The 112,833-nt window shown below is 63.5% G+C and carries 105 protein-coding genes, 2 tRNA genes and 9 pseudogenes (2 of these 116 cut by a window edge); 81 read left to right on the forward strand and 35 right to left on the reverse strand.

The annotated features are described in order from the left end of the window. Together G4G31_RS27570 and G4G31_RS13025 are read left to right on the forward strand one after the other, a co-directional pair. Positions 1-344: the 3' portion of a hypothetical protein gene (locus G4G31_RS27570; RefSeq protein WP_182988056.1), read on the forward strand. Its footprint begins 127 nt before the window's first position; 344 of the gene's 471 nt are visible here — the last part of the coding sequence; the start codon falls outside the window, past its left edge; the stop codon is at positions 342-344. Continuing rightward, positions 286-813 (forward strand): hypothetical protein, encoded by a 528-nt coding sequence (locus G4G31_RS13025; RefSeq protein ID WP_182988057.1) that lies wholly within the window; start codon positions 286-288, stop codon positions 811-813. The genes G4G31_RS27570 and G4G31_RS13025 overlap by 59 nt, the downstream gene beginning before the upstream one ends. A gap of 21 nt (positions 814-834) precedes the next feature. Here G4G31_RS13025 and G4G31_RS26045 read toward each other — a convergent pair whose 3' ends face one another. Further along, positions 835-1,143: a hypothetical protein gene (locus G4G31_RS26045; RefSeq protein WP_229424946.1), complete on the reverse strand. Its 309-nt coding sequence runs from the start codon at positions 1,141-1,143 to the stop codon at positions 835-837. A 55-nt stretch (positions 1,144-1,198) separates the two neighbouring features. Here G4G31_RS26045 and G4G31_RS13030 point away from each other — a divergent pair, with 55 nt between their 5' ends. Continuing rightward, on the forward strand, positions 1,199-1,573 hold the full coding sequence (locus G4G31_RS13030) for a hypothetical protein (protein ID WP_229424947.1): 375 nt from the start codon (positions 1,199-1,201) through the stop codon (positions 1,571-1,573). 92 nt (positions 1,574-1,665) lie between these two features. Here the strand turns inward: G4G31_RS13030 and G4G31_RS13035 are convergent, their stop codons facing one another. The 6 genes and pseudogenes from G4G31_RS13035 to G4G31_RS13060 form a co-directional block, all read right to left on the reverse strand. Continuing rightward, a complete protein-coding gene (locus G4G31_RS13035; protein ID WP_182988058.1) occupies positions 1,666-1,953 on the reverse strand; it encodes a hypothetical protein in 288 nt (95 codons plus the stop codon). Between the two features lie 306 nt (positions 1,954-2,259). Continuing rightward, positions 2,260-2,919 (reverse strand): annotated as a pseudogene (locus G4G31_RS27575) (ABC transporter ATP-binding protein). Positions 2,920-2,932: 13 nt separating this feature from the next. Further along, positions 2,933-3,722: pseudogene (gene phnE, locus G4G31_RS13045) on the reverse strand (phosphonate ABC transporter, permease protein PhnE). After that, positions 3,719-4,546 carry an ABC transporter permease gene (locus G4G31_RS13050; RefSeq protein WP_182988059.1) on the reverse strand — a complete coding sequence of 276 codons (828 nt, stop codon included), beginning with the start codon at positions 4,544-4,546 and terminating at the stop codon, positions 3,719-3,721. Before G4G31_RS13050 ends, phnE begins: the two are co-directional and overlap by 4 nt. Positions 4,547-4,548: 2 nt before the next feature. Then, positions 4,549-5,361: a phosphonate ABC transporter ATP-binding protein gene (locus G4G31_RS13055; protein WP_182988060.1), complete on the reverse strand. Its 813-nt coding sequence runs from the start codon at positions 5,359-5,361 to the stop codon at positions 4,549-4,551. 26 nt (positions 5,362-5,387) lie between these two features. Continuing rightward, positions 5,388-6,278 carry a putative selenate ABC transporter substrate-binding protein gene (locus tag G4G31_RS13060; RefSeq protein WP_182988061.1) on the reverse strand — a complete coding sequence of 297 codons (891 nt, stop codon included), beginning with the start codon at positions 6,276-6,278 and terminating at the stop codon, positions 5,388-5,390. Positions 6,279-6,431: 153 nt separating this feature from the next. Here G4G31_RS13060 and egtD point away from each other — a divergent pair, with 153 nt between their 5' ends. The 5 genes and pseudogenes from egtD (at position 6,432) to G4G31_RS13085 (ending at position 10,703) form a co-directional block, all read left to right on the forward strand. Continuing rightward, a complete protein-coding gene (gene egtD, locus G4G31_RS13065) occupies positions 6,432-7,403 on the forward strand; it encodes an L-histidine N(alpha)-methyltransferase (RefSeq protein ID WP_229424948.1) in 972 nt (323 codons plus the stop codon). Positions 7,404-7,416: 13 nt separating this feature from the next. Next, positions 7,417-8,645: pseudogene (gene egtB, locus G4G31_RS13070) on the forward strand (ergothioneine biosynthesis protein EgtB). Then, positions 8,642-9,586 carry a YihY/virulence factor BrkB family protein gene (locus G4G31_RS13075; RefSeq protein WP_229424949.1) on the forward strand — a complete coding sequence of 315 codons (945 nt, stop codon included), beginning with the start codon at positions 8,642-8,644 and terminating at the stop codon, positions 9,584-9,586. The pseudogene egtB and the gene G4G31_RS13075 overlap by 4 nt, the downstream one beginning before the upstream one ends. Before the next feature lie 175 nt (positions 9,587-9,761). After that, positions 9,762-10,511, forward strand: a complete 750-nt coding sequence (locus tag G4G31_RS13080; RefSeq protein WP_182988063.1) for a TlpA disulfide reductase family protein — start codon at positions 9,762-9,764, stop codon at positions 10,509-10,511. Positions 10,512-10,532: 21 nt separating this feature from the next. Continuing rightward, on the forward strand, positions 10,533-10,703 hold the full coding sequence (locus G4G31_RS13085; protein WP_182988064.1) for a hypothetical protein: 171 nt from the start codon (positions 10,533-10,535) through the stop codon (positions 10,701-10,703). 13 nt (positions 10,704-10,716) lie between these two features. Here G4G31_RS13085 and G4G31_RS13090 read toward each other — a convergent pair whose 3' ends face one another. The 3 genes from G4G31_RS13090 to G4G31_RS26060 all read right to left on the reverse strand — a co-directional run bounded on the left by G4G31_RS13090 (position 10,717) and on the right by G4G31_RS26060 (position 13,624). Then, positions 10,717-11,874 carry a GGDEF domain-containing protein gene (locus G4G31_RS13090; RefSeq protein WP_182988065.1) on the reverse strand — a complete coding sequence of 386 codons (1,158 nt, stop codon included), beginning with the start codon at positions 11,872-11,874 and terminating at the stop codon, positions 10,717-10,719. Positions 11,875-12,020: 146 nt separating this feature from the next. Then, a complete protein-coding gene (gene selD, locus G4G31_RS13095; protein WP_182988066.1) occupies positions 12,021-13,073 on the reverse strand; it encodes a selenide, water dikinase SelD in 1,053 nt (350 codons plus the stop codon). After that, positions 13,070-13,624, reverse strand: coding sequence for a glycosyltransferase (locus G4G31_RS26060; RefSeq protein WP_229424950.1), 555 nt, complete (start codon positions 13,622-13,624; stop codon positions 13,070-13,072). The genes selD and G4G31_RS26060 overlap by 4 nt, the downstream gene beginning before the upstream one ends. A 79-nt stretch (positions 13,625-13,703) precedes the next feature. Between G4G31_RS26060 and G4G31_RS26065 the strand changes: the two genes are divergently transcribed. Together G4G31_RS26065 and G4G31_RS13105 are read left to right on the forward strand one after the other, a co-directional pair. Next, positions 13,704-14,093, forward strand: a complete 390-nt coding sequence (locus G4G31_RS26065; RefSeq protein WP_229424951.1) for a hypothetical protein — start codon at positions 13,704-13,706, stop codon at positions 14,091-14,093. Positions 14,094-14,483: 390 nt separating this feature from the next. Then, positions 14,484-14,831 (forward strand): hypothetical protein, encoded by a 348-nt coding sequence (locus tag G4G31_RS13105; RefSeq protein ID WP_182988067.1) that lies wholly within the window; start codon positions 14,484-14,486, stop codon positions 14,829-14,831. Positions 14,832-14,908: 77 nt separating this feature from the next. Here the strand turns inward: G4G31_RS13105 and G4G31_RS13110 are convergent, their stop codons facing one another. Then, complete coding sequence (locus G4G31_RS13110; protein WP_182988068.1) at positions 14,909-16,375, reverse strand: DEAD/DEAH box helicase; 1,467 nt, start codon at positions 16,373-16,375, stop codon at positions 14,909-14,911. Positions 16,376-16,786: 411 nt separating this feature from the next. Beyond that, a complete protein-coding gene (locus G4G31_RS13115) occupies positions 16,787-18,109 on the reverse strand; it encodes a transglycosylase SLT domain-containing protein (RefSeq protein ID WP_182988069.1) in 1,323 nt (440 codons plus the stop codon). Between the two features lie 459 nt (positions 18,110-18,568). Between G4G31_RS13115 and G4G31_RS13120 the strand changes: the two genes are divergently transcribed. The 7 genes and pseudogenes from G4G31_RS13120 to G4G31_RS13140 all read left to right on the forward strand — a co-directional run bounded on the left by G4G31_RS13120 (position 18,569) and on the right by G4G31_RS13140 (position 25,697). Further along, positions 18,569-19,138 carry a DUF1415 domain-containing protein gene (locus tag G4G31_RS13120; RefSeq protein ID WP_182988070.1) on the forward strand — a complete coding sequence of 190 codons (570 nt, stop codon included), beginning with the start codon at positions 18,569-18,571 and terminating at the stop codon, positions 19,136-19,138. Positions 19,139-19,334: 196 nt separating this feature from the next. Next, a pseudogene (locus G4G31_RS26070) lies at positions 19,335-19,499 on the forward strand (DUF1289 domain-containing protein); the annotation flags it as partial. Positions 19,500-19,752: 253 nt separating this feature from the next. Then, on the forward strand, positions 19,753-20,592 hold the full coding sequence (locus tag G4G31_RS28335; RefSeq protein WP_308621440.1) for a hypothetical protein: 840 nt from the start codon (positions 19,753-19,755) through the stop codon (positions 20,590-20,592). Next, a pseudogene (locus G4G31_RS28340) lies at positions 20,508-21,761 on the forward strand (PAS domain S-box protein); the annotation flags it as partial. The gene G4G31_RS28335 and the pseudogene G4G31_RS28340, both read left to right, overlap by 85 nt. A 103-nt stretch (positions 21,762-21,864) precedes the next feature. Beyond that, entirely contained in the window at positions 21,865-22,914 is a 1,050-nt protein-coding gene (locus tag G4G31_RS28345; RefSeq protein WP_308621442.1) for a bifunctional diguanylate cyclase/phosphodiesterase, read from the forward strand. Next, a pseudogene (locus G4G31_RS13135) lies at positions 22,874-25,187 on the forward strand (molybdopterin cofactor-binding domain-containing protein). Before G4G31_RS28345 ends, G4G31_RS13135 begins: the two are co-directional and overlap by 41 nt. Positions 25,188-25,307: 120 nt before the next feature. Beyond that, on the forward strand, positions 25,308-25,697 hold the full coding sequence (locus tag G4G31_RS13140) for a hypothetical protein (protein WP_182988072.1): 390 nt from the start codon (positions 25,308-25,310) through the stop codon (positions 25,695-25,697). An 84-nt stretch (positions 25,698-25,781) separates the two neighbouring features. On the opposite strand, the gene G4G31_RS13145 is transcribed toward G4G31_RS13140, so the two are convergent. Further along, positions 25,782-27,461: an AMP-binding protein gene (locus G4G31_RS13145; RefSeq protein WP_182988073.1), complete on the reverse strand. Its 1,680-nt coding sequence runs from the start codon at positions 27,459-27,461 to the stop codon at positions 25,782-25,784. Between the two features lie 110 nt (positions 27,462-27,571). Further along, complete coding sequence (locus G4G31_RS13150) at positions 27,572-27,832, reverse strand: hypothetical protein (protein WP_182988074.1); 261 nt, start codon at positions 27,830-27,832, stop codon at positions 27,572-27,574. Positions 27,833-28,180: 348 nt separating this feature from the next. Here G4G31_RS13150 and G4G31_RS13155 point away from each other — a divergent pair, with 348 nt between their 5' ends. Continuing rightward, positions 28,181-28,438: a WGxxGxxG family protein gene (locus G4G31_RS13155; protein WP_182988075.1), complete on the forward strand. Its 258-nt coding sequence runs from the start codon at positions 28,181-28,183 to the stop codon at positions 28,436-28,438. Positions 28,439-28,683: 245 nt separating this feature from the next. Here G4G31_RS13155 and G4G31_RS13160 read toward each other — a convergent pair whose 3' ends face one another. Beyond that, on the reverse strand, positions 28,684-29,109 hold the full coding sequence (locus G4G31_RS13160) for a thioredoxin family protein (RefSeq protein ID WP_182988076.1): 426 nt from the start codon (positions 29,107-29,109) through the stop codon (positions 28,684-28,686). 102 nt (positions 29,110-29,211) lie between these two features. Here G4G31_RS13160 and tsaB point away from each other — a divergent pair, with 102 nt between their 5' ends. From tsaB to G4G31_RS28365, 7 genes and pseudogenes are all read left to right on the forward strand, one after another. After that, positions 29,212-29,955 carry a tRNA (adenosine(37)-N6)-threonylcarbamoyltransferase complex dimerization subunit type 1 TsaB gene (gene tsaB, locus G4G31_RS13165; protein WP_182988077.1) on the forward strand — a complete coding sequence of 248 codons (744 nt, stop codon included), beginning with the start codon at positions 29,212-29,214 and terminating at the stop codon, positions 29,953-29,955. 32 nt (positions 29,956-29,987) lie between these two features. After that, positions 29,988-30,461: a ribosomal protein S18-alanine N-acetyltransferase gene (gene rimI, locus G4G31_RS13170; protein ID WP_182991780.1), complete on the forward strand. Its 474-nt coding sequence runs from the start codon at positions 29,988-29,990 to the stop codon at positions 30,459-30,461. Then, positions 30,458-31,324 carry a uracil-DNA glycosylase gene (locus tag G4G31_RS13175; protein WP_182988078.1) on the forward strand — a complete coding sequence of 289 codons (867 nt, stop codon included), beginning with the start codon at positions 30,458-30,460 and terminating at the stop codon, positions 31,322-31,324. The genes rimI and G4G31_RS13175 overlap by 4 nt, the downstream gene beginning before the upstream one ends. After that, positions 31,305-31,475, forward strand: a complete 171-nt coding sequence (locus G4G31_RS28350) for a hypothetical protein (RefSeq protein ID WP_308621444.1) — start codon at positions 31,305-31,307, stop codon at positions 31,473-31,475. The genes G4G31_RS13175 and G4G31_RS28350 overlap by 20 nt, the downstream gene beginning before the upstream one ends. Continuing rightward, positions 31,423-31,575 (forward strand): annotated as a pseudogene (locus tag G4G31_RS28355) (DUF1853 domain-containing protein); the annotation flags it as partial. The gene G4G31_RS28350 and the pseudogene G4G31_RS28355, both read left to right, overlap by 53 nt. A 98-nt stretch (positions 31,576-31,673) precedes the next feature. Continuing rightward, a pseudogene (locus G4G31_RS29110) lies at positions 31,674-31,733 on the forward strand (hypothetical protein); the annotation flags it as partial. Then, positions 31,729-32,277 (forward strand): DUF1853 family protein, encoded by a 549-nt coding sequence (locus G4G31_RS28365; RefSeq protein WP_374011308.1) that lies wholly within the window; start codon positions 31,729-31,731, stop codon positions 32,275-32,277. The pseudogene G4G31_RS29110 and the gene G4G31_RS28365, both read left to right, overlap by 5 nt. A 254-nt stretch (positions 32,278-32,531) precedes the next feature. Here G4G31_RS28365 and lplT read toward each other — a convergent pair whose 3' ends face one another. After that, the gene (gene lplT, locus G4G31_RS13185; protein WP_182988079.1) at positions 32,532-33,794 is read right to left on the reverse strand and encodes a lysophospholipid transporter LplT; all 1,263 of its coding nucleotides are present in this window, start codon (positions 33,792-33,794) and stop codon (positions 32,532-32,534) included. Positions 33,795-34,082: 288 nt separating this feature from the next. Between lplT and alr the strand changes: the two genes are divergently transcribed. Together alr and radA are read left to right on the forward strand one after the other, a co-directional pair. Beyond that, positions 34,083-35,192 (forward strand): alanine racemase, encoded by a 1,110-nt coding sequence (gene alr, locus G4G31_RS13190; RefSeq protein ID WP_182988080.1) that lies wholly within the window; start codon positions 34,083-34,085, stop codon positions 35,190-35,192. Then, positions 35,185-36,566 (forward strand): annotated as a pseudogene (gene radA, locus G4G31_RS13195) (DNA repair protein RadA). The gene alr and the pseudogene radA overlap by 8 nt, the downstream one beginning before the upstream one ends. Before the next feature lie 30 nt (positions 36,567-36,596). On the opposite strand, the gene G4G31_RS13200 reads toward radA, so the two are convergent. Both G4G31_RS13200 and G4G31_RS13205 read right to left on the reverse strand, forming a co-directional pair. Continuing rightward, positions 36,597-36,779 (reverse strand): hypothetical protein, encoded by a 183-nt coding sequence (locus tag G4G31_RS13200; RefSeq protein WP_182988081.1) that lies wholly within the window; start codon positions 36,777-36,779, stop codon positions 36,597-36,599. After that, a complete protein-coding gene (locus G4G31_RS13205; RefSeq protein ID WP_182988082.1) occupies positions 36,743-37,552 on the reverse strand; it encodes a hypothetical protein in 810 nt (269 codons plus the stop codon). The genes G4G31_RS13200 and G4G31_RS13205 overlap by 37 nt, the downstream gene beginning before the upstream one ends. A 362-nt stretch (positions 37,553-37,914) precedes the next feature. Between G4G31_RS13205 and G4G31_RS13210 the strand changes: the two genes are divergently transcribed. After that, a complete protein-coding gene (locus G4G31_RS13210; protein ID WP_229424952.1) occupies positions 37,915-38,199 on the forward strand; it encodes a PilZ domain-containing protein in 285 nt (94 codons plus the stop codon). Between the two features lie 42 nt (positions 38,200-38,241). Here the strand turns inward: G4G31_RS13210 and G4G31_RS13215 are convergent, their stop codons facing one another. Further along, a complete protein-coding gene (locus tag G4G31_RS13215; RefSeq protein ID WP_182988084.1) occupies positions 38,242-39,063 on the reverse strand; it encodes a serine protease in 822 nt (273 codons plus the stop codon). Between the two features lie 837 nt (positions 39,064-39,900). On the opposite strand from G4G31_RS13215, the gene pstS reads away from it, so the two are divergent. The 13 genes from pstS (at position 39,901) to G4G31_RS13280 (ending at position 54,963) form a co-directional block, all read left to right on the forward strand. Beyond that, a complete protein-coding gene (pstS, locus tag G4G31_RS13220) occupies positions 39,901-40,941 on the forward strand; it encodes a phosphate ABC transporter substrate-binding protein PstS (RefSeq protein ID WP_182988085.1) in 1,041 nt (346 codons plus the stop codon). Between the two features lie 171 nt (positions 40,942-41,112). Beyond that, positions 41,113-42,045, forward strand: a complete 933-nt coding sequence (gene pstC / locus G4G31_RS13225) for a phosphate ABC transporter permease subunit PstC (protein ID WP_229425602.1) — start codon at positions 41,113-41,115, stop codon at positions 42,043-42,045. Beyond that, positions 42,042-42,899 carry a phosphate ABC transporter permease PstA gene (gene pstA / locus G4G31_RS13230; protein WP_182988087.1) on the forward strand — a complete coding sequence of 286 codons (858 nt, stop codon included), beginning with the start codon at positions 42,042-42,044 and terminating at the stop codon, positions 42,897-42,899. The genes pstC and pstA overlap by 4 nt, the downstream gene beginning before the upstream one ends. A 25-nt stretch (positions 42,900-42,924) precedes the next feature. Beyond that, positions 42,925-43,719 carry a phosphate ABC transporter ATP-binding protein PstB gene (gene pstB / locus G4G31_RS13235; RefSeq protein WP_182988088.1) on the forward strand — a complete coding sequence of 265 codons (795 nt, stop codon included), beginning with the start codon at positions 42,925-42,927 and terminating at the stop codon, positions 43,717-43,719. Positions 43,720-43,748: 29 nt separating this feature from the next. Next, positions 43,749-44,441 (forward strand): phosphate signaling complex protein PhoU, encoded by a 693-nt coding sequence (gene phoU, locus G4G31_RS13240; protein WP_182988089.1) that lies wholly within the window; start codon positions 43,749-43,751, stop codon positions 44,439-44,441. 2 nt (positions 44,442-44,443) lie between these two features. Further along, complete coding sequence (locus tag G4G31_RS13245; protein WP_182988090.1) at positions 44,444-45,127, forward strand: response regulator; 684 nt, start codon at positions 44,444-44,446, stop codon at positions 45,125-45,127. A gap of 27 nt (positions 45,128-45,154) precedes the next feature. Next, positions 45,155-46,447 (forward strand): phosphate regulon sensor histidine kinase PhoR, encoded by a 1,293-nt coding sequence (gene phoR, locus G4G31_RS13250; protein WP_182988091.1) that lies wholly within the window; start codon positions 45,155-45,157, stop codon positions 46,445-46,447. Positions 46,448-47,646: 1,199 nt separating this feature from the next. Further along, positions 47,647-48,561, forward strand: coding sequence for a patatin-like phospholipase family protein (locus G4G31_RS13255; RefSeq protein WP_182988092.1), 915 nt, complete (start codon positions 47,647-47,649; stop codon positions 48,559-48,561). 13 nt (positions 48,562-48,574) lie between these two features. Further along, a complete protein-coding gene (locus G4G31_RS13260) occupies positions 48,575-48,988 on the forward strand; it encodes a heme-binding protein (RefSeq protein WP_182988093.1) in 414 nt (137 codons plus the stop codon). Positions 48,989-49,474: 486 nt separating this feature from the next. Continuing rightward, positions 49,475-50,638 carry a glutamine-hydrolyzing carbamoyl-phosphate synthase small subunit gene (gene carA / locus G4G31_RS13265; protein ID WP_182988094.1) on the forward strand — a complete coding sequence of 388 codons (1,164 nt, stop codon included), beginning with the start codon at positions 49,475-49,477 and terminating at the stop codon, positions 50,636-50,638. Next, the gene (gene carB, locus G4G31_RS13270) at positions 50,639-53,869 is read left to right on the forward strand and encodes a carbamoyl-phosphate synthase large subunit (protein WP_182988095.1); all 3,231 of its coding nucleotides are present in this window, start codon (positions 50,639-50,641) and stop codon (positions 53,867-53,869) included. A 156-nt stretch (positions 53,870-54,025) separates the two neighbouring features. Continuing rightward, a complete protein-coding gene (gene greA / locus G4G31_RS13275; RefSeq protein ID WP_182988096.1) occupies positions 54,026-54,505 on the forward strand; it encodes a transcription elongation factor GreA in 480 nt (159 codons plus the stop codon). After that, the gene (locus tag G4G31_RS13280; protein WP_182988097.1) at positions 54,505-54,963 is read left to right on the forward strand and encodes a DUF4149 domain-containing protein; all 459 of its coding nucleotides are present in this window, start codon (positions 54,505-54,507) and stop codon (positions 54,961-54,963) included. Before greA ends, G4G31_RS13280 begins: the two co-directional genes overlap by 1 nt. 186 nt (positions 54,964-55,149) lie before the next feature. Here G4G31_RS13280 and yhbY read toward each other — a convergent pair whose 3' ends face one another. Continuing rightward, complete coding sequence (gene yhbY, locus G4G31_RS13285) at positions 55,150-55,620, reverse strand: ribosome assembly RNA-binding protein YhbY (protein WP_182988098.1); 471 nt, start codon at positions 55,618-55,620, stop codon at positions 55,150-55,152. A gap of 41 nt (positions 55,621-55,661) precedes the next feature. Between yhbY and G4G31_RS13290 the strand changes: the two genes are divergently transcribed. From G4G31_RS13290 to G4G31_RS13345, 12 genes are all read left to right on the forward strand, one after another. Further along, positions 55,662-56,348 (forward strand): RlmE family RNA methyltransferase, encoded by a 687-nt coding sequence (locus G4G31_RS13290; RefSeq protein WP_182988099.1) that lies wholly within the window; start codon positions 55,662-55,664, stop codon positions 56,346-56,348. Between the two features lie 316 nt (positions 56,349-56,664). Beyond that, positions 56,665-58,551 (forward strand): ATP-dependent zinc metalloprotease FtsH, encoded by a 1,887-nt coding sequence (gene ftsH / locus G4G31_RS13295; RefSeq protein ID WP_182988100.1) that lies wholly within the window; start codon positions 56,665-56,667, stop codon positions 58,549-58,551. Positions 58,552-58,625: 74 nt separating this feature from the next. Then, positions 58,626-59,459, forward strand: coding sequence for a dihydropteroate synthase (folP, locus tag G4G31_RS13300; protein ID WP_182988101.1), 834 nt, complete (start codon positions 58,626-58,628; stop codon positions 59,457-59,459). A gap of 22 nt (positions 59,460-59,481) precedes the next feature. Then, the gene (gene glmM, locus G4G31_RS13305) at positions 59,482-60,819 is read left to right on the forward strand and encodes a phosphoglucosamine mutase (protein WP_182988102.1); all 1,338 of its coding nucleotides are present in this window, start codon (positions 59,482-59,484) and stop codon (positions 60,817-60,819) included. 260 nt (positions 60,820-61,079) lie between these two features. Continuing rightward, positions 61,080-61,156, forward strand: a tRNA-Pro gene (locus G4G31_RS13310). A 67-nt stretch (positions 61,157-61,223) separates the two neighbouring features. Then, positions 61,224-61,300: transfer RNA gene (locus G4G31_RS13315), tRNA-Arg, on the forward strand. A gap of 434 nt (positions 61,301-61,734) precedes the next feature. After that, positions 61,735-62,646, forward strand: coding sequence for a hypothetical protein (locus G4G31_RS13320; RefSeq protein ID WP_182988103.1), 912 nt, complete (start codon positions 61,735-61,737; stop codon positions 62,644-62,646). Between the two features lie 135 nt (positions 62,647-62,781). Beyond that, complete coding sequence (locus tag G4G31_RS13325) at positions 62,782-62,994, forward strand: DNA-binding protein (RefSeq protein WP_182988104.1); 213 nt, start codon at positions 62,782-62,784, stop codon at positions 62,992-62,994. Next, a complete protein-coding gene (locus G4G31_RS13330) occupies positions 62,991-63,458 on the forward strand; it encodes a hypothetical protein (protein ID WP_182988105.1) in 468 nt (155 codons plus the stop codon). The genes G4G31_RS13325 and G4G31_RS13330 overlap by 4 nt, the downstream gene beginning before the upstream one ends. A 6-nt stretch (positions 63,459-63,464) precedes the next feature. After that, entirely contained in the window at positions 63,465-66,176 is a 2,712-nt protein-coding gene (locus G4G31_RS13335) for a hypothetical protein (RefSeq protein WP_182988106.1), read from the forward strand. 211 nt (positions 66,177-66,387) lie between these two features. Further along, a complete protein-coding gene (locus G4G31_RS13340; RefSeq protein WP_182988107.1) occupies positions 66,388-66,780 on the forward strand; it encodes a hypothetical protein in 393 nt (130 codons plus the stop codon). 71 nt (positions 66,781-66,851) lie between these two features. Next, positions 66,852-67,388, forward strand: coding sequence for a hypothetical protein (locus G4G31_RS13345; RefSeq protein ID WP_182988108.1), 537 nt, complete (start codon positions 66,852-66,854; stop codon positions 67,386-67,388). 86 nt (positions 67,389-67,474) lie between these two features. On the opposite strand, the gene G4G31_RS13350 is transcribed toward G4G31_RS13345, so the two are convergent. From G4G31_RS13350 to G4G31_RS13360, 3 genes are read right to left on the reverse strand one after another with little or no spacing between them, the layout of a single operon-like run. Next, the gene (locus G4G31_RS13350; protein ID WP_182991781.1) at positions 67,475-68,431 is read right to left on the reverse strand and encodes a GIY-YIG nuclease family protein; all 957 of its coding nucleotides are present in this window, start codon (positions 68,429-68,431) and stop codon (positions 67,475-67,477) included. Between the two features lie 13 nt (positions 68,432-68,444). Continuing rightward, positions 68,445-69,551: a protein kinase gene (locus tag G4G31_RS13355; protein ID WP_182988109.1), complete on the reverse strand. Its 1,107-nt coding sequence runs from the start codon at positions 69,549-69,551 to the stop codon at positions 68,445-68,447. Position 69,552: 1 nt separating this feature from the next. Beyond that, on the reverse strand, positions 69,553-69,969 hold the full coding sequence (locus G4G31_RS13360; RefSeq protein WP_182988110.1) for a DUF3010 family protein: 417 nt from the start codon (positions 69,967-69,969) through the stop codon (positions 69,553-69,555). A 200-nt stretch (positions 69,970-70,169) separates the two neighbouring features. Here G4G31_RS13360 and G4G31_RS13365 point away from each other — a divergent pair, with 200 nt between their 5' ends. Beyond that, on the forward strand, positions 70,170-70,766 hold the full coding sequence (locus G4G31_RS13365) for a recombinase family protein (protein ID WP_182988111.1): 597 nt from the start codon (positions 70,170-70,172) through the stop codon (positions 70,764-70,766). A 1,347-nt stretch (positions 70,767-72,113) separates the two neighbouring features. Here G4G31_RS13365 and G4G31_RS13370 read toward each other — a convergent pair. From G4G31_RS13370 to G4G31_RS13390, 5 genes are all read right to left on the reverse strand, one after another. Next, positions 72,114-72,815: an MBL fold metallo-hydrolase gene (locus G4G31_RS13370; protein WP_275944338.1), complete on the reverse strand. Its 702-nt coding sequence runs from the start codon at positions 72,813-72,815 to the stop codon at positions 72,114-72,116. Positions 72,816-72,847: 32 nt separating this feature from the next. Further along, complete coding sequence (locus G4G31_RS13375; RefSeq protein WP_182988112.1) at positions 72,848-73,639, reverse strand: sulfite exporter TauE/SafE family protein; 792 nt, start codon at positions 73,637-73,639, stop codon at positions 72,848-72,850. Positions 73,640-73,706: 67 nt separating this feature from the next. Next, entirely contained in the window at positions 73,707-74,144 is a 438-nt protein-coding gene (locus tag G4G31_RS13380) for a DUF6691 family protein (RefSeq protein WP_182988113.1), read from the reverse strand. 11 nt (positions 74,145-74,155) lie between these two features. Next, positions 74,156-74,587: a YeeE/YedE family protein gene (locus G4G31_RS13385; RefSeq protein WP_182988114.1), complete on the reverse strand. Its 432-nt coding sequence runs from the start codon at positions 74,585-74,587 to the stop codon at positions 74,156-74,158. Beyond that, the gene (locus G4G31_RS13390) at positions 74,584-74,916 is read right to left on the reverse strand and encodes a helix-turn-helix transcriptional regulator (RefSeq protein WP_182988115.1); all 333 of its coding nucleotides are present in this window, start codon (positions 74,914-74,916) and stop codon (positions 74,584-74,586) included. The genes G4G31_RS13385 and G4G31_RS13390 overlap by 4 nt, the downstream gene beginning before the upstream one ends. A gap of 101 nt (positions 74,917-75,017) precedes the next feature. On the opposite strand from G4G31_RS13390, the gene G4G31_RS13395 reads away from it, so the two are divergent. The 3 genes from G4G31_RS13395 (at position 75,018) to G4G31_RS13405 (ending at position 76,617) form a co-directional block, all read left to right on the forward strand. After that, positions 75,018-75,386, forward strand: a complete 369-nt coding sequence (locus G4G31_RS13395; RefSeq protein ID WP_182988116.1) for a TIGR01244 family sulfur transferase — start codon at positions 75,018-75,020, stop codon at positions 75,384-75,386. A gap of 354 nt (positions 75,387-75,740) precedes the next feature. Continuing rightward, entirely contained in the window at positions 75,741-76,157 is a 417-nt protein-coding gene (locus G4G31_RS13400; RefSeq protein WP_182988117.1) for a hypothetical protein, read from the forward strand. Between the two features lie 10 nt (positions 76,158-76,167). Then, entirely contained in the window at positions 76,168-76,617 is a 450-nt protein-coding gene (locus G4G31_RS13405; RefSeq protein ID WP_182988118.1) for a hypothetical protein, read from the forward strand. 168 nt (positions 76,618-76,785) lie between these two features. Here G4G31_RS13405 and G4G31_RS13410 read toward each other — a convergent pair whose 3' ends face one another. Further along, a complete protein-coding gene (locus tag G4G31_RS13410) occupies positions 76,786-77,712 on the reverse strand; it encodes an OBAP family protein (RefSeq protein ID WP_229424953.1) in 927 nt (308 codons plus the stop codon). 35 nt (positions 77,713-77,747) lie between these two features. Next, on the reverse strand, positions 77,748-78,215 hold the full coding sequence (locus G4G31_RS13415) for an isoprenylcysteine carboxylmethyltransferase family protein (protein WP_182988119.1): 468 nt from the start codon (positions 78,213-78,215) through the stop codon (positions 77,748-77,750). A gap of 919 nt (positions 78,216-79,134) precedes the next feature. Here G4G31_RS13415 and G4G31_RS13425 point away from each other — a divergent pair. From G4G31_RS13425 to G4G31_RS13435, 3 genes are all read left to right on the forward strand, one after another. Continuing rightward, the gene (locus G4G31_RS13425) at positions 79,135-79,581 is read left to right on the forward strand and encodes a cation-translocating P-type ATPase (protein WP_183108289.1); all 447 of its coding nucleotides are present in this window, start codon (positions 79,135-79,137) and stop codon (positions 79,579-79,581) included. A gap of 127 nt (positions 79,582-79,708) precedes the next feature. Beyond that, positions 79,709-80,269: an HAD-IC family P-type ATPase gene (locus G4G31_RS29115; protein ID WP_182988121.1), complete on the forward strand. Its 561-nt coding sequence runs from the start codon at positions 79,709-79,711 to the stop codon at positions 80,267-80,269. Next, positions 80,155-80,454: a hypothetical protein gene (locus G4G31_RS13435; RefSeq protein WP_182991916.1), complete on the forward strand. Its 300-nt coding sequence runs from the start codon at positions 80,155-80,157 to the stop codon at positions 80,452-80,454. Before G4G31_RS29115 ends, G4G31_RS13435 begins: the two co-directional genes overlap by 115 nt. A gap of 214 nt (positions 80,455-80,668) precedes the next feature. Here G4G31_RS13435 and G4G31_RS13440 read toward each other — a convergent pair whose 3' ends face one another. From G4G31_RS13440 to G4G31_RS13450, 3 genes are all read right to left on the reverse strand, one after another. Then, a complete protein-coding gene (locus tag G4G31_RS13440; protein WP_182988122.1) occupies positions 80,669-82,150 on the reverse strand; it encodes a SulP family inorganic anion transporter in 1,482 nt (493 codons plus the stop codon). Between the two features lie 416 nt (positions 82,151-82,566). After that, positions 82,567-83,883 carry an ATP-binding protein gene (locus G4G31_RS13445; protein WP_182988123.1) on the reverse strand — a complete coding sequence of 439 codons (1,317 nt, stop codon included), beginning with the start codon at positions 83,881-83,883 and terminating at the stop codon, positions 82,567-82,569. Then, positions 83,880-84,545, reverse strand: a complete 666-nt coding sequence (locus G4G31_RS13450) for a response regulator (RefSeq protein WP_182991785.1) — start codon at positions 84,543-84,545, stop codon at positions 83,880-83,882. The genes G4G31_RS13445 and G4G31_RS13450 overlap by 4 nt, the downstream gene beginning before the upstream one ends. Positions 84,546-84,812: 267 nt before the next feature. On the opposite strand from G4G31_RS13450, the gene G4G31_RS13455 reads away from it, so the two are divergent. The 4 genes from G4G31_RS13455 to G4G31_RS13470 all read left to right on the forward strand — a co-directional run bounded on the left by G4G31_RS13455 (position 84,813) and on the right by G4G31_RS13470 (position 89,140). After that, positions 84,813-85,637: a TlpA disulfide reductase family protein gene (locus G4G31_RS13455; RefSeq protein ID WP_182988124.1), complete on the forward strand. Its 825-nt coding sequence runs from the start codon at positions 84,813-84,815 to the stop codon at positions 85,635-85,637. Positions 85,638-85,639: 2 nt separating this feature from the next. Beyond that, complete coding sequence (gene dsbD / locus G4G31_RS13460) at positions 85,640-87,394, forward strand: protein-disulfide reductase DsbD (RefSeq protein WP_182991786.1); 1,755 nt, start codon at positions 85,640-85,642, stop codon at positions 87,392-87,394. 57 nt (positions 87,395-87,451) lie between these two features. After that, on the forward strand, positions 87,452-88,240 hold the full coding sequence (gene dsbG / locus G4G31_RS13465; protein ID WP_182988125.1) for a thiol:disulfide interchange protein DsbG: 789 nt from the start codon (positions 87,452-87,454) through the stop codon (positions 88,238-88,240). A gap of 150 nt (positions 88,241-88,390) precedes the next feature. Next, positions 88,391-89,140 (forward strand): MBL fold metallo-hydrolase, encoded by a 750-nt coding sequence (locus G4G31_RS13470; RefSeq protein WP_182988126.1) that lies wholly within the window; start codon positions 88,391-88,393, stop codon positions 89,138-89,140. Between the two features lie 68 nt (positions 89,141-89,208). On the opposite strand, the gene G4G31_RS13475 is transcribed toward G4G31_RS13470, so the two are convergent. After that, complete coding sequence (locus G4G31_RS13475; RefSeq protein WP_210283907.1) at positions 89,209-89,709, reverse strand: hypothetical protein; 501 nt, start codon at positions 89,707-89,709, stop codon at positions 89,209-89,211. Positions 89,710-89,804: 95 nt separating this feature from the next. Between G4G31_RS13475 and G4G31_RS13480 the strand changes: the two genes are divergently transcribed. Continuing rightward, positions 89,805-90,119: a helix-turn-helix domain-containing protein gene (locus tag G4G31_RS13480; RefSeq protein ID WP_182988128.1), complete on the forward strand. Its 315-nt coding sequence runs from the start codon at positions 89,805-89,807 to the stop codon at positions 90,117-90,119. On the opposite strand, the gene G4G31_RS13485 is transcribed toward G4G31_RS13480, so the two are convergent. Further along, the gene (locus G4G31_RS13485; RefSeq protein WP_182988129.1) at positions 90,088-91,419 is read right to left on the reverse strand and encodes an integrase family protein; all 1,332 of its coding nucleotides are present in this window, start codon (positions 91,417-91,419) and stop codon (positions 90,088-90,090) included. The two genes, G4G31_RS13480 and G4G31_RS13485, sit on opposite strands and share 32 nt — an antisense overlap. Before the next feature lie 1,278 nt (positions 91,420-92,697). On the opposite strand from G4G31_RS13485, the gene G4G31_RS13490 reads away from it, so the two are divergent. The 16 genes from G4G31_RS13490 to G4G31_RS13565 all read left to right on the forward strand — a co-directional run. Beyond that, a complete protein-coding gene (locus G4G31_RS13490; RefSeq protein ID WP_182988130.1) occupies positions 92,698-92,985 on the forward strand; it encodes a pilus assembly protein in 288 nt (95 codons plus the stop codon). Between the two features lie 99 nt (positions 92,986-93,084). Continuing rightward, the gene (locus tag G4G31_RS13495) at positions 93,085-94,452 is read left to right on the forward strand and encodes a Tad domain-containing protein (protein ID WP_182988131.1); all 1,368 of its coding nucleotides are present in this window, start codon (positions 93,085-93,087) and stop codon (positions 94,450-94,452) included. A gap of 92 nt (positions 94,453-94,544) precedes the next feature. Next, complete coding sequence (locus G4G31_RS13500; RefSeq protein WP_182988132.1) at positions 94,545-95,351, forward strand: hypothetical protein; 807 nt, start codon at positions 94,545-94,547, stop codon at positions 95,349-95,351. Further along, positions 95,348-96,178, forward strand: a complete 831-nt coding sequence (locus G4G31_RS13505; RefSeq protein WP_182988133.1) for a hypothetical protein — start codon at positions 95,348-95,350, stop codon at positions 96,176-96,178. Before G4G31_RS13500 ends, G4G31_RS13505 begins: the two co-directional genes overlap by 4 nt. Before the next feature lie 68 nt (positions 96,179-96,246). Further along, on the forward strand, positions 96,247-96,960 hold the full coding sequence (locus tag G4G31_RS13510; protein WP_182988134.1) for a hypothetical protein: 714 nt from the start codon (positions 96,247-96,249) through the stop codon (positions 96,958-96,960). Further along, complete coding sequence (locus G4G31_RS13515; RefSeq protein WP_182988135.1) at positions 96,957-97,157, forward strand: hypothetical protein; 201 nt, start codon at positions 96,957-96,959, stop codon at positions 97,155-97,157. The genes G4G31_RS13510 and G4G31_RS13515 overlap by 4 nt, the downstream gene beginning before the upstream one ends. 68 nt (positions 97,158-97,225) lie before the next feature. Further along, entirely contained in the window at positions 97,226-98,092 is an 867-nt protein-coding gene (cpaB, locus tag G4G31_RS13520; protein ID WP_229424954.1) for a Flp pilus assembly protein CpaB, read from the forward strand. 379 nt (positions 98,093-98,471) lie between these two features. Next, a complete protein-coding gene (locus G4G31_RS13525) occupies positions 98,472-100,511 on the forward strand; it encodes a type II and III secretion system protein family protein (protein WP_182988137.1) in 2,040 nt (679 codons plus the stop codon). Between the two features lie 10 nt (positions 100,512-100,521). After that, the gene (locus tag G4G31_RS13530) at positions 100,522-102,363 is read left to right on the forward strand and encodes an ATPase, T2SS/T4P/T4SS family (protein ID WP_182988138.1); all 1,842 of its coding nucleotides are present in this window, start codon (positions 100,522-100,524) and stop codon (positions 102,361-102,363) included. Next, positions 102,360-103,226 (forward strand): type II secretion system F family protein, encoded by an 867-nt coding sequence (locus G4G31_RS13535; RefSeq protein WP_182988139.1) that lies wholly within the window; start codon positions 102,360-102,362, stop codon positions 103,224-103,226. Before G4G31_RS13530 ends, G4G31_RS13535 begins: the two co-directional genes overlap by 4 nt. 7 nt (positions 103,227-103,233) lie before the next feature. Next, on the forward strand, positions 103,234-104,166 hold the full coding sequence (locus G4G31_RS13540; RefSeq protein ID WP_182988140.1) for a type II secretion system F family protein: 933 nt from the start codon (positions 103,234-103,236) through the stop codon (positions 104,164-104,166). Position 104,167: 1 nt separating this feature from the next. Then, positions 104,168-105,439 carry a DUF192 domain-containing protein gene (locus tag G4G31_RS13545; RefSeq protein WP_182988141.1) on the forward strand — a complete coding sequence of 424 codons (1,272 nt, stop codon included), beginning with the start codon at positions 104,168-104,170 and terminating at the stop codon, positions 105,437-105,439. Between the two features lie 100 nt (positions 105,440-105,539). Further along, the gene (locus G4G31_RS13550; protein ID WP_182988142.1) at positions 105,540-110,813 is read left to right on the forward strand and encodes a DUF6765 family protein; all 5,274 of its coding nucleotides are present in this window, start codon (positions 105,540-105,542) and stop codon (positions 110,811-110,813) included. After that, on the forward strand, positions 110,758-111,816 hold the full coding sequence (locus G4G31_RS13555; protein WP_182988143.1) for a right-handed parallel beta-helix repeat-containing protein: 1,059 nt from the start codon (positions 110,758-110,760) through the stop codon (positions 111,814-111,816). The genes G4G31_RS13550 and G4G31_RS13555 overlap by 56 nt, the downstream gene beginning before the upstream one ends. Positions 111,817-112,171: 355 nt before the next feature. After that, complete coding sequence (locus G4G31_RS13560) at positions 112,172-112,426, forward strand: hypothetical protein (protein WP_182988144.1); 255 nt, start codon at positions 112,172-112,174, stop codon at positions 112,424-112,426. Positions 112,427-112,512: 86 nt separating this feature from the next. Further along, positions 112,513-112,833: the 5' portion of a DUF4019 domain-containing protein gene (locus G4G31_RS13565; RefSeq protein ID WP_182988145.1), read on the forward strand. The gene runs 108 nt beyond the window's last position; the window shows 321 of its 429 coding nt (coding positions 1-321); its start codon is at positions 112,513-112,515; its stop codon lies off the right edge, out of view.

Here is a 112,833-nt window from a genome sequence, read left to right on the forward strand (position 1 = left end):
GCCTGGGCGCGCCCGGGCGGGACGGCGGCGTCGACGCCGCCACGATGCGGCGGGTGCTGGCCTGCCTGCGCCAGTACCGCCAGGCGCTGCAGCCCTGGTCGCCGCGCGCGGTACGGGTGGTTGCCACGGCCGCGCTGCGCGCCGTCTGCGAGACGCCGGCCTTCCTGCCCGCGGCCGGCGCGGCGATCGGCCATCCGGTGGAACGCATCGGCAGCGAAGAAGAGGGCCGCCTGGTCTACCCGGGCGTGGACCGGTGCCCTCGGTCGCGGCAGCGAGCGGCGCCCGGTGCTCGACATCGGCGCCGGCTCCACCGAAATCGTCCGGGGCCAGGGTGCCGAGGTTGAACTCGTGCAGTCTTTCGGCGTCGGTGCGCTGCGCCATGGCCCGGCATTTTTTGGCGCGGGTATCTCGCAGGCGGCATTCGACGCGGCGCTGGCGTCGGCGCGCAGCCGCTATGCCGATTGCGCCCAGCTGCCCGGCATGCGGGGCTGGGAGTGCGCGTATGCCGCCTCGGGAACCGTGCGCGCGCTGGCCGAGCTGGCAGGCGAGCCGCTGCTGGACGCGGCGCGCCTGCGGCTGCTCTGCCGTACCCCTGGTGGCGGGGGGAGGGCGATGGCGGCAGGCGGGGAGCAGGCCCTCGGCGCGGGCCAGGTGGCGGGCGGCCTGGCGCTGCTGCTGGCCATGGTCGAGGAACTCGGCATCGAGGCCGTCATTCCGGTGCGCGCCGGCCTGCGCGCGGGCGTCATCCGCGAGCTGCATGCACGCCATGAAGGTGCCGCACGGCAGGACGCGCCCTATCCGGAATGCGCCTGATCGACTATATTGTTTATCTTGTTAAGTTGTGGAATACCCAATGACCAGAAAATCGGTTGCCGTGGCCGCGGGCGCAGCCCCGTCGGCACGGACGAAAGCGGGCACGCCGCCCAAGGCCGCCTCGACGGCATCGCGCGCGAGCGCTTCCAGCACTGCCCCAGCCAGAAGCGCGCGCGCGGCGACAACGGGCATCGCTGCAAAGCCCGCTGTAAAGCCTGCCGCAAAGCCTGCTGTAAAGCCTGCCGCAAAGCCTGCTGCAAGATCCGTGAAGCCGCCGTCGACAGCCGCCGCCAAGCCTGCCGCGAAGCCCGCCGTGAAAGCGGCTGTCAAACCGGCTGCGAAGCAGCCCGCGAAGGCGCCGGCGCGCCCTGCGGCGAAGCCGGCCGTGAGGGCTGCCGCAAAGCGCGGCGCCAAGCCAGCTGCCGCCAGGTCCGCCACCGGGGTTGCAGGCAAGTCCGCCGCTGCGCTCAAGACCGCGGCGAAAGCCGTGGTCAAGGCGGGCGCCGGCCGTGCCGCGCCAGCGCCTTCGCCGGCGACGGCGCGTCCCGCGCTGGTACGCGACAGCTTCACCATGCCCGAAGGGGAATATGCGGTGCTGGCCGCCGTGAAGGGGGCCTGCCTGAAGGCGGGTTTCGAGGTCAAGAAAAGCGAACTGCTGCGTATCGGCGTGGCCCCGGTGGGCCGCCTCGACCTGGCAACGCTGCGCCAGGTGCTCGACAGCCTTCCCCAACTCAAGACGGGCCGTCCGCCCGCGCCGTAAGACGCGCTGGCGACTTACGGCGACTCGTGCCGGGACGCTTGCCGTCCCGGGGGCGCGAACGCCGGGCGCCAGCGGCGCGGCGTGCGCCTGCGCTAGTGCACCGAGGCCGAGGTCAGCTCCTTCAGTTCGCGGATAGGGATATTCGATTTCTCGTGCATGCGCAGCAGGATCGTGGCACCGACATTGAGCTTGCGGTGACGAATCTTGCTGATGATCGGCGGCTGCACCTCGAGTACGCGGCACAGCTCCGCGTCATTCTTGAGATGCATCTTCTCGATCAAGGTGTCGAGCAGCTTGTTGGGGACGAAGCTCGACGGCTCGAGGGCGCGGGCGCGGTGCATCGCGGCCAGCATTTCCTGCTTTTTTTGGCGTACGTTCATGTACTCCTCCAATACATTGGTTGGGGGGACAGGACCGTTTTGGAAGCGCCCGTTGTTGTGATAGCTTCGAGCACCTGACAACAGCTTCATGGCGGCCTTGCATCGCCTCGCCGTACACACGTACCGCCTTCGCGGTCCGCCGATGCGGGCAACGCGCCTGGCCTCGAGGCGCTCGGCCTCAAGGCCCATGAAGGCCGTATTGGATGCTCTTCTGCGTGCGGGTCGTTGTGATAGTACTACGGCTTTGCAGGGTACTCCGCACGATTCAACACAACAGCATGCAAGCTGATTGTTTCTTCGCGGAACTCACGCCAACTTGAGTCCATCTTTGGTCAGGAGCAGCACCTGGTCGGCCATGTCGGCCGCCGCGTGCGAGTGCGTCACCATGATGGCGCCGGCACCGTTGGCCCGGATTTTCCTCGCGCAGCAGGCGCAGCACGCCGCCGGCCGTTTCCGGATCGAGGTTGCCGGTCGGCTCGTCCGCCAGCAGCAGCGCCGGCCTGTGCACCGGGGCGCGCGCAATCGCGACGCGCTGCATCTCTCCGCCCGACAGCTGGCGCGGGAAATCGGCGCCGCGTCCCCCCCCAGGCCGACCGCCGCGAGCATGCCCTCGGCACGTGCCGCGCTCTCGCGTCCGTGTTCGCCGTTTAACAGCAGCGGCAGCGCCACATTCTGGTGCAGGGTCAGGTGCGGCAGCACGTGGAAGGCCTGGAAAATGAAACCCATGCGCGTTCGGCGCAGGCGCGTGGCGGCGCCGTCGTCGAGCGAGGACATCGGCGTGCCGTCGACGATCACCTGGCCGCTGTCAGGGACGTCCAGGCCCGCGATCAGGTTCAGCAGCGTGGACTTGCCGACGCCCGATTCGCCCATGATGGCGACGAACACGCCGGCCTCGAAGCGGTGCGACAGGGCCGACAGCACGGTGCGGCCGCCATAGGTCTTGGTGAGCTGCGACAGTTCGAGCATGGGTGCCTTTCGCTTAACGGGTGAGCGTGCGCCGCAGCGCGAAGCTGGCGGCATCGACCAGGGCGACCAGCACCAGCATGGCCAGCACCACGGTGGCCGCGCTCGGCATCTGGAACAGCGACAGGTGGTACTTCAGCATCTGGCCAAGCCCGCCCGCACCGACCACGCCCAGCACGGCGGCGGCGCGGATATTGTTCTCCCAGCGGTACAGGGTATAGGACAGCATTTGCGGCAGCGTCTGCGGCAGCGTCGCATAGAAAAAAAGGCGGCCAGGCTGGGGGCGCCGTTGGCGCGCAGCGCCGCTTCCGGCAGCGGCTCGGCGTTTTCCAGCGCGTCGGCAAAGAGGCGCCCGAGCACGCCCGCGGTGTGCGCGGCCAGGGCCAGCGTGCCGGCAAACGGACCCAGGCCGGCGGCCACCAGCAGCAGCGCGGCCCACACCAGTTCGGGAATCGAGCGCAGCACGTTCAGGACAAGACGCACCAGCGCGCGCGGCACGGCGCCCCAGCGCCCGCCTGCCGGCAGCGCCAGTACCAGCCCGGCGACGACCGCCAGCAGCGTGCCCAGCGCCGACATCGACAGGGTCTCGAGGGCGGCGAACGCGGTTTTCTTTTGAAAAGCCGGCGCCAGGTCGGGCGGCGCGAACCCGTCGGGAATTCGAGCATGGTGCTGGCCGCCTCAGGCGTGAAGAAGGCGCCAAGATCCATGCTGAGGGTGGCGAAGCTGGCCACCACCAGTACCAGCAGGGCGCCGACGAGGAGCAGGGTACTCCAGGCGCGCGCGGGCGCCGCCGGCATGGTCTTCATCCCAGCCTCCGGCGCAAGAGGGTCGAGACCAGGTCGGCCGCGGCCACCAGCAGCACGAACACGATCAGCATCGTCGCCACTTCGCCGCCGGCCATCATCCGGGTCGATTCTTCCATGCGCTGCCCGAGGCCGCCGGCACCGACGAAGCCCATGATGGCCGAACCGCGGATCGCGCACTCCCAGCGGTAGACGGTGTGGGACACCAGCTCGGCGGCCGACTCGGGCAGGGCGCCGTAGAGCAGGGCGGCCAGGCGCGAGCCGCCGTTGGCCAGCAGTGCGTCGCTGGCGTGGAAGTCGCCGGACTCGAGGATCTCGGCATAGACTTTCGCCAGCATGCCGCAATAGGTGAGGGCGATCGCCAGCACGCCGGCCGTGGGCCCGAGGCCGACCACGCGCACGAACAGCAGCGCCCACACCAGTTCCGGCACGCTGCGCAGCAGCACCAGCACCCAGCGCACGGCCTGGCGCAGCAGCGCGGCCAGCGGGCGGATGCGCCCCGTGCCCAGGCGCGAGATCGACAGCCGTTCGCTGACTAACAGGGTGGCGGGAATCGCGCCCAGCAGGGCCAGTGCGAGTCCGGCCGTGGCGATCGCGACCGTGACCCAGGTCTGCTCCAGCACCAGCAGCAGGAATTCGGCGCCGTGCGCCGGGTGCAGGAAGTCCTTGAGGAAAACGCCAGCCGCGGCCAGGCTTTGCAGGTCGAACAGCAGCCGGGGCTTGAATTCGCTGTAGACGAGCATGGGCCAGAGCAGCACCGGGGCGCAGCCGCAGGCGACGAGGCGCCCGCGCCAGGCGGGGTCGGGATGCAGGGGGAGCGCCGCCATCGTCAGAAGCAGGCGCCCACGGCGATGCGGTCGGGGCTTTCGTGCTCCGGATGCGGGTGCGGCGCCGCGCTCTCGTTCGCGTAGAGGGCGGCGACCATCGCGTCGGTGACCTCTTCGCGCGGCAGGTCGAACACGATGCGGCCGGCGCGCAGGCCGACGATGCGCGGAAAGTGGGCGCGCGCCATCTCGACCTGGTGCAGGCTGCAGACCAGGGTGGCACCACGTGCCCTTGCTTCGTCCAGCAAGGTGGAGAGGGTCAGGCGTGCCAGCGCCGGGTCGAGCGCGGAGATCGGCTCGTCGACGAGGAAAGCCTCGGCGCGCGAGAGCAGCAGTCGCGCCAGGCTGCAGCGCTGGCGCTCGCCGCCGGACAGGCGGTCGACGCGCGCATAGAGTTTGTCGCCCAGGCCGAAACGCGACAGTGCCTCGAAGGCGGCGTCCGGGTCGCTGGGCTTGAACAGCGAGGCCAGCGCCTGCCACAGGCTCCACTGCGGCAGGCGGGCGGCCAGCACCGCCGTGACCACGCGCTGGCGCGGCGGCAGCGGCGGCGTTTGCGGGGCGAGGAACAGGCGTGCGCGCAGGGCATGGCGCGCCCCTTGCGGCAATGCCCGGGGATCCTCATCGAAGACGGTAAAACCGCCCCCGGCCGGCCGGTGGGCGCAGGCCAGCGTCGAGAGCAGGGTGGTCTTGCCGGCGCCGGACGGCCCGATCAGCGCGACTTGTTCGCCCTGCGCCAGCGCGAGGTCGAGTTCGTGCAGCGCGACCGCGCGCGTGCCGGTCAGGTGGCGCACGGTCAGCTTGTCGAGCCTGAAGGTCATGGCGTGGCGGTCCGTTCTTGCAAGGCTTACTTCAGCAGGCCGGCATTCTTCGCCGCCGCTTCAATCGCCACGTAGTTCTCGGCCCTGGTCGGGACGAATTTCGTTGCGCGTTGCAGTTCCAGGATTTCCTTGCCCTGCGCAGTAGAAGCGTCCAGGGCCAGGAAGGCGTCGCGGATTTTCTTCTGCAGCGCCGGGTTCATGTCCGAGCGCACCGACCAGTTGTAGTCGAAGTAGCCGGGCGTGGTGTAGAACACGCGCACGGCTTTTGGGTCGACCTTGCCGGCTTCGACCAGCTTTTCCCAGACCGAGATGTTCAGGGCGCCGGCATCGACCTTGCCGCCGGCGACAGCCGCGACGGTGGCGTCATGCGCACCCGAGAAGGCCACGCGTTTCAGGTCGGTGTCCGGATCGATCCTGGCGGTGAGCAGGAAGGAACGCGGCATCAGGTGGCCCGAGGTCGACGATTCCGAGCCAAAGGAGAGCGTCTTGCCACGCAGGTCTTCCAGCTTGTTGATGTCGGCCTTGGTGGTGATGAAGACCGAGCGGAATTTTTCGTCTTCGGCGCGCTGCACCAGCGGCACGACCTGGCCCTTGGAACGGACCTTGGCCTGCACGAAGGTGAAGCCGCCGAACCAGACCATGTCGAGCTTCTTGTTGACCAGGCCTTCGACCGAGGCGGCGTAATCGGTGACCGGGGTGAATTCCACTTTCAGGCCGGTCGCCTTGGCCAGGTAGTCGCCCAGCGGCTTGAACTTGCGCTGCAGTTCCGTCGGCGCCTCGTCGGGAATGGCGGACACGCGCAGCACGCCCGGCGTATTCTGGGCGGCGGCATGGCCGGCGGCGAACAGCAGGGAGGCGGTGGCGGCCGCGGCAAACAGCGACTTGAAGGTCGACTTCGAAACGGACAATGGATTCATGCGAACTTTCTCTTTTTATGGGGAATCGAATGGTCTGCACGCTTGGGCAGCAGGCGAACGCGGGATCGAGGGGGTTCCGCTATCATAGCAAAAACGGCAACTCATCCCATGCCGGGCGCATCGGGCGCCTCGGCGGCACGAATGATAAACCTTATGCTGACGTCCTGCACAATCGAGAAGCCGGCCGCGCCCAGCGCCCATGTCCCGGCGGAGCTGTACGCCGGCCTGGCGGCCGAAGCGGCCTGCATTTCGCCGAAATTCCTCTACGACGCGCTTGGCTCGAAGCTGTTCGAGGCGATCTGCGAGCTGCCGGAATACTATCCGACCCGTACCGAGGGCGCGATCTTCGAGCGCCATGGCGCCGAGATCGCCCAGGCCTGCGGGGCCGGCACGACCCTGATCGATCTTGGCGCCGGCAATTGCGCCAAGGCGGCGGCGCTGTTTCCGCTGCTGCGCCCGAGCCAGTATGTCGCAGTCGACATTTCCACCGATTTCGTGAGCGAAGCCCCGGCGCGCCTGCGCCAGCGCTTTCCGCACATCGCCATGAGCGCGCTCGGACAGGACTTTTCCAGCGGCCTGCGCCTGCCCGACAGCGTGCGTGCCGAGCGCCGCCTGTTCTTCTATCCGGGTTCATCGCTGGGCAATTTCACGCCGGCCGAAGCACGTGCCTTCCTGCGCCGCCTGCGCGGGCAGTGCGGGCTCGACGGTGCGCTCCTGATCGGCATCGATCTCGCCAAGGAGAAGGCCCTGCTCGATGCCGCCTATGACGACGAGCTCGGCGTCACGGCCGCCTTCAACCTCAACGTCCTGCGCCATGTGAACCGCCTGCTCGGCGCCGATTTCGACGTCAGGCGCTGGCGCCACGCCGGCTTCTACAACGAGGCGCTGGGCCGGGTCGAGATGCACCTGGAAGCGCGCGAGGCGCAACGCGTGCGCTGGCCGGGCGGCGGACGCAGCTTTGCCGCGGGCGAGCGCATCCACACGGAAAACAGCTACAAATACCGCCAGGCCGACGCCATCGCGCTGCTCGAGCAGTCCGGCTTCGAAGCCACCCGCGTCTGGCTCGACCCGCGCCGCTGGTTCGCCGTGATCCATGCGCGGGCGATCGCGCCGCTGGGCGCCTGAGGCCGGGGAAAGCATGAGCGCGCGCGACGGGGGACTGGCCGGACGACTCGACTACGCGGCCGTGCGTGCGCGCTCGCTGGCGCTGGCCGCACCCCTGTCGCCGGAAGATTGCTGCGCCCAGTCGATGGCGGACGCCAGCCCGGTGAAATGGCACCTGGCGCACACCACCGGTTTTTCGAGACCTTCATCCCGGAAGCGCGCGAGGCCCGGTTTGCGCCGTTCGACCCGGCCTTCCGGGTGCTCTTCAATTCCTACTACAACGGCATCGGCGCAAAGCACCCGCGCGCGGCCCGGGGCCTGCTTACCCGGCCCTCGCTGGACGAGGTGCGCGCCTACCGGGCCGACGTCGATCGGCGCATGGCGCGCCTGCTGGCTGCCCATCCTGCGGATGCCGGTCTGGACGCGCTGGTGGAACTGGGCCTGCAGCACGAACAGCAGCACCAGGAATTGCTGCTGACCGACGTCAAGCACCTGCTGGCGCACAATCCGCTGGCGCCGTGCTATGACGACAGTCCCCTCGAGGTGGCTGCCGAGCCCCCGGCCATGGCCTTCCTGCCTTTCGACGGCGGCCTGTTCGAGCTCGGCCACAACGGCCGCGGGTTTTGTTTCGACAACGAACTGCCGCGCCATCGCGTCTATCTCGCGCCTTTCGAACTTGCCTCGCGGCTGGTAACCAATGGCGAATACCTTGCCTTCATCGAGGCGGGCGGCTACCGCGACCCGGCGCTGTGGCTGGCCGAGGGCTGGGACCGGGTCGCTGGCGGCGAACTGGCCGCGCCCCTGTACTGGCGCCGCGAAGGTGACGCCTGGCACGAATTCACCCTGCACGGCACTGTGCCGCTCGACCCCCACCGCCCGGTTACCCACCTGTCGCTGTACGAGGCCGACGCCTATGCGCGCTGGCGCGGCGCGCGTTTGCCCTCCGAGGCCGAATGGGAATTCGCCGCGCGCCAGGCGGCCATCGACAGTGGCGGCCTGCACCCCGGTGCGGCAAGCGGCGCAGGCCTGGCCCAGATGTTCGGCGCCTGCTGGCAATGGACGAGCAGCAGTTATGCACCGTATCCCGGCTATGCGCCGGCTGCCGGCGCGATCGGCGAGTACAACGGCAAGTTCATGGTCAACCAGTATGTGCTGCGCGGCGCGTCCTGTGCCACGCCGGCCGGGCACGCGCGCGCCAGCTACCGCAATTTCTTCCCGTCGGGTGCGCGCTGGCAGTTCACCGGACTCAGGCTCGCACGATGATGCCGGGCGGGCGCCTGCGCGTGCGTCGCCTGCGCGTACGTATCCTCAACCGGCGCGCCAACGCCTACATCCTGTCGCACCCGCTCGCCTTCACGCTCAGCGTGCTCAAGGGCTTTCGCGCCAACCAGGGCCTGCTGCTGGCCGGTGCCGTCGCCTATTACGCGCTGCTGTCGATCGTGCCCTTCCTGATGCTGGTGGTGGTGGTGCTGTCGCACTTCCTCGACCAGGCCGAACTGCTGGTCACGATGCGCCGCTACCTCGAACTGCTGGTCCCGGGCCAGTCGGTCTCGATCGTGGCCGAGGTCGCCAACTTCCTCGACAACCGCGACCTCATCACCTGGGTGCTTGCGGTGACGATGCTGTTCTTCAGTTCCTTCGCCTTCACGGTGCTGGAAAACGCCATGAGCGTGATCTTCATCCACCGGGTGGCGATCCGGCGCCGCCATTTCCTCGTCTCCGCCGTGCTGCCCTACTGTTACATCCTGGCGCTGGGCTTCGGGGTGATGCTCGTGACCCTGGTGGCCGGGACCCTGCAGGTGATGGGGCGGGAGAGCGTGCAGCTGCTGGGCATCACCTGGTCGCTCGGGGGACTGTCCGGGGCGCTGCTCTACCTGCTGGGGCTGGCCGGCGAGATCCTGGTGCTGACCTCGATCTACCTGGTGATGCCGGTAGGGCGCCTGTCGCTCTCGCATGCGCTCGTCGGTGGGGTAACGGCCGCGCTGCTGTGGGAAGTCGCGCGCCATGTGCTGGTCTGGTACTTTTCCACCCTGTCGCAGGTGAACGTGGTGTATGGCTCGATGACGACGGCAATCGTCGTCATGTTCAGCCTCGAGATCGGTGCCACGCTGCTGCTGTTCGGCGCCCAGGTGATCGCCGAGTACGAGCGGGTAGGGCGCGGCAAGCCGGAGCGCCATCCGCCGCTGTCGACCGAGCCGGTCTAGGAGCGCCTGCATCCTGTGTTCGCGCTGCGCTATGTTGCAGACCTGGAATATCTTGCCTGTCAGCATTTTTCAGCGTACGATGTTGAATAGGTGACAACTCGCACGTCGCTCCCTGCCATTGCCGCCGAGTTGATCGCGGCGACTTCCTTCCTTCGACCTGAATGACATGAACGCTTTGAAAAAGAACCCGCAGCACCTGCCCGGCGCCTTTCTTCGCCTCCTTATCACGGCCGTGGCCGCCTTTTTCCTGGCCGCCCCCCTGGCGGTCGGTGCGGCGGAAGCGACCCCAGCCCCGGCCCTGGCAGCGGGAGACGTGCCGCCCGACTATGTCGGCAAAACCCTCGACGGCGTGCCCATCAAACTGTCCGGGCAAGCGGGGAAAGTCATCGTCGTGTCGTACTGGGCAACCTGGTGCCCATACTGCCTGAAAGAACTGCCGATCCTGGACAATTTGCAGAAACTGGCCGGCAAGGAGCACATGTACGTGCTGGGCGTGAATACGGAAGAGCGTGCGGTGTTCCGCAAGGTGCTCGGTGCCGTGTCAAAGATGAACATGCACTTCGCCTACGACCCGGATGGTGCCGCCCAGAAGGCCTACGGCGTCAAGGGCATCCCGCATATGGTCATCATCGGACGAGACGGCAAGATCATTCGGGTGTACCGCGGCTATGGCGAAGACATGCTGGACCAGATCGTTGCCGAGATCAATACGGCGCTGGCAGCGCCGGTGGCCGGTGCCGGTCCGGCGCCAGTCCGGGCGCGGCGCAATAGCCGGCCCGGTGCCGGGCCGGCCACCCGCAAAGCGGGGGCGCTACCCGGAGCGCATCAGGCGGGCATCCATGTGCCCCCGCACAGCACGACGCTTGCGTCAGCTCAATTTCCCTTAAGAATCCCAATGGCACAGTCGGTTCTTGCGCCGGCATGACGCTGGGCAAGGAGAACTGTGATGGAACAAGACGTCATCACGGGTTTGCCGCTGCTGGTCATGGCAGCGTTCATCGCACTGGTGTTCGGACTGGCGCTGCTTGCGCGCCAGTTGCACCGCCTGCACAAGCCGGTCATCGTGCGCCGCGGGGCCGGCCAGCCCGCATCACGCCAGGCGCCGCCCGAGCGCTAGCGGCCCGCGCGCTTCAGAGCACGACGCTGCGGTTGCGCCCGGCCGACTTGGCCGCGTACAGCGCACGGTCGGCCCGTTCGATCGCCTGGTCGATCGGCTCGCCATCCTCGTAGCGCGCCAGTCCCGCCGAGAAACGCACGCGCAAGTCCGGCAGCGTCGCCACCGAGGCGCTGGCCGCCAGCGTGTCGCGCAGGCGCGCCACGCCCGTGGTCGGGTCGCCTGGCGGGGTTTCCGGCAACAGCAGCAGGAACTCCTCGCCGCCCCAGCGGCCGATCATGTCGGTCGTGCGCAGCACCGCCTGTGCCTGGTTCGCAAAAGCGCGCAGGACGGCGTCGCCGGCCGCGTGGCCGTAGGTATCGTTGATGCTCTTGAAGTGGTCGAGGTCGATGATGCAGACGAGGAAGCGCGGCCCGCCGCGCGCGTGGCGCGTCGCGTGTTCCTGCAGCAGGGTCATCATGCGGCGCCGGTTCGGCAGCCCCGTCAGTTCATCGCGCGCGGCCATTTCCTTGATGTGGGCCAGCGCTTCCTGGAGCGCAATCTTCTGCGTCTTCAGGCGCGTGCGCATGTCCATCAGCTGCCCCGAGAGCTGGGAGATGGCCAGCATCACGATGGCCGTCAGCGCAAAATTGAACAGTTCCACGTGCGGGGGGTAGGTCGCCGGCTGGTGGTGGGCGCACCACCAGGTCACCAGGCCCATGATGGCCACCGTGTACAGGCAGACGGCGCGCAGGGCGGCCGGCCGCAGGCTGAACATGCCGAACACCATGACCAGCGCCAGCATGATCACGGTCGCGCCATGGACCGAGCCCGTCATCGTGTAGCCCGCCGCGATCAGCGACTGGGCAATGACGGTTTGCGGCAGGGCCAGCGTGGGGTCGGCGAAGCGGCGGTTCAAGCCGCTGCGGATGAAGGTATAGAAACCGCCCATGAACAGCAGGAACATGGTGGCAAGTGCTTCGATCTGGCCGACGCCGGCCACGCCGATCGATGCCATGTAGCACAGCAGCCCGACGACCGTGGCAGTGATCAGCCCCGCCAGGCCAAGCAGGGAGAGCGTCAGGCGCTGCAGGCTGTCGCTGCCGAGCAGGATATCGCCCAGGCGAGCGAACCAGGAGGGCGGGCGATGAGAATCCGGCGCCGTGGTGGTGGCAGCGGCAGTGTGCATACGCATTGTCTCGGAAGAATTTATTGGATGTCAGGGCCGGTCTGCGCCGGCAGCCTGGATTATACAACCGACAATTCTCTAAAAAACAATTTGTTGCCTTACGGATGCAAATAAATCTGCTCCGTCGCTACACTTCGACGGCGTACCGCCCGTCAGGCCCCCACCACCACCCGCGGCGTCCCCGCCGCCATGCGTCCGATCACGGCCGCCTCGCCGAAGCCTTCGCGCGCGAACAGGGCCAGCACGTCGTCGGCGACGCCGCTGTCGCAGGACACCAGCAGTCCGCCCGAGGTCTGCGGGTCGGTCAGCAGCGCACGCTGCGCCGGCGTCAGCGTCCCGACCAGGGCCACGTCCGCGCCGTAGGCGTCCCAGTTGCGCCCCGATGCGCCGGTGAAGAAGCCGTCTGGGCCAGCTGCAGCACGCCGGGGAGCAGCGGGATCGCCCCCCATGTCGAGCTCGGCGGTGAGGTTCGCGCCTCGCGCCAGCTCGAGCAGGTGGCCCAGGAGGCCAAAGCCGGTGACGTCGGTCAGCGCGTGCACGCCTTTCATGTCGGCCAGGGCCTTGCCTGGTTTGTTCAGCTTGGTCGTGTTGGCGATCATGGCAGCATAGCCGTCCGCCCCCAGCGCATCTTTTTTCAGCGCCGCCGACAGCACGCCCACGCCCAGCGGTTTGCCGAGGATGAGGACGTCGCCGGCACGGGCGTCCGCGTTGCGCTTGACCTTGCCCGGGTGGACCAGGCCCATCACCACCAGGCCGTAGATCGGCTCGACCGAGTCGATCGTGTGGCCGCCGGCGATCGGGATGCCGGCCTCGGCGCACATCGATTCGCCGCCGCGGATGATCTCGCCGATGGTCTCGAGCGGCAGCTTGTTGATCGGCATGCCGACCAGCGCCAGTGCCATGATCGGGGTGCCGCCCATGGCATACACGTCCGAGATGGCATTGGTGGCGGCGATGCGGCCGAAGTCGAAGGGATCGTCGACGATGGGCATGAAGAAGTCGGTGGTGGCGATCAGGGCCTGCTCGTCGTTGAGCTTGTAGACGGCGGCGTCGTCGGCGGTCTCGATGCCGACCATCAGCTGTGGCGGCACGGGGAAGCCGCTCGACTTCTTCAGGATCTCGGCCAGCACGCCGGGGGCGATCTTGCAGCCGCAGCCGCCGCCGTGGGAGAAGGAAGTCAGTTTGATGGTCGGGGGGAGGCTCATGGTCGTTTCCAGTCGTTCGTTGTTCGGGGCGGGTGATCGCGCAGCAGATTATCCACCAAGTCGCGCAGCGCCGCTTGCTCGGCCGCCGGGGCGAACAGCGGCGCGCGCGCCGCGCACCCGGCGCGCAGGGTGGCGTCAAAAACGGCGTCGGCTGCACAGCGCTCGATCAGGCGCGCCAGTGCGACAGCATCGCCCACCGGGAAATAGCCGGCATAGTCGGGGCCCAGCATGCCGCGGTTGCCGTCGATATTCGATGCGATCACGGGCACGCCGCTCGTGACGGCTTCGATGATCACGTTGGCGCCGCCTTCCATGGTCGACGCGATCACGAGTGCCCGGCTGCGGCGCAGGTGTGCGCGCGTTTCCTCGTGCGCCAGCGCGCCGAGCCAGCGGTAGCGCGGGTGGCGCGCGGTGGTGGCGCGCGCCGCGGCGGCAAGGCCAGGGTCGAGCGGGCCGCCGATATGCAGCAGGCGCACGCCGGGCGCCGTCACCAGGCTTGCCGCGCGCATGAAAGTGGCCGGATCCTTCTCGGCGCGAAGGTGGCCGATCATGCAGAAGGTGTGCCCGGAGGGCGCCGGCGCCAGCGCGGGCAGGGTGGGGGGCGGACTGGTAGATCACGCGTGCCTTTGAATGCAGCCCTGCAGGCAGGCGCTCCAGGGCGGCTTCCTGCAGCACTACCAGCGCATCGACCTGCTCCAGCGCGGCCTGCGCCTCGGGCGAAGTATCGATGTCGCGGTAGAGGTCGGTACCGGTCAGGACCAGCACGCGCGGCCGCTCCGGGTAACGCGCGGAAAAGGCGGCCAGCGCGGCGGCCGAGCGGCGCGCATGCAGGGCGATGAGCAGATCCGGCGCCATCTCGTCCGCGCCTGGCCAGCCGCTTGCCAGGTCGACCTCGCAGGTATCGGCCAGGAAGGCGGCCCAACGGCTGGCGGTGTGCCAGTTCCCGTTGTTGTCGGCGGCAGCAGCGGGGCTGACGATCGTGATGCGGGGACGGTCCATCGGCAGGCAGGAAAGCGGTGAGATGGGGATTATACGGCTTGTGGCGGGAGGACAAACCGCGTACGGAGCGTGGGATTCCGATCCCCGCCTTGGGCATGCGCCGACACGTCGGTAGGAGTGATCCGATTCCAGGCATTCGCCGGCTGAGGTGTAATACTCCCACGGGAAACGAAAAAGCAGCACGGGGTGGCAAGATGGGCTTCAAGGACAAGGCATGGGTGGCAGTGGGCGCATCGGCGGGAGCGGGACTCGCGCTCTATTTGCTGTCGCAGCGCCTGCGTGCCCGGGAAGCGCGGCGCCCGCTGTTGCCCGGCATGCCCGTCCTGGCTGCCGGCCAATCGCCCTCGACGCAGGCCCGGTACACGCCGGAGCCTGCCAGGCACATCACCGCGCGCGCCGTACGGCCGCACGATGCGCCGGGCTGCCGATCGTGTTGCCGCGGCAGGCGCGGACCTGGGCCGCCGCGCCATGGCCTTGCCGGCCGCGATTGCACGCATGCTGGCGCTGGTCGTCAGCCTGCTCCACGGCCTGCTCCGGACGGACTGGCTGAAGTATGTCGGCACGCCGGCAATGCAGAGCGGCCTGTTCCTGCTGATTCCGGCAGCCTGGCTCCTGATCTGGGAAAATTTTCTCGCCAGGAGGCGGGGACATGCGCAGCCAGTCGAGCGCAGGGTGGGCCCGCGGCGTGAACGGCGGGCGCCTGCTGGCCGCGGCGAGGGGCAGGGGCTGGAACAGCGTCCCGAGGAACATGCCGCATGAGCGCGCCGCGCGCGCGCGCGGCCGCGTGGACGAAAAAAACGGCTGCCGAGGCAGCCGTTTTTCATTGCGGGCAGAACTTAGTTGTCGCCGAAGCTGCGACGGGCACCGTCGGCCGAACGCGGATGGGCACCGCGGTAGCCGCCGCTACCTTCACGGCGTGGTGCGCCGGCGCTCGGGCCGGTGCGGAAACCTTCGCGCGGTGCCGCGTCGCGGCTGTAGCCGCCTTCACGCGGAGCCGAAGGCTTGCTGAAGCTGCGCTGGCCCGGCTTGGCGGCGCTGCGGCCGTCGCCCGGCTTCCAGCCGCCTGGACGGGCGCCGGTGCGTGCCGGTGCCGAACGCTTCGGCTCGAAACCTTCCACCACGTCGACCGGGATGATCTGCTTGGTGAAACGCTCGATGCGCTTGACGTTCATGCCTTCGGCGTGGTTCACCAGCGACACGGCGACGCCATTGCGGCCGGCACGGCCAGTACGGCCGATACGGTGCACGTAGTCCTCGGGGAACTTCGGCAGGTCGTAGTTCACCACGTGGGTGATGGTCGGCACGTCGATACCGCGGGCGGCAACGTCGGTCGCCACCAGCACGCGCACTTGGCCGCGGCGCATGCTGTCCAGGGTGCGGTTGCGCGCGCCCTGGTGCATGTCGCCGTGCAGCGCGGCGGCTGCGAAGCCGGCGATGTTCAGGCGGTCGGCGATGGTGTCGGCGTCACGCTTGGTGGCGGTAAACACCACGGCCTGGTCCATCGACTCGTCGCGCAGCAGGTGGTCAAGCAGGCGGTTCTTGTGCGACAGGTCGTCGACGAAGTGCACCTTCTGCACGATGTTCTCGTGGCGCTTGGTGCCGCTGGCGATCTGGATCGTCAGCGGGTCCCTGGTGATGCGGCGCGCCATGTTGCCGACGACGCCGTCGAGCGTGGCCGAGAACAGCATGGTCTGGCGGCTGGCCGGGGTGGCGGCCACGATCTTCTCGATGTCGTCGATGAAGCCCATGTCCAGCATGCGGTCGGCTTCGTCCAGGACCAGGATTTCCAGTTCCGAGAAATCGATCTTGCCCGACTCCATGTGGTCGATCAGGCGGCCCGGCGTCGCCACCAGGATTTCAGGGTTTTTCGACAGCAGTTGCATCTGCTTCGGGTAAGGCATGCCGCCCAGGATCGACACGGCGCGGATGCGGCGCATGTAGCTGCCGTATTTTTCGGTCGCGGTGGTCACTTGCAGGGCCAGTTCGCGAGTCGGGGTCAGCACCAGCATTTTCGGCTTGGCTGCGGTGAAACGGACGCGCTCGCCGCGCGAACGGGCCGACTGCGCTTCCTGCGCAGGGGTACGAGCGGGGGCCGGTGCAGGCTCGGCGCTGACCAGCTTGTGCAGGGCCGGCAGCATGAATGCCGCGGTCTTGCCCGAACCGGTTTGCGAGGAGACCAGCAGGTCGCGGCCTTCGATGGCGGCCGGCACGGCTTGTGCCTGCACCGGGGTCGGGACCGAGTAACCGGCTTCGAGGACTGCTTTGACGATCGTGGCGTGGAGGCCTAGTGCTTCAAAACTCATTGTTTTCTTTACTTTCCGTAGTGATCCGCGCTCGGTCGTGGTGACGAGCGCGAAATAGCAACGCGAACCAACAGAACGAAATGACTCAGAGATGAAAGAAATTTCGGCACAAAAGCTTTGCGCCGGGACGGTGTCAAGGATCGACACGCAGGGCGGGAGGGCTTTATGGAAGGCTACCGGACACGGTATGCCTGGCTGCGATGCTGCTTGTTAAACTGCTGTGTTTGGCTTTGCGCGCTGCTTGTCGGGCGACTGGGTGTCGCGACCTGTATTGCAACGCACAAACGACACTATACAGCACTTTGGGAAAGCGTGCAGAGTGTCGTCGATTTGATGCAGCGCAAGAATCGTGTGGGCGAATTTTGCGCTGCGTGGTTGATTGTAGCGCACCCGGCGGACCGGGTGCTTTTTTCAACGGTGCTTGCGGCGGCTGTCAGTGCCGCGGCTCACGCGCGTACCGGCTACGGCCTTGGTCTTGAAACGCTGGGTGCGGGCGCCGCTGCGCTTGTCGCCGCGGTCCGCTTCCAGTGCCATGACGGCGCCGTCGACGATGTTCTCGGCGATGTCCGAGTGCATGGTGGCCGAGGTTTTCGGCACCAGGATGGTCGAACCGGCCTTCAGGCGGGTCTGTGCCGGGATGTTGTTGGCCTGGCGAATGACTTCCGGGGTGGTGCCGAACTTCGACGCGAGCGAAGCGATGCTTTCCTTGGCGCCCGTGATCTTGTGCGTGGTCCAGGTCGACAGTGCCTGACCCCATTGCGCCAGGTTCAGGTGGAATTTCTCGGCGTTCTTTTGCGGCAGCAGGATCTTGGTGCGGTCGTCGCCGGTGATGACGGGGCGCTTGAATTGCGGGTTCAGCGCCTTGAACTCGGCCACCGACATTTCCGCCAGCTGGGCGGCAATGACCAGGTCGATGTCGCTGGTCTTGTCAATGGCCGTGAAATACGGCTGGTTTTCGATCGCCGGCAGGGAGACATTGTACTGGCCGGGGTTGGCGACGATGTTCTTGACGGCCTGGAGCTTCGGCACGTAGTTGCGCGTTTCCGCCGGCATCAGCTCGGCCAGGCTTTCGAAATCGGTTGGCTTGCCCAGCGACTGGTTCTTCTTGATCGCGCGCTGCACGTTGCCTTCGCCCCAGTTATAGGCGGCCAGGGCCAGCTGCCAGTCGCCGAACATCGTGTACAGGCGCTGCAGGTAGGTCAGGGCGGCGTCGGTCGAGGCGAGCACACCGCGGCGCTCGTCCTTGAACGTGTTCTGCTTGAGGTTGAAGTCGCGGCCCGTGCCAGGCACGAACTGCCAGATGCCGGCTGCGTCGGCGGTCGACAGCGCCTGCGGGTTGAAGGCCGATTCGATCACCGGCAGCAGGGCCAGTTCGGTCGGCATGTTGCGCTTTTCCAGTTCCTGGACGACGTGGAACAGGTACAGGGAGGCGCGGCCGGAGATGCGCGCCATGTAGTCGGGCTTGCTGCTATAGGAGCGCACGTGGCGCTCGACCAGGTTGTTGCTGATGTCGGGAATCGCATAACCGCTGCGGATGCGGCCCCAGACGTCGGTTTCCTTGTATTCGTCGACTTTCAGCTGCACGTTGCTGAAAGCGGCCGGGCCGGTGCCGAGGGCAGGGCGCGCGACGGCAGCATTCTGCATGGCGCTGACCGGAGCGGTGTCGATGGCGTGGGCCAGCGGTGCCGAGAGGAGCAGCGCCAGTGCCGTAGCGATAGAGTGTTTGCGGGTCATGTCGTACATAGCCTTCCAGTGTTGCGTCCAGGAACTGCGGACTGACGATAAGGGGGCAGTGTAAGTAGCAGCTGTCGAGCCAGTCAAGCAATTCGGGACCACGGTTACAAAATTTTTTGTCTATATTTTTTGCTAACACGCGATTCCTTTGATAACGAACGCATGGGGTATGCGGATCTGGCAAAGAATTTTACATAGGGTGCGGAGGGTAAGAAAAACGGATACCCCACCGAGTATGCCCAATATTTGGATAGAACAACATTCTACAAGGAAACAACTCAACCATTCCGCATGCTTGTTTGCTTACCAATACGGGCCGGGGATGGCAGCCGCGTTCGCCATGAAACGAACTTACGCGCCATGGATGAGTGGCCTATGAGCGCACGCAAACTGTGCGTACAATCCGGGTAACACCGCCTTGCACCTTCGCCTGCGCGGTTCACTATCTGAGAGCATCACATGAGTACCGCTAATACCAATGCCGACGACGACGCCATCGTCGCCGCCACCCGCGGCTGGCTGGAGCGGGCCGTCATCGGCCTGAACCTGTGCCCGTTTGCCAAGTCCGTCTATGTCAAGGAGCAGGTGCGCTACGTCGTCTCGCCGGCGCGCACGCCCGAGGCCCTCCTCGAGCAGCTGATGGACGAGCTGCAATTGCTCTCGGACACGCCGGCGGAGCAGGTCGACACCACCCTGCTGATCCACCCCTTCGTGCTGAACGACTTCCTCGACTACAACGAATTCCTCGATGTCGCCGATGCCGCCGTCGAGGACATGCACCTCGATGGCGAACTGCAGGTGGCCAGCTTCCACCCCGACTACCAGTTCGCCGATACCGACAAGAACGACATCGAGAACTACACCAACCGCGCGCCTTACCCGATCCTGCAACTGCTGCGCGAAGACAGCATCGAGCGCGCCGTCGAGGCCTTCCCGGATGCCGCCGACATCTTCGAGAAGAATATCGAGACCATGGAAAAGCTCGGCCACGACGGCTGGGACAAGCTCGATGTCGGCCCCGCCCGCTGACATGGGCGCGACGCCCGCCGACCCGGAGCGCACGGAGTCGCAACGTCCTGTCGGGACGACCCCGCGTCCTGTCGGGACGACCCCGCGTCCTGTCGGGACGACCCCGCGTCCTGTCGGGACGACCCCGCGTCCTGTCGGGACGACCCCGCGTCCTGTCGGGACGACCCCGCGTCCTGTCGGGACGACCCCGCGTCCCGACACCCCCTGCGTCGCGGTCTGCTCCACCACCTTCGACGAAATCTGTCGCGGCTGCGGCCGCACGGTGGCCGAAGTCTCCCAGTGGGTGGTCATGAGCGCCGAGCAGAAGGAAGCCGTCTGGGAGCGCATCCTGGCCCAGGGCTATCCCAGGCGCAACACCTGACCGTGGGCTGCCCCGGCCGGGGCGCATCGTCATTACACCTGAGCACCGTTAAGAAGCGCACCTTCGGCGGCGCGCGGCTGTGCGATGATAGCGGCGTAACCAGTGGGATCGCTCAGTCTGCGACTATCGGTTTCGCGTGCGCCGTCACCAGCGGAATTGGTGACTTTCGGCAACAAGCAGGTGCATAATCGCGGCGTCGACCTTTCCACGATTCATGCCGGCAGCCCCGGCACCACCCATTGCGGCCACTACCATGCCCCGGATTGATGTGCGCGCTTTACCGTCCAGACTGAGCAGGCTCTACGCCAGGTCGATCTATGGCGCGCTGCTCGTGGTCGTCGCCTGCGGCCTGGTGATCCCGGCGCTGCTGGCGAGCTACTTCCTGCTCGGCGTGCAGGAACGCCGCGCCACCGTCGCCGAACTCAACGACACCCTGCAGCGCAATGCCGACATCCTCTCGCTCGGCATGCAGGAGTCGCTCTGGAACATGAACACCGAAGCGGCGCGTTCGCTGGTCGACTCGGTCATGCGCGACCCTTCCGTCGTGCGCGTCCAGGTGCGCGGCACCTCCGACACCGGATTCATCGATGCGCGCGCGCCCGCGCGTCCCCTTGGCCGGGTGGTGCGGGCCAGCCGCGACGTTGTCGTCCGGGGCGAACACATCGGCCAGCTGACGATCGAAATGGACGACCTGCGCAGCGAGCAGGAACTGCACCGCAAGCAGCGCGACTACGCGCTGGTGCTGGCGGTGCAGGTGCTGGTGTCCCTGAGCCTGATCCTTACCTTCCTGCGCCGCCGCCTGCGCATGCCGCTGCGCACCCTGACCGCTTTTTCCGACCGCCTCTCGCGCGGCGACTTCGACACCCCCCCGGTACTGGAAGCGACCGGCGAACTCGGGCGGCTTGGCTACCAGATGGAGCGCATGCGGGTGGCCATCCGCGAGCTGTTCGTCGACGTCGCGCGCCGCGAGGAACAATTCCGCACCATCGTCACCCGGTGCCGGGCGCCGTGTTCCGCGCCCATCCGGGCGGCCCGATCGAGTTCGTCAGCGACGCCATCGAAGACATCTCCGGCTACCCGGCGGCAACCCTGATGCGCGGCAGCACCGAAGACTGGTCGAACCTGGTGGTGCCGGAAGACCGGCGCATCCAGCGCCAGGTCACGCGCGACGCCATCCTGTCCGGACGCAGCTACGAGATCGAATACCGCATTACCGATGCCCTCGGGCGCGAACGCTGGGTGCTCGAAAGCGGCCAGCCGCAGGGCCGGCCCGGCCAGCCCGGCTTCTGGGTCGACGGCATCATTTCCGACATCAGCGAGCGCAAGAACAATGAAATGCGCATCGAAGCGCTGCTGGCCCAGCAGGGCGCGATCCTCGACAACGTCATGTTCGGCGTCGTCTTCACGCGCGAGCGCCGCATCGTCTCGGTCAACCGCCGCTCCGAAGAACTGTTCGGCTATCCCGACGGCAGCCTGATCGGCAAGCCGGCCTCGGTGCTGTTCGTCAGCGACGACGAGCACGCCCGGGCCGAGGACAAATACTTCCCGGTGCTCGCGCGCGGCGGCGACCCCAGCCACGAACGCCAGTTCCGTCGCCAGGACGGCAGCCTGCTGTGGTGCCTGGTGAGCGGCAGTTCGATCGATCCCGGCCGCCCCGAGGCGGGCAACATCTGGGTCTTTGCCGACATCTCCGAGCGCAAGGCAGCCGAGGAAAAACTGCGCCTGTCCTCCACCGTGATCGAGCACATCGCCGACGGCGTGATGGTGGTCGACGCACATGGCACCATCGTCACCGTCAACCCTGCCTTCAGCCACATCACCGGCTACAGCAGCGCGGAAGTGGTCGGCCAGTCCTGGCTGGTCACGCGCGCCGGCCGCCACGACGGCGAGGCCCATGCCGGCATGCTGCGACAGGTGGCCGAGACCGGCTTCTGGCGCGGCGAACTGTGGAGCACGCGCAAGGACGGCGAGACCTATCTCGAGTGGCTGACCGTCTCCACGGTGCGCAACGATGCCGGCGAGGTGACGCATTATGTCGGCGTCTTCTCCGACATCACGCGCCTGAAGGAGTCGCAGGAAAAACTCGACTACCTGGCCCACCACGACCCGCTCACCAGCCTGCCGAACCGGCTGCTGTTCCAGGACCGCCTGCTGCATGCGATCGGCCGCGCCACCCGCGAACAGCAGCAGCTGGCCGTGATGTTCATCGACCTGGACCGCTTCAAGAACGTCAACGACACCCTTGGCCACCACGTCGGCGACGAGCTCCTCAAGCAGGTGGCCGCCGCCCCGGGCGAGCGCCTGCGCGACGGCGACACCCCTGGCGCGCCTGGGCGGCGACGAATTCATCGTCCTGCTCGAACACGTGGCGGGCGGCTTCGGCGCCGGCCAGGTGGCGGCCAAGATGATGGCGCTGTTCGAACAGCCCTTCACCGTGTCCGGCCACGAGCTGTTCGTCACCGGCAGCATCGGCATCAGCGTGTTCCCGGACGACGGCCAGGACCCGAACCTCCTGATCCGCAACGCCGATGTCGCCATGTACCAGGCCAAGTCGCGCGGGCGCAATGGCTACCAGTTCTATGCGCCCGAGATGGATGGCGAGGGCATCGAACGCCTGCGCATGGACGCGCTGCTGCGGCGCGCGATCGAACGCAACGAATTCTTCCTCGAATACCAGCCGCAGGTGGAAATTGCCAGTTCCCGCCTGATCGGCGTCGAGGCGCTGGTGCGCTGGCAGAATCCCGAGCTGGGTCTGGTCAGCCCGGTGCGCTTCATTCCGATGGCCGAAGATTCGGGCTTCATCAACCAGCTCGGCGAATGGGTCCTGTTCGAGGCCTGCCGCCAGATGGTACGCTGGGACGCGGCCGGGCTGGCGGTGCCGAAGATGGCGGTGAACCTGTCGGTGCGCCAGGTCGAGCGCGGGGCGATGGCGCCGCTGGTAAGCGCCGCGCTGGCGGCCACGGGCCTCGCGCCGGCGCGCCTGCAGCTGGAAGTGACGGAGTCGGTCATCATGGACAATGCCGACGCCACGGCCTTCGTGCACCAGCTGCATGCGCTGGGCGTGGGCCTGGCCATCGACGACTTCGGCACCGGCTACTCTTCGCTGGCCTACCTGAAACAGCTGCCGGTGGACGTATTGAAGATCGACCGCAGCTTCATCAAGGACATCGCGCTCGACTCCAACGACGAGGCGATCGCGATCGCCATCATCCAGCTGGGCAAGAGCATGAACCTCTCGGTGATCGCCGAGGGGGTGGAAAACGACGAGCAGGCCGCCTTCCTGCTGCGCCACGGCTGCACGCGCGCGCAGGGTTACCTGTACGGCCGGCCGCTGGCGCCAGAGGTGCTGCTGCAAGAATGGGGAACCAGGAACAATGAGAGACACGAACCCGCCCGGCACGACGCCGGCACCTAGCGCCGGCCAGCCGTCGCGCACGCGCCGGCGCTTCCTGCTCGGCGGCCTGGTGGCCGGCGGCGCCTTGCTGGTCGGCTGGGGCACGCGCCCGCCGCGCCAGCGCCTGCACACGAGCATGCCGCTGCCGGTAGCGGATGGCGCGGTGGCGCTCAATGGCTGGATCGCGATTGCGCCGGACGGCATCGTCTCGGTCGTGGTCCCGCGCAGCGAGATGGGGCAGGGCGTACACACGGCGCTGCCCATGCTGCTGGCCGAGGAGCTCGATGCCGATCTCGCCAGCGTGCGCATCGCCCCGGCGCCGATCGACAAGATCTTCGGCAACCTGGCCGTGATGCGCGAAAACCTGCCCTTCCACCCGGACGAGCGCGGCAACGTCAAGGACGGCACCCAGTGGGTGCTCGGGAAAATCGGGCGCGAGCTGGGCATCATGTTCACCGGGGCTCCACCAGCGTGAAGGACGCCTGGCAGCCGATGCGCGAAGCGGGCGCGGTGGCGCGCGCGATGCTGGTCAAGGCCGCCGCCGAAGCGTGGAAGGCACCTGTCGCCCACTGCCGCACCGAGAACGGGTTCGTCATCCACCGCGACGGGCGCCGCGCCTCGTACGCCAGCCTGGTGGGGCGCGCGGCCAAGGTCGGTGCCGGCATCGACGCGGGCGACGTCAAGCTGAAGGAGCCGCGCGAATTCCGCCTGATCGGCAAACCCCTGCCGCGCCGCGACACGCCCGGCAAGGTCGATGGCAGCGCGCGCTTCGGCATCGACGCGCGCCCGCCCGGCATGCTGTACGCGGCGCTGCGCATGGCCCCGGTCATTGGCGCACGCGTGGCCTGGTACGACGCCTCGAGCGTGCTGGCGATGCCGGGCGTCGTGCGCGTGGTGGACGTCTCTTCCTCGGTTGGCCCGTATGCCGGCGCCGGTGCCGGCGTGGCCGTGATCGCGCGCAGCTGGTGGCAGGCGAAAACCGCCGCCGCCGCGCTGACCGTGCGCTGGGACGAGGAGGGCGTGGCGAAGCTGTCCTCGCAATCGATCTTCCGGGGCTTTGCCGACGCGCTCGACAACGCATCCGGCTACGCCTATTTCGAGAGCGGCAGCCAGGACGCCGATGGCGTGGCGAAGACCGTCACGGCCGAGTACCGCGCTCCCTTCCTCGCCCACGCCGCCATGGAGCCGATCAACTGCACGGCCCAGGTCGCGAACGGCAAGGTGACATTGTGGGTGTCGACCCAGGTGCCGAGCATTGCCGTCGACGTCGCCGCCAAGGTAGCCGGCGTGGCGCGCGAGGATGTCGCCATCGAGGTGATGCTGCTCGGCGGCGGCTTCGGCCGGCGCCTCGAGGGCGACATGGTGGCGCAGGCCGTCGCCATCGCGCTGCGCACCGAAGGCCAGCCCGTGCAGCTGATCTGGACGCGCGAGGACGACACCGCCCACGACGTGTATCGTCCGGCCGCGCTGGCGCGCTTTTTACCGCGCGGCTTGGCAGCGACGGCCGCCTGCTGGCCTGGGACAACAAGTCCGCCAGCGGCGCCATCGGCCACCAGTACTTCCCGCGCAACCTGGGTCTCCCGGGCATGGGGCCGGACAAGACCACGGCCGAGGGCGAGTACGACATGCAGTACGAGATCCGCAACCAGCGCATCCGCCATGTCATCGTCGACAGCGCCGTGCCGCTCGGTTACTGGCGCTCGGTCGGCCACTCGCACAATGCCTTCTTCAAGGAGTCCTTCATGGACGAGGTGGCGCATGCGGCCGGGCAGGATCCTGTCGCCTATCGCCGGTCACTGCTGAAGGACCACCCGCGCCACCTGGCCGTGCTCGATGCGGCGGTCGCGAAAGCGGGCACTCCGGCGGCTGGGCGCGCCCATGGCGTCGCGCTGCACCAGTCCTTCGGCAGCATCGTCGCGCAGGTGGCCGAGGTCTCGGTGGAAGACAAGGAAGTCCGCGTGCACCGGGTCGTCTGCGCAATCGACTGCGGCATCGTCGTCAACCCGAACATCGTGGCCCAGCAGATGGAAGGGGCGGTGGTGTTCGGCCTGTCCGCCGCGCTGGGCGGCGAAATCACGATCAAGGATGGGCGCGTCGAGCAAAGCAATTTCGGCGACTATCCGGTGCTGCGCATCGACCGCGCACCGCTGGTCGAGACCGTGATCGTACCGAGCGCCGAGGCGCCGGAAGGCGTGGGCGAGCCGGGCGTGCCGCCGATTGCCCCGGCGGTGGCGGCGGCCGTGTTCAAGCTGACCGGGCAGCGCCTGCGCAGCCTGCCGCTGCGGCTGGCCTGAAGGGCGGGTAATGGCGGCGCCGAAGGCGCCACGCAAGCTGGCGGCGTCCGCGCGGGCGTCGTGATAGCGTGTCCCTTCGCCGTTTTCATTGACCTCATCCGTGACGACCGGGAGACCCGCATGTTCAGCATCGACGACTTCGCCAAACTGCAATTCCTGACCGGGCGCTGGCAGGGCCTGAACAAGGAAGGCAAGGAGCTCTACGAGGAATACGAGCGGCTCGACCCCGCCACCTTTCGCTCGCACAGCTATTCCAGCGCGGCTTTCATCGACCCGGCGGACGGCAGCACCATCGTTTTCAAGGATGGCGAGATCATTTCGACCTGGGGAGAGCTCAGCTGGCGCGCCACCGAGGTCAAGGACGACAGCGCCGTCTTCGAGCCGGTCAGCGCCCCGAGCCGCTTTTCCTGGCACCGCGTCGGCGAGACCGGCCTGGAAGCGCGCCAGCGCTGGACGGCCGAGGGCCGCGAGCAGGAATATACGATCCGGTTCAGCCGCGTGCTCGGGTAGGACCGCTCGCCTTTAACGTAAGCCCGCGCGTAGGGCGGACGGGAGACCCGCCTCGCCGGCCGCGTCCACCCTACGAAACCCGGATCACCCGGCCAGCCCCAGGTCCGTCGTCACCTGCTGGCGCAGCAGGTATTTCTGGATCTTGCCCGTCACCGTCATCGGGAAACTGTCGACGAAACGGATGTAGCGCGGCACCTTGTAGTGCGCGATCTGCCCCTTGCAGAAATCGCGGATCTCGTCTTCCAGCGCGCTCTCGCCGGGGCGCAGCACGATGCAGGCGCACAGTTCCTCGCCATACTTCGCGTCCGGCACGCCCACGCACTGCACGTCGAGCACCTTCGGGTGGCGGTACAGGAATTCCTCGATCTCGCGCGGATAGATGTTCTCGCCGCCGCGGATCACCATGTCCTTGGCCCGCCCGACGATCGTCGCAAAGCCCTGTTCGTCAATCACCGCCAGGTCTCCCGTATGCATCCAGCGCGCCGCGTCGATGGTCTCGCGGGTCTTCTCCTCGTCGCCCCAGTAGCCCAGCATGACGGAATAGCCGCGCGTGAGCAGCTCGCCCTTCACGCCGCGCGGCACGATGCGCCCGTCGGCGTCGACGATCTTCACTTCCAGGTGAGGGTGGACGCGGCCGATGGTCGACACCCGCAGCGGTACCGGGTCGGTGGTCGCACTCTGGAAGCTGACTGGCGAGGTCTCGGTCATGCCGTAGGCGATCGTGATCTCCGTCAGGTGCATCCGTTCGATGACCCTGCCCATCACCTCGGCCGGGCAGGGCGAGCCGGCCATGATGCCGGTGCGCAGGGTCGACAGATCGTACTGGCCGAAATCGGGATGGTCGAGAAGCGCAATGAACATCGTCGGCACCCCATGCAGGCCCGTGCAGCGCTCGGCCTGCACCGTGGCCAGTACCGACTTCGGCTCGAAGCTCTCGCCCGGGAACACCATCGTCGCGCCGTGCGTCACGCAGGCCAGGTTCCCCAGCACCATGCCGAAGCAGTGATACAGCGGCACCGGGATGCAGAGGCGGTCGCGCTGCGACAGCTTCATCGCTTCGCCGACGAAAAAGCCATTGTTCAGGATGTTGTGGTGGGTGAGCGTGGCGCCCTTGGGCGAACCGGTGGTGCCCGAGGTGAACTGGATGTTCACCGCATCGTCGAACTGCAGCGCCGCTTCAATGGTGGCCAGTTGCTGGCGCTGGGCCTGGCTCGGCTCGGCCAGCAATGCGTCGAAATTGAGCATGCCGGGCGTCCTGTCGCTGCCGAGGCGGATCAGGTGGCGCAGCTCGGGCAGGCGGGTTGAGGCCAGCTGGCCCGGTTCGCTCGCGGCCAACTCGGGAATCACGTCATTGACGATGCCGATGTAGTCGCTCGACTTGAAGCTGGGCGCCAGGATCAGCGCGCGGCAACCGACTTTCTCCAGCACGTACTCGAGTTCGGAGCGGCGGTAGGCCGGGTTGATGTTGACGAGGATGAGGCCGGCGCGCGCGGTGGCGAACTGCACCAGCACCCATTCGGCGCAGTTCTGCGACCAGATGCCGATGCGCTCGCCCGGCTGCAGGCCAAGCGCCAGCAGGCCGGCCGCCAGGCGCGTGACGCGCTCGTCGAATTCGCGGTAAGTCCAGCGCACGCCCTGGTGCGGCACCACCAGCGCCTCGTTGTCCCCATGGCGGGCGGCGATGTCGGCCAGGAAGGGGCCGATCGTCTGGCCGATGAGGGGGACGTCGTGGCCACCGTGGACATAGCTCAGGCTCTGTTGCATCGTGTCTCCTCCAGTCTTGTTGTCGTTCCTTCAAGGATAGCCTGATTGTACGGCGATTTCGCCCCGCTGATCCGAAGCCTGGCGCAGGCGCTGGAGGCAGGCGAACCATTTCAGCGCAGGTAAGCCTTCAGCACATCCGCGCCCTGGTCCATGCCGTACTGCAGGCGGTTGGCCGCGTGCGCGACGCAGGCGTCCAGGGTGCCGGTGCCTTCCACCGCGGCCTGGGCGGCAATGGCTTTCGCCGCGATGCCGAAGGCGATGATGGATTCGTCCCAGCTCAGGCCCGATGCCAGCGCATGTTCGACGATGTGCGCGGCGAGGGCGCCCAAGCGGTCGACGCGCGAGTTGTCCATGTTTCCTAGTTTTAGCATGCGGTACTCCCTTCGAATGGTCGAATGAACCGGCGCCGTAGCCGGATGCGGTGTCGGTTCGATGGTAAGCGATTCGCCCGTTCCCACTTCACACGGCTGGCTGCGCGATCGTGCACCGGCCTGCGTCTGGAAATACATTGGCATACAGCTAAGCGCCGATCGGCAGAAACTTTCAGGCGCTTCGTAAAATAGGGGTGGGCGTGTCTTATTTCCTGAAGGCTAGCGAACGCGCTATGCATATTGAATTGTCTATACTGGCTTCACGGTTGAATCCGCTTCTTGCAGAGGCTTGCAAGATAGTGGTTAGCCATTAATTAAAATCGACGTTCAATAACCCAGGAGTGAATTATGAAAAAAGTACAAGCTATTGCAGGTCGAACCATTCTCGCCGTTTCGCTGACCGCTGCCTGCGCACTGCCGCTGCATGCTCAAAATACGGCCGCCGACACTGCCACCACGGGCTCCACCACCACGACCCAGACGGTCCCGGTGCAGGAAGAAGACCATGACTACGGCTGGCTCGGCCTGCTGGGCCTGGCGGGTCTCCTCGGCCTGCGCCGCAAGCACGACGATCATCACCGCACCACCAATACCACCGCGCGTTAATTCGCGGAAAACAAATTCGGCGAATTGGTTTCAGTTTTGCGCTCGCACGCGGAAATGCAATAACTAGTTCGTCAAATTGAAAATGCCGGCACGGCCAATATGAATTTGGCGGTGCCGGCATTTGCCTTTAATGTTGCACGTGGCAGATAAACGGAAGTTGTTTTGCCGGAGCACGCCGCCAATGCATTTCCCAGGCCTCAGGTTTGCAAGCAGATGCGTTGTCGCAATAGAGCGCCGCCCGCCTCTTATTCAGCCTGTTGCAACAACTCCCTTAAATTACAATCCCGCTGCCAGCCACGCCTTTCCTCGCTCGCCTGGCTCAGGCGCGTCAGCTCTTGCGCCGACAGCTCCGCCTGCGCCTGCACCAGCCGGTCAGCCACCTGCGCGTCCGGCAGCATGGTGCCAAAGAAAGCGACTGTCTCGCCGCGCTGGACTAACAAGGTAGGGAAGTTCTCGACATCCAGGTCGCCGACGACATCGGATTCGTCCTCGACATCGATCCAAACGAAGGTCTTGTCCGGATGGCGGGCGGCCAGGCCTTCGAAGGCGGCGCGGTAGGAGCCGCAGGTGCCGCACCAGGCGGCGCAGAGGCAGGCGACGACCCAGCGGCCGGCGGCAAGGGCGTCGGCGAGCTGGTCGCGGTTGCTGGAGTCGAGGGTCAGGCTTTGCATGGGCGAATTCTACCTTGGAGAAAGGGTTTCGGCAGCAACGGGAGGTGTGGCGGCAAGCCCGCGGGCCATGGCCGGCCCTGCCGCGGCGGGTTAAAATAGCGCATGCCTATCATCCTTGCCATCGAAACTTCGTCGGAACTCGCCTCCTGCGCGCTGCATCATGGCGCCACCACCTTCTCGCGCGAATCCGACGGCGTACGCACCCATTCGCAATCCGTGCTGCCGATGGTGCAGGAACTGCTGCGCGAAGCGGGCCTGGCGCTCGCGGACGTCGACGCTGTCGCCTTTGGCGCCGGCCCCGGGTCCTTTACCGGCGTGCGTACGGCCTGCGGCGTTGCCCGGGGCCTGGCCTTTGGTGCCGACCTGCCGGTGCTGCCGCTCATCACCCCGGAGGCGATGGCCGAGGCCTGCCGTGCGCGCACCGGCGCGGGCGAGGTGCTGGCGGTGCTGGATGCGCGCATGAACGAGGTCTACTGGGCGCAATACCGCTACCCGGACGACGAAAGCGGCTGGCAGGTCGCGGCCGGTCCGACCCTGTCCAGCCCGGAAGCCGTCGCGCCGCTGCCGGCGGATGGGCCGCTCGCTGCCTGCGGCAACGGTTTCGCCGTTTATCCGCAAGCGTTTGAAGGCAAGGCCTTTGCCGCGCAGGCCGACGCCACGATCGTTCCGCATGCGCGCGAGCTGGCGCTGCTGGGCGTACGCGCCTTGGCCCGGGGCGAGGGCCTGCCCGCGGCCCAGGCCCAGCCGCTCTACCTGCGCAACAAGGTGGCTTATACCAGCGCCGAGCGCCGGGTGATCAATGCCGCGAAGGCGGCCGAGGCCGCGGCCGGCAAGGCCGCAGCATGAATGGTAGCAAGGTCACCGAGCCGGCCATCGCGATGGCGTCTGCAGCCGGTCCGGCCGCCGGCCTCGCCCTCGTGCCGATGGGGCCCGGCGACGTCGACGAAGTCCATGCGCTCGAGTGCAGCGTGTTCCCCCATCCCTGGAGCCGCGCCAACTTCGCCGATTCGCTCGACGCCGGCTACGATGCCTGGCTGCTGCGCGACGCGGAAGGCAAATTGGCCGGGTACTTCCTGCTGATGTATGCGCTCGACGAAGCCCACCTGCTCGACGTGGCGGTGGCGGGCGAGCGCCATGGCACCGGCCTGGGCCGGTATCTGCTCGAGACGCTGTGCGCGCGTGCAAGGGAAATGGGCGCTGAATCCGTGCTGCTCGAAGTGCGTCCCACCAATGAGCGCGCGCTGCATGTGTACCGGCGCTTCGGCTTCGACGAAATCGGCCGCCGCAAGGGGTATTATCCAGCCCATGAGGGCAAGCGCGAGGACGCGATCGTGATGAGGTGCAGTGTATGAAGGTAAGCGAACGCGACGAGCTGTTCCTGGCCGAGATGGGTATCGGACCCCTGTGGCGCCTGCGCCGGCAGCCGGAGCCCGATGCGGTGGACGAGCCGCCCGCGCAGGAGGCGGCGCCCGCCACGGCGCCCGCGCCGGCCTGGGAGCCCGGTGTCATCCCGCCGCCGCCACGCGATCCGGCCTGGGGAGAGGTTCCCATGACCTCCGCACCCGCACCGGCACCGTGGGTACCGCCCGCGCCGCCCGTCGTGGAGGAAGAACCGGGCGACAGCGATGAGGCCATCGCCGCCATGGACTGGGTTGAGCTCCACGCGGCGATCAAGCGCTGCAAGCGCTGCGGCTCCTGCGAAGGCCGCGAGCCCGTGTATGGCGCCGGTGCGCAAACGGCGCGCTGGTTCGTCGCCGCCGGCGCCTCCACCGCCGCCGACGAAAAGGCGGGCCAGCCGCTGGCGGGCGACGCCGGCAAACTCCTCGACAATATGCTGGGCGCCGTTGGCCTCACGCGCGAGCGCGACGTGTATGTCACCAACCTGGTCAAATGCCGTCCGGCCAGTGCCAACGGCGGCGACCGCGCGCCCACGGCGGACGAAGCGCGCGCCTGCCGGCCTTTCCTTGAGCGCGAACTTGCCTTGACGGGCGCGGGCACGGTGCTGACCCCGGGCCAGATCGCCGCGAATGGCCTGCTCGGCAAGCCCCTGCAGGAACCGCTGGCGGGCAGCCGCGGCAGCAATCACGCCTTCGGCGGGGCCGACCTCGTGGCCACACTGCACCCGGGCGAACTGCTGCGCCGCGGCGCCGACAAGGCCCTGGCCTGGGCGGACCTGTGCCGGGCGCGAGCTGCCCATGCGCGACGCGGCCGCTAGCTACCAGGAAGGTTTTCACCGCCGCTGGTCCCACCTGCGGCGCGCGCGGGTGCGCGCCCTGGCCTGGCTGCTCGATTCTCCCGACCTGCTCGATGCCGATGCGCCGCACTGGCAGGGGCCGCATCGCGACCACCGGCCCGGTGACGCCTGAGGTCGATGCCCGGCTGCGCGCGCTCGATCACGACCCGGCCGAACTCGATGCCGCGCTCGGGCCCCGCGTCTACACGCGCCTCGACCTGTACGCCGAAAAGCTGATGGCCTTCTACTTCCAGCAGCAGGGCAGGCTGCTGGCGCACGGCCTGCAGATCCGCGCGCCAGCCGCAACGACACCGTCGGCGAGTTCGACTTCCTGCTCGATGCCGGACCGGATGGCGCCGAGCACATCGAGTTCGCCACCAAGTTCTATCTGCTGCAGGGCGAGGCCGGCGACCGTTTCGATGCGCTGGTCGGCCCGAACCTGGCCGACAGCCTGGGCGCGAAGATGCGCAAGATTTTTTGAGCGCCAGCTGGAGCTGGGCGCGCATCCGGCGGCGCAGGCGCTGTTGCCGCGGCCGGTGGTACGTGCTCGCGCACTCGTGAAAGGCTGGCTGTTTTATCCGGCCGGCAGCTGGCCGGCGATGAGCGGCGTCACCGCCGGCCACTGCCGCGGCTTCTGGTGCGCGCTCGAGGAGCTCGACACACTCGGCGCCGATGCCTTTCTCGTCCTGCCGAAGCTGCAATGGCTGGCGCCGTTTCGTGCGGCGCAGGCGGATGCGATACTGAACCGCGCCCAGCTGCATGCGGAGCTGGAGGCGCGGTTCGAGAGCTCGCCGTCGCCCGTGCTGGTAGCAAGCGTGCGCGCAGAGCCGGGATGCGTGGAAGAGGTCGAGCGCGGTTTCATCGTGCCGAACGACTGGCGCGCGCGTGCCGAGGCGCGGCGCGCGCAGGATACGACGCGAAATATTGTTTGGTAAAATTGCAATAATTGCAAATATCGTTTGCCACCGTAGGGTGGCCCCCGTGCCCACGCGTTACGACCCTAACCAAAGCCGCATGCCGCAACGACCCGCTCCGCGGCATATCCACCCCTTGGCTCGTGGATCAAGTGACCGGGTTTTGGGCCGGCGAGCGACACCTCACCGCACCTAGCCGTTTGCATACGTCCGTACCGCGTGCGCACGGGGTGCCTCGGCGGCCCCGCGCACCCTACGGGTGGCATACCCGCGGCTCAGTGCTTGTGTTCCCCAATCAGCGCCAGCGAATCGTGCTGCTTCTGGTTGCGCAGGTGCAGGCGCAGGATGAGGGTGGTGACGCCGGCGATCGACAGGCCGAACAGGACGATGATCACGTCCAGGTTCAGGTTCAGCGTGATCATGATCGCGTACAGGGCGAGCATGGTCAGGATCGACAGGTTTTCGTTGAAGTTCTGTACCGCGATCGAATGCCCGGCGCTCATCAGGACGTGGCCGCGGTGCTGCAGCAGCGCGTTCATCGGCACCACGAAGAACCCAGACAGGAAGCCGATCAGGGCCAGCAGCGGGTAGGCGATGATCACGTCATGGACGAACACCATGATCGTCACGACCAGGCCCATGAAGATGCCCATCGGGATGACCGTCAGCGACTTTTTCAGGGGCACGACGTGGGCGGCCAGCGCCGCACCGATCGCCACGCCGATCGCGACCACGCCGATCAGGCTGGTCGCCTTGTCGAGCGGCATGTGCAGGGAGCGCTCGGCCCATTTCAGCACGATCAGCTGCAGGGTCGCGCCAGCGCCCCAGAACAGGGTCGTCACGGCCAGCGAAATCTGGCCCAGCTTGTCCTTCCACAGCGTCGCCGAGCAGTTGGCGAAGTCGCCAATCAGCTTCATCGGATTGCGTTCCTGGTGCTCGTAGCGGGCGCCGGTGTCGGGAATGCGCAGGTTGAACAGGGTGGCCAGCAGGTAGATCCCGGCGACAACCGCCATCGCCGCTTCGCTGATGCTGTCCACGCCGGTGTCGATGAGGGGGAAGTCGAAGCCGAGCAGCAGGCTTGACCCCTGTTCGCTCACCAGCGCGCCGCCCATCACGGTGCCGAAGATGATCGACATCACGGTCAGGCCTTCGATCCAGCCGTTGGCGGCGACGAGTTTTTCCGGCGGCAGCAGTTCGGTCAGGATGCCGTACTTCGCCGGCGAATACACGGCGGCGCCGAAGCCGACGACGGCATAGGCCACCAGCGGGTGCACGGTCAGGAACATCAGGGCGCAACCGAAGATCTTGATCAGGTTGGCGATGAACATGACGCGGCCTTTCGGCAGCGAATCGGCAAAGGCGCCGACGAATGCGGCCAGCAGCACGTAGAACAGCACGAATGACAGCTTCAGGAGCGGCGTCAGCGAAGCCGGGGCGCTCATCCTCACCAGCACGTCAATGGCTACGAACAGCAGCGCATTGTCTGCCAGCGACGAGAAAAACTGCGCCGCCATGATGGTGTAGAAACCACGATTCATTCGATAGGTCGGAAAACAAGTGTGGGTTGCTTTATACCATGAAAGGGTCGCCCGCCCAAAGAAGCGGAACCTCGCCGCCCCCGGACGGACGCCCGGCGGACCACGCCAATCGTGGCCAGTAGCGGGGGCATGCGAACGCGCGCACCGGGGAATGCTGGCCATATCGGCCATCGGGGGGCGGCGCGCGGCGCCAGCGCAAGGAAAGGCCCCGCTTGGTAAAATAGAGCCTTTCGCCTAATCGCGTTTTTCCTCCCTTTCGTCTTCGTCCTTCGTCTTCATCTATCGCCCATGCCACGCCCGCTCAGCGCCACCATCCATCTCGATTCGATGCAGCATAACCTCGCCCGCGCCCGCGCCTGCGCGCCCGACGCCAAGGCCTGGGCCGTCGTCAAGGCCAACGCCTACGGCCACGGCCTGGAACGGGGCATGAAGGGCTTCGTGCTGGCCGACGGCCTGGCCCTGATCGAGACCGAAAACGCGCTGCGCCTGCGCGAACTCGGCTGGATCAAGCCGATCCTGCTGCTCGAGGGGATCTTCGACGCCAGCGACGTCTCGCTGCTGGCCGAGCACAATATCAACAGCACCGTGCATTGCATCGAGCAGATCAAGATGCTGGAATATACCCAGCTCTACCGCCCGATCGACGTCCACCTGAAGATGAACACCGGCATGAACCGGCTCGGCTTCAGGCCCGAGGACTATGCCGCCGCCTACAAGCGCCTGCGCGCCATCCCGGGCATCCGCCACATCACCCTGATGACCCATTTTGCCAATGCCGACGAACTGGAACACCCGCGCCTGGCCATTGCCGAACAGGTGCGCCGCTTCCAGCAGGGCGCGCAGGGGCTGGACGGCGAGCGCAGCCTGTCGAATTCCGGCGGCGTGCTGCACCAGGCCGAGCTGCAGGCGGAACTGCACAACGACTGGGTGCGCCCCGGCGTCATGCTGTATGGCGGCACCCCGGGCGGCGGACGCACCGCGCATGATTACGGCCTGCGCCCGACCATGACGCTGTCCTCGGAAATCATCGCGATCCAGAACCTGGTTGCCGGCGACACCGTCGGCTATGGCAGCCGCTTCGAGGCAAGCAAGCCGATGCAGGTGGGCGTGGTGGCCTGCGGCTATGCCGACGGCTACCCGCGCCATGCGCCGCACGGCACGCCCGTCATCGTCGACGGCGTGCGCACCTCGGTGGTCGGGCGCGTGTCGATGGACATGATGACGGTGGACCTGACGCCCGTGCGCAACGCGCGCGTGGGCAGCAAGGTGACCCTCTGGGGCGATGGCCTGCCGATCGACGAGGTGGCAAGTGCCGCCGGCACCATCGGCTATGAATTGATGTGCGCGCTCGCGCCGCGGGTGCGCGTCCTGGAAGGAAGGTTGGGAACGAATGGCTAAGGCAAAGACCCAGTTCGTCTGCAGCGAGTGCGGCAGCGTGTCCAGCCGCTGGACCGGCCAGTGCGCCGACTGCAAGGCCTGGAACACGATGGTCGAGCAAACGGTCGAAACGGCCGGCGTGAACCGCATGTCGCAGACCGTGAACCACAAGGCGCTGGCACAGACGGCGCCGGTGCTGTCGCTCGCCGACATCGAGGCCGTCGACGTGCCGCGCTTCGGCACCGGCATCGAGGAATTCGACCGCGTACTGGGCGGCGGCCTGGTGGCCGGCGGCGTCGTGCTGATCGGCGGCGACCCCGGCATCGGCAAGTCGACCCTGCTGCTGCAGGCCCTGGCCAACCTGGCCGCCACACGCAGCACTTTATATGTGAGCGGCGAGGAATCCGGTGCCCAGATCGCGCTGCGTGCGCGCCGTCTGCAGGTGGAAGCGAAAGACCTGAAGCTGCAAGCCGAAATCCAGCTCGAGAAAATCCTGGGGACCCTGGCGGACCTGAAGCCCGAAGTGGCCGTCATCGACTCGATCCAGACCCTGTATTCGGACGCGCTGACGGCCGCCCCGGGTTCGGTGTCGCAGGTGCGCGAATGCGCGGCGCAACTGACGCGCGTGGCCAAGCAGACGGGCGTGACGATCATCCTGGTCGGCCACGTGACGAAGGAGGGCGCACTGGCCGGCCCGCGCGTGCTCGAGCACATCGTCGACACGGTGCTGTACTTCGAGGGCGATACCCAGTCGAGCTTCCGCCTGGTGCGGGCGATCAAGAACCGCTTCGGCGCGGTGAATGAACTGGGCGTGTTCGCCATGACGGAGAAGGGCTTGAAGGGCGTGTCGAACCCGTCCGCCCTGTTCCTGTCGCAGCACGACAACCAGGTGCCCGGCTCCTGCGTGATGGTCACGCAGGAGGGTACGCGCCCGCTGCTGGTGGAGATCCAGGCGCTGGTCGACGCCAGCCACCTGCCCAATGCCCGCCGCCTGTCGGTGGGCCTGGAGCAGAACCGCCTCGCCATGCTGCTGGCCGTGCTGCACCGCCACGCGGGCATCGCCGCTTTCGACCAGGACGTCTTCATCAACGCGGTGGGCGGCGTGAAAATCGCCGAACCGGCGGCCGACCTGGCGGTGCTATTGGCGATCAACTCCTCGATGCGCAACAAGCCGCTCCCCGCGCGGGCTGGTCGTGTTCGGCGAAGTCGGCCTGGCCGGCGAGATCCGTCCCGCCCCGCGCGGCCAGGGAGCGCCTGAAGGAAGCGGCGAAACTGGGTTTCTCGATCGCGCTCGTCCCGAAAGGGAATGCGCCGAAGGGCAAGATCGAAGGCATGACCATCATCGCGGTCGAACGGATCGACCAGGCCTTCACCAAGCTGCGCGAACTCGATTGAAGCCGGCCGGCGCCAGCAGGCGCTGGCGGGCTACAGCTTGGTGAACGGCCCCGGCATGCGCGGCACGGCCTCGCCCTGCGCCTGGGTCAGCACACCATGCTGGAACAGGGCATCGGCATCGGGATACCACATGTTTTCGGGCGCCGTCTGGTTGATCCGGTAGATGAAGGCCTCGGTCATGCCCAGCTTGCCGTAGGCCTTGCGCACCGCCACCGCGGCGGCCTTGCGGTCGCCTGGGCCGAAACTGTGAAAGCCCGGTGGGCGCCCTCGCGCGCGCTGCGCACTTTGCCGGCCAGGTACGCCAGCGTGCAGGCCGAGCTGCATTCGGTCTCCACGTGCGTGTTCAGGCCGCGCGCCGCGATCAGCCTGCCCAGCTTTTGCCCCTCGTAGGTCCAGCCGCCATTGGAAGCGAGCATCAGCGTCGTCACCACGGGCGCACGCGCCAGCGCTGCTTCGAGCTGGGCGGCAATGCCGTCGTTGATCCCGCCGTGCAGGCTCAGGGTCCTGCCATCAGTCGACAGGAAGAAGGAGGGCGCCGGCCCGGGCTGCTGGCCGCCCGTCTGGCTCCAGTGGTCGCGCAGGTTGCGCAGCGATTCGGGAACGCTGAACAGCTGGAACACGAGGCCGAGGACGACCGCGACCCTGGCCGCCGCCGCCCAGCCGCTCGAGCCGCCGCGCGCCGCATGCTTGCCGGCCGAGACCCAGGCGCCGCGCGCCATGAAGGCCCAGAACGGATACCAGAGCAGGATGACGAGGACGGCCGCCGCCGAGCTGTAGCGCGCCGGGGCGTCTTCCATCACCGTGTCGAGCAGGACGGAGCTACCCGTCTCGAAGATCTTGTTGCCGAAGTAGAGGTGCAGCCAGTAGGTGCGCGGCAGGGAATAGTCGCCCGCCAGGTGCTTGCGCAGGAAGCCGAGCGGACCCGGGTGCTGGCTGGCACCGGCGAGATCGCGGCGGCCGAAGTCGGGAACGGACCAGGCGGTCATGGAGACTCGCTCGAGGAGGCTTGGGCGGCGCGGTGGCCAGGATGGGGGACCAGGGAGTTCATCGTGGGTCATTTCATTCGACGGCGGGCAGGCGGCAGGGGCGGTATCAGGGCGCATCAAGCTGCCCCGCGCTGCGGTGAGCCACACCGGCCAGGCATCTGAAATTGCACTGTGGAAACATGGATTCTAGGTTGATTCCATGCAAGGTGCAATCATCAGGAAGGGCTTGTAGGTTTTATGCCACCGTTCAGATAACAGACCATGTCCTGCCGGCATCATCGTTCTTGCATATAATTGCGCCTCCTCTTACACATGGGTTGGGAAACGTGCAAACAGATCAGCGGCAGTCAGCGCGCAAGGTAATGAAGACCCGTGCCATGGTGGCGGCCGAGGGAGCGGCGCCCGTCATGGGGCGCACCAGCGACCTCAATGAGGGTGGGGTGAGCATCAGCCTGCCGGGGCCGATGGCGGCCGGCCAGACGGCGCAGGTACGCTTCGACCTGCTGGTCGAGGGTCAGCTCGTGCCGATCAATACCCGCGCGCGGGTGCAGTACTGCATCCTCAGCGGCGGCGATTTCAAGATCGGCTTCCAGTTCGTCAACCTGGACATGGGCGCGACGACGGCGCTGTCGCGCTTCCTGCGTTAGGGCCGAGCGAATTCCCGTTGCAGCGCGCCGTGGGCTGCGGGTCTACCTGCAGTTATCCGGCGTCCTGGCGCAGGAAGCATTGAAGAGGTCGACCCAGCGGCCATCGGGTTCCGGCGAGCTTTGCGCCTGGACCTTGAACGGGCCCGGCGCATAGAAGCGCGATACCACGCCCACCACCCGGTTCGAGCCGTTGTTGGCGCCGGCGCCACCGCCCGCCTGCAGGACCTGGAAGTTCTGGATCCAGGGCGCGCCATCGAAGCCGTCTTTCCCATCCGAGCCGGACACCACATTGTTCTCGACGGTCGCGCCGACGTCGGCACTCGTGATCTGCTGCATTTTCTGGCCGCCGTCGAGATTGCCCGCGTAGCCGAGCTTGGTCGTATGGTTCAGGTTCAGGCTGAGGGTCTGCCAGCCGAGCCAGCCGGTCACGTCGCCGAGCGCGCGGACCGCGCCGCCAAGGGCCTGGTCGCCGAATTCGATCATCGCGTAGTCCGCCGGGTTCGGCAGGTAGCCGTTGCTGGTGGCCCAGGTGGCCGTCACGATCGCGGCGCGCCAGCGCCAGGTGAGCAGGGGCGCATTCCCGTCGCGGAAGGCGGGCACGAACAGCCAGTCCCGATAGAAGCCGGCGGCGGTGCCGCTGTGCACGCAGTGCCCGGCGGTGACGACGATGCGGCGCTGGATCACCGAGGCCGAGCAGAAGCGCGGCGTGCCATTGACGGTGAAGAAGAGCTTGCCCGCGGTGATGTAGGGCCAGGCGCGGTCGGCGGGTAGGGCGCGCTGATGCCCGCGAAGATCGGGAACACCCGGCTGCTGGTGTAGGGCGCGGTACCGTCGTTGCCCGGAGGCCTGGGGCGAGACGAGCATGCGCTCTTGCGCCGGCTCGGGTGTGAACAGCCGGCGCAGCGGCAGCCGCAGCTTGAGCGCGGGCGGCCTGGCGTCGCTCCCTTGCGGCTGGGCTGCGACGCGAGGGACAACAGGGCAAACACGGGTGCTGCAAGCAAATGCTTCTTCATGGCGAGCTCCACGGAAGTGAGCGCTCAGCTTGGTACGCGCCCGGCGCACAGTTCGTGCGAAACCGCCTTGCGTTGAGCATGCTCAACACGGTTTCCTGAAGTTAAGAATAGGCGCGGTGCCATCCACCCGCGGGCCGGACCGCGACACCGGAGCGCCGGAAAACGAAAGCGGCGAGCGCCCTGTGGGCCTCGCCGCTTTGTTGATGGCTGCCCGAAGATCGGGCATGTCACTATTCGTGATAGCGGTCGTGCAGGGTACCAGCGCTGCCGCCGACTTCCTGGATGATTTCGTAGGCGATCAGGCCAACCATGCCCGTTAATATTGCGAAGACAAACATATTAAACATAGAAACAAAACGCTCTTCAGCATTCCCTCCTTGGCAGTGAACACGCTTTGAGCATAGCAGCCTGCAGAGACTTTACAAGCAGGCCGGGCACCGAAATTTGCGCGTGAATGCGTAGGGCAATCCTGTATGGACGGCATCGATCATGTGACAGCCGTACGCGGGCTGCGCCTGTGCTGTCATGGAGACGTCATCGTGCCGAAACACGTGTGTGACACGCTCCGCCCAGGCTGTCATCGATATCGTGAAAGCGGCTTTTGGCATGTCATCAACTTGTCATATTCGGCCAGTAGACTGCGCAGCGTGACGGGGAGACCCCCGGCACCACCTGAAAGGATACTGACATGCGAATGAAGCAAGTGCTCGTCTCGATTGCCGTGGCTGCCGCCACCCTGGCCGCCACCGCCGCCCAGGCCGTGAACATCACCGGCGCGGGCGCCACCTTCCCCTATCCGATCTATGCCAAGTGGGCGGAAATGTACAAGGCCGCCAGCGGCAACGGCTTGAACTACCAGTCGGTCGGTTCCGGCGCCGGCATCAAGCAGATCAAGGCGAAAACCGTCGACTTCGGCGCCTCCGACATGCCGCTGCCGGCCGCCGAACTGGCCGAAGCCGGCCTGTTCCAGTTTCCGGCCGTGATGGGCGGCGTGGTGCCGGTGGTGAACCTGCCGGGCGTGACGCCGGGCCAGGTGCGCCTGACCGGTGCCGTGCTGGCCGATATCTTCATGGGCAGGATCACCAGGTGGAACGCCCAGCCGATCGCCGCGCTGAACCCGGGCGTCAAACTTCCCGCAGATGACATCACGGTCGTGCACCGCGCCGACAGCTCGGGCACCACCTTCCTGTTCACCAATTACCTGTCGCAGGCCAGCGCGGACTGGAAGCTGAAGGTTGGCGCCGGCACCGCGGTGAAGTGGGCCACCGGCGTGGGCGGCAAGGGCAACGAAGGCGTGGCCGCCAACGTGCAGCGCATCAAGGGCGGCATCGGCTATGTCGAGTGGGCCTATGCCAAGAAAAACCGCATGGCCCACACCCAGCTGCAGAACCGGGACGGCGCCTTCCTCCAGCCCGACGACGAGGCCTTCAAGGCGGCCGCCGCCAGCGCCGACTGGGCCAGGGTGCCGGGCTTCGCGGTAGTGCTGACCAACCAGCCGGGCAAGGCCAGCTGGCCGATCACGGGCGCTTCCTACATCCTGGTGCACAAGGCCCAGCTCAACGCGGCCACGGGCAAGGAAGTGCTGAAGTTCTTCGACTGGGCGTATAAAAACGGCGACGCGGCAGCCGCCGAACTGGACTATGTGCCAATGCCCGACGCCGTCACCAAGCTGGTCCAGGATGCATGGCGCGCCCATGTCACCGATGCCGGCGGCAAGGCCATCTGGTAAGCCGGGCTTGATGCCAGGACGAACGAGGGACTGCCGCCGCAGCGGCAGTCGCGACGGCCTCTCAGTACGAACCACACAAAAACACACATGAGCGCATACCCTCCCGTCGCCATCGGCCAGCCGGCTCCGAACCCGGCCGTCGACCTGCAGTACGCCGCCCTGCGCAAGACCATGCGCAAGCAGCGCATCCAGGATTTCTTCTTCCACAAGATCACCTTGCTGTTCGCCGCCAGCGTCCTGCTGGCCCTGGTCGGCATCATCGCCTCGCTGGTCATCGGCGCCATGCCCGCCTTCAGGGAATTCGGCCCGGCCTTCATCTACACCGTCGAGTGGGACCCCATCAACGACAAGTTCGGCGCCCTGATCGCGATCTGGGGCACTGTCGTGACCTCGCTGATCGCCCTGGTCGTCGCCTTCCCGATCAGCTTTGGCATCGCGCTCTTCCTCACCGAAATCTGCCCGGCCGTGCTGCGCCGACCGCTGGGCACGGCCGTCGAACTGCTGGCCGGCATCCCCTCGATCATCTACGGCATCTGGGGCCTGTTCGTGTTCGCGCCCCTGTTCGCCGACCACGTCCAGCCGCTGCTGAAGGAGACCGTCGGCCAGCTGCCGGTGATCGGCCAGCTGTTCCAGGGCCCGACCATGGGCATCGGCATCCTCACCGCCGGCCTGGTGCTGGCCATCATGATCATTCCCTTCATCGCCTCGGTGATGCGCGACGTCTTCGAGATCGTCCCGGCCGTGCTGAAGGAATCGGCCTATGGCCTGGGCTGCACCCGCTGGGAAGTGGTGCGCAAGGTAGTGCTGCCCTACACCCGCAACGGCGTCGTCGGCGGCGTGATGCTGGGCCTGGGGCGGGCACTGGGCGAAACCATGGCCGTGACTTTCGTGATCGGCAATGCACACGAACTGAGCCCCTCGCTGTTCTCGGCCGGGAATTCGATCTCCTCGACCCTGGCCAACGAATTCGCCGAGGCGGCCTCGAACCTGCACGTGTCCTCGCTGTTCGCCATCGCCCTGATCCTGTTCGCGATCACCTTTGTCGTGCTGTCGGCGGCCAAACTGATGTTGGCGGGGATGTCCCGCAAGGAAGGTACGAAATGAAGGCGGCCATGAACCCCGTCTACCGCAGGCGCCTGCTGGCGCACCGGGTCGGCATGGCCCTTTCCGTGGCGGCCATGCTCGTGGGCCTGGCCTTCCTGGCCTGGATCCTCTGGACCCTGGTTGCCAACGGCTTCGGCTCGCTCTCGACCGCGCTCTTCACCGCCGACACCCCGGCGCCGGGCGGCGAGGGCGGTGGCCTGCGCAATGCCATCGTCGGCAGCCTGATGATGGTGGGCCTGTCGACCCTGGTCAGCACGCCGATCGGCATCCTGGCCGGCATCTACCTGGCCGAGTACGGCGCCACCAACCGCTTCGGCCAGGTCACGCGCTTCGTCACCGACGTGATGCTCTCGGCCCCGTCGATCGTGATCGGCATGTTCGTCTGGGCCGTCTACGTGGCCAACGCCAAGCACTTCTCGGGCTACGCGGGTTCGCTGGCGCTGGCGCTGATCGCCATTCCGGTCGTCGTGCGTACCACCGACAACATGCTGCGCCTGGTACCGACCAATTTGCTGGAAGCGGCATTCGCCCTGGGCGCGCCGCGCTGGAAGGTGGCGATGACGGTGCGCCTGCGCGCCGTGAAAGCTGGCGTCATCACCGGCGTCCTGCTGGCCCTGGCGCGCATCTCTGGCGAAACCGCGCCGCTCTTGTTCACGGCCCTGAACAACCAGTTCTACAGCACCGACATGAACGCGCCACTGGCCAACCTGCCGATCGTGATCGCGCAGTTCGCCATGAGCCCCTACGACGACTGGCGCGCGCTGGCCTGGGGCGCGGCACTCCTGGTGACCTTCGCCGTGCTGCTGCTGAACATCCTGTCGCGGACCGTCTTCACCCAGAAGACGCCGCGTTGATTCCCGACGAAATGTGAAAACCACCATGATCCACTCCATGCAGGCTGCCCCGGCAGCGCAAGCGAAGACCAAGACCATAGCGATCGCCAACCTCGACTTCTACTACGGGAAGACGCAGAGCCTCAAGAAAGTCTCGCTCGACATCCACGAAAAGCAGGTCACCGCCTTCATCGGCCCCTCGGGCTGCGGCAAGTCGACCCTGCTGCGCACCCTGAACCGCATGTACGACCTGTACCCGGGCCAGCGCGCGGAAGGATCGATCGTCTACCGCGAGCGCAACATCCTCGAGCCGGGCGTCGACGTGAACATGCTGCGCGCGAAAATCGGCATGGTATTCCAGAAGCCGACCCCGTTCCCGATGTCGATCTACGACAATATCGCCTTCGGCGTGCGCCTGTACGAGAACCTGTCGAAAGGCGAGATGGACGAGCGCGTGGAATGGGCCTTGAAAAAGGCGGCGTTGTGGGAAGAGGCCAAGGACAAGCTGAACAAGAGCGGCCTGTCGCTGTCCGGCGGCCAGCAGCAGCGCCTGTGCATCGCGCGCGGCGTGGCGGTCAAGCCCGACGTGCTGCTGCTGGACGAGCCGACCTCGGCGCTGGACCCGATCTCGACGGCCAAGATCGAGGAGTTGATCAGCGAATTGAAACAGGACTACACGATCGCCATCGTCACCCACAACATGCAGCAGGCGGCCCGGTGTTCCGATTACACTGCCTATATGTACCTGGGAGAGCTGGTGGAATTCGGCGAGACGGATCAGTTGTTCATGAACCCGGCTAAAAAAGAGACCCAGGATTACATCACCGGCCGCTTCGGTTAATACGGAAAAGAAGAACAGGGAGAGCAGTAATGATCGGTGAACACTCAAGCAAACAATACGACCAGGAACTCGAAGCGATCCGCTCCAAGGTGCTGCTCATGGGCGGCATGGTGGAAACCCAGTTCGAGGAGGCGCTGCACTGCTTCCGCGTGGGAGATATCGCGCAGGCGGACCACGTGATGGCCGAGGACGCGGCCGTGAACGGGCTGGAAGTGCAGCTCGACGACGCCTGCAGCCACCTGATCGTCAAGCGCCAGCCGGCGGCGAACGACCTGCGCACCATCATGGCGACCATCAAGGTGATCACCGACCTCGAACGCATCGGCGACGAGGCAAGCAAGATTGCGCGCACCGCGAAAAGCCTGCATGCGCGCGGCGTGACCGGTTTTGCCCACTACGACACCATCCGCAGCATCGGCAAGGACACCTCTGAACTGCTGCACGACGCGCTCGACGCCTTTGCGCGCCTGGACGGCAAGCAGGCCATGCGCATCATCGCCGGCGACGAAATCATCGACCACGAGTTCCGCACCATCCTGCGCAACCTGATCACCTTCATGATGGAAGACCCGCGCACGATTTCCTCGGCGCTCGACACGCTGTGGGTGGCCAAGGCCATCGAACGCATCGGCGACCATGCGAAGAACATCGCCGAGTACGTGATCTACGTGGTCGAGGGACGGGACATCCGCCACAGCAAACCCGTCGTCCAGGAAGGCTGAACATGGGAAGCACGCGCGTACTGGTGGTCGAAGACGAACCGGCCATCGTCGAACTGGTGAGCTATTCGCTGCGCGAAGCCGGCTGGAGCATCTCCTCGGTCGGCACGACGGGCGCGGCCTGGGACAGCATCAGCCGCGGCAAGCCGGACCTGCTGCTGCTCGACTGGATGCTGCCAGACCAGAGCGGCCTGCGCCTCCTGGCACGGCTGCGCGCCGACCGCGACTTCCAGGACATCCCCGTCATCATGCTGACGGCAAAGAGCATGGAAGAAGACAAGCTGGCTGGCCTGAACACGGGCGCGGACGACTATGTGACGAAACCGTTCTCGCCACGCGAACTGCTGGCCCGTTCGCGCGCCCTGCTGCGCCGCAAGAGCCCGCACCTGGCCGAGGCGCCGCTGCGCGCGGGGGCTGTCCTGCTCGACCCGGCCAGCTGCACGGTCAGCATCGAGGGCCAGCAGGTCGACATCGGCAATGCCGAATACAAGCTGCTCAAATTCCTGCTGGCCCACCGCGAGCGCGTGTTCTCGCGCGCCCAGCTGCTCGACAAGGTCTGGGGCGACCACGCCGTCATCGAGGAGCGCACGGTGGACGTACACGTGCTGCGCCTGCGGAAGGCCTTGAAGGGCGCCGAAGGGCTGATCCGCACGGTGCGCAGCGTCGGGTATATGCTGTCGGAAAAATAATCGACGATTCACTTCCTTGAAGGCCGCATGAATCCCAAACTGCTGTTCTGGGTGCCGGCGCTGTTGCGCCTGGCCTCCATCTTCGTTGCCGCCGGCGTGGTGTGGTGGATGGCCGGACCGGTCGCGGCGCTGGCGCTGGCGCTGGCCGGTGCGGTTGCCGCGCTGTTCGTGCAGCTGACCTACCTGTACCGGCTGGGCGAGTGGCTGAACGACCCGCACAGCGGACGCCTGCCGGACGGCTGGGGTGCCTGGACGGACGTGTTCGCGCGCCTCTACCGCCTGCGCCGCGAGGACGAGCGCCACCAGGCGGAGCTGGCCGAATGGCTGGCGCGCTTCCGCCAGGCCATGAGCCTGTTGCCGGAGGGCGTGGCCATCATGGACGATGTGCTTTTCCTGGAGTGGTGCAACCCGGCGGCCGAGCGCCACCTGAACCTCACGCTCGAGCGCGACAAGGGCCTGCGCGTGACCAACCTGGTGCGCCATCCGGACTTCATCGACTACATCATCCTGGGACGCTACGAGCAGCCGCTCACGCTGTCGCTGCGCGGCCGCAAGATCGAATGCCGCATCATCCCTTTTGAAAACCGGCGCCAGATCCTCGTCACCCACGATGCCACCGATACCGAGCGTATCGAGGCGATGCGGCGCGACTTCATTGCCAACGCCTCGCATGAATTGCGCACGCCGCTGACGGTCATCGTCGGCTTCCTCGAGATCGCCATGTCCGACCCGTGCATGGATGCCGCCACCCGTGAAGCGCACCTGAAACTGATGACCGAGCAGGGCGAGCGCATGCAGCGCCTGATCGAAGACATGCTGACCCTGTCGCGCCTGGAGTCCGACGAATTCCCGCTGCGGCGCGAGCGCGTGGACGTGGCGGCGCTGGTGGAATCGGTGGCTGCCGAGGCACGGGCGCTGTCGAACGGCCGCCACCGGATCGAGGTAACGGTCGACGGCCCGGACGTGATGGGCAGCATGGAAGAGCTGCGCAGCGCCTTTGCCAACCTGGCCTCGAACGCGGTGCGCTATTCGCCGGGTGGCGGCACCATCGCGCTGTCGTGGCGGCGCGGTGCGGGCGACCTGCAGTTTTCCGTATGCGACAGCGGCATCGGCATCGACCCCCAGCACATTGCGCGCCTGACCGAGCGCTTCTACCGCGTCGACAAGAGCCGTTCGCGCGAGACGCAGGGCACGGGCCTGGGCCTGGCCATCGTCAAGCACGTGCTGCTGCGGCACGGCGGGCGCCTGAACATCAGCTCCGTGCCGGGGGAGGGCAGTACCTTCACCGTGTCCTTGCCCAACACCTCCCTGCCTGGCTAGGACCGGACGCCCTGCGATGCAAACGGCACGGCGGCCGTAGCCAATACCGCCGCGCACCGTAGGGTGGGCTCCGCCCACGCGGTAGGGCGCTTGACCAGTGGAGAGTCGACCCGGCACGCGGCGTTCGCACCACGAGGGGCGGTGCGCTATGCATGGGTACGACTGCCCACCTACGCAAGCTGCCCCGGGGGCCACATGCCTCCGCCCGCCGCGCACCGTAGGGTGGGCTCCGCCCACGCGGTACGGCGTTTGACCAGTGGAGAGTCGAGCTCGGCACGCGGCGTTCGCACCACAAGGGGCGGTGCGGCATGCATGAGTACGACCGCGTGGGCGGAGCCCACCCTACGTTTCGCCGGCTTTGCGGACGAATCGACCGGACCCACTGTATTCAGGTATCGCACAGCATCCGCACACCGCGCCCGCCGCGCACCGTAGGGTGGGCTCCGCCCACGCGGTACGGCGTTTGACCAGTGGAGAGTCGACCCGGCACGCTGCGTTCGCACCATGAGGGGCGGTGCGGCATGCATGGGTACGACCGCGTGGGCAGAGCCCACCCTACGTTTCGCCGGCTTTGCGGACGAATCGACCGGAGCCACTGTATTCAGGTACCGCACAGCATCCGCACACCGCGGCCGCCGCGCACCGTAGGGTGGGCTCCGCCCACGCGGTACGGCGTTTGACCAGTGGAGAGTCGAGCTCGGCACGCGGCGTTCGCATCACAAGGGGCGGTGCGGCATGCATGGGTACGACCGCGTGGGCAGAGCCCACCCTACGTTTCTAACCCACCAGCTCAGCCTCGCGAGGGTACTGCCCACCTACGCAAGCCGCCCCGGGGGGCACATGCCTTCGCCCGCCGCGCACCGTAGGGTGGGCTCCGCCCACGCGGTACGGCGTTTGACCCGTGGAGAGTCGACCCGGCACGCGGCGCTCGCACCACAAGGGGCGGTGCGGCATGCACGGGTACGACCGCACGAAAGGAGTCCACCCTACATTACGCCGGCTTTGCCGGCCAGTCCACCAGCGCTGCCTCGCTCAGGTACGCCCGATGCAAGATGCGCACCATCCGTACAATGCAGCCACCGTCCAGCCAGCGAACCTCAAGGTACCGCCAGCCGCACCCTAAGCCCCGCCTCATCCAGTCTGCATCGATGCGCGGTACAATCGGGAATTGTCTTTCTCGACCCCGCTACCTGCCCTCCATGCTCTCTCGACGCACCTCCCTCATTGCTCTCGGCGCGCTGCTGCTGACCGCCTGCGGCAGCACCCCGCCGCCCCCTCCCGTCCCGGTCGCCGTCCAGGCGCCGCCGCCGCCACCGAAGAAGATCCGCATCGGCCTGGCCCTGGGTGGCGGCGCCGCGCGCGGCTTTGCCCATATCGGCGTGATCAAGGCGCTGGAAGCGCAGGGCATCGTGCCCGAGATCGTTGTCGGCACCAGTGCCGGTTCCGTGGTCGGCGCCCTGTACGCGGCAGGCTATAGCGGCTTCGAGCTGCAGAAGACGGCCATGGGCATGGACGAGGCGACGATCTCGGACTGGGCCATGCCGCTGTTTTCGAAGTCGCCGGGCCTGCTCAAGGGCGAGGCGCTGCAGAACTATGTCAACAAGGCGGTGAACAACCGGCCGATGGAAAAGCTGCCGAAGCGTTTTGGGGCGGTGGTCACCGACCTGAAGACCGGCGAAGCCGTCATGTTCGACAAGGGTAATACCGGCATGGCCGTACGTGCATCGTCCGCCGTGCCCTCGGTCTTCCAGCCCGTCAGGATCGGCAACAAGACCTATGTCGACGGCGGCCTGGTGGCCCCGGTGCCCGTGAAGTTCACGCGCGAGAAGATGGGCGCCGACTTCGTGATCGCCGTGAACATCTCGACCCAGGCCGACACCCAGGCCACGGTCAGCTCGCTTGACGTGCTGATGCAGACCTTCAGCATCATGGGCCAGCGCCTGAACCACTTCGAACTCAAGGATGCCGACATCGTCATCACCCCGGCGCTGGGCAAGATGGGCAGCGCCGACTTCAATGGCCGCAACCTGGCGATCCTCGCCGGGGAACAGGCGGCCGCTGCGGTGATGCCGCAAATCAAGGCCAAGCTGAAGGCCAAACAACAACAACCATAAGGAAGAGAGACCGATGAAAACCAAGCCGATGCTGACCCTGGACGACGTGAAGATCATCGCCGCGGCAAGCGAAGCCGAAGCCCTGACGAATGGCTGGGCCATCACCTTTGCCATCGTCGACGACGGCGGCCACCTGCTGTGGCTGCAGCGCCTGGACGGCGCCCCGCCGGTATCAAGCCACATCGCGCCCGCCAAGGCGAAGACGGCCGCGCTCGGCCGCCGCGAGTCCAAAGTGTACGAAGACGTGATCAACAACGGCCGCGTGTCTTTCCTGTCGGCGCCGGAGATCGAGGGCATGCTCGAGGGCGGCGTGCCCGTGGTCGTTGACGGTCATGTGATCGGCGCGGTCGGCGTGTCCGGCGTGAAGTCGAACGAGGATGCGCAGGTGGCGAAGGCGGGCATCGCCGCGCTGCTGGGCAACGCCTGAGCGGGCGCTTGCTTCGCGTAGGGTAGGCGGCTCGGCCGTGCTGCGTGCGTGGATGTGGCGTATGCGCCGCCTACGCGTTCAAGCGGCTGACGATGTGCCGGGCGGTCTGCCGCTGCGCGCTTGCGGCGTCGTGACACGTGGCGGTAGCGCAGGCCTGGGTTGCACGCGTAGGCGGCGCACACGCCGCGTCCGCATCGCCAGACCGGTCGAGCCGCCTACCCTACGCTGTGTTGAATCGCAGAAAAACGCAGCTCATCTGTAAGTAAAAATCGCGATTTCGCCCGGAATCGCGTCGGCGACGGATTGCCGGATTGGCCAAGCGGCGCTATAATTGAGGGGTTTAACCATTCACTTACTTGCCGTAGCGCCTACCCTCCATTCCTCATTCAAAAGCGACTTCCACCCTCGGGCACGCTCCATTCGCCTGCAGGATTTGGATGCCGGTCTGACGTGGCGCAGCTACGGTAACTTTATTGGGAGTTACCCTTGCCGCCATTTTTTTCTGGCCCAACCGTCCCGGCCATCCTGGCTCTCGCAGACGGAACGATTTTTCGAGGAATTTCGATTGGCGCCGCCGGTCACACGACCGGTGAAGTGGTCTTCAATACCGCCATTACCGGCTACCAGGAAATCCTGACCGACCCCAGCTACTCGCGTCAGATCGTCACGCTGACGTACCCGCACATCGGCAACTACGGCGTCAACGCCGCCGACGTCGAAGCGTCGAAAGTTCACGCCGCCGGCCTGATCATTCGCGACCTGCCGCTGCTGGCATCGAATTTCCGTTCCACGCAGTCGCTGTCGGACTACCTGAAGGCCGAAAATGTCGTGGCAATCGCCGGCATCGATACCCGCAAACTGACCCGCCTGCTGCGCGAGAAGGGCGCCCAGAGCGGCGCCATCCTGACCGGCACGCAAGGCAACCAGCCGTCGGAAATCCAGGCGCTCGAACTGGCGCGCTCCTTCCCCGGCCTGTCGGGCATGGACCTGGCCAAGGTCGTGTCGGTGAAAGAGCCGTACGTCTTCACCGAAACCGAGTGGAAGCTCGGCGAGGGCTTCGGCAAGCAGGACAATCCCCAATACCACGTCGTCGCCTTTGACTACGGCGTCAAGCGCAACATCCTGCGCATGCTGGCCGAGCGCGGCTGCAAGGTCACCGTGCTGCCGGCCGAGTCGACCGCGCAGGACGCGCTGGCCCTGAATCCCGACGGTATTTTCCTGGCCAACGGCCCGGGCGACCCGGAACCCTGCGACTATGCCATCCGCGCCACCGCCGAACTGATCGAGAAGGGCATCCCGACCTTCGGCATCTGCCTCGGCCACCAGATCATGGCACTCGCTTCCGGCGCGAAGACGATGAAGATGAAGTTCGGCCACCACGGTGCCAACCACCCGGTCCAGGACCTCGACTCGAGGAAGGTGCTGATCACGTCGCAGAACCACGGTTTCGCGGTCGACCCGGAAACGCTCCCAGGCAACTGCCGCGTCACCCACGTGTCGCTGTTCGACGGTTCGCTGCAGGGCTTTGCCCGCACCGACAAACCCGCCTTCTGCTTCCAGGGCCACCCGGAAGCGTCCCCTGGCCCGACCGACGTCGCCTATCTGTTTGACCGCTTCATCGGTTTGATGCAAGCGCAGGAGAAGAACTAAATGCCAAAGCGTAGTGATATCAAAAGCATCCTGATCATCGGCGCCGGCCCGATCATCATCGGCCAGGCCGCGGAATTCGATTACTCGGGCGCGCAGGCCTGCAAGGCCCTGCGCGACGAGGGTTATAAAGTCATCCTGGTCAACAGCAACCCCGCCACCATCATGACCGACCCGGAGATGGCCGATGTTACCTACATCGAGCCGATCACCTGGAAGGTCGTCGAACGTATCATCGACAAGGAGCGTCCGGACGCGATCCTGCCGACCATGGGCGGCCAGACCGCGCTGAACTGCGCGCTCGACCTGCACCGCCACGGCATCCTCGACAAGTACAAGGTCGAGCTGATCGGCGCCTCGCCGGAAGCGATCGACAAGGCCGAGGACCGTTCCAAGTTCAAGGACGCGATGACGAAGATCGGCCTGGGTTCGGCGCGCTCGGGCGTGGCGCACTCGATGGACGAAGCACGCACCGTGCAGCGCGAACTCGGCTTCCCGACCATCATCCGGCCATCCTTCACGATGGGCGGCACCGGCGGCGGCATCGCCTACAACGAGGAAGAATTCGAGGCCATCTGCAAGCGCGGCCTGGAAGCTTCGCCCACCAACGAACTGCTGATCGAAGAGTCGCTGCTGGGCTGGAAAGAGTACGAGATGGAAGTCGTGCGCGACAGGGCCGACAACTGCATCATCATCTGCTCGATCGAAAACCTCGACCCGATGGGCGTGCACACCGGCGACTCGATCACGGTCGCGCCGGCGCAGACGCTGACCGACAAGGAATACCAGATCATGCGCAACGCCTCGATCGCGGTGCTGCGCGAGATCGGCGTCGATACCGGCGGCTCGAACGTGCAGTTCGCGATCAACCCGCAGGACGGGCGCATGATCGTCATCGAGATGAACCCGCGCGTGTCGCGTTCCTCGGCGCTGGCCTCGAAGGCAACCGGCTTCCCGATCGCGAAAGTCGCCGCCAAGCTGGCGGTCGGCTTCACGCTGGACGAACTGCGCAACGAGATCACCGGCGGCGCGACCCCGGCATCGTTCGAGCCCTCGATCGACTATGTCGTGACCAAGATCCCGCGCTTCGCCTTCGAGAAATTCCCGGCCGCGGACAAGCACCTGACGACCCAGATGAAATCGGTCGGCGAAGTCATGGCCATGGGCCGCACCTTCCAGGAATCGTTCCAGAAAGCGCTGCGCGGCCTGGAAGTGGGCGTCGATGGCCTGAACGAAATGACGCGCGACCGCGAAGTCATCGAAGAGGAACTGGGCGAGCCGGGACCGGAACGCATCTGGTACGTGGGCGACGCTTTTGCCCAGGGCTTCACGCTGGAAGAAGTCCATGCGCTGACAAAAATCGATCCGTGGTTCCTCATCCAGATCAAGGAAATCGTCGACATCGAGCTCTGGCTGGATCACCAGACGCTGGAGTCGCTCGACAAGCCGACCCTGTACAAGTTGAAGCAGAAGGGTTTCTCGGACGCGCGCATGGCTTTTCTCATGCACACCACGCAGGCCGCGGTGCGCGAGCGCCGTCACGCGCTGGGCATCCGCCCGGTCTACAAGCGCGTCGACACCTGCGCCGCCGAATTTGCCACCGACACCGCCTACATGTACTCGACCTATGACGAGGAATGCGAAGCGGCGCCGACCGACAAGAAGAAAATCATGGTGCTGGGCGGCGGTCCGAACCGCATCGGCCAGGGCATCGAGTTCGATTACTGCTGCGTGCACGCGGCCCTGGCCATGCGCGAAGACGGCTACGAGACCATCATGGTCAACTGTAATCCGGAGACCGTGTCGACCGACTACGATACGTCGGACCGCCTGTACTTCGAATCGCTGACGCTGGAAGACGTGCTGGAAATCGTCGAGCTGGAAAAGCCGGTCGGCGTGATCGTCCAGTACGGCGGCCAGACGCCTTTGAAGCTCGCGCTCGACCTGGAAGCGAATGGCGTGCCGATCGTCGGCACCAGCCCGGACATGATCGATGCCGCCGAAGACCGCGAGCGCTTCCAGAAGCTGCTGCAAGACCTCGGCCTGCGCCAGCCGCCAAACCGCACCGCGCGTACCGAAACCGAGGCGCTGGCACTGGCGCAGGAAATCGGCTACCCGCTGGTCGTGCGTCCTTCGTATGTGCTGGGCGGCCGCGCGATGGAAATCGTCCACGAGCAGCGCGACCTCGAGCGCTACATGCGCGAAGCGGTGAAAGTGTCGAACGATTCGCCTGTGCTGCTCGACCGCTTCCTGAACGACGCCATTGAAGTCGACGTCGACTGCATCTCGGATGGCGAGACCACCTTCATCGGCGGCGTGATGGAACACATCGAACAGGCAGGCGTGCACTCGGGCGACTCGGCCTGCTCGCTGCCGCCTTACTCGCTGTCGCAAGAGACGATCGATGAACTCAAGCGCCAGACCGCGCTGATGGCCAAGGGCCTGAACGTGGTCGGCCTGATGAACGTGCAGTTCGCGATCCAGCAGAAGGAAGAGGGCGGCAAGACGGTCGATACGGTGTTCGTGCTGGAAGTGAACCCGCGCGCCTCGCGTACCGTCCCCTTCGTCTCGAAAGCCACCGGCATCCAGCTGGCCAAGGTCGCGGCGCGCTGCATGGTCGGCCAGACCCTGGCGTCGCAAGGCATCACGAAAGAAGTCACGCCGCCGTTCTACAGCGTCAAGGAAGCCGTGTTCCCGTTCGTGAAATTCCCTGGCGTGGATACCATCCTCGGACCGGAAATGAAGTCGACCGGCGAAGTGATGGGCGTAGGCGAAACCTTCGGCGAAGCCTTCGTCAAGTCGCAGATCGGTGCGGGCATCAAGCTGCCCGAATCGGGCCGCGTCTTCCTGTCGGTGAAGGCCTCCGACAAGCCGCGCGCGGTGCAGGTGGCGCGCGACCTGGTCTCGCTCGGCTTCACGCTGGCCGCCACCAAGGGTACCGCTGCCGTGATCGCCGCCGCCGGCCTGCCGGTGCTGGCCGTGAACAAGGTGATCGAGGGCCGTCCGCACGTGGTCGACATGATCAAGAACCACGAGATCGAGATGGTCATCAACACCGTCGAGGAAAAACGCAGTGCGATCGTCGACTCGCGTACCATCCGTACCTCGGCGCTGGCCTCGCGCGTGGTGACCTACACGACGATTGCCGGTGCCGAAGCGGCGATCCAGGGCATGCGCCACCTGAACGAGATTCGGGTCTACGATTTACAAGGTCTGCATAACACCTTAAACTAGGCATCAAGTAGTACCCGTCAAACCACAGAGTTCGCGCGGCTCCCGTCGTGTGGCTCTGTGGTTTTCGCTTGGTACGTCCACGAGAACTGTCAACAAGCCTCGAGCAGCCGGCATCGTGCCGCCTGCTCGACGTTTTTTAGTCATAAGCGAAAGACCATGAACACTACCGTCCCACTGACCAAATACGGCGCCGAACTGCTGAAGGAAGAGCTGCACCAGCTCAAGACGAAAGAGCGCCGCAGCGTCATCGATGCGATCGCCGAAGCACGTTCGCATGGTGACCTGTCGGAGAACGCGGAATACGACGCGGCCAAGGAGCGCCAGGCCTTCGTCGAAGGCCGCATCGCCGAACTCGAAGGCAAGTTGAGTGCCGCCCAGATCATCGACCCGGCCACGCTCGACGCCGAAGGCCGCGTGGTCTTCGCCTCCACCGTCGACCTCGAGGACCTGGAATCGGGCCAGAAGGTCAGCTACCAGATCGTCGGCCTGGACGAAGCCGACCTCAAACTGAACAAGGTGTCGGTCACCTCGCCAATCGCGCGTGCCCTGATCGGCAAGTACGCCGGCGACGTGGTGGAAGTGCAGGCGCCGTCCGGCCCGCGCGAATACGAAATCCTCGAAGTGCGCTACGTCTGATGGCGCAAACGGCCGGCCGCATCGCCGCCGCGCGCCTGCTGGTGGCCGCACTCTGGGCGGGCGCCCTCTGGGTGCTCGGCTATGTGGCCGCGCCGGCCGTGTTCTCGCTTGCCGGCGGCGCGCTGACCGGTGACCTCGTCGGCGCTTTCCTGCGCCGCCTGGCCTGGATCTCGATGGCTTGTGCGGTGCTGATGCTGATCCTGGTACGGTTTTCGCCTGACCTGGATGGTGCGCGCAGGCGTTCCCTGAAGCTGCTGGTGCTGGCCATGCTGGCCTGTGCGCTGGTGATGTTCGTCGGCCTGCAGCCCGCGATGGCGTTCATGCGCGATGCGGCCGGGCCTGCGGGCATCCGCGCGTCGCCCATGTGGACACGTTTCGCGGTCATGCATGGCGTCTCGCAGCTGTTCCACCTGATCGAAAGCGTACTGGCGGCGATGCTGCTGCTGAAAAGCCGATAACGGTGGCGGTGGCAGGGTGGAGTCCTGACCCCACGCGGTGCGGCGGCTGAGCAGTATCGTAGGGTGGGCACTCGTGCCCACGCGGTGTCACCGCTGGAAACGCGATACAGCGTCCGAAGACACTGACCGCCGACAGGCCGGACGAAAAAAACCGGAGACACGCTCCGGCTTCTTGTGGAAGGGCGCTTATTTATTCAGCGCATTCTTCTTGGTGCTGGCCTGGCGCGGCTTGGCGCGCTTGATGTTGCCGCCGGCGGTCACGCGCTCGTTCCCCTTGATCATGACCTTGGTGACGCTCGGCTTCTTGGTGCCGCTGGCGCTGGCCTTGACGATGGTGACTTCGCGCATGCCCTTGCCGGCCTTGCTGCTGCGTTCCTTGACCACTTCCTTCTTCGGACGGTAGAGCACGAGCAGCTTGCCGATGTGCTGGACCGGCGCGGCGTCGAGTTCCGTGGAAATCTGTTCATACATGGCAACACGTGCCTCGCGGTCGTCGCCGAACACGCGCACCTTGATCAGGCCATGGGCGTCGAGGCTGGCCGCGATTTCCTTCATGACGGACTCGGTCAGGCCGGCTTCGCCGATCATGACGACAGGATTGAGCCCATGGGCTTCGGCGCGCAGCGCGCTGCGCTCGGCCGGAGTAAGTTTAAGCATAATAATTTTTGGATTACCTTTAAAAGCAGTATTCTACGCGAATGGCCAAGAACAAATTAAACAAAAACTGGTTGCACGACCATATTAACGACCCCTACGTCAAGCTGGCGCAGAAAGAAGGCTTCCGTGCACGGGCCGCCTTCAAGCTCAAAGAGATCGACGAAAGCGAAAAACTCATCAAGCCAGGCCAGGTCATCGTCGACCTCGGCTGCACCCCGGGCTCCTGGGCGCAATACACCCGGCGCAAGCTGTCGGGCAAGGAAGGCGGCGGCATCAGCGGCACGATCATCGGCCTCGACCTACTGCCGATGGAACCGATTGCCGACGTTCACTACATCCAGGGCGACTTCCGCGAAGACGCCGTGCTCGACCAGCTCGCTGTTGTTTTAGAGGGACGAAAAGCCGATCTCGTGCTGTCGGACATGGCCCCGAATCTGTCCGGTATTCCCACCGCGGACGCGGCGCGGATGGAACATTTGATCGATCTCGCCATTGAGTTTTCTCAAATGCATCTCAAGCTGCCCGGCGCATTGTTGGTCAAGTGCTTCAAGGATATGGGTTTTACGCAGATCGTTGAGAAGTTCCGCACTGAGTTCAAGACCGTCAAGCAAATCAAGCCCAAGGCAAGCCGGGACAAATCCTCGGAAATTTTCCTTCTCGGGCGTGGTCTGAAGAATCCAGTGGAATACAAATCCGGATCCGACCGGGATGCCGCCCTTGATATTTGAGATCGCAGCCACACATGCATCGGCGTAAGCCTCCCGCGGCGCGCGTCCACTGTCTTGTGGCGCGCCGAAATCTGTGGAAATAGTGGCAATATGGCATTATGACGGGCTGTGCGCTGCACAGCCGGCATGTTGCGAGTAAAATCGCGGTTAGAATCGCGAGAAAGAGCGCCTGGCAAAACCGTCAGCTCAGCGCATGCCCCGAAAACAGCACGAGGGCAGGGCTGGACGGCGTAACGCGGCAATGAAGGTTTTGCCAGGCGCTCCACATCGGCAATCTCAAATTGGTATTGGTGCGGATCGCATCGGAGGAGTTTTCGTGAATAATATGTTTTCCAAATCCGCCATCTGGGTGGTGGTCGCACTGCTGTTGTTCATGCTGTTCAAGCAGTTCGACCATAGCAGCCCAGCCGGCGGCAGCAAGACCATCGCTTATTCCGAGCTGCTCGACGATGTGAAGGCCCGCCGCATCAAGGACGTCGTGATCGAAGGCCTGAACATCACCGCGACCCGCACCGACGACACCAAGGTGCGCGCCACCTCGACCGTGCTCGACCGCGGCCTGGTGGGCGACCTGCGCGACGCCGGCATACGCTTCGACGTGAAGCCGCCGGAAGAGCCTGGTTTCCTGCAGCAAGTCTTCATTTCCTGGTTCCCGATGCTGCTCCTGATCGGCGTCTGGGTGTTCTTCATGCGCCAGATGCAGGGTGGCGGCAAGGGCGGCGCGTTCTCCTTCGGCAAGTCGAAGGCGCGCATGCTCGACGAAACCAACAACAGCGTCACCTTTGCCGACGTCGCCGGTTGCGACGAGGCGAAGGAAGAAGTCGGCGAGATCGTCGACTTCCTGAAAGACCCGACCAAGTTCCAGAAGCTCGGCGGCCGCATCCCGCGCGGCGTGCTGATGGTGGGTCCTCCGGGTACCGGTAAAACCCTGCTGGCGCGTGCCATTGCCGGCGAAGCGAAAGTGCCGTTCTTCTCGATCTCCGGTTCCGACTTCGTCGAGATGTTCGTCGGTGTCGGCGCATCCCGCGTGCGCGACATGTTCGAGAACGCGAAAAAGCACTCGCCCTGCATCATCTTCATCGACGAGATCGACGCGGTCGGCCGTCACCGTGGCGCCGGCATGGGCGGCGGCAACGACGAACGCGAACAGACGCTGAACCAGTTGCTGGTCGAGATGGATGGCTTCGAGGCCACCTCGGGCGTGATCGTCATCGCCGCCACCAACCGCGCCGACGTGCTCGACAAAGCGCTGCTGCGTCCGGGCCGTTTCGACCGCCAGGTGATGGTGGGCCTGCCGGACATCCGCGGCCGCGAGCAGATCCTGAACGTGCACATGCGCAAGGTGCCGATCGGCGCCGACGTCAAGGCCGACATCATCGCCCGCGGCACGCCTGGCTTCTCGGGCGCCGACCTGGCCAACCTGGTCAACGAGGCAGCCCTGTTCGCCGCGCGCCGCAACAAGCGCCTGGTCGAAATGAACGATTTCGAGGACGCCAAGGACAAGATCTACATGGGTCCGGAGCGCAAGTCCATGGTCATGCGCGAAGAAGAGCGCCGCAACACGGCTTATCATGAGTCGGGCCACGCCGTCATCGCCAAGCTGCTGCCGAAGGCCGATCCCGTGCACAAGGTCACGATCATGCCGCGCGGCTATGCCCTCGGCCTTACCTGGCAGCTGCCCGAGCACGATGCACTGTCCGGCTACAAGGACAAGATGCTGGAAGAAATTTCGATCCTGTTCGGTGGCCGCATCGCCGAAGAGATTTTCGTCGGCCAGATGTCGACCGGCGCATCGAACGACTTCGCCCGCGCCACCAAGCTGGCCCGCTCGATGGTGACCCGCTTCGGCATGTCCGAGAGCATGGGCGTGATGGTCTACGAGGACAGCGAGAACGAAGGTTTCTTCGGCGGCGCCACCAAGACCATCTCGGAAGCGACGCAGCAGAAGGTCGATGCGGAGATCCGCGCCATCCTCGACACGCAGTACGCGCTGGCGCGCCGCCTGCTGGAAGAGAACCGCGACAAGGTTGAAATGATGACCAAGGCGCTGCTCGACTGGGAAACCATCGATTCCGAGCAGATCAACGACATCATGGCCGGCCGCGAGCCGCGTCCGCCGAAGACGGGCCTGCTGACCAAGCGCACGCCTCCTGGCGACAATGGTTCCGGCGGCGTTGCCACCAACGCGACGGCACCGGCTTGATCGACTGAGCAGCATCCCCGCAAAAGGCATCCCCAAGATGCCTTTTGCGCGTTAACGACCCACATTTCTCCCCTATGCGTCAATTCTTCCAATGCGGCCGCTTCCGCTACGAGCTGGGGCAGCGCTCCCTCGTCATGGGCATCCTCAACGTCACACCTGATTCGTTTTCCGACGGCGGCCGCTACCACTCGCTCGAGTTCGCCATCTCGCGCGCCGAGGACATGGTGGCCGATGGCGTCGACCTGATCGACATCGGCGGCGAGTCCACCCGTCCGGGCTCGCCAAGCGTGCCGGTCGAGGAGGAGCTGGCGCGCGTCATGCCGGCCCTGTATGCGCTGCAGGAAGCAGGCAAGGCGCTGTCGGTCGATACCTGCAAGCCGCGGGTGATGCGCGAGGCCATCATTGCCGGTGCCGACATGATCAACGACATCAACGGTTTCCGCGCGCCCGGGGCGATCGAGGCCGTCGTCGACAGCGATTGCGGGCTGTGCGTGATGCACATGCAGGGCACGCCCCAGGACATGCAGGCCCAGCCGCATTACGAGGACGTGGTGCGCGAAGTCATCGGCTTCCTGCGCGAACGCGTCGATGCCTTGCTGGCTGCCGGCGTCGACCGCGAACGCATCTGCGTCGATCCCGGCCTGGGCTTCGGCAAGACGGTCGAACACAACTATGCCTTGCTGCGGAGCACAGGTCGCATCGCGGAGGAGCTCGGCTTGCCGGTGTTGATTGGCCTGTCGCGCAAATCGATGATCGGGGCCGTCACCGGACGCCCCGTCGAGCAGCGCTTGCCAGGAAGCATTGCAGGCGCGTTGGCTGCTTTCGCACATGGCGCTAAAATTGTACGAGTGCATGACGTTGCAGAGACGGTCGACGCGCTGAAGGTCTGGCGCGCGGCCACTGATTAATCCCCACAATAAGAGAAGAAGCATGGCACGCAAATATTTTGGTACGGATGGTGTTCGCGGCGAAGTCGGCGTTGCGCCGATCACGCCCGACTTCGTGATGCGCCTCGGCTACGCAGCCGGCAAGGTGCTGGCGAAGGACAACCCGACCGGTAGCCATCCGGTCGTCCTGATCGGCAAGGACACCCGTATTTCCGGCTACATGCTGGAAGCGGCCCTGGAAGCGGGCTTCTCCGCTGCCGGTGTCGACGTGATGCTGGCCGGCCCGATGCCGACCCCGGCGATCGCCTACCTGACCCGCGCACTGCGCCTGCAGGCCGGCGTGGTCATTTCGGCTTCGCACAATCCTTTCCAGGACAATGGCATCAAGTTCTTTTCCGAGCATGGCACCAAGCTGCCCGACAGCGTCGAGCTCTCCATCGAGGAAGCGATCGACCAGCCGATGGAATGCGTGTCGTCGGAAAAGCTCGGCCGTGCAACGCGCCTGCGCGACGCCCAGGGCCGCTACATCGAATTCTGCAAGGGCACCTTCCCGAACGAACTGGACCTGCGCGGCCTGAAGATGGTCGTCGACAGCGCCCACGGCGCCGCCTACAACATCGCGCCGCACGTGTTCCATGAACTCGGTGCCGAGGTCGTCTCGATCGGCGCCAGCCCGGACGGCTTCAATATCAACGCCGGCTTTGGCGCAACCGCGCCGAAAGCGCTGTCCGCTGCCGTGCTGGAAAACAAGGCCGACCTCGGCATCGCCCTCGACGGCGACGCCGACCGCCTGATCATGGTCGACGCCAAGGGCCGCGTCTACAACGGCGACGAGCTGCTCTACATCATGGTGCGCGACCGCATGACCACCGGTCCGGTTGCCGGCGCCGTCGGCACCCTGATGACCAACATGGCGCTCGAGGTGGCGTTCAAGGAGCTGGGCGTCGGCTTTGCCCGTGCCAAGGTCGGCGACCGCTACGTGCTCGAAGTCATGAAGGAGCGCGGCTGGATCTTCGGCGGCGAGGGCTCCGGCCACCTGTTGGCACTGGACAAGCACACCACCGGCGACGGCATCGTCTCGGCCCTGCAGGTGCTGTCGGCACTCAAGCGCAGCGGCAAGTCGCTGGAAGCCTGCTGCAGCGAACTGACGCTGTATCCGCAGACGCTGATCAACAAGCGCGTCGCCCCTGGCTTCGACTGGACGAAAGATGCCGCGATGGTGGCGGAGAAGGAAGCGGTCGAGCGCGAACTGGGCGACAACGGTCGCGTGCTGATCCGTGCCTCGGGCACCGAGCCCCTGATCCGCGTGATGGTGGAAGCCAAGCAGGCCGAAGTGGCCGAAAGCATGGCGCGCCGCATCGCGGACAAGCTGGGCGCCTGAACCGCGCCAGGCTGGGGGGGGGCTGCGGCTGCGCTTGTGGCCCGGCTGCGCAGTTTCCGTGCCCGAGCGCGCTCAGGGGGCGCTTGACGGCCCCAGCCCGCGGCTGTGACTGGGCTGCGGCCGTTCCCGCCCTCCGGATGCCTGATGCGACTCTGGAGCGACGATTGCGCCAGGGCCGGATGCCGACATGAGGGGGCACGGCGAATCCATTCCTATCCGGTTTGACGCGCCGCCCGCGAACGGGTATGATCAACACCATTCGGAGTGTAGCGCAGCCCGGTAGCGCACCTGGTTTGGGACCAGGGGGTCCAAGGTTCGAATCCTTGTACTCCGACCATCGCATTCAAACGGGCCGTCGACGACGGTCCGTTTTCATTTCGTCCATCGCTTTTGCCGGACTCTTCCTGCCCATAGCTCAGTTGGATAGAGCATCAGCCTTCTAAGCTGAGGGTCGCTGGTTCGAACCCAGCTGGGCAGGCCAATAAAATCAAGCACTTAGAAATGTCTGCTAGTGTTAATGGGCGTCCATTTGCTTGATTTTAAGTGCCGTGTACCCCATGTGTACTCCAGCGCTGCCATAGCTTAGTCTGACGTTATGAGGCATGGATGTGATGCAGTCGCCTGACTGTTCGACCATCGCTGAAAGGCGCGCAGCTTCACGATTTGATCTAGTGCGCTTCCCGCCGGCAGTCCGGCCTGTTACTCGGAATATAGCCTCTCTGTGCAGTCCTACCGTCGGCTGCTGCCAACGCTGGGCGGGCGTCGCTCTCGGCGCAAAACCGCCATGACCTGTCGAAAAGCCACGTACTGCGTATCCTTGGCAGTAATTGGCGAACAGGGGCGGTCCCCACTTGATGAAGTTGACGATGCCAGTCTTCACTGCTAGGGTGCTGGGCCAAAACGAGCGAGGTCGAGATGCATATTGGTGAAGTTTGTTCAATCGTTGAAGCAGTTCTAGTCCTGAGCACCCTGACCAAGCGCGCCTGGACCGAGGTCGAATTTACCCGTGCGGTAATTCGCCTTCGCCTTCCGATCTACGCGGTCGCACCATACAACGCGTCGATCGTGTCCAAGCGATATGTTGACGGTCATTTGGTCATTACTGCCGAACCTTCGATGACTGCCCGATACGTGACCCTGCTACAAGCTGAGATTGAGGAACTGGCCTATAGCCCTGGACCTCAGGTTGTCACGGATCGACCGGCTTGGCTCTGGGAAGACCAGCCGTACCAATCTTGGGATGACATCGTCGCGTTCCGCCAAGGCGATCATCGTGTGCTCGGTCATTGGGAAACCGATCAGGGGGAATGGATGGGGCAGTCGGAGGAATATTTCTTCTCCAAGCCGGTACAGGTCACCGCGAAGTCCACGTTGGTCGTGCCACGCCATACGATTGCGGAGTTGGTGCGGAACGAAGCGGTCGCTGACTTGCAAACGGCTACCGTGGACAGCGCCGACCCGCTTACTTCGCTTGTACTGGCGGAAAGCGGACAGGGAGCGATGCAAGGGATTCTAGCCAAGAATCCTGCGTCGTCGGTCATTCCCTTGGCGATCGTGGCTGAAGCCACGTCGCCCCTTGCCTCGCCAACAAATGGCGAAGCCACCTCGCCACCGCAGGCAAAGAAAACGAACACCTGGGATCAACATGATCTTCGCCGCTTGCTTGAAGAGAGCCTGATTGAAGGGAATACACATGCGGTCCTAGCAGAAAAATATGGCGTTTCGCGCCAGTTCATCGGCAAGCAGATCGCCACGGCAAAGGGCCTCTTTGGCGCGCGCAAACCATCCCCATTTGACGCCCTTGGGTCGAGGAGCCGCAAGAAATAGGTTGCATTGCCCAGTTGCACAAAACGGCCTGTAACCCGCATGGTTGCTAGGTTTGTTGGTTGCCGCAACCAGCCTGACTGGTTGCCATGCGTAGCTTTCGTTGTCGCAGTATCCGATCAACATTTAGGAACGACAATGAACGCCGATGCAAAAATCATCGCACTCGCCGAAGAGATGCGTAGCGCAATTAACACCAACGAAGCAGCCTTCCATCTGGGCCGCAGCCCACAAACCCTCCGCAAATGGGCGTGCTACGAAGACGGTCCGCTCCGTCCGATCCGCATCCACGGCCGCCTCGCATGGCCCGTCGCGCAGATCAAGGAATTGCTCAAAGGTGGCCGCGTATGATCGCGCTCAACTATACGGGCAGCAATGGCGCGGAAACGCCGGTCGTCCTGTGCGAAAAAAATCCGCGAACCGCTGCTAAGCACGCCGCTGCCTGCGGGAATGCGCACAAGGCATATCTGCGGACCGTTTACGGCTTTCAGCCGGAAGACGACGAGTACGGGGTGGTCCTCTCTGCAAGTGCACACGGCAGTATTATTGCTATCGAAATCCGGTTCTTCACGGGTTCGACGAAGACCTACAAGGGTATGTTCGAGCTGCCGCTCCATGTATTCAAAATCGACGGGATGCCAGTTACCTCGACCGCTGCGATCGAAAATTTCGTTGACCATGTGGTGTTCGTGACCGTCACCGGCCGCTACCAGTTCAACGGTATCAAACTGTCGAACGTGTTCGAAATTAACCTCGACCACAACATCGCCCCCGCGGAACCGAAGCGCTTGTCGCCAGCCAAAGCCGCGAAGTGAGACGACATGTTGACTAACAATGAAACCTCTGCGGTGATGGGGCGCATGTCGAGCGCACAGGATCAAGTACAGGCCGCCGTCGCCTGCAGCGCAGCGGTCACTGTGCTAACCAATGCCAACGGCAACCTGACGAAGACGTTTTTCCTCGATGAAAGCGGAACGATTCGCAAACAGGCCGCTGCCAAGCTCGTCTACGGCAGCTACCAGGTTCACGACGTAACCAACCTAGCAGAGCTGGATGCCATCCTCGACATGTTGGCGCCCACCCAAGCTGCGACGTACGGTCGCCCGGTGCTTGACCAAGGCGACGTCGTTGCCCAAAGCGTAACGAATCCGGCAGCGGGCGCAATCACGCGCACTCGCCAAAACTTCCAGTTCGGAGACAACGCTGGCATTCTCATGCTTGACTACGACCCGCCGAAAGGTGCGCCGGCGCTCTCGCAGGGGGAACTGCTGCAAATCGTCCGCAGTTGCTGTACACCCCTCTCGGGTGTGGCAATGCTGTGGCGCGCAAGCGCCTCGTCTGGCATCAATGGCGCGGGCGTCACCGGGCAGCGTATCTACCTGATCGTTAGCAAGGCCAGCGAAATCCCACGTATTGGTAAGCTGATCTTTGAACGCCTCTGGCTCGCCGGTTCCGGCTACTTCGCAGTCAGCAAATCGGGCCAGCTGTTGGAGCGCGGTCCCGTTGACGCATCGGTGTGGAAGCCAGAAGGTCTCGACTTCGCAGCACAGCCGGTGCTCGACAATGGCATCGTGCGTACTTGCTATGAGGGGACGATCACGGGTGCTGGCATCCTGGATGTGGCTGAGGTACACGAGTTGACTGAGGCCGAAGTCAACGACCTGAAGGAAATCAAGTCGACGGCTCGCGCCGCGATGGCGCCCCAGGTACAGGCCGCGAAGGCGCAATACATCACGGAAGTCGCGCCAGTGATTGGGGAGCGGCTGAGGAACCTGAGCTTGGATACTGACCAGGCTGCCATCAGCCTCATGCTCGAACGTGCGACGATGCAGCGCACCCTGATGGGTGACTTCCCGTTGATCACGGCCGAGGGCAAGCCAGTCACCGTGGGCGCCGTGATGGACAACCCGGAAAAGTGGCACGGTGCGCGGTTTGCGGACCCGCTGGAACCCGAGGTCGACGGCCGTGTTGCGTGGCTCAACCTGCGCAGCGGTGGCAATCCTTACCTGTACTCGCACCTCCATCATGGAACCTACTACCGCCTGGACCGCGCACCGGCCTTGATCGAAGTGTCTGCAGGCGAGTTGCCGCGCATGGTGGATTCGATGGCGCTGCTGCTGAAAAAGTCGGGTCAAATGTACGAACGCGCAGGCGTCATGGTGTATGTCAGCGACGAAGGCAAAATCGTGCAAGCTGTGGCGACCTGGATGAAAGTCTTCGTACATCGCCTGTGCCGCTTCGAGCAATACAACGTCAAAAAGCAGGAGATGGTCGTTGCTGAATGCCCGCAAGGCGTAGTCCAAGGCTTGCTGGCGAATGCAGCGCATACCCGTATGCCACGCCTAACTGCTGTGCGCGATGTCCCGACCATGGACGCGAATGGTCGTCTGATCGCAATGCCCGGTTACGACGAGCCATCTGGTCTGCTGCTCAGAAACGAGAAATTCGTTACCTGGCCGGCCGTCCGCTTGGCACCCTCGCAGAGCGATCTAAAAAATGCACTGCAAACCTTGTGGAAGCCGTTCGAGCAGTTTCCGTACGTCTCGGCTGCCGATAGATCCGTCGCCTTGGCAGCAGCGCTGACTGCTGCAGTTCGCTGCTGCTTGCGCACTGCTCCGGGATTCGGATTCAGCGCAACTGCGCCCGGCACCGGGAAGACGTTGCTGGCCCAGTGTATCGGCGTCCTGTATGACGGCACGGCGCCGGCGGTAAGCGCACCGATCACGCATGAAGAAGAGTGGGCTAAGAGTCTGTTCAGCTCGGCGTTGGCTGGCGCCGGTACCCTGCTGTTCGACAATGCGGAGCACGCGATCGAATCGGCAAGCCTGTGCGCTGTCACCACTGCTCCAGCAATCAAGGGCCGCGTCCTCGGCGAGTCGCGCGAAGCCGAAGCTGAGCACCGCTTATTGGTGCTGGCGACCGGGAATGGCCTGCAGCTGGTCGGCGACCTGAATCGTCGCTTCTTGACGTGCCGCCTGGATGCACAGGTCGAGGCGTCCAAGGTCGCTGGACGTCAGTTCGACCTGGAACCACTCGGCTACTGCCTCAAAAACCGTTTGCTGATGATCACGGCTGCGCTGACGCTGATCCAGGGCTATGTCGCCGCTGGCTTCCCGAAGGTGTGCGACGGACTCGCCTCGATGGACGACTGGAACAAGTTGGTTCGCTCGACCATTGTCTGGCTGAGCGAGCAGGGCCTCGCTGCAGGTTTCGTCGATCCCAAGGCTGCCTTATTGCGCGACAGCGCAAATGACCCTGAGGCTGCGGCGTTGGCCGTCGTGCTCGAGATGGCGAAAATGACGTTCGGACCAAACGCAAAGTTCACTGTCGCCGAGCTGGTCAAGCGCACAAGCACGACTGAGGGGTGGGGCGACCTGCTGAAAGACATTGCCGGTGATTACGGTGGTGTCGATGCGCGACGCCTCGGGAAGTGGTTGCTGAAGCGCGAGGGACGCATCATCAACTGCATGAGCCTCAAGCGTGCCGGCTTGAACCGTACGAAGACGGCGCTGTGGAGCATCAGCGAAGCCTAAGCAGTCACAGGTGCAGGGAGTGCAGGGAGCAGCAGGGTTGTTTTGACCTGAAGTGAAATCAGGTTGACTTAATTATCTGCGACCACAGGGCGGTGATCAGACTCAGCGCTCCCTGCAACACCTGCACCCCTGCGGAAAAAACGACGACTCGAATAAATCGCTTGGCGCCACAATAACTTTACATCAACTCAAATTTTCAGTTCCCATCAACATGAACACTATTAAATCTCCAGTCCACAATATGGCGCTCTTGCAGGAGCCGCGTCACCGCTGGCCGCTCAAGGCGGACTACCTGGACGTGCCGCGTGAAAAAGCGGTGGCTATTGTCGAGAGTTTCGTCACCCACTTCGGTTTCGGCTACTTGCGCGAGCGCGGCGCGTTCCGCTTCATGGCGCCAATCCTGCCCGCCCGGCTCGACGTGTTCGACCTGTACGAAGCGCTCAAAGCCGTGTTTGACACGGTCAACGGCTACAACTGGGGCGATACCGAATCACGTGCATTTAAAGAGAGACTGGAGGATGAGTTCGGCCCGTTGACCGGGCACATCGCCATCCGCCTCCAAGGCCGTTGCTTCGTAATCGCGGCCGAGAAGCCAAAGCATTAATCTGGTCGGTTTGCTGTACACGCGAATCCGGCATGCATGTGCCCGGTTCGCTTTTCTTTTAGGTGCCTCGAATGAAAACAACCAAAGCGCCCAGAGTGCCAGTCCTCGAAAATGCCTTCGAGGTCAACCTGCCGAAGTTGATGCGGGCGGCGAAGGCCACAGGGTCGTCTAGGCTCGTTCTTGACGATGGGGACGTGCGGACCGTCGCAGTGCTTACTGAGACGCGCCTGGCGGTCTTCCTAGGCGGTCGGCAGTGGGTGGTGAACATCGTGCCAGTTCAGTGCCTTCGAGACCGTGTGCGCCGTCTCATGACCTGCCCTCGCGCACACGAGGGGAATTTCCAGTCGCTTTACTTCCTAGGCAGCGAACTGGCCTGCCGGCACTGCCACGCACTGCGATACCGAACGAACATCGCCGCCAATGGGACCGACCGGGCACGGATCGCGCGATCAAAATTGCTGCTCAAGATGGGAGCAGAGCCGGGCGAGCTAGTTGCAGCACGTAAGCCTTTTAAGTGGCGCAAAAAACATCTCTTTTTGGTCTCGTGTGTTGAGCGCCTGACGTTTGTCCATTATCGAAACGTACGGGAATGGCTGAGGCGTACCTGACAGCCTGCACGGTTTTCTGCAGGCACAACGTGGGTAGCTTTTCTAAACTGTGCACGCCTTTTTCTTATTAATGTCGTGTCACGGCGTTATTTGGCTGCGAGGTCTTCAAGTTGCAGCTTTGATTGCTGTGTCTCGAATTGGGCGTAGGTCGTCCCATCCTCAAGTTTCCAGTATTCCCGCCCGTTGATCGAGTAGCCTGCCAGCACACCCGCAGCTTGTGACGGGCTTTTGAAAAGATGGTCTTGCGTCAGTCGCAATTTTGATTCTGACGGTGCCAGCGTGCCAGACTCGATCAAACTTTGACGCAGGACCGCCATACTGCCAGTCAGGCTTTTATAGGTCGTCGCGGTTGCGTCAGAACCCTCTAGAACAACCATGCCTTCGTCGGTGCGTACGCTGCGCGCGTGAATGCCAGCGACGCGCAAATGGAAGACAGCCGGGCTGTGAGGCTGCTGCTCTTGGACTACCGGTCCAATCTTCGCATCGCCTAGAGACTCGATAGTCGCGGGTGCATCGGGCAAATTTAATTGTTTTGGCTGCGAGACGAGATGTTCTAGAACCTTATGACCCAAGGCCCCGAGCAACATTTTCGCAGCCCCGAGAAACTCCTCCATAGCGTCGCGGTCGGACCTTGGAAGCGACGGTAGCTGAGGAGAGGCGAAATTTGTAATCTGATACCGACCGGCCTGCTTGGCCATTCCAACCAAGCGGGATTCCAAGTATCGGACATGCGCTTTTGTCAGGTTCTCATCTTTACTGGTGAACGCAACGACTTCAGTCCAGAAGTCTTTACCGAGCATGTGAGAGGACAGCCGATCAATGACAACCTCGGCCTCACCGATGTACACGGCATCGCTACCATCTTCGTCATCCACACCGAAGAGAAAGTAGACCCCAGGGCGATGAACCTCCGGCCAATCGCGTAGGTCCTGAAACCGCGAGCGGGGGCAAGCTAGAGCTTGGCCGCTCCAGTTGGCGATCTCCGCATGCCGGATACCTGCGACGCTTTCGTTCTGGAGGTAAATCTTAATTGTTTTGCCCATGTTGACCGGATTTCTATTTCCCTGTGACAAATGACGAGACTGCAGTAACAAGCTGATCCAATGTGTCTTCACCGAATGAATTATCAGATCTCCAGTCACCTTGCTTTCGCTTCTGGATACCATATTGACCGCCCTTGTCAACAATTCGATAACTTGTCGGCCCAGTCAATACAGGGTCGCCGTCTTCGACGCGCCAGTCGAGGACGCTTGGCCTAAGCTCGCGAAGTTTTGCAAGGAATGCCGCAGTTGTTTGAAACCGTTTGTTAGGATTCAAATGACAAGCTTTTTTTATTAATTTTTTTAATTCCCCTGAAACCCATGGAGGCATTTTATTATAGTCGAGGATTCTTCCTGCGCAGATGAGTTCGCCTATGCATTTATCCACAAAAAAACATTGGTCGGCCGGATCTTTTACCGCTTTTAAATCAGCTCGCTGTTTCACGGTCAAATATGCTAGGTCTTCATATGGCAAATATCCACCAAGGAGCTGAAACATAATCATCCCAGCTTGATATATATCACCCGTAATCCCATACGCTTTATCTACACCGAACGCTTCCGGAGGGCGGTAAAGAAGCGAGTGACCGCATGCAGGAACAGACGTCGCGCCGTCTGGAATTTTTTGTACAGAACCAAAATCTCCAATGACTGCATTGTGGTCATCACCAACATAAATGTTCGCAGGCTTTAGATCACGGTGGACATAATTTTGCGCATGTAGATGGCTCAACCCAGTCAGTATCTGAGCGGTAAAATCCATAGCCGCCACATTTCCTATGGATATTCGCTCAAGAACATCGTCTAGATCGCCATGCGGGCACGTAGGGGTTTGAAAGTAGGCCCACTCGTCATCTAATAGGCCAGCATCAAGAATCTCTAAAACGTTTGGCGCACGGATAGTCGATAGCTGCATTGGTTCAGCATGATAGTCTTTTACCCCTCCCCAATAATAGAATTTTACAGCGATCTCTCGGCCTAAAACTTTGTTAACGCCAAAGAAGACCATACCGTTACCGGCCTTAACATCTTCACGCGTAAATTCGATATTTTTAGACATCAAAATAAGTTGGTCTCGGATTTCTGCCGGCGCATTCACACCTTGAAGGTATAAGCCAGCCATCTCAACCTTTCAATAATGCCACGCGTGCAGTGCGATATGCATCAAGTTGGTACTTGTTTAATCCGACTGGAGTATCTTGGCCATTCTTTTTCTCAAATGCGGAGATTGTGGTGGGAGCTATGAGTACGACGTCCGCCTCATCGACCATCTGAAACAATCCTTCTATTTTGAAGCTGACTGGACCACTTGCAAAACCGCCGGCTTTCATACGCTTCTTTATTGCTATTCTATCAATCTTATTTTCGCGTACGAGTGCAAGAATCACCTGGTAGAAAGATCGCACCTGCTCATTTATTTCGTCGTCCTTCAATGAAATCCGCTTGGTTTCAAGTTCGCAGACGATCACACCGTCGGCACCACCTTCGACTACAACTAGCCGCGCTTCACTCCCGCTGATATCAACACCACATACCTTCATTAGTTGCCCTTTCCGCAAAACAATGCTCGAATTCTACCTTACCCTTGTGTGCGTTAGGAAACGACCGTATGTGAACACCCATCAAACCTGACCGGCTCATGTGTTCAAAAATTACATTTTTGACTTTTGCTCATGTTCAAATGTAATATCATCCTTATTGAACACCCCTGAGCATTCTTTAAAATCAAAAAGGACGAGTAATGGCAATTTTCGGATACGGTCGGGTCAGCACAAAGGAACAGACAACAGAGAACCAGCGACGCGAGATTGAAGCGGCTGGTTATGCGATCGACTACTGGCATGCTGATGAGGGGGTCTCAGGGAAGGTCGCCGCATCGCAGCGCCCACAGTTCGCTAAGATGCTTGGCCAGATCCGTGATGGCGAAACTCTGGTGGTGACGAAACTGGATCGCCTCGGCCGTGACGCCCAGGACGTCGGCTCCACCATCAAAGCACTGGCAGCCCGCCGCATTGAAGTTATCGTCCTGCAGCTCGGCAAACTCGACCTGGCAAGTGCCGCCGGCAAGCTGATGCTGACTATGCTGGCAGCTGTCGCCGAGATGGAGCGCGACCTGCTTGTCGAGCGCACCCAGTCCGGCCTAGCGCGAGCGAGGGCGGAGGGGAAAACCTTGGGACGCCCGACCAGTACAACCGAGGAACAGCGGGCGGCTATGGTGAGCCGGTTCCGTGGAGGGAAGGGGGAATCGATCAGCGCCCTAGCGCGAAACTTCGGTATCTCCAGGGCCAGCATCATGCGAATTGTGAAGCCCGCTGATGCTGCCGACCTTTCTACCTGAGGCTTTTATGGGGGCGTGCCCGCGCTCTCTTAACTGAGCGTTCCCATCGGATCGGAGAAGTCGTCGACATCAACGTTTTTGTGCTCGATCCGCTGGATTAGCTCCGCAGTTCAAGTGGCGTCCGCTGGCAGGCTCATGCTGACCACGTTGGGTGCTGTGGCTGAGATGGAGCCTGACCTGATTGTAGAGCGCACCCAGACGGTAAGACGCTGGGCCGATCCTCTTAAACGACGCCAGCGCAACGGCAGGCGATCGTCAGAGGGGTATTCGCACAAACAGGGCGTTAGCGCCTTGGCGAGGCTATACGGCGTTTCCAGAGCCGCAGTTTTGGCGATCGTGAAAGCACCTGCTTGACGATCTTCTGAGCGCCGGCCAGTAGAGTGGTCTCCAATGCCTTAGTTATCAGTCGACATCTCCTTTCGCGGCCTGCGAAGGGGCGTTGCCGGTTGCGGCGGAATGACTCTCATGGCTGAATCTCCCGCCTCGGCCCATTGCCACTGCAAGCGCGCTTTCACCTGCTGATCAGGTGGTGCCAAGGGAATCAAGTCAAGCGCTTCTTGGAAGCGACCTAGCTGACGACACAGTTCCACTCGCTCCAGGATTCTTGCAGTCGACGGCAGTAGGCCAAGCAAACGTTCCATGTTGGCTCGTGCAGCGTGTTCCTCCAAGGCTGGACCACCGCTTTCCCTACGAAGGTGGTCATTTGAGGCCCACCATAGCTTCCTGCGTAAGTATTCTTCTCGGTCAGGCAGCAAAGGAGCGAGCTGCGCCAGAGAATCGACGTAATCCTGGGCGGTACTGAGGCTGTCAAGACGTTCGGCCTCTCGCATCTCGCGCGGCAACGATGCCCATTCCCGCTCAATCCGAAGCCTGCCGCTCCGATCCCCCGTCAGCAGGTGCCATAGCCTTGACAACCAGCTTATGACGTGCGGCTCCTGATGCTCATCCATCAACGCAATATCGTCGTCCACCCAAACGACGGTACGACACGTCGGGCAGCGCCCAGCAGGGGCACCGAGTCCAGCCCACCACTGTTCATTCTTCCCATCAGACCATTGAGGCACTTCGCCATAGTAGTGCAGCGACGTGAGAGCCGAGCGGGTGAAATATCCAGCACACGCCGGACAGGCATATAACGTAGGTGAGGAAAGTCGAGTCATGAACATATGGTAGCGTTTCTACCCTCAATTGACGCCTCCAATTTGCTCTCGCCCCCTCCCCCCGGGGGGGAGGCAAAGTCGGCCCCCCCTGTCCACATATCTGACCGACCAATCCCGCAAAAATTTTTTAGCGGATAGCGGAAACGGTTTTCTTCGCACGCCTTCGAAGATGTGGATCATTCTTCTTCTAGCTACCGTGCGGCAGTCCCAGATTCTGGTTTGCGGGCACCGCCACGTCGATCATCTTCGGTTTGGGCAAATCAAGTTCGCTCATCAGCTTGCGGAAATCCTCGCGGCTGCGATCGGCCAGCCGGGCATTATGTCGTTTTTCCCAACCGATCGTCGATACGACCTGCCCCTTGTAATCGTGACCTGGCCACATGCGTGTCTCGTCCGATAACGTGAACAGCTTCTTGGTCACGCTGTCATACAGCGCGTCGCTGCTGCCACTCTGGAAGTCTGTGCGTCCGCAACCGTCGATCAGCAGGGTATCGCCGGTGAACACGTTGTTGCGCCAGACGTAGCTCATGCTGCCAGCCGTATGGCCTGGAGTATGCAGGATCTTGATTTCTTCAGCGTCGCCAAAGCGGATGATGTCGCCGTCGTCCAGTTGGACCTCTGCCGGCGAAATGCCGCAGCCGCCTGGAACCGCCGCCTGCGCACCCGTCAATTCGCGTAGCTTGCCAGCCGAAGTGATGTGGTCGGCATGCGCATGCGTTTCCAGCACATAGACAAGTTTTAAGCCAAGACGCTCAAGGTGTCGCAGGTCGCGTTCCCAATGGTGGTCGACAGGGTCGATGATGACAGCGTCATTCGAGCCGGGCGCCGTCAGAATGTATGTGAAGGTCGACGATTCGGTATCGAACAACTGGATGGGATTCAGGTTCATATTGATCTCCTCGATAAATAAACACGGATTAGTTACGACAGCGACTTCGCGATCATCGCGACGGCGACGAGTGCGGAAACGATTGCAAAACCTTTCTGTAGCTGAGGTCCGGCAAGCCGGGCAGCCAGCGAGCGCCCGCCCAGCATTCCCGCCAGCGCACCGGCCGAAAAGGGGAGGGCAATTGACCAATTCATGTGGCCGCTCATGGCAGTTGTACCGACGCCCATCAGTGAGATCAGCGCGATTACAGCGAGGGAAGTTGCAACCGCCGATTTCATGGGCAGGTCGGTATAGCGCTGCAGCGCCGGCACCATGACGAATCCGCCACCCACTCCCAGTAGCCCCGATAGCAGACCGGCAAGGCTTCCCGACAAAGCGAGTGCCTGGGCGCATGGCCTTGTCCAGATGAAGCGGCCGGTGCCGTCGCTGCGCAAGCAGACCGTGTTTCCGGTAGCGGCCGTTGCGACCTTTGTGGATGCCTGCTTGAACGTCTTGATGGCAACGTAAAACAGCACCAGCGCAAACAGAACGGCGAGCCAGTCTGCATCGACCTGCCGCGCTGCCCACAGGCCGGCAGGCGATAGCAGCATGCCGGTTACAGCGATCAGAACGGCGGCGCGATAGCGAACGGTGCCAGCGCGCAGACCCAGCACAGCTCCTAGCGCTGCAGCCATGCCGACTGCCATCAGGCCGATTGGACCTGCTTCGGCAACCGTCACCCCGACGCCAAACATCAGCAGCGGGACGGCCAGGATGCCGCCACCCGCGCCGGTCAAGGCGAGGATCAGCCCGACCACCAGACCGAGAACGAACGACGTCAGCATCTCGACCTCGGGCTTACAGTGAAACGGGCATCATCTTGCCGGCCAAGCGACAAAAAGGGATGCATGTTCAGGCTCCAGCCCGGACACGCGAGCTAGCTACCCGGTCGAGTACCTCGAACAAGGCCATACCGGCCAGCATCGCAAGCGTAAAGATCAACGGTTTCATGCCGCCCGAAGCGAGAGACGCCAATGCCGGGCCGGGGCAATACCCGGCCAATCCCCATCCTGCGCCGAAGGCGAGCGAACCCAGCACCAAGCGACGATCGACCTGCGTGGCCGTCGGCAGGCGCATAGTCGCCCCCAGAAGCGAGCGTTCGCGCTTCCCAGCGAAGGCGAAAGCGATCGTGCCAACCAGAATCGCCCCACCCATGACGAAGGCCAGCGATGGATCCCAGTTGCCAGCGAGGTCGAGGAACCCGACCACCTTGGACGGGTCGGTCATGCCCGAGACAATCAGTCCAAGTCCGAAGACAAGGCCAACCAACAATGCGGCTACGATTTGCATGTCGTTTCCTTTCAAGTAAGTAGATGACGCACGACGTAGACGGTAACGAAGCCAGCAAGCATGAATGCTGCCGTCGCCGCGAGCGAACGAGGTGACCTGCGCGAGATGCCGCAGACACCGTGGCCGCTGGTACAGCCCGAGCCGTAGCGGGTGCCCACGCCGACCAGCAGGCCCGCCGCTATCAAGGTTCCAGTGCTCGCATCGACCGTCACCTCAGGCAACGCAGCGAACAATCCATACAAGACGGGGGCGGCAACCAAGCCTGCCAGGAAGGCACCGCGCCACGCGAGGTCGCCGCGAACTGGTCGTAAGAGGCCGCCGAGGATTCCGCTAATGCCAGCGATCCTGCCGTTCAAAAGGACAAAGGCCGCCGCGGCGAGTCCAATGAGGAGCCCGCCCGCCAGTGCTGTCCAAGGCGTGAAATTCATCCAGTCGATTGTCATTGCGGTACTCCTTTTTCAGGTTGGCAGAACAACTCATATAGAACTCGCATGATCTCCATGGCTTCGCGGCTTTCGATCTTGTAATAGATCTGCTTGCCTTCACGCCGGGTGCTAACGAGCCCTTCCTCGCGCAGCACCCCCAGTTGTTGGGACAAGGTGGGTTGCTGGATCTGCAGCAGCGCCTCGAGTTCGCTGACGCAGAATTCACCCTGCGTTAGCTGGCAGAGCAGGAGGAGGCGGTCGGGATTGCCAAGCACTTTCAGCATGCCGCAGGCACGTGTCGCGGACGCTTGCATCGCTTGCAGATCAAGTTTTTGGTTGTCGCTCATCGTCGATTCCTTATTGCGTTTCGGTATGTCTGGGGATATTATATGACTTTACGATCTATATTTCAATAGATTGTTGTTGGATGACTTTAACAGGAGAGCATATGAACATCCGTTACCTCGACAAAGAGTTCGCGATTGCGCCCCAAGTTGCGCCAGGAGCATTGCCCAACCTGCGTGATGCGGGCATCGCCACCATTATTTGCAACCGTCCCGACGGAGAAGGCAACGATCAGCCCTCGTTTGCCGAGGTGGCAGAGGAGGCCCGGCGGCATGGCGTGGTTGCACACTATCTACCTGTGGTGCCAGGCAAGATTACGCCGCGCGACGTGGAGGCTTTCGCGGCGATCATCGCCGATGCGCCGAAGCCGGTACTCGCTTATTGCCGGACCGGGTTGCGAGCTGAAACTTTGTGGCAGCTGTCCGATGGTCTGCGACAGCGCGGGCAGAGCATGGCGAAGGGCAAGGCCTGACCGATGCCGTTGCTGACCATGCGGGTCATCGATGCCTTGCAGCGCTACCTCATGGATCGGTCGGCGAAATCAGAGATTTTGTCGATTTCCTGCAATCGAAAGAGGGCAGGCGGATCTTTGCGAAGTGGGGTTGGAAAACCTGACCTCCTGCGGCGAAGCATAGTCGCCGGGTCGATTGCGCCCAGTGCCCACAAGGGTCGGCGCTAACTTGCAACAAAGAACGGTGCATTCCGTTCTCATGGATGCGTCTAAGATAACGTTTGGAAGCGATGCCGTTCTCGTGTCCATTGAAGGCCTTTGCGTATGCAAAGGGGGATGTCCCCATTCAGCATTCACTTTCGACAGGAGGTTTCAATGTTTCCGGCAACAACAGAAAAAGCCGAGCGCAATACGTCGGCAGCCGCAATGCAACGATTCGACCAGCAGCTGCGAGAAAACATCGCAAACATCAGAAGTGCGGACAGGGAGGCGATAGAGCGGCGCTTGAACGAACTCGACCGTGAGTGGAATGTCGAGAGGGCAATCGAGCTCGAAGCGCCGAGCATGATTCTCCTTGGCCTGGCCTTGGGTAGCCTGAGCAACCGTAAATGGTTCGCGGTCTCGGCGATGGCAGCGAGCATGGTCATCCTGCACAACCTGCAGGGCTGGTATCCGCTCTTGCCCGTTTTCCGAGCCGCAGGACTGCGTACCGCCGAGGAGATCGAGCAGGAACGCATGGCATTGAAGGCATTGCTGGGTGAAAGATCCAGCCTGACACATTCAATTCATTAAGGAGACGACGATGTTCGCAGCCACCGCCACACAAGTGTCGGGCCATACCTCGGCGCATCTGAACGATCAAATTCGACATGAAACGCAGGAACGGATCGCCGAATATGAACGCAACGACAGGAATGCCTTAATTACCCGCCGCCTCAAGGACTTAGAGCACGAGTGGGATGTCGAGCGTACCCTGCAGACCAATTTCGCTACGCTTTCGCTCGTCGGACTGGCACTTGCTCTCAAGAGCAACAAGCGTTGGCTGGTGCTGGCTGCCGGTGTGCCGGCCTTCATGGTGCAGCACGCGCTGCAAGGCTGGTGTCCACCGCTTCCCGTGTTGCGCAGGCTTGGCGTGCGTACCGCAAGAGAAATCGCCGACGAGCGCTTTGCATTGAAATCGCTGCGCGGCGACTTCGACGAGGTGACGTCCTCGAAGGATCCAGACGCGATCGTCCGTGCGGTCCGCGCATAGGTCCTGACCGGGCCGGGCGGTACTGTTCCACCCGGTATCGATACCATGGAGCGCGGTCTCGACGCGATCGCGCAACTGGTATCAAGCTTCCCGGATGGCCGCTATGCATAGTCCCGAAGAGGGCGTTCCACTGCCGCCGCGGCAGACGCCCTGACATCCCTTGATAGATTAATTGCTCGCCCTTGGCCCAGAGGCTTTCTGGTCAACGACACCTGGAATGTCTTTAGTCGGTCTTGGAAATTTGCCTTTCAGATCGTCCACGCCGGACTGGGGCTTGGCAAGCGCACGCAGATCCGAGCGCCTTTCACGTTTTTCGACCGTGCTGACCTTCAACTGCTTGTCACGGGCCTCACCCAAGCCTGGCATGATTTCACCCTCCCTGTTGAATGACCAGGCAAGCATGGCTTCGCCGAGCGGCATTTTGTCGCCTGGCTCGCCTTGGTGCCCCGTATGCCAAACGTGCCAGGTTTTGCCATAGCTGTTCATTTTCTTCTTCATCAGTGCATGTTCGGCAGCGGCTGGCAGTCCTGGCGCAACCAGCTGGCCGGACAGGATTTCGCCATTATGCGGATGCCAGTATTTCCGTTCCTCCTGGGGCAGGCTATTGAATAGCTTCTCGGAAATAATATATTCAACCCCATTCATGTTGGCGCTTTTTGTATTGCTATCGAAGAGCACGCATTGCGCGAAGTCCTCGTTCATCTGATGGCAGTAATGGTGTGCCTCCATCTGGATTTCCGGTTTAGCTTTCATTGGATGAAATCCATTCAGATACACATCGAATCCTTTGAGGGGAGAATTGCTCTGCAAGATCTTCGCGCCTGCCTCGAGCATCCTGGTGTCGCCATATTTTGCCTCGCCTGCCGGATTGGTCTTGGGCGGCGATCCGGACTGCGCCGCCGCTACGCCTCCGCTCCCGAGTCCGACTGCATACACTGCATACACTGCCGCAGCCACATACGCATTTAATTTCATGTCGAGCTCCTCTGGTTTACATTCATCTTCCGTACATTTCCAAGGAATAGCAGCGCAGGCGGCAACCGCGGTGTCGCTGAAACATTGATGATTTTCGCTGTGCGGCGCTGGGGCCAGCATGGGCGCTGCCTGGGAAATATTAAGTTAACATAAACTTAATAAAAGTAAGGGACCAGTTTCCTGACCTTTGCCTGATATGCGGGATAGCCGGGATAACGCTCGAGCAGCCACCTTTCCTCGCGAGTTGCTTTGCGATCGAAAAATACGCCCAGCAGCAAGGTCAATACGAGACGCAACGGACTCAGGGTAGATAAAGCAATCCCGAGCGCAACCAGCAGCAGGCCAAAGTAGATAGGATGCCGGACAAGGCGGTAAGCGCCGCTCGTGACCAGTTCCGCCCCGGGCAAGGGCCGGGGGAAGGGCGTGAGCGATTTCCCGAGAGAGACCGCGCTACTCCCAAGGACGGCAATTCCGGCCAGCGCAACAATCGTTCCAAGGAAGCGGAACACCGTCGGCGCCGGCCAGGCTGGTCCGACCCTGGGCGCCAGCAGGAACACTGCAAACAGCAATGCCTGGATCAGTACCCAGGCCTCGCCACGGCTGCCGAAGCGGTTCCCATTCATGTGATCTCCAGTTTTCACCGAGCGGCGCGCCGTCCCGCCTTCAGGCTTGTGATGTCGAGGCCGCGCCACCATCGACAATGACTAATGCTGACAAGTGCATCCCGTTCTATTTTTTTCAAGGCGCGGTGCAAGTGTGTCCAGATCGTACCCGGCCTGAGAGGCCGCCTCGAGCAGTCTGGCGGGGGACTCATTGCCTGCGCGGGAAAGCGCCCACATCAACGTCGACCGCCGGCCGGTGCGGCAAGAGCCGAGTAGCGGCTTGGGTAACTCGGCCATCAGCAGCTTGAACGCGGCCGCATGGGTATCAGTGACATTGTCGGGCGTCGACGGGAGGTACCGTGTTTCGATCCCAAATCCGAGACCGCGAGATCGGGGCTGCGTTGCTTGAATTTCATGTGCTCTCCTGGGTGGTCAATTTGCAGGCAGATCAACTGTTCCAGCGGGCTTAAGCCCCAGGGGGAAAACGCCGCAGCTCCGGTCATACGAAACGCGGCACCCTTCAGTTATTGCGCTTGGCTGCCCGTGCGCAGCGAGTCAGGGTTCGTTCAACAGCATACGCCTGGCACCGGGTCTTTCGCGTGCATGGCACGCCGGCCACCAGCGCCAGTAACAAGGCGCATCGGCGCCAGTGGACAGCTGGTCGACATCCGCGCACCCGAAGTGCAACCGGGCGACTGGTAGTGGTCCATGTCGGCGGGTGCGTCATCGTCGACGGCATGGTGGAGGAGGGCGAAAGCGAGCTCGATACAGCCATCGTGAACGGCGAGTCTGCGCCCTTGTTCGTCGGTCCGGATATCGCGCGTCCTTGCTGGCGCAATCAACCTGTCATGCCGCATTGTCATCCGCGTCGAGCAGCCGTATGGACGGCGCTTCGTCGACCGTATCGGGGTCCGCATGCTTGAACTGTTCGGCGCGAGGAATGCCGCCGCCTCGCAGGCAGAACGCTTTTGCACGCTGGCTGATTCCAGCCGCGCTCGCGTTGGTTGTCGCCAGCTTTGCTGCAGGCTTCCTGGCGCACGGCGACGCCACCTCAGCAGCCCTGCGTGCATTGTCGGTGCTGGTGGCCGCATGCCCGTGCGCCGTCGGCCTGGTTCTGCCGCTAGCCTGTTCGACGTCGGCAGGCAGCGCTGCTCGCAACGGCATCCTGTTCCGCGATCCGGCCTCGCTCGAAGCACTGGCAAATGCACGCGAAATCCTGTTCTACAAGACCCGCACGCTGACCGAAGGTCGCCTTGCGCTGTCCGAGACGATCACCTCGCCGGGCCTGTCTGAATCAGAGGTACTGTACCGGGCGGCGCAGGCCGAGCGTGGGATTGCCCATCCGGTTGCCGTGCGATCCTGGATGCAGCCGCCAACCTGCCGGTAAACAAAACCACTACCGGCACCGCCCAGCGCTACAGGCAGGGCAGCCGCTGGCAGAGCGTCGATGGCGAGTGGGTGGGCCGGCCGGAAACGCAGACTTTGTCGCCAGTTATGGAGTAGCGCTGCCGCACATGCAAGGGACAACAGGCGATACCCGGATTGAGGTTGCTCGCAATGCCATCTGGATCGGGGCCTTGCTACTGCAGGATACTGTTCGCCCAGATGCCAGCGACGCGCTCGCTGCCTTTGCCGAGAAAAAGCTCACCCTACGTATGGTTACCGGTGACTCGTTTGACGCAGCCTGCCGCGTTTCCTCAGCCGTCGGCCTGCCGCGGGCACAAGTTTTGGCTGCCTGCTCGCCGGAGCACAAAGTCGATATTCTGGAAGCGGCTGGTCGGCCGGCTGTTTTCGTTGGGGATGGCATCAACGACTCCCTTGCACTGGCCGGGGCCGACTGCGGTATCTCGCTGCAGGGAGCGACCCCGGCGGCGGTGGCAGCTGCCGGGGTCGTGATTGCCAGCGGCGGCTGTATCAGGTGCTTGCCGCCTGGCGCCATGCGCACCGCACGGTCCGCATCGTGCGCCAGAACCTGGTGTTTCCGATGGCCTACAACGTGCTCGTGCTGGGGTTGTCGACCACAGGCACGGTGCCGCCTGTGGCAGCGGCATTCGCCATGCTTGGCAGCAGCCTGAGCGTCATCCTGAGTACGACGCGTCTGGCGCGTTTCGCCGGAAAACAAGCGGCTGCCGGCGACGCCGCAGACACGCCGGTCCGCACGCCTACGCCGGTTGAAGCAGCGATCACCGTCGCCGGGCTCTTGGCGCGCCGGATAGCACCTATGGATCTGCCTCTATCAGATGAGAGCGCAGGCAACTGAAGGAAGGCTGGTAGAAGTCGACTCGTTGCTCCTGCTTCATTGCACTTGCACGTTTGGTACTTGGGCTTTTGAAGGCGGTACACGCATGGACCGCCGTCGAAACATTGCTGGTGGCGCTCCGCTGCGACGAGGCAGCCATGTGATACTGATGCGGTAGGGGGGGGGCTCACCCAGCAGGAACTTTGAAGGTGGACTTTCGGAGACGGGTGCCGAACTAATGTCCTATAAGCACATCGTGGCCGTCGTGTTTGTCGTGGACCCCAAATTTGTCGACCAAGGTGGCACTGGCTTCGTTAAGACCTTGTACCTCAACTTGCGCACCGAGCCTGCGGAACTTAAACACGACCTTATCCAACGCACTGATGGCGGTGATGTCCCAAAAATGTGCATGGGTGAGATCGATGTGTACTGTGTCCAAGGCCTCCGTGTAATCGAACGAATGGACAAGCTGGTCCGAGGAAGCAAAGAAGACCTGTCCCGTCACGCGGTAGCGCCGAGAGCGACCGGCGTCGTCAATCTGCGAACTGACGTCCAAAAGCCGGCTCACCTTCTGGGCAAAGAAAATACCGGATAGTAAAACTCCGGTCAGCACGCCTTTTGCCAGGTCATGGGTTGCCACGGTGACGACGACAGTTGCGATCATCACGATGTTCGAACTGGTTGGGTGTTCGCGCAAATGCCTGATCGAACTCCAGTTGAAGGTGCCGATAGACACCATGATCATGACCGCGACAAGCGCCGCCATCGGAATCTGCCTTACCCATTCACCCAAGAAGACCACCAGGATCAGCAGAACGATACCGGCCGTCAAGGTCGAAAGCCGACCGCGTCCACCGGATTTCACGTTAATGACGGACTGGCCGATCATCGCGCAACCTGCCATGCCGCCAATGAAACCGGTTGCGATGTTGGCGACACCTTGGCCCACGCATTCGCGGTTCTTGTCGCTTTTGGTGTCGGTCAGGTCGTCGACGATGGTGGCAGTCATCAGCGACTCGAGCAGTCCCACCACCATCAAGGTTGCCGAGTAGGGGAGGATGATCTGGAGGGTCTCGAGGTTGACCGGCACGTTCGGGATCAAGAAGGACGGCAGGCTGTCCGGCAACTGACCCATGTCGCCCACGGTGCGGATGTCCAAGCCCATTGCGATCGACACACCTGTGAGCAAGACGATTGCAACCAGCGGGGACGGGATCGCCCGCGTCACATACGGCAGGCCGTAGATGATGGCTAGGCCTGCAGCCGTGACAGCGTACACGTGCCACGTCACGTTCGTCAGCTCAGGCAACTGTGCGAGGAAGATCAGGATGGCCAGCGCGTTGACGAAGCCGGTCACGACAGAGCGTGAGACGAAGCGCATGAGCCGGCCAAGCTTGATCCACCCCGCGGCAATTTGGAACGCACCTGCAAGGATGGTCGCGGCAAGCAGGTAGTCCAGGCCGTGGGTTTTTACCAAGGTCACCATGACGAGGGCCATCGCTCCGGTTGCAGCAGAGATCATCCCTGGCCGTCCCCCGAAGAAAGCGATCAGGGTCGCGATGGAGAATGACGCATACAGGCCGACCTTCGGGTCGACGCCGGCAATGATGGAAAAGGCGATCGCCTCGGGGATGAGTGCGAGTGCGACCACGAGACCTGCGAGGAGGTCGTTACGGACGTTGGAAAACCAGTCCTGGCGAATGGCTTGTAAAGACATGAATTACCTTCTCAGGCGAGTAGCGCCGAGTAAAGATGAATGAACACCCTGCGCGAACAGATGCGCAGCGGATTGGAAGCGGGAATAGCAGATGCGATGTCGCAGCAGGCGACATCGATTTATCTGCCGATGAGAAGGTGTCTTACGGGGGAGTAACGGAGCAAAAATAGCCGCGCGGCAAACCTACTCCTGGGTAGGAAGGTTCATTCCGACCGAGACATAACCCGGCGCACTCAGCGGCGTGCAGCACGTGAGAGAGCGTTTCGGATGTACGGAAGGGATTGGGCATAGTCCTCTATTTTGCACCGCAGCAAAGACGTGGTCAAGGCGCGCTTGACTGTCAGCGAAAGGGGCGGAGGCCGTGCCTGGAAGGCTGAGTGTACGAGGTTGCGCAAGTAACAGGTTCTCAAGCGTTCTCAATTCGCCGGAAGCGTAAGCCTGGCAATCATTCCGCCGCCGCTTCCACGCGTCAGTTCCCATGAACCCTGGTAGCGCGAAACGATCGCGCGCACGATCGACAGCCCGAGGCCGCTGCCCTGTCCACCGCCCTTGCGCCAGAACCGGTTGCCGGCTCGGGCGATATCGGCGTCGCTCAGTCCATCGCCCTGGTCCTCCACCGAAAAAGCGACACCCTGGCCGGCCGAGTGGATGCGCAGCACCACTGGCGCGTCCGCTGGGCCGTAGCGCAGCGCGTTGTCGAGCAGGTTGCGCAGCGCCGTCATCGCAAGCGAAGCCGGGATGCGCAAGGTGCGGTCGGCGCCGCCCTCGTCGATGATGCGGATCATCTGTGCGCTCGCCGCGGGCAGCTGGGTAATCACATGCTCGACCACGGTGCGTGCGTCCAGCTGGTCGTCTTCCTCGAACGATACCGAGCCTTCGACCCGGGCCAGCATCAGGAGCTGCTCGATCATGCTCTGCAGGCGCAGCACGCCCTGTTCGGCACGGTCGAGGGCGACGCGGCCGTCCGGGCCCGGCCCGCTCAAGCGCGCGACTTGCAGGTGGGTCTTGACCGCGGTCAGCGGCGTGCGTAGTTCGTGGGCTGCGTCGCCGGTGAAGCGCCGCTCGCGTTCAATCGTGCGTTCGATCTGCGCGAGCAGTGTATTGACGGTCGAGACCAGCGGAGCCAGCTCGCCGGGAAGGCTTTCGACGGAAAGAGGCTGAAGGGCGTCCGGCGCGCGGGCGGCAAGCGCGCTGCGGATGCGTTCCAGCGGCCTAAGGCAGCGCCGGATCGCAAACCACAACGCAATCAGGGTCGCAGCCATCGCGATCAGGAAGGGGACGAAAGTTGCAAAAGCGATGTTGTGGAAGAGTTGTGCCCGGCGCTCGGTCCGGTCGGCGGTCGTGATGCGCACCCCGTTCTGTTCGATGGTGTAGCTACGCCAGATTACGCCATCGATGGTCCGGGTACGAAAGCCCGGGGCGGTCATGCCGAGAAGGTCCGGACTGTTGCGAGTACGGCCGAGAATGCCACCGCGCAGGAGCCTGATCTCGCATGCGACGCCGTCGGTACGGATGAACGAGGGGGCAAGGCGCTGCGCAACTGGGCGTGACGTCAGCGCGGGCGTGTCGACGACGAGCGCCGCCACCATGCGCGCCGAGGCGGCCAGGCGTTCGTCGAGCGCGTCGCGGAACTCCGAGCGCAGGTCGACCAGGGTCCAGATCGACGACAGTGTCCAGAACAGGGCAAAGGAGGCACCGATGGCGAACAGGAGGCGCAGGCGCAGCGTTTTCATTTTCCGGCCTCGCCGAGCCGATAGCCGAGTCCGCGCACGGTCTCGACAATGTTTTGCCCGAGCTTGCGGCGCAGGTGATGGATGTGCACATTCAGGGCATTACTCTCGACACATTCGCCAAGTCCATAAAGGCTGTCCTTGACCTGGTCCGTGCTGAGGATCCTAGAACCCGAGTTGAGCAGCGTCTCTAGCAGGGCCAGCTCGCGGCGCGACAGCTCGACCGGCTTGCCATGCAACCTGACTTCACAAGTGGCCGGGTCGAAAGAGAGCGCACCATGTTCGATCTTATCGACACTGCGGCCTGCGCTGCGGCGTTGCAGCGCATGCAGGCGCGCGGTCAGTTCCTCCAGGTCGAATGGCTTGACGAGGTAGTCGTCCGCACCCGCGCGCAGTCCGCCTACCTTGTCTTGGATGCCGTCACGCGCGGTCAACACCAGTACAGGCCAGTCCTTTCCATTCGCGCGCCAGCGCCTGAGCAGGGCCACACCATCGCTATCGGGCAGCCCCAAATCCAGGATGATGACGTCGAACCGTCCCGTCTGGACCGCGGCATCGGCCAGCGAGGCATTGATGACATGGTCCGCATCGATTCCCGACAGCCGCAGCCCGGCGACGATCCCGCTGGCGACGAGCTGGTCGTCCTCCACCACTAGCACACGCATGAATACACCCACTTCAAAAAGCGCCATCTTAACCGCCTGCGATTAGCCGGCGGTTAACTAGGTCGTGCATGCCTGACGGGCGCTGCGGCCTGTAGGTAATTTATTTCTTCACCTTAACGCTCTGGTAATCGGCGCTTCATATCATCGTCTCCCGTCACTCCCGGTCGTCTACGAGCCCGGAGGGCGCTAGAAGATCGAAGCGGGCCGCCGGCCCTTCAATGGAGGCTAGGAATGGGAATGACGGAGATAGCAATAGGACCGCTGGTATTGCCGACGGCACTGGTGGTGACGTTCGGGGCCATCATGCTGGGGTCTGCGCTCGGCAATCGTATCGCCAAGGCCGAAGGAGTACAGGTCGAACGCCTGCTCTGGCTAGTGATTGGCATTGCCGTGGTCGCGGCACGTGCCGCGTTTGCAAGCCAGTACTGGAGTCAGTATGCAGCCGAGCCGTGGCGCCTGATCGATGTGCGCGACGGCGGGTTCCGGCCAGCGGCCGGAGTCGCGGCAGCGCTCATCGCCAGCGCTTGGCTAGTCGGGCGCCGGCCGCTCCAGCGCAAGGCGCTGCTTTCCGGTGTCTTTGCCGGGGCGCTCCTGTGGGTCGCCGGGACCGTCACCTTCACCCTTTATCCCTCTTCAGGAAGGCTCCCTGTGCTGACCCTGACCGACCTCACGGGGAAGGCGGTGCCACTCACTACATTCGCTGGCAAACCGGTCGTGGTCAACCTGTGGGCCAGCTGGTGTCCACCATGCCGGCGCGAAATGCCGGTGCTGGAAAGGGCGCAGCGCACCACCCCTGGCGTTGCGTTTGTATTTGCCAACCAGGGCGAGACCGCGGAAACGGTCAATGCCTATCTCAAGGCGGAATCCCTAGTGCTAAAGAACATGCTGCTTGACCCCGCCGGCAGTGTCGCCGCGGCGGCGAATGCGCCGGGCTTGCCGACTACGCTCTTCTTCGACGCGACAGGCCAGCTGGTGGACCGGCGGATGGGCGAACTGTCCCCAGCAACGCTTGCCGAGCGTCTCGAACGCCTGCTCGCCGCCCCGGGGGCGCCGGCATCCGGAATGAACTCCATGACAAAGGAAATTCAATGAATATGCCGATTTTTTTATTGCTGCACGCTGCCGTGCTGCGCGTCCTTGGACTTGCCGGGCTGGCGCTGCTGTTCCTGTCCGCCTCGCCTGTCCTGGCAGAAGAAGCTTTCTTGCCACCTGAACAGGCCTTCAAATTTTCCGCACGCATGGCAGGCGAGGAAATCGAGGTGCGGTACGGGATCGCGCCAGGCTACTACATGTACCGGGAGCGCTTCGCGTTCACGGCGCGCGGTGCCACGCTCGGCACGCCGAAGCTGCCGCTCGGAGCCGTCGTCTACGACGAAACATTCCAGAAGAACGTCGAATCCTACCGTGGGAACCTGACGATCCGGGTGCCTGTATCGGCGAGCGAGGCGTTTACGCTTGTGGCGACCTCCCAGGGCTGTTCGGACAACGGCCTCTGCTATTCGCCGATGACTTCCACGGCAGCGCTTAACGTTGGCGGCGCGGCCGGAAGTGTGGCGGTGCCTCCTGGTGACGGGGCAGGCGCCTCCGCCGGCCGCATCGAGAAAGCCCTGTCCAGCCGTGACCTAGCGCTGATCCTGCCCATGTTTCTTCTGCTGGGCCTGGGGCTGGCGTTTACCCCTTGCGTGCTGCCGATGCTGCCCATCCTGTCGTCCATCATCGTCGGTAGCGGCGCCCAGGGCTTGCGCATGCGCGGGTTTGCATTGTCTGCTTCCTACTCGCTGGGCATGGCGCTTGTCTACACCCTCATGGGGATAGCAGCCGGCCTCGCTGGCCAAGGTCTTGCCGCTGCGTTGCAGACGCCGTGGGTGCTGGGCGGCTTCGCTCTCCTGATGGCGCTGCTGTCGCTGTCGATGTTCGGCGTGTACGAGCTGCAGATGCCTGCCGCCATCCAGACGCGCCTGATGGGGAAGTCGAACAATCAGGGCGCGGGTACCCACGCCGGTGTGTTTGTCATGGGCGCACTGTCCGCGCTGATTGTCGGGCCCTGCGTCGCCGCGCCGCTGGCGGGGGCCCTGGTCTATATCAGCCAGACCAGGGATGCGTTCATCGGCGGCAGCGCTCTGTTTTCGATGGCGGCCGGCATGAGCATCCCCCTGCTGTTACTCGGTGCATCGGCGGGGGCGCTGCTGCCAAGGGCAGGCGCCTGGATGGACGGCATCAAGAAATTCTTTGGCGTTCTCATGCTTGGAACGGCGCTCTGGATCGCGTCCCCGTTCATACCGCCACGCTACCAGATGCTCGGCTGGGCACTGCTCGGACTTGGCTATGCAGTGTGGCTGCTGTCGAAGCACCGCCATCCGGTCAATGTCGCCGTCGGCGTGCTGGCGGGGGCGCTTGGAGCGGTGCAGCTGGCAGGCCTGGCATACGGCGGCGCCGATCCGCTGTCGCCTTTTACGCAAGCGGCGCAGGCCCATGGCGCGCAAACCGCCTTCCAGCGCGTGCGCACCGTCGAGGAGCTCGATGCGGCGCTCGCCGCGGCCGGCGGCGCCCCGGTCATGCTCGATTTTTACGCCGACTGGTGCGTGTCCTGCAAGGAAATGGAGCGCTTCACGTTTTCCGATGCACGTGTGCGCAGCCAGTTCGACAAGCTGATTCTCTTGCAGGTCGACGTTACCGCCAATAGCGCCGCCGACCAGGCGCTCCTCAAACGTTTTGGGCTGTTCGGCCCGCCGGGAATCATTTTCTTCGGCACCGCAGGCCGTGAAATTGCCGGCACACGGGTGATCGGCTACCAGGATGCGGATGCGTTCCTGCACTCGCTGGCCGTCGTGACCGGCCCGGCTACCTGAATCAATTTTCTAGAAACTGGAGAACATATGCATCACCTTAGGACTACCCGCGTCGCGATGGCGATCGCTGCCGTCACTTTCGCGTCCTTCGTCCACGCCGCGCAGCCGGTGCCGGCGGTACTGAACGGTGCGGTCAGCGCTGGCGTGAAGGTCGTCAAACAGTTTCCCGCCCCGTCGGGCCTGACGGGCTGGGTACTGGCGCAGGGCGGGAAGCATTCCATCGTCTACACGACGGCCGATAAAAAGACGCTGATCGCGGGCGTACTAATCGACGAACGCGGCCAGAATCTGTCGTCAGTCCACGAAGCGGCCCAGGTGCCGCAAACCGACCTCTCCGCAGCCTTCGCCAAGTTGGAGAAGTCCGCCTTTGTGGCCGAGGGCACGGCGCGCAATCCGAAGAGCGTCATCTATGCCTTTGTGGATGCGAATTGCCCCTTCTGCCATTACCTCTGGCAGGCGGTCCAGCCATACGAAGCAGCGGGCTTACAGGTGCGCTGGATCCCGGTGGCGACGCTGGGCCCGACGAGCATGCCCAAGGCGATTTCCGTGCTTGCCGCCAAGGACAAGGTGGCAGCGTTTCGGCAAATGGAAGAAAACCATGGCAAGCCGTGGACGGCGCCGGCCGGCGTGAGCGAATCCTCGCACCCCGCGATCGCAACCTCGATTCAAGCGAATGGCGAGGCAATGGCAGCATTCGGCATCGGCGGGACACCGGGCATCGTATGGCGGGACAAGCAGGGGAAAATCAGGGTCAAGAGTGGTATGCCCCGCCTTTCAGAGATCCCTTCAATGACCGGTTTGCCCGCGCAGAGAAACACAAATCCAGCCTTGGAGAAGTTTATGTAGCCAGAACCGGTGATTAACGGCAGTTGCTCGAAGAACCAGGCGAATGCACCCCGGTGCCGCGCGCCGATGGTAAGAATGGTTCACTATACTGCCTGTACGAGTTACCGCTAGAACGAGTCAGGTCATCCGTATTTTTCAGGAGAAAGCCTTATGATTTTCCGCCAGCTATTTGAACCTTTATCCAGCACCTATACGTATCTCATCGGCTGCCAGGAAACAGGCCAAGCAGTCCTGATCGATCCCGTAATCGTCACGATCGATCGCGATCTGGAAGAAGTGCGGCGTCTGGGGCTTACGCTCGCCTATAGCGTCGATACGCATGTCCATGCTGATCACATTACCGCGGCGCTCGAACTGAAGAAGATGGTCGGCAGCAAAATAGCGGCTCCTGCTGCAGAGCGGGTTTCCTGTGCTGATATAAACCTGGAGGAGGGAAAACCATTCAGGGTTGGCAGTATGGAATTCCAGCCTCTTCACACGCCAGGCCATACATCCGGCCATTTCAGCTATGTGCTCGGTGATCGTGCATTCACGGGCGACGCGCTGCTGATCGAAGGCTGCGGGCGAACCGATTTTCAGCAGGGTGATTCGGATGTGCTTTTTCAAAGCGTGCGTGGAAAATTGTTTGCATTACCTGATGACACGCTCGTGTATCCGGCACACGACTACCAGGACCGATGGGTATCGACTGTCATGCAAGAAAAAAAGCGCAATCCACGGCTTGGTGGTGAGCGCACGATCGAGCAATTCCGGGAGATTATGGCTGGCCTCAATTTGCCATATCCGAAATTCATCGACTACGCGGTGCCAGGGAATAAAGAATGCGGAGTTTGTCCAACGGACTTGCCGACAAACCTTGATAAATATTGCCAACAGATGACGGAAAGCCCGCAGGGCTAGCCTGCGCAGCTCCAGGAATGCCTTTTGCGATTCTTAGTTGACGAATCGGTGCCGACTTTGATGGGCAGTCAGCATAGTCCTGCCGCCGCGCGTCGTTCGGCACTCGGCGTCATATCAAAGCCCAAGTCACGGATGTCAGTCGTCCCTTGAAGCCGGACATGAAACGAGTCGGGCCAGCCGGCCCGCCTGAACCCTTCTTCTAACAGATTGAGGACAGCTTCCCGTTCGTTCGCGCCATATGCCGTGATTCTGGATTTACGCCACGGGTGGTCAGCGCCATTCTTGAAGTAGACGTTCCATTCACGTCCGAACATGTCGGCAAGCTGATAAGCGGCTCCAGTATCCCGTCCCATGTCGTCTACGACTGCTCCCATCCGGGGTCTGACGTAGTAGTCGCGGCCATCGTGTGTCCAAACGAACTCCATCAACTGGCGCTTGTTCAGGTTGTGTGCGAGCACCTTTCTGGTGCCCGCTTCTTCCACAACATATTCGTCACGCTCGGTAATTGCCAAGAAATCATCCAGTCGGTCTTTCTGGGTCGCTGCCGGTGGGACTCGAGTGTGTGCCATTCATGAACCTCCTCTGTTAAGCCTATCGATCCTAAGGATTCCTTAGTGTGGAGTCAACAAAATACTAAGAATATCTTAGCCTTTTAGGGCTGCAGATGTCCGTCTTCGCTAAGCGAATGAAAGAAGCTCGACTCAGGGCTGGGTTGTCACAGGAAAAGCTCGGCGTCCTGGCAGGGATCGATGAAATGTCATCGAGCGCGCGTATGAATCAGTACGAACGGGGCAAGCATGAGCCAGACTTTTCGCTGGTCGAGCGGGTGGCGAAAGTTCTCGACGTTCCTGAATGCTATTTCTACTGCAAGGACGATGATGTCGCCTTGGTTCTGGTCCAGATGCACCAAGTCCCCGCAGGTCAGAAACAAGAAATGATCGGCGCAGTCAGGCGAGTGCTGGCTGACTGGTCTGCTTAGGTTCAACCACGAACTCTACTGCAGCCTGTTCCAACACCCATGCTTCGATCTGATCATGCCATTTCCTCAGTAGATCGAGAGGGCGCCGGCGGTAGTGTTTCTCTGCCAGGGCGCTCGGTTTGTGGCCCATGATCTGCGCCGAGATGCCGCTCGGCATTTCAACCCATTCGCACAAGGTGCCGAATGAACGACGGAGACCGTGCAACGAAACGTGAGGCAGGCCTGCCGCTGCCAAAGCCTTGGTGTGGGCAATACGCGGCTCAGCTAGCCTGCCGTCTTCCGCAGTCGGGCTGCTGAACACCCAGTCGTTACGGCGGGGTAGCGACGCGAGAAGCCACGAGACGAACGGCGTGAGGGGGATGGTGCGCTCGCCCTCGACCTTGTCCTTGATAGTCAGGCTCCGCCATTGGAAGTCAACGTCGCCCCAACGCAAGCCGGCGAGTTCTTCACGACGTGCGCCCGTCAACAGCAGCGCTTGAAGGTATGCGCTGATGACTGGATTTTTGATCTTTTGCACGGCGGCAAACCATGCCGTCAACTGCTCTCGCTGCAGGCTGTCGCCGTCCTTAGTCTGTGCTTTTGGAAGTGCATCCCGCACCGCACGCGCATTGTATGCATCGGGTGGCACAATGTCTCGGTATGCAGGGAAATCGGCAGCCCAGCGAATGAATGCTCGCAAGAGTCGATAGCTCTGCGCGGCATTGGTTGGCCGTGTTGCCGCCTCATGTTCAAGCCACGTCGAGATTTTTTGTCCAGTAAGCTGGGCCAGGGGCAGCTGCATTAAGGGGGCCATGGGTCCGGCGACAGTCACACCCTTGCCACGTTTCTTCGCCTCACCGCCGGGTGCGGTCAGCGTCATGTGGTTCTGCAAATGCCCCGCGCTCCATTTTGACTTGCGTGTATCGATATAAAGCGGCCATATTTCCCCGAGGGTTACGCTCTGCCTTATAACCTCAGCTCTTGCGGTCTCAACGGCCGATGCCTTGGCGACGCGTTTAGCGTGTTCCTCAGCCAGTTGGTCTGCTTTGACCTGACGAGGGTCTTGCCCGCCATCAACGATCACCTTGAGCCTGCGCGCTTCGTTCTGTGCAGCAAGCAGGGTCCAGGTCTTAGGATCGCCAATCGTAATGCGGATGACCTGGCCGTTCAATTTCGCCTGAAAGATGAACGCCTTTGCGCCGCCCGGTGAAGCGCGGAGACCCAATCCCGGCGCTGCTGCATCCCAAAGAAAGGCGGGAAGCTTCGCTGACTCACAGCGGAAATCCTCGATGCGCCCCGCCGTAAACTTGATTTTTGCCACTATTTACTCTCCGCAGGCTTCGTGTACCCTCTGTGTACCCCGGCGAGCAGTATATCAAGCAGTATGAATCAACACAACGTCGACTGGCATCGATCGTAAACCATTGAATTCAAACAAAATAACAATTCCGGTAGACCACAATCAACACGCCGGAATGCCGAGTTGTTCAGCCTTCTAAGCTGAGGGTCGCTGGTTCGAACCCAGCTGGGCAGGCCACAGCTTCCACCACGTCTCCCACTGACCTGCCTAGCCTTCTTGGCCGCTGCCATGCGTTGGATTGCGTGTGCTGCCCTCGAGGCACGCATCGGTGGCGGAGAAGGGCTCCGCCGTCCCCGAGGCGCAGTCTGCGCCTGTCGTTCCACCCATTCCCAGCATCATCCGCGACGATTCCCGCGCTTCCGGGCGATATTCCTCGATGCTGCTGCAGAAACGTGCCGATAAGGGGTGTAATGCACCCTGCAGCAACGCACACCGCATTACCCTCCCGCAGTGACCACCGGTACCTCGGGGTGCTTGCGCCTCATTCTGTAACAGCCACGCGTGCCCGCGCCTGTCATGCGAGGGTAGGGCGGGTATGGTCGACAGCGCAACCCGCCGGTCCGCGTGCCTGCCACCGCCATCGTTTCCCGCATGGCTGCGCCCGGGTCTGCCGGCGTCCCGCACGCATGTTCGTCCCTGCATTACCCATGCTGCATGGCGTAGCGCTGAGCACTCACCTGGCTATTGTCAAGACACCCTCCCCAGATTCGTAGCAAGCCTTGCGCAGTGTCATATTTGTCACGGCTGAGCCCTCGCAAACCGTTGTGAGCACGCGACGCCGTGCTCATGGAAGGTGGTGTAGCGGCGTCCAAAAATCAGCTCAACTGTTACCAAGCGTGAGTAAGTTGCGTCACAGAAATCGCGTTTTGGTTTCGATTTGTCCGAATTTGCCTACAAAACGGCGGCCATGCGAGCTCTAAATTTGGCGATATTATTGCATTCAAGATACGTTATTATCCACGGGGAATTTAACATTCCCTGTGCATACAGCTCAGCGCTAACATTTTCACGCTTTCGTCAAATAATCCGCCAAATTACTGATTTCTATGGGAGAAATGCGGATTTCCGCATTTGCGCATGCTGTGATTTTTGAGAGATTCTCATCTTTTTGCAACATTATTTCGACGCACGAATTAACATAAATATCAAACTTTTCTCTTGCTCATTTGTGTAAGCGCAAATATCATGACTTTCGGTTGTACTCTTGTTAAAAATGTAACCACACCTATTGGATGAGTCATGAAAAAATTTATCGCACGTAGCCGTCAACTTGGTCAGGGCATGACTGAGTACATCATCATCGTCGCGCTGATCGCCGTCGCCGCAATCGCAGTGACCCAGCTGTTCGGCACGACCGTTCGTTCGCAGATGGGCGCGATCGCCAAGGAAGTTGGCGGCGATAACGCCGGTTCGACCATCGCCGAAGCGAAAGCCGCTGGTGGCGCTGCTGCAACCGCTGCTGCGAAAAAACGTTCGCTGTCGACCTACGGCGACCAGGAGCAAACCGGTTCGGCTGGCACCAACTAATAGCCGTACCCGGATGCCTGCGACAACTGTGGCGGTAATGCAGTTGTCGCGGCATTCCAGCAGTCCTCCCCGATTCAAGTAGCCCCTACCACGTACTACATGACGCCCATCCATCGCCCGTTTCGTCAACTCGCACGCCAGCGCGGACAAGCATTGATCTACGGGATATTCATCCTGTTCGGCGCGCTCATCGCAACCTTCTTCCTGTTTAACACCGGCCAGATGTCCGCGGAAAAAACGCGACTGGTCAATACCGCCGACGCCGTGGCCTACAGCGCCGGGGTGATGCACGCACGTGCACTGAATTTCAACGCCTACACCAATCGCGCTATGCTCGCCAACGAGACGACGGTCGCGCAGATGGTGAGCGTGTCGTCCTGGTTGAGGTACTCCAATCAGCACATGAACCGCATCAATCCGATGCTGTGCCAATACTATTACGCCATTCCGCTCGTCACCGCGACACTCGAGTACGTGCCCCTGTGCTATGCCCTGACCTACAAGGTCGTGGCGCAACCGGTGCTGACTGCCGCGCAAAATGCCTTCAATGCCATCGGTCCTGCTACCGTTGCCGCCTCCGAGTTGGTGAAGAAAGCCCAGCAGGCCGCCCAGCTCGCCGCGTTCGTCGCCCTTCCCCTGTCACGCAAAGAAGTGATGGAAGACGTCGCCAACGCCAACTATAAAGACGACGGGACCATCTCCGTCGATACCCTTCCGCTGACGGATAACTGGACGCTGTTCGATGGCGGCTTCTTCATTAAACAACGCACCACCGCCGGCAACGAGCGCGCTCGTTTCCGCTCGCTCGAGCTGGCAATCGTCAACAGGGACACCTTCGTCGTCGATCGCTCCTGGACGTCGCAGTCCCCCTGGCCGTGTATTCTGCTGCCGGTAGGACGGGCCAACCACACGGGCTCCACGACCCTGAACGGCTACACCAGCTGGCGGGCAAACGACAATGCGACGTTCACGATCCGCACCTGGAAGTGGAGTCTGTTTAACTCCGGCTGCAAACAGACTTTCTCCTACACGCTCGGTACCGGCAGCCAGATTGCCGCTACGTCCAGCAGCGGCAACTACAAGTATTCCGGTGTGCCGAGCTACTTCGATTTGTCCGACAACGCGCTGAAGTACGGCCCCTCCAATCCGAGCGCCGCGAAGAAGGACGATCCGAAGCTGCAATTCGCCATCCGTCTCACCCGCGACAAGGCGCAACAGAAAACTTCGGAAGGCCGCTCGCAGATCAAGCCGTCGGGCCGCCTGGCTGTTTACAACAGCAACCAGGCCGGGAACGTCATGGCGGCGGTCTCCACTTCCGAAGTCTTCTTCGACCGGTCGCACGCGCCGCGGGCCGACGGTCGCCGTGAGCTTGCCAGCCTGTTCAATCCATACTGGCAGGTCCATCTCGTCCCGAACTCGGACGCCGTGACGGCGGCCGCCATCGCATTACAAGGAGCAGGACCTTGAAGTTCCGTAGCACAATGTTGTCACGAATGACGATTGCCGGCGCCGGCCTCTTGCTTGCCTGCGCTGGCGGGATGGCCAACGCGGGAACGGCCATGGAAAAGCAGATCATCCAGGCGCCGATGCCGCATAACGAGTTCGGCGGCGGCCCAAAGATCAAGGTGCACTACATGCGCTTGCACATGGGTGAAGAAAGCGATCGGATGCGCGAGCAGAGCCGAGGCATGGTCAAGTCGCTACAAAATATGGTCGACATGTGCGTCAAGATGCGCCGCCTCCAAAAGGCCTCTGTGAATCCGCCACGCCAGTTGCCGGACTACGCCGAGGGCTACATGCAGGACACCTACACCACGGCCAATCGCGAGATCACCTATACGCGCATTTATCGCGCCGAGCTGAATGACGATTGCAGCCTGAAGGAACGCGACGACTACACGGCCGTGCTGAGTTCGCAGGCGGGGAAGTGCGAGATCGACCTGACCGAGCGCAAGGCCGAAGGGGAGTGCGATGCGGCCGTACACGCGCGCTCACCCGTGGTTCCACGCGCCCCGGGCGCCGTGACGATACAGCAGCAGATCGCCGCGCTCAAAGCGAATCCTCGTACGGCGGCGGTGGCGGCGCAGGTGGAGCGAATGGCCGGTTCCTCCGGCCCGACCGGCAGGACCAAGGTTATCGCCGGCGTCAAGTGCGAGGAAGCGAACGGGGGTAAACCGGGCGACCTTACCTGCCGCGCGCTTGGCGGCTCCTTCCGTCCCTATACCGAGCTGTTTGTCGAAACGAACGAAGGCGGCTACCCGGTAGCGAAGGCCCGCGAGGCGCGCTTCGATGCCATGGTAGGAGCCGACGTGTTCGCGCCGCACCAGCGCGGCGGTTTCCGCATCAACCCGAGGAGCGACGAATGAACCGACTCACCGCATCGCGCCGGCTCGCCCAGCATGGCCAGGCCCTGACCGAATTCCTGCTGATCGCGCTGGTATTGATCCCGATTTTCCTGGTGCTGCCGCTGATCGCGAAGTACCAGGACATCGCCCACGCAACCGAAATGGCGGCGCGCTATGTCGCATTCGATGCCACCATCCGCAACGACCAGAACAGCACCTGGAAAACGCCCGAGGAGCTGTCGGGCGAAGTGCAGCGCCGTTTCTTCAGCAACCCCAACGCGCCCATCAAGACTGGCGACGTTCCAGGCGACTTCAAGGCCAACCAGAACCTGTTCTGGCGCGATCCTGAAGACAAATCGCTCATCCGTAATTTCGGCAGCGACATCCGGGTGAGTTTCGGCGAATCGCTCAACGCCGATCGTGCACATGCTTTCAAAGGAACCAAGGACGGCCAGCCTTTCCTCCTGTTCCAGGACCCGCTCAAGCTGAAGTCGAACGGCATGTACCGCGCCAACGTCACCGTCACCCTGGCCAACCTGTCCAATAACCTGGTCGGACCGACCAAAAGCTACGACAAGTTCAAGAACATCAGCCTGACCATGACGCGCCATACCGACCTCGTCATCGATCCATGGGGGGCGCGCGGTCCAGGCCAGGTGATCGACAAAGTGGGTGATCCACTTGCTTATCCCGCTAGTGCACTGGAACCTTTACGTGTAGCCGTGGATGCGCTCGTTGGCATCATGGAGAGCCCGCGTTACCTCCCAGGCGCGTGCTTCACATGCGGACCGAAAATCGGCAAGCTCGACTACTGGCGCGACGACGTGCCTGCCGATCGCTTGCCGTAGACGGGAAGGGCATGCTGAATTTTTCACTTCGCGCGGCACTGCCGCGCCGGCTCGTTTGTACTGGCTTGTTGCTGGCTTTATCCAGTGCGCCGCTTGCCGCCGCACCTGCGTGGCCGACTGTCAAGCTGCCACCTGCGGCCGAGACTTTTCCCATCGGCGAACAGATGATCGTCAACGGCATGCCGATGCGCATGCAGGGCTTCGTGCTGCACATGGAGCCGAAGGAGGCCCTCACGTGGTTCCGCCGCAACATGGGCAAGCCGCTGATGGAAGACCTTGTTGACGACAAGCTCGTCCTTGGCCGCGCCGAAGGAGACTTCTACATGACGGTGCAGCTCGAGCCGGCCGGTCCTGGCGGCAAGGGCGTGCGCGGCACGGTAGCGGTCACCGACCTGAAAGGGGCTCACGACCGCCGCGACGAGAACGCGGCCGCCAACGCGCGCATGCTGAACCGCCTGCCGGGCGGCACCAAGCTGCTCAACCAGATGAGCTCCAGCGACGGCGGCAAGTTCGCTGCCTACGTGGTGGCCGAGAACGGCCACAGCGAAACGCTCAATCGCAACAGCCTCGTCGACAACCTGCGCCGCGAGGGCTTCCATCTCGAACGCGACAACCCGCTCGACCAGCCCGCCACGAAAGGCCTGCCGGACCCGCTGCGCCGTGGCCGCACCTTGAGCTTCAAGGGCAAGGGCAAGGAAGCGACGGCCGTCATCCGCGCCAACGGCAACGGCCAGACCAGCATCGTCCTCAACACCGTCACCACCATGGAGCGTGTGAAGTGAAATCCCCACGTCGTTCCCAGCGCGGCCACATGATCACCGAATACGTGGTCGTCTGTGGCGTGCTGGCGTTCATCCTGTTCGTTCCCATCGCCGATGGGGCCAGTTCGGGCCAGTCGAGAACCACCGTCGAGATCATCATCGACGGCTTCACCAAGGCCTACAAGAAGTTCAGTTTTGCCCTCTCACTACCAACTTGATCATGAAGCTCAGCCAACAGCAAACCGTCTCAAAGATTCGTCAGTTCAAGCCCAACCGGACTTGGGCCGTGCTCATCGTCGCGCTCGTCATCGGCGGCGGGGCTGCGCTTGCAGCGCGCAGTTACCTGAACCGCCAGATGGCGTCGATCGAGGCCAAGGCCAAGGGCTCGACGGTCACGGCGATCGTTGCCAAGGGGGATATTCCCAAGGGCACGCGACTATCGGCCGAGAACATGGCGCTGCGCCCGATCCCGGTCGAATTCGCCCATTCGGTGGCGGTCACGCCGGACGACTTCGAGCGCATCGACGGCCAGGTGCTGGCCTATCCGGTCAAGAGCGGCGAGATGATCATGTGGGGCCTGCTCGAAACCCAGAAGGTGCCGACCTTCTCGGCACGCGTCGAAACGGGCCGTCGCGCCATGACGGTGCCGGTCGACGAGATCAACTCGATCTCCGGCATGCTCGAGCCGGGCGACACCATCGACCTGATGGTCTCGCTCGACCGCGAAGGCAAGAAGTTCACCTTCCCGCTGCTGCAAAGCGTGGACGTGATGGCGACCGGCCAGCGATCGGAGGACGACCCTAAGGGCGGCGAGCCGCGCCAGTACACGACGGTGACCGTGAACACCTCGCCGGCCGAGGCACGCCAGCTGATCGCCGCGCGCGAAATGGGCAAGCTGACGGCGCTGCTGCGCAATCCGCAGGACAAGGGACCATTCGACGAGAAGCGCTACGACGTTGCAGGCCTGCTGGGCCTGGATGGCCAGGCACCGCGCATCAAGGCTACCGGAGGCCGCGGGCCGCGCCGCGTGGCCGTGATCTACGGTGGTCCGAACGTGTCGAACCTGCCGCCGGAAGCGTTGCGCCTGGCGCGCGCGGCAAGCCCTGCGCCCGAGCCCGCGCCTGCCGCGGTGCCGCCCGCCACGGCCCCTTGATTTGCCTGTCTTGCACTGCGCCCCGCGCCCGAACCACCGACGTGAACTGAATTAATGAACAACTTCGCACCAAGCCTGACCACGCAGCCACGCCTGCCTTCCCTGAAACCAATGATCGCCAGCCTGGTGCTGGCACTGGCCAGCCCGGCATTGTGGGCGCAGACCACCCCGGCGGTGCAAGCGTCCCGGGCACCGCCGCCAAGCCGGGCACCACCTCCGCGCCGGCAGCGAAAACCAGCCCGGCGAGCACGCCCGTCGCAGCGCCGGCCAGCAAGCAGCCTACCGCGTCGGCTACCGCGCCGGCTACCGCGCCGGCCGCTGCCAAGCCGATGCCAGGTCCTTACGTGCCTGAGCCGGCCGCCAGAAGGTCACGCCGGTCATGCGCACCGTGAGCACCGCCATGCCGCGCCAGGACGCGAAGCGCAAGGCGCCGCGCGACGCCGTCTACGCCCCGATCCAGAAACCCGACGACGACGGCCAGATCCCGGAAATCCAGATGTTCGTGGGCGAGTCGCGCGTGTTCCCGGCGCCGAATGTCGCCCGTATCGTGGTCGGCAACGGCCAGATCATGTCGGCCACCGCCCTCGACGGCAAGGAAGTCATCATCTTCGGCAACGCCGCCGGCACCACCACCCTGTTCGTGTGGAACGAGGATGGCCGCTACCAGCGCGTCAAGGTCAACATCATGCAGGGCGACATCAGCCGCGTCGCGCGTGAGGTGGCCGCCTTCATGGCCGCCATCCCCAACGCCAAGGTCTCGATCGTCGGCGACAAGGTCATCGTCGAGGGCGACGCCCTGTCCGACGAAGACCGCGACAAGGTCGGCGAGCTGGCCAAGCGTTATCCGCAAATCGTCAACTTCACCAGCGCGGTCGGCTGGGAAAAGATGGTCATGATGGACGTCAAGGTCGTCGAGTTCCCGAAAAGCGAGCTGCGTGAACTGGGCCTGAAATGGACCGCCAACGGCGGCGCCGCCATCGGTGGCGTGTGGGGACCGATCCGTCGCGGCACCGACGGACCCTACCAGATCGGTATTCCGACTGGCGACAACGGCTTGCCGATTACCGACATTCCACCGAACGGCGCTGCGAATCCGAACGGGGGAGGGGGCGTGACGATCCCGCAGTCGCTGAACGTGCTCGGCGCCCTGAATATGGGCCTGTCCGCCAAGCTCAACCTGCTGGCGCAGAACGGTACCGCCAGCGTGCTGGCCGAACCACAACTGTCCGCGCGCAGCGGCGTCAAGGCCAGCTTCCTGGCCGGCGGCGAGTTCCCCTATGCGGTCACGACCATCCAGGGCCCGTCGGTGATGTTCAAGCAGTACGGCATCAAGCTCGACGTCGAGCCGCGCATCGGCCGCGACGGCATCATCCGCGCTGTCATCGATTCCGAGGTCAGCTCGATCGACCAGTCGGTCACGACGGCCGCCGGTCCGGCCTTGCTCACGCGCCGCACCAAAACCGAGTTCAACGCACGCAGCGGCGAAACCATCGTCCTCTCCGGCCTCCTGCAGCGCAATATCAGCAGCGACATCGACAAGGTGCCGGGCCTGGGCAACATCCCGATCCTCGGTGCGCTGTTCCGCTCGAAGCGCTACCAGAACAAGGAAACCGAGCTGGTCGTGTTCGTGACGCCAACCATTGTCGATGCCCATAGCCCGGGCCTGGTGGACCGCGTCAACAAGACCACCGAGCGCCTGTCCGACCGTCTCGACAAGTCGCCTTACCTGAGCGACCCGCTGCAGCCTGGCAAGGATGCGCAGAAGTTCAACCAGGGCCCGGGCGCGGGCGCGACCGTGCCACGCAGCGACAGCAACATGCCGCCGGCTCCGGCCCGGGCACCGGTCGCCGGCGAACCGCCGGTCGCCATGCGCGCAACCGGCGCCGATACCCCGGGCGCCACCGCGCTGCTGGTCCTGCGCGACGGCCTGGTGCTGCGCGCCGAACCGTCCGATGCCAGCGCCGCGCTGCTGGAACTCGGCTACCACGCCGTGGTCGATGCCGGCACGCTGGAAGCGCCGGCGGGTCTGTCCGGCAAGTGGCGCCATGTCGCGGTCGGCCAGGTCAGGGGCTGGGTACGCGCCGACAGCGTGGCCGCCGCCGACCAGCAGGCGGCGCCGCGCGCGGCCGACAGCGGCGCTGTTGCGCGCAAGGCGGCAGGCGGCACGATGCTGGCGCAAGTCGCCAAGCCTGCCGTTGAGGACCGCGCCGCTGCCGACCGCCAGTACCGCGTCGTCCTCGACGGCCTGGCCGTCCACGTGAGCCCGGACATCAATTCGGTCGTCGTCGCCAAGCTCGGCGGCAACCAGCTGGTCAACGGCGCGGCTGCCGCGAAAGGCAGCTGGATGCCGATCGAATCCGGTGCGGTGCGTGGCTGGGTCTCGGCCCAGTGGCTGCAAAACGTCGCCATGGCAAACTAAGGGCAGCACGATGTTACAAGTAGAAATCACCAGCCCGGACGGCTCGCAGCAGCTGGTCCAGGTACCCGATGACAGCGTCATCGGCAAGGCCCGCGAGAACGAGATTCGCCTCAACAGCTGGCGCGTGGGCAAGGAGCATGCGCGCCTGTTCAAGACCCCGGGCGGCGTGCTGCTCGAGGACATGGGCGCCTTCGGCGGCGTCTTCGTCAACGAAAAGCGCATCGAGACCCAGCACGGTCCGCTGGCCGCCAACGACATTATCGGCGTCGGCCCTTATAAACTGCGCGTGATGGAGATCGGCGACGCCGGCGGCGTCGTCCAGGCGGCGTCGCCCACTTCGCGTTCGACCTCGGCCGCCTACCGCAACCAGAACGCCACCGAGGCCCTGCAGGCGGCGCGCGTGGCCACCGAGAAGGCCCAGCACGAGGCACAGTCGGCGCGCGCAGCGGTGCCTGCGCGCCCTGCAGCGGCCGACGCGCCGGCTGATTATCCAATGGTATTGGCCCCGGTCGAGGGCCTGAAGGCGCTCGAATTCGAATGGCGCAAGCGCATCCACACGCACCTGCTGGAAACGATGGACCTGCGCCGCCATGACGTCTCGCGCATGAGCGACACGCAGCTGCGCGCCGAGACCGGTGGGCTGGTACAGGAAATCATCGACCTGCACGACGAGGAAATCCCGCGCGAACTCGACCGCGCCCTGCTGAGCAAGCAGGTGCTCGACGAGGCCGTGGGCCTGGGCCCGCTGGAAGAACTGCTGGCCGACGACAGCATTTCCGAGATCATGGTCAACCGCTTCGACCAGATCTATGTCGAGCGCAAGGGCCGCCTGCAGCGCCACCCGCTGACCTTCACGGGGGACCGCGCGGTGCAGGGCGTGATCGAGCGCATCGTGGCGCCGCTGGGCCGCCGCATCGACGAATCCTCGCCGATGGTCGACGCGCGCCTGAAGGACGGTTCGCGCGTCAACGCCATCATCCCGCCGCTGGCGCTGAAGGGCCCGACGCTCACCATCCGTAAGTTCGCCAAGCGCAAGCTCACCGTGGAAGACCTGGTCGAATTCGACGCGCTCAGCCCGGAGATGGCCGAGTTCCTGCAGATCTGCGTGGAAGCGCGCAAGAACATCATCGTCTCGGGCGGTACCGGTTCCGGTAAAACCACGCTCCTGAACATCCTGTCGAACTTCATTCCGGCGGGCGAGCGCATCATCACCGTGGAAGACGCGGCGGAACTGCAGCTGCACCACGAGCACCTGATCAGCCTGGAGTCGCGCCCGGCCAACGTGGAAGGCAAGGGCGCCGTCCACATCCGCGACCTGGTCAAGAACACGCTGCGTATGCGTCCCGACCGCATCGTCGTCGGCGAGTGCCGCGGCGCCGAGGCGCTCGACATGCTGCAGGCCATGAACACCGGCCACGAGGGTTCGCTGACCACGCTGCACGCGAATACCCCGCGCGACGGCCTGGCACGACTGGAAACGATGGTGCTGATGGCGGGCATGGACCTGCCGCTCGGCGCCATTCGCGAGCAGATCACCTCGGCGGTGGACATGGTGGTGCAGCAGACCCGCTTTGCCTGCGGCTCGCGCAAGGTCACCAGCATCACCGAGCTGAGCGGCATGGAAAGCGGCAAGATCCAGATCCAGGAGCTGTTCAAGTTCGTCAACAAGGGCTATGGCGCGGGCGGCGACCACGGCGGCAACAAGGTGCAGGGTTACTTCACCGGCTGCGGCATGGTACCGACCTTCTACGAAGAGTTGCGCGCCGCCGGGGCCGACCTCGACATGCGCATTTTCGACCCCGTCGATGCCGAGCGCCCGGCTGGCACCCTGACCCAGGATGGACGCGCATGAGCTCGAACAGCAACGAAGTCCTGATCGCCTTTACGGTTGTCATCGCGGTCGCGGCGGCGCTGCTGGCCTGGTTCCTGATCGACATGGGCACCGTGACGCTGGCACGCTACCGCGCCAGCTTTACCGAGCGCGCGCGCTTCCAGGCCCAGGAGTTCTTCCTCTTCATCGACGCCCGCAAGCTGTTCGTGGCCAACCTGGCGATGATGGTGCTGGTGCCGGCCCTGGTCTGGATGATCTCCGGCAAGGCGCTGCTGGTCATCCCGGTCCTGCTGATGATGGGCTTTTTCCCGCGCTTCCTGTACGCCCGCATGCGCGCCAAGCGCATGGAGAAGTTCGAGCACCAGCTGCCGGACGCGCTGATGATGCTCTCGGGCGGCATGCGCGCGGGTGTCGGCCTGTCGGCCGCGATCGCCCAATTGGTGGCGGAAGCGCCGGCGCCCCCGGGGCAGGAGTTCTCCCTGCTGCTGCGCGAGCAGCGCCTTGGGGTGACGCTCGAGCAGAGCCTGAACAACCTGTCGCGCCGCGTGCCGACCCAGACCACGGTGCTGGTCGTCTCCGCCATGCGCATCGCCACCGAGACCGGCGGCGGCCTGGCCGAGACGCTCGAGCGCACCGCGCACACGATCCGTTCGCGCCTGCAAATGGAAGGCAAGATCGCGGCGCTGACGGCGCAGGGCAAGCTGCAGGCATGGGTGGTGGGCCTGCTGCCGGTCGGGCTGATGCTGGTATTGAACAAGATGGAACCCGAAGCGATGTCCTTCCTCTGGGACAGCAGGATCGGCTGGGCCACGCTGGCCGTGCTGACCGTGCTCGAGGCAATGGGCGTGTACGTAATCCGGAAGATCATCGCGATCGACGTGTAAGGAAATCATGGAAAGCATGCTTCTCAAGAATGCCGGCCTGGTCGTGGCCGGATTTGCCGTGGCGGTGGGCCTGTCGGTGGCGCTGGTCGCCTGGCTGGTCTCGCGCGTGCTGGCCGACGTGCCGAAGGAAGACCGTTCCTACAAGGACGAGCCGCCAATGGGTTTCAAGATGTTGTGGTATCCGGTGCACTGGATTTCCCACTTCCTGGGCCCGGTCATCGGCGGCAAGCGCTACCAGACCCTGCTGCTGCAGCTGCGCAAGGCGGGCCTGGAGTACACGATTTCGCCCGAACAGTTCGTGGCCGCGCGCCTCGTCGGCGCGCTGCTGTGCTTCCTGCTGTTCTGGTGGATCTTCGGCTCCTTCGACAAGGCCGACCTGGGCGAGGAGGGTTTCTCGCTGTCGAACTATTTCGAGGTCGGCGCCGTCGGCGCACTGCTGGGCTACCTGTACCCGGCCCTGTGGCTGCGCGACACGCTCGCGCGCCGCCGCAGCGAACTGCTGAAGTCCTTGCCGTTCTACCTCGACATCATCACGCTGTGCGTGGAGGCCGGCCTGAACATGCAGGGCGCCATGATCCAGTCGGTGGAGAAGGGCCCGCGCGGCGTGCTGCGCGATGAAATCCAGCGCGTGCTGCGCGACATCCGCGCCGGCAAGAACCGCGGCGACTCGCTGCGCGCCATGTCCGACCGCCTGAACGAGCCGAACGTCACGAGCTTCACCACCGCCGTGATCCAGGCCGAACTGATGGGCATGAACCTGGGCCCGGTGCTGCGCGCCCAGGCCGACCAGCGCCGTACCGAACGCTTCCTGCGCGCCGAAAAGCTGGCCATGGAAGCGCCGGTGAAGATGCTGTTCCCCCTGATCGCTTTCATTTTTCCGTGCACGTTTATCGTGCTTTTCTTTCCAATCGCCATGAAATTCATGCACGAGGGACTCTAGGATGACAGGTAATCGCGAACGTTCCAAAGAAGAGCCGTTCCGCCTGCAGACGGGCAGCGGAATCCATACGCTCGACATCGCCGTGGCCAACAATTTCTGGCGCCGCCTGCGCGGCCTGATGCTGGCACCGCAGCTGCCCGAAAACGGCGGCTTGCTGATCACGAAATGCGACAGCGTGCACTGCGCCTTCATGCGCCAGGCCATCGATGTCGTGTATCTGGACGGCGAGGGCAGGGTGCTCAAGTGCGTGCCGCACCTGAAGCCGTGGCGCGCCAGCGTCAGCTACAGCGGGCGCGACGAGAACGGCCAGTCGTACGCGCGCGCGCGCCATACGCTGGAGCTGGCTGCGGGCAGCATCGCGCGGCTGGGTGTGCGCACGGGTGACCGATTGCTGCATTCGAGCCTGGGCTCGGCCGAGGTGGTGCAGGCTGTGCCGGTGACCGCGCGGGCCAGCGCCCAGCGAGGCTCGGCCATGATCGAATTCGTGATCGTTGGGCCTATCCTGACGCTGATCGGCCTGGCGGTACTGCAATACAGCATGCTGTTCTTCGCGAAGAACCAGCTCAACCATGCAGCCTTCATGGCAGCCCGGGCAGGCAGCCTCGGCAATGCTTCGATCACAAAGGTGAAGACCGCCTATATCAAGGCGCTGGTACCCGTGTATGGTGGTGGCACCAACGCCGCCGAGCTGGCCGAATCCCTGGGCAAGGCCACGGCGGACGTGGCGGCTTTTTCCAAGGTCGAACTCATCAATCCGACCAAGGAAAGCTTCATGGACTGGGGCAATAACCCGGCATTGATGGCCAAATACCAGACCAACGGCAAGCGGGTGATCCCAAACAGCGGCCTGGCGTTCAAGGACCACAACGTGGGCGGCAACTCGGGCCAGACCGTCCAGGACGCAAACCTGATCAAGCTGCGCATCATGCACGGCTATGAAATGAAGATTCCGATCGTCAAGACCGTGTTCAAGGCTTGGCTGAAGGCGCGCGATCCGCATACCGATGCCCTGTACACGGCCATGGTGGCGCAGGACAGGATTCCCGTGGTGTCCAATGTGACGCTGCACATGCAGAGTGACGCCATCGAAGGCGATCCGATCAGCGCGCCCGGCGCCGGTAACGGCGGCACCCCGACCAACCCCGGCGACCCGCCGGAAGGCACCGACCCGCCGCCGAACTGCAGCGGCATCGGTTGCAACCCACCGCCGGAGCCGGTCGATCCAGGGACCCCATGCACCGGAGCAGACTGCCCGGTCTGCCCGGCTGGCTGAACCGACTACCCGCAAGATCTGACACGACAATTTGTATAGTGCGCCCGCAGGCCGGGAAGCCTGCGGTTGGCGCTCGCCTGCATTCTTATAAAAGTTATCCATGTCCAAGACGAACGTTTCGAAAGCCACGCGGAAGGCATTGCTGTCCGCTCTATTGCTCACTGGCGGTACGCAGCTCGTGAGTGCCGAGGGGATACCTGGCTTCGGCGATCCGCCTTCCGGCTGCGGCGTCACCATGAGCTGCCCCGGCACGCCAACTCCGCCGATCATCCCGCCTGGCACCACCCCACCGGGCACCCATCCGCCCGGCACCTGCGGTCCGGGCAATGGCGGCGCAACCTGCTCGGCGACCGGTGCGGCCGTCAACCCCAGCGCCGGCAACGGCGAGATCAACGTCGGCGCCGGTAACCCGATCAACATTATCAACGGCAACAAGTACCAGCGCGAAGTCGACATGGCGCCGCTGCCGGGCGTGCTCGGGCTGGAGATCGTCCGCCACTACAACAGCTCGATGAGCGGGCAGGGTGCCTCCACCAACCTGGTCGGACGTGGCTGGAAGCTGTCCTACGAGACCGACCTGTACGTGGTCGGCCGTACTGTGCAGATCGTGCAGGCCGACGGCAGCCGCATCATCTTCAACCGCGATCCGCGCGACGCGTCGCTCTGCGCCAGCAACAACCCCGCCGACGGCAAGATCGTCACGCGCAAGACCAGCAAGGGCGAAGAGTACGTCTGGCGCTGGACCAATGGCCGCGAACTGAGTTTCGATTCCCGCGGCAAGCTGGTGCAGATCCTGGCGCCGGGCGGCCAGTTCGTCAGCCTGCAGCACGACGCGCGCGGCATGCTGGTGAGCGTGACGGACCCGCAGGGGCGGCGCCTGCAGCTGCAATACCTCGACAAGGCGCAAAGCGCAGACGGGATTTCCTTCCGCGGCGTGCAGAGCATCGTCAGCCCGGTCGGCACCTTCCGCTACCACTACGGCAGCCCGGTGCCGAAGGGCGCCGATGTACCGGCCAAAACGCTGCTGGCGAACCTGGTCAAGGTGGAGATGCCGACGGGTGCGCGCTACTACCACTACGAGAGCCGGGCATTCCCGACCTACCTGACAGGTATCAGCGAACTGGCCGCGAACGAGGCGGGCAAGGTCGCGTGGCAGCGCGTATCGACCTACGGCTACGACGACAACGGCAAGGGCAACCTGAGCGTGAAGGGCTACCCTGCACGTCTGGCGCGTGGTGCCGACGGCAAACCGGTGTCGCCTGCGCGCCTGGTCGAAGGCACCGGCGTGCAGCAGATCACGCTCGAGCACGGCGCCGGCATGACGACGCTCACGAACAGCCTTGGCCAGAAAACCGTCTATCGCCACGCTATCATCGGCGGCCAGTATCGCCTGCTCGAAGCGATCGGCGCCGGCTGCGTGACCTGTGGCGAGTCGAATGTGCGTTATGGCTATGATGCGGACGGGCGCCTGGTCGCGACCACGAAGCTCGACGTGAAGGGCGTTCCGCTGTCGACCGAAAGCACGCGCTACGACGCACAAGGGCGTCCAAGCATGGTGGTGAACTATGCTTACGCGAACGGCAAGGCGCTTGCCGGCAAATTGAAAATGCGCCTCGAGTACGCGGGCGACAGCGAGTCGCCGGCGCGCATCATCCGGCCTAGCGTGGTCCCGGGAAAAGAAGTCGTGACCGAGATCGCCTACGTGGAAGCGGGCGCTGCGCAGGGCATGCCCGCATCGATCAGTGAGCGCGGCTTCCTGCCGACCTATGAAGGCACGGGCGTTGCCGGCGTCATCGAACGCCGCATCGGCTATCGCTACGACGGCTACGGCCAGCGCGTCGAGGTCGACGGGCCCTTGCCGAACGCAGCCGGCAAGGCCGATCCCTCGAACAGCGACATCAGCCGCACCGTGTATGACGCCCGCACCAAGATGCCGCTGCGCACGGTCGCGCCAGGCAATGTCGTTACCGAGTTCCTGGAGCGCGACACTGCGCTGCGCCTGACCGCAACCCGCACCGTTGACGCGGCCGGCAGTCAGACCGTCTCCATCCGCCACAACTGGCGCGGCCAGCCCGAAGAGGTGCGCATCGACAGCGCGCTGGCCGACGGCAGCGGCGCACAGTCGCGCACCATCCGCTACAGCTACGGCCCGAACGGTCGCCTGCTCAGCGTGACCCAGCCGGGCAATCTCATCAGCCGGTTTATCTACGACGTTGCCGGCCGCATCACGCACCGCATCCTCCCCGACGGCAGCAAGCTGGTCGCCGCGGTGGACACCGAAGGCCGCCAGCAGGAAGCAGCCACCTACACTGCCCAGGACCAGCTAACTGGCCGGGCGCAATTCGACTTCAACGCAGGCAACCGCGTCGCCGCGACTGGCGACGGGCTGGGCGCCCAGGGAAGCGTTTCCTATACCGACGCCGGCCAGGTCGCTCGGCTGACCAATGCCCTCGGGATCGGTACACAATTCGACTACGACGCCTATGGCCAGCTGACCAGCGCGACCATCGCCGCGGGCACCGCCGACGCCAGCACCATCGGCTTTGCCTACGATGTGAACGGCAAGCAGATCAAGGTAACGGACGCCAAAGGCGTGACCACCCTGCGCCGGTATGACGACTTCGGCCGCAAGATGTTCGAGGTCAACGGCGACCGTGGCATCGACCTGTTTTACTACGACCCCGCAGGGCGCCTGATCGTGCGTTCGGACGGCCGCGGTACGACCACGCGTTTCACCTACGACCTGCAGGGACACATGCTGAGCGCCGGCTCGGACAAGATCGCCGGCCTGATGCAGTACCGCTACCTGGGCCGCAGGCTGATGGAAGTCCTGGCCACGCCCGACGGCAAGGCCGAGCATGCAACGGAGCGCACCCTGTTCCGCTATGACGCCGTCGGCCAGGTTCTCGAGGAGCGCCGCATCATGGCGCGTGTTGACGCAGCCCCGGGCCAGGCGCCGCTGGAGTTCGTCACCGCCAGCGAATACGACGAAGCGGGACGCCTGCTGCGCCAGACGCTGCCGGACGGCCACAGCCTGGCCTATCGCTATGCGACGAACGGCGGCCAGCTGGAAGCCGTGTTGTTCGACGACGAAGCACTCGTCACCGACATCCAGCAGAGCGTGGCCGGCGGCTTGACGGGTTACACGCATGCGAACGGCGTGCAGCAACGCATCGCACTCGACGCGCGTGGACGCATGACCGAACTTGCAGCCGTTGGCCGCGCCACGGGCGAAACCAGCTGGTGGACGCGCGTGATGGCCTGGTTCGGCAAGGAAGCAGCGGCGCCGCGGGTGCTGTACAGCCAGGCCAATCGCTATGATGCGGCGGACCGCCTTACGGCGATAATGCGCCAGCTCGGTGCGACCGGACCGCGTGCTGCGCAGACCCTTGCCGAGAACTACGGCTATGACGCACGCGACCAGTTGACCACCGTCGCAGACGGACACGGCGCCACCCTGAGGTACACCTATGACAAGGGCGGCAATCGCACTGCGGAGCAGGGCGGTCCGGTGCTGACCCAGGTGAACGCCGGCAAAGCTGGCCAGGCACCCGCCACACGTACCTACCTGTACGCGGAGGGCAGCAACCGCCTCACGGGCACGGCACGCGCGGCGGACGGCGCGGGTGGCCAGGTCGCGGAAACCGGCCTGTTCTACCGCCCCGGCGGCGTACCGATGGCGCGGATCGGCTTCATGCCGACGCTGGGCCAGCCCGGCATCGTGCAGGGACGCAGCAACCGCATCGAATACAACGCTGCGCGCAGGCCGATCGCGGTCTATGGCCCTGATGGCAAACTGGTCGCCGCTTATCGCTACAACGCGAATGGCGAGCGGTCCGCAAAGACGGTGTACGCGGCCTCCGCGTCGGCACCCGGCTTTGTGCGCACTTCAGCCGTCGCAAGCCCAAAGGGCCTTACCACCTACAGTCTCTATCGCGACCAGCGCCTTGCCGCCGAAGCGGACAGCGAAGGCCACATCCGTACTCACTACATCTACTTGCACGGCAAGCCGCTCGCCAAGATCGAGATGTCGCCAGACGTCGGTTGGCTGCATAGTCTGCGCAAGTCGCTGTTCGGCGGCCAGGACAGTGTCGCCCATGTCTATGCCATTCATACCGACCACCTCGGCACGCCGCAGGCAGTCAGCAACAGTGCCCAGCAGATCGTCTGGCAGGCCAGCACCACGGCATTCGGCAAGGCGCAGATCCTGCACGCGGCTCTGTCGGCTGGCAGCGGCAATGTTTTCGAGATGAACCTGCGCATGCCGGGGCAGGTGTATGACGCGGAGACGGGGCTGTCGCAGAACTATCTCCGCGATTACGATCCGGAGCTGGGGCGATATACGACCCCTGATCCGCTGGGGCTCGAGGGTGGCATCAATCCGTACGTGTACGTTGGGTCAAATCCGCTTACCCGGATCGATCCGCTGGGCTTGTATCAGAGCGACATTCACTATTACATGACGATGTTTCTGGGGATTGCTGCAGGATTGACACCGGAGGAGGCGCGGATCGTGGCCCTGGCAGCGCAATTTGTCGACGATAATGAAGACACCGAGCCGATGAACCTCGACCATTTCCTGAGCGACGATCACCGTACCAGATTGCTGACCTATCACTTCACAGCAGTGGAATCGCATGTAGACCCCGCTACCGGGAAGCTCGATGGGCAATTGGGACATTACGGCGATCCGCCGGATAGCCCGGCGTATATCAATATTCCTCTTAACGCACAATTAAATCGTCTCGAAAATGCTGCGGAACTTAGTCAGTTCGACGAAAAAGTCGCGTGCAAACGCGGTGCTAGGTTGCAACTGATGGGAGAGTTTTTGCATTCTTTCGCCGATAGCTTTGCACACCGCGACTCAAACAATATGCCATTTCCGCTGGAAGTAGGGATTGGACACGGCGGGTACGGTAGTAATCCGGACTATACCTATGACCACTACTCACTTGGTGGGCCTGGAGGATTTAATTGGGACTCCAATGAGGCGCGCACTTTGCAAATGGAAAGAGAGATGTATGTCCGGATGAAGAACATCGGTGGTACAGGAGCCGCGAAGACATTGTTTGACGCGGATTTCGAGTCGTTTTTAAAAGAGTTTAACGACATTCATGAACATGAAGGTGCCTTTGGTAACGGTTATAACAAGTTAAATCCAGCCGAAAGCGATAAAATTCAGTTACTTCAGTCTAAGTTGAATGAATGGGGCGTTACAGAGGTGAATTGGACCAATCCTGGTGCGCCTTACAAAGGGGTATATTCAAAGACCGACGGCTTGGCTAATCGGAACAAGTATTTGTGCGACGCGAATGGGCATGCTTTGGATCAAAAATTGTACCAAGGCACGATCCTGCCGACTTGCAACCCTTGATGCTTTTGCACCGGTTAATACATTTTTGAGTGAGAAGATGAAGCCTACAGGGACGAATAAGTTGGGGAGGGCATTGCGAATGTTGTTTGTGTTGGCTTTTGCAAACCCCGAGGCAATTGCTGGAGCTTCTGATTGCGTATCCCTACCGATCTACAACGGGCATCCGCAAGAGGTGAGGGGATATGTCAAAGCGATTGGAGAATACTGTCTTCGGCAAGATATTAATGCGGTTAAGCGATTCGACGTGCACTCCGGAACGTTCAAGGCATTTGATGGCGAAGGATTGATCAGCATCTCGCAGTCGCCCGAAGGCAATATGGAGGCAACAGGTGGAGCTATCAATTATCGCATTGAATTAGGTGGGCATCGGCTAACTGCGGAAGCTGAGGAAATGGTCGGTATCGAAAATCGCTCGGGTAGGGTAGGCGTGGCGGTCCGGAACGGCTTCATTGCCGTTCCTGGCAATACCAAGGCTAATCGCGGTATTTCATTTCGCGCAGATAGCACGCCGCTTAATCTTGGAAAGCGTCAATGTCCCATTGGTATCATCAAGTGCGAAGATATACCATCGTCTCAGACGGTCGATGGGCGCAGTCCTACCTATGGCGAAACCAACTATGTGATAGAAAAGATGGTGATCCACGCGGGTTGGCGTGGTGTGGATGTCGGTGGGCGTAACAATGTCCTCCGAGACAGTGTGATCGAAGTCGCCGGCAGGGTGGCTGTGTTCCAGTTTGGGCCAAATGCGGTTATCGAAAATAACACGTTTGTCGTGCATGGCAAGGGTGAAACTGGTGCTTTTGACGCAGTGCTGAAGTTGCGGGATGCGCATGGCGCTGTCGTACGCAACAACACTTTCATCTTTAAAGGAGGTCTCTTCACCCGCGCACCGGCGGCAATCAACTTGCTCGACTCAAAAGACGTGCGCATTGAAGGCAACACGTTCAAGGGTTTCGACCAGAAAGTGCGTGCCAACGGTGACTCGACCTACACCCTGAAATGATGCCCTCTTACAGGCAGCGACGACAACGACAACCAGCTTACAGAAAAAGATCACAAGGTCATATCTCCAGCATCTGCCTGCCTATGATGAAGATCTGTAGTTTTGTAGTGTTCTCGCTGTTGTGCAGTATCTTGCCTTACTCTCACGCGCAAAACACCTGCCGGCCGATAGAGAGGACGGATCTAGAGCAGATCGAGTTCGTTTTGGCTAAAGATATTCTGATACCTGGCACTTACTGCCTCACGGATAATATCGTCAGTCCACGGATTTATATATCCATGGAGAAAGATTCGGCACACGTATCGCATTGATAAACGTAGGTGCGTCCAATGTTGCGCTCGATCTTGCAGGTCGCATGCTTTCAGCAGACGCTGGAGGGCTAAAAGGAGGCGATGAGCCGCAGGCCGCGCTGTACGTGGAAGACGGCCGCGATGCGGTCATTCGCAACAACCGCTTCGTCATCAAGGGCGCAACGAACAATGCAGTCGCGATGATGTTCAAGAATTCCGCAGGTGTTGTCCTGGAAGGCAATACCATCGAGGGCAAGGCCGGTTTGTATCGAAAGCTGGACGAGAAAAGCACGGTCGATGTCAGGCCGGCTAAGCAGTGACAGGAATGTTCAATAGCAGCCGTGGTACTGGCAGTCGTGCGGTGTCCGGGGAGTCGCGCCGCGGCATCGTCCATTTGAAAGAACACATGAAAAAGCTGCTTGCCCTTGTCTGGATGCTCGTGCTCCTGGTCTCAACCGCCACTGCTGCACCAGACCACGCCGAGGACGTCGCCAGGGCCCAGCAGGCCGCGCTGGACTGGCTGCGCCTGCTCGATGCCGGGCGTTACGGCGAGAGCTGGGATGCGGCGTCCAGTTATTGGAAAGCCGATTACACGCGCGAGCACACGGCGCGGGTATTGCAGGAACTGCGCGCACCGCTCGGACGACTCGCGTCGCGCAAGATTCGAAGGTCGGAATTCCTGGTGGTGCCGGACGGTGACTGCGTCCACATCGTTTTCGACTCCGTA

Source organism: Massilia sp. Se16.2.3, assembly GCF_014171595.1.
Lineage (GTDB): Bacteria > Pseudomonadota > Gammaproteobacteria > Burkholderiales > Burkholderiaceae_D > Telluria.

What these genes read in the sequence shown, in the direction of transcription:
- G4G31_RS13035 (WP_182988058.1), bottom strand. Translation starts at nt 1,953, where the DNA reads ATGAACGTACGCCAAAAAAAGCAGGAAATGCTGGCCGCGATGCACCGC.
- G4G31_RS13050 (WP_182988059.1), bottom strand. Translation starts at nt 4,546, where the DNA reads ATGGCGGCGCTCCCCCTGCATCCCGACCCCGCCTGGCGCGGGCGCCTC.
- G4G31_RS13055 (WP_182988060.1), bottom strand. Translation starts at nt 5,361, where the DNA reads ATGACCTTCAGGCTCGACAAGCTGACCGTGCGCCACCTGACCGGCACG.
- G4G31_RS13060 (WP_182988061.1), bottom strand. Translation starts at nt 6,278, where the DNA reads ATGAATCCATTGTCCGTTTCGAAGTCGACCTTCAAGTCGCTGTTTGCC.
- egtD (WP_229424948.1), top strand. Translation starts at nt 6,432, where the DNA reads ATGCTGACGTCCTGCACAATCGAGAAGCCGGCCGCGCCCAGCGCCCAT.
- G4G31_RS13075 (WP_229424949.1), top strand. Translation starts at nt 8,642, where the DNA reads ATGATGCCGGGCGGGCGCCTGCGCGTGCGTCGCCTGCGCGTACGTATC.
- G4G31_RS13085 (WP_182988064.1), top strand. Translation starts at nt 10,533, where the DNA reads ATGGAACAAGACGTCATCACGGGTTTGCCGCTGCTGGTCATGGCAGCG.
- G4G31_RS13090 (WP_182988065.1), bottom strand. Translation starts at nt 11,874, where the DNA reads ATGCGTATGCACACTGCCGCTGCCACCACCACGGCGCCGGATTCTCAT.
- selD (WP_182988066.1), bottom strand. Translation starts at nt 13,073, where the DNA reads ATGAGCCTCCCCCCGACCATCAAACTGACTTCCTTCTCCCACGGCGGC.
- G4G31_RS26060 (WP_229424950.1), bottom strand. Translation starts at nt 13,624, where the DNA reads ATGATCGGCCACCTTCGCGCCGAGAAGGATCCGGCCACTTTCATGCGC.
- G4G31_RS26065 (WP_229424951.1), top strand. Translation starts at nt 13,704, where the DNA reads ATGCAGCCCTGCAGGCAGGCGCTCCAGGGCGGCTTCCTGCAGCACTAC.
- G4G31_RS13105 (WP_182988067.1), top strand. Translation starts at nt 14,484, where the DNA reads ATGCGCCGGGCTGCCGATCGTGTTGCCGCGGCAGGCGCGGACCTGGGC.
- G4G31_RS13110 (WP_182988068.1), bottom strand. Translation starts at nt 16,375, where the DNA reads ATGAGTTTTGAAGCACTAGGCCTCCACGCCACGATCGTCAAAGCAGTC.
- G4G31_RS13115 (WP_182988069.1), bottom strand. Translation starts at nt 18,109, where the DNA reads ATGACCCGCAAACACTCTATCGCTACGGCACTGGCGCTGCTCCTCTCG.
- G4G31_RS13120 (WP_182988070.1), top strand. Translation starts at nt 18,569, where the DNA reads ATGAGTACCGCTAATACCAATGCCGACGACGACGCCATCGTCGCCGCC.
- G4G31_RS28335 (WP_308621440.1), top strand. Translation starts at nt 19,753, where the DNA reads ATGCCCCGGATTGATGTGCGCGCTTTACCGTCCAGACTGAGCAGGCTC.
- G4G31_RS13140 (WP_182988072.1), top strand. Translation starts at nt 25,308, where the DNA reads ATGTTCAGCATCGACGACTTCGCCAAACTGCAATTCCTGACCGGGCGC.
- G4G31_RS13145 (WP_182988073.1), bottom strand. Translation starts at nt 27,461, where the DNA reads ATGCAACAGAGCCTGAGCTATGTCCACGGTGGCCACGACGTCCCCCTC.
- G4G31_RS13150 (WP_182988074.1), bottom strand. Translation starts at nt 27,832, where the DNA reads ATGCTAAAACTAGGAAACATGGACAACTCGCGCGTCGACCGCTTGGGC.
- G4G31_RS13155 (WP_182988075.1), top strand. Translation starts at nt 28,181, where the DNA reads ATGAAAAAAGTACAAGCTATTGCAGGTCGAACCATTCTCGCCGTTTCG.
- G4G31_RS13160 (WP_182988076.1), bottom strand. Translation starts at nt 29,109, where the DNA reads ATGCAAAGCCTGACCCTCGACTCCAGCAACCGCGACCAGCTCGCCGAC.
- tsaB (WP_182988077.1), top strand. Translation starts at nt 29,212, where the DNA reads ATGCCTATCATCCTTGCCATCGAAACTTCGTCGGAACTCGCCTCCTGC.
- rimI (WP_182991780.1), top strand. Translation starts at nt 29,988, where the DNA reads ATGGCGTCTGCAGCCGGTCCGGCCGCCGGCCTCGCCCTCGTGCCGATG.
- G4G31_RS13175 (WP_182988078.1), top strand. Translation starts at nt 30,458, where the DNA reads ATGAAGGTAAGCGAACGCGACGAGCTGTTCCTGGCCGAGATGGGTATC.
- G4G31_RS28350 (WP_308621444.1), top strand. Translation starts at nt 31,305, where the DNA reads ATGCGCGACGCGGCCGCTAGCTACCAGGAAGGTTTTCACCGCCGCTGG.
- lplT (WP_182988079.1), bottom strand. Translation starts at nt 33,794, where the DNA reads ATGAATCGTGGTTTCTACACCATCATGGCGGCGCAGTTTTTCTCGTCG.
- alr (WP_182988080.1), top strand. Translation starts at nt 34,083, where the DNA reads ATGCCACGCCCGCTCAGCGCCACCATCCATCTCGATTCGATGCAGCAT.
- G4G31_RS13205 (WP_182988082.1), bottom strand. Translation starts at nt 37,552, where the DNA reads ATGACCGCCTGGTCCGTTCCCGACTTCGGCCGCCGCGATCTCGCCGGT.
- G4G31_RS13210 (WP_229424952.1), top strand. Translation starts at nt 37,915, where the DNA reads ATGAAGACCCGTGCCATGGTGGCGGCCGAGGGAGCGGCGCCCGTCATG.
- G4G31_RS13215 (WP_182988084.1), bottom strand. Translation starts at nt 39,063, where the DNA reads ATGCTCGTCTCGCCCCAGGCCTCCGGGCAACGACGGTACCGCGCCCTA.
- pstS (WP_182988085.1), top strand. Translation starts at nt 39,901, where the DNA reads ATGCGAATGAAGCAAGTGCTCGTCTCGATTGCCGTGGCTGCCGCCACC.
- pstC (WP_229425602.1), top strand. Translation starts at nt 41,113, where the DNA reads ATGCGCAAGCAGCGCATCCAGGATTTCTTCTTCCACAAGATCACCTTG.
- pstA (WP_182988087.1), top strand. Translation starts at nt 42,042, where the DNA reads ATGAAGGCGGCCATGAACCCCGTCTACCGCAGGCGCCTGCTGGCGCAC.
- pstB (WP_182988088.1), top strand. Translation starts at nt 42,925, where the DNA reads ATGATCCACTCCATGCAGGCTGCCCCGGCAGCGCAAGCGAAGACCAAG.
- phoU (WP_182988089.1), top strand. Translation starts at nt 43,749, where the DNA reads ATGATCGGTGAACACTCAAGCAAACAATACGACCAGGAACTCGAAGCG.
- G4G31_RS13245 (WP_182988090.1), top strand. Translation starts at nt 44,444, where the DNA reads ATGGGAAGCACGCGCGTACTGGTGGTCGAAGACGAACCGGCCATCGTC.
- phoR (WP_182988091.1), top strand. Translation starts at nt 45,155, where the DNA reads ATGAATCCCAAACTGCTGTTCTGGGTGCCGGCGCTGTTGCGCCTGGCC.
- G4G31_RS13255 (WP_182988092.1), top strand. Translation starts at nt 47,647, where the DNA reads ATGCTCTCTCGACGCACCTCCCTCATTGCTCTCGGCGCGCTGCTGCTG.
- G4G31_RS13260 (WP_182988093.1), top strand. Translation starts at nt 48,575, where the DNA reads ATGAAAACCAAGCCGATGCTGACCCTGGACGACGTGAAGATCATCGCC.
- carB (WP_182988095.1), top strand. Translation starts at nt 50,639, where the DNA reads ATGCCAAAGCGTAGTGATATCAAAAGCATCCTGATCATCGGCGCCGGC.
- greA (WP_182988096.1), top strand. Translation starts at nt 54,026, where the DNA reads ATGAACACTACCGTCCCACTGACCAAATACGGCGCCGAACTGCTGAAG.
- G4G31_RS13280 (WP_182988097.1), top strand. Translation starts at nt 54,505, where the DNA reads ATGGCGCAAACGGCCGGCCGCATCGCCGCCGCGCGCCTGCTGGTGGCC.
- yhbY (WP_182988098.1), bottom strand. Translation starts at nt 55,620, where the DNA reads ATGCTTAAACTTACTCCGGCCGAGCGCAGCGCGCTGCGCGCCGAAGCC.
- G4G31_RS13290 (WP_182988099.1), top strand. Translation starts at nt 55,662, where the DNA reads ATGGCCAAGAACAAATTAAACAAAAACTGGTTGCACGACCATATTAAC.
- folP (WP_182988101.1), top strand. Translation starts at nt 58,626, where the DNA reads ATGCGTCAATTCTTCCAATGCGGCCGCTTCCGCTACGAGCTGGGGCAG.
- glmM (WP_182988102.1), top strand. Translation starts at nt 59,482, where the DNA reads ATGGCACGCAAATATTTTGGTACGGATGGTGTTCGCGGCGAAGTCGGC.
- G4G31_RS13320 (WP_182988103.1), top strand. Translation starts at nt 61,735, where the DNA reads ATGCATATTGGTGAAGTTTGTTCAATCGTTGAAGCAGTTCTAGTCCTG.
- G4G31_RS13325 (WP_182988104.1), top strand. Translation starts at nt 62,782, where the DNA reads ATGAACGCCGATGCAAAAATCATCGCACTCGCCGAAGAGATGCGTAGC.
- G4G31_RS13330 (WP_182988105.1), top strand. Translation starts at nt 62,991, where the DNA reads ATGATCGCGCTCAACTATACGGGCAGCAATGGCGCGGAAACGCCGGTC.
- G4G31_RS13335 (WP_182988106.1), top strand. Translation starts at nt 63,465, where the DNA reads ATGTTGACTAACAATGAAACCTCTGCGGTGATGGGGCGCATGTCGAGC.
- G4G31_RS13340 (WP_182988107.1), top strand. Translation starts at nt 66,388, where the DNA reads ATGAACACTATTAAATCTCCAGTCCACAATATGGCGCTCTTGCAGGAG.
- G4G31_RS13345 (WP_182988108.1), top strand. Translation starts at nt 66,852, where the DNA reads ATGAAAACAACCAAAGCGCCCAGAGTGCCAGTCCTCGAAAATGCCTTC.
- G4G31_RS13350 (WP_182991781.1), bottom strand. Translation starts at nt 68,431, where the DNA reads ATGGGCAAAACAATTAAGATTTACCTCCAGAACGAAAGCGTCGCAGGT.
- G4G31_RS13355 (WP_182988109.1), bottom strand. Translation starts at nt 69,551, where the DNA reads ATGGCTGGCTTATACCTTCAAGGTGTGAATGCGCCGGCAGAAATCCGA.
- G4G31_RS13360 (WP_182988110.1), bottom strand. Translation starts at nt 69,969, where the DNA reads ATGAAGGTATGTGGTGTTGATATCAGCGGGAGTGAAGCGCGGCTAGTT.
- G4G31_RS13365 (WP_182988111.1), top strand. Translation starts at nt 70,170, where the DNA reads ATGGCAATTTTCGGATACGGTCGGGTCAGCACAAAGGAACAGACAACA.
- G4G31_RS13370 (WP_275944338.1), bottom strand. Translation starts at nt 72,815, where the DNA reads ATGAACCTGAATCCCATCCAGTTGTTCGATACCGAATCGTCGACCTTC.
- G4G31_RS13375 (WP_182988112.1), bottom strand. Translation starts at nt 73,639, where the DNA reads ATGCTGACGTCGTTCGTTCTCGGTCTGGTGGTCGGGCTGATCCTCGCC.
- G4G31_RS13380 (WP_182988113.1), bottom strand. Translation starts at nt 74,144, where the DNA reads ATGCAAATCGTAGCCGCATTGTTGGTTGGCCTTGTCTTCGGACTTGGA.
- G4G31_RS13385 (WP_182988114.1), bottom strand. Translation starts at nt 74,587, where the DNA reads ATGACAATCGACTGGATGAATTTCACGCCTTGGACAGCACTGGCGGGC.
- G4G31_RS13390 (WP_182988115.1), bottom strand. Translation starts at nt 74,916, where the DNA reads ATGAGCGACAACCAAAAACTTGATCTGCAAGCGATGCAAGCGTCCGCG.
- G4G31_RS13395 (WP_182988116.1), top strand. Translation starts at nt 75,018, where the DNA reads ATGAACATCCGTTACCTCGACAAAGAGTTCGCGATTGCGCCCCAAGTT.
- G4G31_RS13400 (WP_182988117.1), top strand. Translation starts at nt 75,741, where the DNA reads ATGTTTCCGGCAACAACAGAAAAAGCCGAGCGCAATACGTCGGCAGCC.
- G4G31_RS13405 (WP_182988118.1), top strand. Translation starts at nt 76,168, where the DNA reads ATGTTCGCAGCCACCGCCACACAAGTGTCGGGCCATACCTCGGCGCAT.
- G4G31_RS13410 (WP_229424953.1), bottom strand. Translation starts at nt 77,712, where the DNA reads ATGCTGGCCCCAGCGCCGCACAGCGAAAATCATCAATGTTTCAGCGAC.
- G4G31_RS13415 (WP_182988119.1), bottom strand. Translation starts at nt 78,215, where the DNA reads ATGAATGGGAACCGCTTCGGCAGCCGTGGCGAGGCCTGGGTACTGATC.
- G4G31_RS13425 (WP_183108289.1), top strand. Translation starts at nt 79,135, where the DNA reads ATGCCGCCGCCTCGCAGGCAGAACGCTTTTGCACGCTGGCTGATTCCA.
- G4G31_RS29115 (WP_182988121.1), top strand. Translation starts at nt 79,709, where the DNA reads ATGCAAGGGACAACAGGCGATACCCGGATTGAGGTTGCTCGCAATGCC.
- G4G31_RS13440 (WP_182988122.1), bottom strand. Translation starts at nt 82,150, where the DNA reads ATGTCTTTACAAGCCATTCGCCAGGACTGGTTTTCCAACGTCCGTAAC.
- G4G31_RS13445 (WP_182988123.1), bottom strand. Translation starts at nt 83,883, where the DNA reads ATGAAAACGCTGCGCCTGCGCCTCCTGTTCGCCATCGGTGCCTCCTTT.
- G4G31_RS13450 (WP_182991785.1), bottom strand. Translation starts at nt 84,545, where the DNA reads ATGCGTGTGCTAGTGGTGGAGGACGACCAGCTCGTCGCCAGCGGGATC.
- dsbD (WP_182991786.1), top strand. Translation starts at nt 85,640, where the DNA reads ATGCCGATTTTTTTATTGCTGCACGCTGCCGTGCTGCGCGTCCTTGGA.
- dsbG (WP_182988125.1), top strand. Translation starts at nt 87,452, where the DNA reads ATGGCGATCGCTGCCGTCACTTTCGCGTCCTTCGTCCACGCCGCGCAG.
- G4G31_RS13470 (WP_182988126.1), top strand. Translation starts at nt 88,391, where the DNA reads ATGATTTTCCGCCAGCTATTTGAACCTTTATCCAGCACCTATACGTAT.
- G4G31_RS13475 (WP_210283907.1), bottom strand. Translation starts at nt 89,709, where the DNA reads ATGGCACACACTCGAGTCCCACCGGCAGCGACCCAGAAAGACCGACTG.
- G4G31_RS13480 (WP_182988128.1), top strand. Translation starts at nt 89,805, where the DNA reads ATGTCCGTCTTCGCTAAGCGAATGAAAGAAGCTCGACTCAGGGCTGGG.
- G4G31_RS13490 (WP_182988130.1), top strand. Translation starts at nt 92,698, where the DNA reads ATGAAAAAATTTATCGCACGTAGCCGTCAACTTGGTCAGGGCATGACT.
- G4G31_RS13495 (WP_182988131.1), top strand. Translation starts at nt 93,085, where the DNA reads ATGACGCCCATCCATCGCCCGTTTCGTCAACTCGCACGCCAGCGCGGA.
- G4G31_RS13500 (WP_182988132.1), top strand. Translation starts at nt 94,545, where the DNA reads ATGGAAAAGCAGATCATCCAGGCGCCGATGCCGCATAACGAGTTCGGC.
- G4G31_RS13505 (WP_182988133.1), top strand. Translation starts at nt 95,348, where the DNA reads ATGAACCGACTCACCGCATCGCGCCGGCTCGCCCAGCATGGCCAGGCC.
- G4G31_RS13525 (WP_182988137.1), top strand. Translation starts at nt 98,472, where the DNA reads ATGCGCACCGTGAGCACCGCCATGCCGCGCCAGGACGCGAAGCGCAAG.
- G4G31_RS13530 (WP_182988138.1), top strand. Translation starts at nt 100,522, where the DNA reads ATGTTACAAGTAGAAATCACCAGCCCGGACGGCTCGCAGCAGCTGGTC.
- G4G31_RS13535 (WP_182988139.1), top strand. Translation starts at nt 102,360, where the DNA reads ATGAGCTCGAACAGCAACGAAGTCCTGATCGCCTTTACGGTTGTCATC.
- G4G31_RS13540 (WP_182988140.1), top strand. Translation starts at nt 103,234, where the DNA reads ATGGAAAGCATGCTTCTCAAGAATGCCGGCCTGGTCGTGGCCGGATTT.
- G4G31_RS13545 (WP_182988141.1), top strand. Translation starts at nt 104,168, where the DNA reads ATGACAGGTAATCGCGAACGTTCCAAAGAAGAGCCGTTCCGCCTGCAG.
- G4G31_RS13550 (WP_182988142.1), top strand. Translation starts at nt 105,540, where the DNA reads ATGTCCAAGACGAACGTTTCGAAAGCCACGCGGAAGGCATTGCTGTCC.
- G4G31_RS13555 (WP_182988143.1), top strand. Translation starts at nt 110,758, where the DNA reads ATGCTTTGGATCAAAAATTGTACCAAGGCACGATCCTGCCGACTTGCA.
- G4G31_RS13560 (WP_182988144.1), top strand. Translation starts at nt 112,172, where the DNA reads ATGCTTTCAGCAGACGCTGGAGGGCTAAAAGGAGGCGATGAGCCGCAG.